This window comes from Aeromonas sp. DSM 116730 (assembly GCF_046581335.1).
Taxonomy (GTDB): Bacteria; Pseudomonadota; Gammaproteobacteria; order Enterobacterales; family Aeromonadaceae; genus Aeromonas; species Aeromonas rivipollensis.
In genome coordinates this window covers 117501-231055 of sequence record NZ_CP144265.1, presented here as the reverse complement: position 1 = coordinate 231055, position 113555 = coordinate 117501, and the positions used below count along the sequence as shown (strand labels likewise).

Here is a 113555-nt window from a genome sequence, read left to right as displayed (position 1 = left end):
GGACGGCTCGGCGGTGCACCCGGAGTCCTATCCGGTGGTGGAGCGGATCCTCGCCCAACTTGAACAGACAGTCGACAGCCTGCTCGGCAACAGCAGCTTGCTGCGCAGCCTGAAACCGGCCGACTACACGGACGAGCAATTCGGCGTGCCCACAGTCACCGACATCATAGGCGAGCTGGACAAGCCGGGCCGGGATCCGCGCCCCGAGTTCAAGACCGCCACCTTCAGGGACGGGGTGGAGAAGATAAGCGACCTGGTGCCCGAGATGGTGCTGGAAGGTGTGGTCACCAACGTCACCAATTTCGGCGCCTTCGTCGACATCGGCGTCCATCAGGACGGGCTGGTGCACATCTCCTCCCTGACCGATCGTTTCGTCAAGGATCCCCGCGAGGTGGTCAAGGCGGGGGACATAGTGCGGGTCAAGGTGCTGGAGGTGGATGTACCGCGCAAGCGCATCAGCCTGACCATGCGCCTCGACGAGAAAGCGGGACAACCCGCCCGCAAGCCGGCGGAATCCCGCCCATCGGGTGCAGGCAACGCCAGACCCAGGCAGGAGCCGAAGCAGGGCACCCCTGCCGGTGGCGCCATGGGCAACGCCTTCGCCGCCGCCCTCTCCAAGATGAAGAAGTGATTGCCCTGAAATAACAAAAGCCCCGCGAGGGGCTTTTTTACATCTGTTCGAAACGCCTGCGCCAGCCCTGGCTCGCTCAGATGTCCTGGCTGAAGGTCTGACGAGGGGCGGGCCTGACGGCCTGCTGGTAGTGCTGGGCTATCACCTGATTGCGCCTCTCCATGTAGGCGCCGAGCGGCCCGATTGAAGCGCCCTTGACCTCCATCAACTCCTTGCGAGCCTGGGCCTCTTTGACGGTGGCGGCGCGGGCCACGCTCAGATCCTGTGACGAGGGCTCTGCCGGTGCCAGGGCGGCGGCACGCACCTGCTGCATCTTGGCGAGAGTGGCAGCCGGATCGCCCGGGATGGCGCCGATGTCGATGGCCACCTCACCCCCGGTGGCATAACGCTTGCCATCCGGCCCATGGGAAAACTGGTAGCTGGGGCTGCCCGCATGCTCGCCGCCTGCCATCTGGTGCGCCTGTTCATGCTTGCGTACCTCGAGATCCCGCTCAGCAAACGCGGCCAGCTGGCGCTGCTGCCTCTGTTGCTCCTGCTGTTCGGGATCCTGCTGCTGCCGGCGCTGGCTCTCCTCCCCCGTGGCCTCGACGAAGCGATGGGACGGGGGCGTCGGGCTGGCCTGCGCATTATCCCGGGTCGAAGCGGCGGGCGGATTGGGATTGGCCTGGGCGGCTCTGGCCTTGTCTTTCTGGGAGGCGACACCGGACTCGGCGGCGGAGGCCTCACCCTGGCGTGCGGGAGGCACCAGCTCAGCACGACGGTTGTCAGTCTGCGCCGATTCAGTCTGCGGTTGCAGCTGATTGGGGATAAAGGACGGCAGACTGACGCTGATGTTCATCTCACACCTTGATGTCTATCAGGGTGCCCAACATGTCGCTGGCGGTCTGGATCACCTTGGCAGAGGCGCCGGCATGCAGCTCGGCCACCTTGAGATTGACCAGCTCGTCCGTCACCTGTACCTGGTCGCCCGCCGGGGTGTTGAAGCGGGCGAGCTGCCCGGATGCCTGACCGGCCAGTTGCTCGGCCCGCTGGAATCCCTGTACGCCCGTGGTCATGGCAGAATCGATACGCATCGGCTCACTCCTTTCATGGTTGGCTGATTATCCACCACCTAGAGGCGTTATTGAAGCATGTCGCTCAAGGATCAGCCAATGAACTGTCGCAACAGGGTAATAAAAGGCTCTGGATGGGAGATGAAGGGGGCGTGGGAGGCCTTCTCCAGCACCAGGCTGCGACTCGCAGGATAGCGCTCGTCCAGCAGCGGTATGGCCGCCTTAGGTACCAGGGAATCCAGCCTGCCATAGATGCGCAGCCAGGGCAGATCCAGGCCGACCAGCGCATCCCGCAGATCCACGTCGGCCAGCAGGCCGAGACCCGCCTCCAGCGCGGCAAGCTGGGGGGCCGGACGCTCCGCCAGCCAGTGACGCAACTGGCGAATGTCGTTTCTGGCATGCTCGCTGCCCATGGCCTGGATCGCCAGGAAGCGCTCTATGGTCTGCATGAAGTCCCCAGCCAGCATCTGATTGAACCCCGCCAACACCTTGGGGGCTATGCCGGGCCAGTCTTCACGGGCCATGAAGCAGGGGGAGCTGGCGACCGTGATGAGGGAGTGAAGGCGCTCGGGCCGGGTCAGGGCCAGTTGGCTCGCCACCAGACCACCGAGGGACCAGCCGAGCAGATGGCATTTTTCCGGCAGGACTGTGGCGACCTGCTCCGCCAGCCAGGGCAAGGAGTAGTCACACCCCTCGCCAAGGGAGCTGTTGCCAAACCCGGGCAAGTCCACCAGGTGCAACCGATAGTGGGCCGACAACTGTTGGGCAATGCCGTGCCAGACAGCACCATTCAGGCCCCAGCCATGCAACAACACCAGGTCCTGACCCTGGCCAAACCGCTCAACCGATACGCTCATCTAGACTCAAGATCCCTGTTCATCTGCTTGGAGCCTGCATGTTAAAGCGGCTGTTCGCCAAAGCAAGTCCGATCCTCGGCAGCCGGTCCGACTGGCTCGGCCTCTGCCTGCTCTGTCGCCAGCCCTGTGATGACCAGCCTCTGTTGTGCAGTTGGTGTCAGCACTCCCTGCTCCAGCCTTGCCGCAAATGCAGGCTGTGCGCGGCCCCCTTGCCAGAGCACCATGCAGGAAACGAGCTGCTGTGCGGACGCTGCCAGCGCAGGCCGCCGCCCTGGGAGCGACTGCAGGTAATAGGCGACTATCAGCTCCCCTACTCCCTGCTCATTCCCCGGCTGAAATACTCGGGCCAGATCCTGCTGGCGCCGCTGCTCGCCCGCCTGCTGGCCGACCATCTGGAGGGAGACGATCCCCCCGAGGCCATCATTCCGGTCCCCCTGCACTGGTGGCGCCAGTGGTGGCGCGGCTTCAATCAGGCGGAAGAGATTGGACTGGCCCTTGGCGCGCTCACCGGCATCCCCTGCGACACCCGGCTGCTGCGCAGGATCAGGGCCACTCCGCAGCAAACCCGGCTCAGTGCCGGCCAGCGGCGGCGCAACCTGCGCGGCGCCTTTCAGATAGCACCCCACAGCTATCGTCACGTAGCCCTGCTCGACGATGTGGTCACCACAGGCGCCACCGCCGGCCAGCTCAGCCGTTTACTCCGCAAAAGTGGCGTTGAGAAGGTGGAAGTGTGGGCACTTTGCCGCACGCAGAGGCGCATCAAATAGCCGGGGCGGCATGGATAGGAGGAAATAGCGGTCTGGCGTCTTGTCATGCGCTTGTTGCGCTCAGGGTCACATAGGGTAGCCATCGACACGCTACCCAAGCCCCGCCAAGAGAGTTATCATGAATACCCTAGTCGTACACTCAGGTTTATGAGGATAGTGATGATCAGCATTTCCGACACCGCCCAGGCCCACTTCCGCAAGTTGCTGGAGAAGCAGCCTGATGGCACCAACATCCGGGTGTTTGTGGTCAATCCGGGAACCCAGAATGCCGAGTGCGGCGTATCCTATTGCCCACCCGACGCGGTCGATCCGGAAGATCAACACCTGCCCTTCAGCGGCTTCGACTGTCTGGTCGATCCCCTGAGCGCCCCTTATCTGATCGATGCCACCATCGACTTCGTCACCGATCAGATGGGCTCCCAGCTCACCCTCAAGGCGCCCAACGCCAAGATGCGCAAGGTGGCCGACGATGCCCCCCTGGCCGATCGCATCGAATACGTGCTGATGTCAGAGGTGAACCCCATGCTGGCCGGTCACGGCGGCAAGGTGACCTTGATTGACATCACCGACGACAAGCTGGCGATTTTGCAGTTCGGTGGTGGTTGCAACGGCTGTTCACAGGTGGATTACACCCTGAAAGAGGGGATCGAGAAGCAGCTGCTGGAGAAATTCCCGGGCGAGCTCAACGGCGTGAAAGATGCCACCGAGCACCAGCGTGGCGATCACTCCTACTATTGATTTGTCCTTTACGGCAAAGAAAAGGCCCCGCCAGCTGGCGGGGCCTTTTGCATTCTGCGGCGGGCAGATTACTCGTCCTTCTTGTCTCGCGACAGCAGGGCGATGGCCGCCTCTTTCGGGTTCTTGCCTTCGTACAGCACCTTGAAGATCTGCTCGCAGATGGGCATCTCGACGCCACAACGGGCCGCCAGCAGATGCACCTCCTTGGTGTTGCGATAGCCTTCCACCACCTGACCGATCTCGGTCATGGCGGTTTCCACCGACTTGCCGGCCCCGAGAGCCAGACCGAAGCGACGGTTGCGGGACTGGTTGTCGGTACAGGTCAGCACCAGATCCCCGAGCCCTGCCATTCCCATGAAGGTCTTGGCATCAGCACCCAATGCGGCACCGAGGCGCTGCATCTCTACCAGGCCCCGGGTGATGAGCGCGGTTCTGGCGTTGGCGCCAAAACCCAGCCCGTCGGAGAGACCGGCGCCGATGGCGATGACGTTCTTGACCGCACCGCCCAGCTGCAGACCGATGAAGTCCGGATTGGTATAGACCCGGAACGAGCGGCCGCAGTGCAGCAGTTGCGAGAGATCGTCGGCGAAGTCGTCGTGGGTCGACGCCACAGAGATGGCGGTCGGCAGGCCGGCGGCCAGCTCTCTCGCGAAAGTCGGACCGGAGATCACCGCCAGCGGGATAGTTTCCCCCAGCACGTCACGGGCCACGTCCTGCAGCAGGCGGCCGCTGTCCGGCTCCAGCCCCTTGGTGGCCCAGGCGATACGGGTATCCGGGCGCAGGAAGGGTTTGATTCGGGCCAGCACCTGACCGAACACATGGCTCGGCACCACCAGCAGCAACACGGGAGCAGCCTGCACCGCCGCTTGCAGATCGGCAGTCAGCTGCAGATCGGCGGGGAAAGGGACATCAGGCAAAAACGCCTTGTTGCAGCGATCTTGTTCCAGCTCGGCGACATGGGCGGGATCGTGACCCCACAGCAGGGTCGGATGGCCGTTGCGCGCCAGAGAAATGGCAAGGGAGGAGCCATAAGACCCCGCCCCCAAGACCGAGATTGCGATCTGGTCGGCCATTATCAGGCTTCCGCAGTCGCCTGCTGGGCCTGAACCTGTGCCATGTGCTGGGCAAACAGGGCGTCGAAGTTGACCGGTGCCAGGTTCAGCTGCGGGAAGGAACCCTTGCTCACCAGGTTGGCCACGGCTTCGCGGGCATAGGGGAACAGGATGTTCGGGCAGAAGGCGGCCAGGCAGTGTGCCAGCTGTGGCTCCGGCAGGTTGCCGATGGTGAAGATACCGGCCTGCTGCACTTCACACAGGAAGGCGGTCTCGGTTTCCAGCTTGCAGGTCACGGTCAGGGTCAGCACGACCTCGTACACGCCGTCAGCCAGGACATTGGTCTTGGTGTCCATGTCCAGCTTGACGTCCGGCTGCCACTCTTTCTGGAAGATGTGCGGAGTATTGGGGGCTTCGAAGGAGACATCCTTGGTGTAGACACGCTGGATGTGGAATTCCGGTTGCACTTCCTGGTTGTTGATTTCGTCAGCCATTTCGTTTGATTCCTTTTTAAGACAATGAGTGGGCGCAGGCCCTTAAATCAGCGTTTTTTGGTCACCGGCAGATTATCTGCACGCCATTGGGCCATGCCACCGCTGAGCACATATACCTGTTTGAAACCGGCTTTGCTCAGTTGGCGACCCGCGCCACCAGCGGTCATCCCCGACTCGCACACCACTATGATGGGGGCATCTTTGTGCTTTTCAACCGCTCCCAGATTGTTCGCCTGGATCTGGGTGAGGGGCAGGTGATGGGCGCCGGCCAGATGACCCTTGGCAAACTCATCCTGACTGCGAATGTCCACCACGGTGGCATTTTCACGGTTGATCAGCAGGGTGGCACCGTGATTGTTCACCGCCTTCACCGGAGAAAAACGAGCACGCACAGTGGTGTACACCAGGGTGCCTGCCAGGCCGAACCAGGCTGCTGCCAGCAGCGGGTTGCGGGCCGCAAAATCCAAATACTCTTGCATCTTCTACTATCCAGGGACCAAGACAAGGGCCCGAGTATACATGGGGCCCTTGATAAGATCAGCCATCTTGGCGGCAAAGCGAGAGCAAGCTCCCATCAGGGATTGCCCGCCCCCAAACCGGCTTGGGGACGGGGCAGCCACCCGCTTCGGGGGAGTGGCGCCAGGGGGAGAACCGTGCACAAAGACAAGCCGGCAACATGCCAAATACAGCCGGATAACAGGTAAAAACAGAGGTGGAAGAGGGACTTGGCTATCAGGTGACTATTTCGGCAGATGTAGTAATATTACGCTAGTTTCACTTCCCGCAATTCATTCCTATCCGAGAGGACATAGTCTTATGTCAACAGCTAAGAAACCTTTGGTTCTGGTCATCATGGACGGTTGGGGCTACAGCACCAAGCAAGAGCACAACGCCGTTGCCGCCGCCAAGACCCCGAACCTGGACCGCCTGGCCCGTGACTACACCAGCACCCTGATCTCCGGCTCCGGCCTGGATGTGGGTCTGCCGGACGGCCAGATGGGCAACTCCGAAGTGGGCCACGTCAACATAGGCGCCGGTCGCATCGTCTATCAGGAGCTGACCCGCATCTCCAAAGACATCCAGGACGGCGACTTCTTCCAGAACGTCGAGCTGGGCAAGGCTGTTGACGCTGCCGTGACCAAGGGCAAGGCCGTGCACATCATGGGTCTGATGTCCCCGGGTGGCGTGCACAGCCACGAAGAGCACATCATGGGCATGATCGAGATGGCCGCCAAGCGTGGCGCCGAGAAGATCTACTTCCACGCCTTCCTGGATGGCCGCGACGTGCCGCCGCGCTCCGCCCAGTCCTCCATCGAGCAGTTCGACGCCTTGTTCGCCCGCCTGGGCAAGGGTCGTTTCGCCTCCATGATCGGCCGTTACTTCGCCATGGACCGTGACAACCGCTGGGATCGCGTGCAGCAAGCCTATGACCTGATGACCCAGGGCAAGGGCGAGTTCACCGCCGACAACGCCACCGACGCCCTGGCTGCCGCCTATGCCCGTGAGGAGAACGACGAGTTCGTCAAGGCCACCCGCATCGGCGACGCTGCCCCTATGATCGACGGCGATGCGCTGATCTTCATGAACTTCCGTGCCGACCGTGCCCGCGAGATCACCCGCGCCTTCGTCGACAGCGACTTCACCGGCTTCGCCCGTGCCGCCACCCCGGCGCTGAACTTCGTGATGCTGACCGAGTACGCGGCCGACATCAAAACCGCCTGCGCCTACCCGCCCACTGCCCTGGTCAACACCCTGGGCGAGTGGCTGGCCAAGCAGGGCAAGACCCAGCTGCGCATCTCCGAGACCGAGAAGTACGCTCACGTCACCTTCTTCTTCAACGGTGGCGAAGAAGATTGCTTTACCGGTGAAGACCGCGAGATCGTCGCCAGCCCGAAAGTGGCCACCTATGACCTGCAGCCGGAAATGAGCTCCGAAGAGCTGACCGACAAGCTGGTCGGCGCCATCAAGAGCGGCAAGTACGACGTCATCATCTGCAACTACCCGAACGGCGACATGGTTGGCCACACCGGCGTGTTCGATGCGGCCGTCAAGGCCTGCGAAGCCGTTGACCACTGCATAGGTCGCGTCACCGAGGCCCTGGCGGAAGTGGGTGGCGAGTGCCTGATCACCGCCGACCACGGCAACGCCGAGAAGATGCTGGACGAAGAGACTGGTCAGGCCCACACCGCCCACACCAATCTGCCGGTTCCCCTCATCTATTTCGGTCGCAAAGCCGAGGTTGCTGAAGGTGGCAAACTGTCCGATCTGGCCCCGACCATGCTGACCCTTATGGGTCTGCCTGTGCCGCCGGAAATGACTGGCAAGCCCCTGATGATTCTGAAATAATCCTGCCCCATGCGGGGATGCGAAGTTATTTCACAGAAAACCAGTCGCGTCGGCCTGTTGGCCGGCGCGCTGTTTTTTTGCCTGGTCGGCGGCGCCGGCACGGCCCAGGCTGCGAACCAGCAGCTGGGGGCCATGCAGTCCGAGATCAAGGAACAGCAGAAGACCCTCAAGCTCAGCAAGCAGGAGCTTGCCAAGCTCAACACCCAGCTCAAGGCTGACGAGCAGGCCATCTCGGCCGCCGCCGCCAAGCTGGATCAGACCCGGCTGCAACTGAAGCAGAACCAGCAGAAGCTGGCCGACCTGCAGCAGGACAAGCTGGCGCTGGAACAACAAGCCAAACACCAGAAACAGTTGCTGGCCAAGCAGGCGGAAAGCGCCTTCCAGGCGGGCAACCACGACTACCTCAAACTGCTGCTCAATCAGCAGGATCCGGCCAAGCTGAGCCGCTCTCTCGATTACTACGACTATCTCAACAAGGCTCGCATCGAGGCCATAGACGCCCTGCGCGCCACCCGCAACAAGCTGGCGAAAAACCAGCTGGCCACCAAAGAGACCGAGACCAGGCTGCAGACACTGCTGAGTGAACAGCAGCAGCATCACCAGAGCCTGCTGGCCAGCCAGCAGAGCCGTGCCAAGGTGCGCAACCAGTTGCAGCAGTCGGTGCAAAACGACGAACAGAAGCTCACCAAGCTGGTCAAGGCTGAGAAGGCCCTGAAGGCCAGGCTGGAAGAGTTGCGTCGCCAGCAGGAAGAGAAGGAACGCCGCGAGCGGGCCGAGCGGGAGCGCCTCGCCAAGATCAAGGCCGAGCAGGAGCGCCAGCGCCGCCTGGAGGCCCAGCGCCTGGCCGCCGAGCAGAAGCGGATTGCGGAGCAACAGCGGATCGCGACCCAGCAGCAGAAGGCGGGCGAACAACAACGGCTCGCCGCCGAGCAGCAGAGGGTCACCGAACAGCAGAACCGGGTGGCGAAGCAACAAGCCGCCGCGCGCAGCAGCACCACCAAGGCCAGTGGCGGCTACAACGGCCTCAGCACCAACGGCAGCCTGCGCTGGCCGGTACAGGGGCCCATCCTCATCTCCTACGGTTCGCCGCGCACCGCCGAGCTCAAGTGGAAGGGCACCCTGATAGGCGCAAGCGAGGGTACCCAGGTCAAGGCGGTGGCGCCGGGCCAGGTGGTCTATGCGGACTGGCTGGACGGCTTCGGCATGCTGCTGGTGATAGACCACGGCCGCGGCTATATGAGCCTCTACGGTCACAATCAGTCGCTGCTGCGTCAGGTGGGCCAGAGCGTGGAGCAGGGTGAACCCGTGGCCCTGGTCGGCGACAGCGGCGGCCAGGACAGACCCGGCCTCTACTTCGAGATCCGCTACCAGGGCGAAGCCATCAACCCGACCAAGTGGCTGGCCAGACGCTGAGCCCACCTTGGCGAGGCCCTCAACCCGGCCCACGACAGCTGGCCAGATGCAAAGCCCACCCTTGGCGGGGCCCGACAACTGGCCATACGCTAGGGTCCGAGCGTTGCCAGCGCCCCCTCATCTCCAGCCCTTCTCCCGCGAGGGGAGAAGGGAGCGAACGGCGGCATACCCTCACAACTCCCCCAGCAAAAAGCCTGCATCACGCAGGCTTTTTGCTTTGCGGGGGAAGAGCCGCACCGCCCGTCCTGGTTGGTGAAAACTTACATCGTTTTCCCCGTCTCAGGGGAAGACGACCAGGCCTATCTGCTCCAGCAGGGTCTGCTGCTGCTCCTCGTTTATCTGCACGCCGTCCAGGTTGACCCGGCGCAGATCCAGCCCGGGCAGATCGCACTGGCGCAGATCGCAGCCCTGCAGGTTGAAGCTGGTCCAGTCGATTTGCCCAAACTCGGAGCCGCTGAGATCGGATCCCGCTAGCGAGGCCCCCAGCAGGCTGGCCCCCTGCCAGCGGTTGCCGCCGAGCTCGCACTTCTCCAGCAGGCAGCCGTCGAAGTTGGCGTAGCTGAAGTTGTTTCCCGTAAGATGGGCCTCGCAGAAGTAGCTCTTGGCGGTGATCTGGTTGGCGAAGCTGGCGTGGCCGAAGTTGATGCCGACCGCCTGACAGTCGCGCATCTCCAGCCCCAGACACTGGCTGCGGCTGCAATCCGCCAGGGTGAGATCGCAGCGCAGAAAGCTCGCCTCCCGCAGGTCGCAGCCTTGCAACAGGCAGCCCCGCTCACTCTCCCGATCGTAGAAGCTGCAATCGACGAAGCGGCTATCGCTCAGATCCAGCCAGGAGAAGTTGCAGTCGATAAAGCGGCACTCCGAGAACTGCTCCCCCTCCACCTCCTGCTGCTCGAACCTCTTCCCCTCGAAACACTTGCCCTTGATCATCCCCAGCCTCTCCTGTGATGGCGTCATATGCTGACTTTATTGCGCAAAAACGGTAATGTTACCTGTAACATTCTTTGCCGGATCCCGAGATGAACGACACCCGCAAGCGCCGCCCCACACTGCAGGACATCGCCGACCTGACCGGGGTCACCAAGATGACGGTCAGCCGCTACCTGCGTGACCCGTCCGCCGTGGCCGAAGGCACCCGTGAGCGGATCGCCGCGGCGGTGGAGGAGCTCGGCTACATCCCGAACCGGGCGCCGGACATGCTCTCCAACGCCACCAGCAAGGCGATCGGCATACTGATCCCTTCCCTCTCCAACCAGGTCTTCTCGGCGGTGATCCACGGCATAGAGGCGGTGACCCGGCCCGCCGGCTACCAGACCCTGCTCGCCCACTATGGCTACAGCCCGGAGCGGGAGGAGGAGCAGGTTGCCTCCCTGCTCTCCTACAACGTGGATGGCCTCATCCTCTCGGACACCCAGCACACGGAGCGCACCCGCAAGATGATCGCCACCGCCGGCATTCCAGTGGTGGAGACCATGGATCTGCCGCTCTCCCCCATCGACATGGTGGTCGGCATGGATCACCGCGCCGCCGCCCGGGCCATGGTAACAGAGATGCTGCGCCGGGGACGGCGCAAGGTGGTCTACCTGGGGGCGCGCCTCGATGTGCGCACCCAGCTGCGGATGGAGGGCTACTACCAGGCGATGGCGGACTTCGGCCTGGATGGCCAGCACCTGCTGACCGAACAGTCCTCCAGCTTCACCCTGGGGGGCGAGCTGCTGGAGCAGGCCATGGCCCGCTACCCCGACCTCGACGGCCTGTTCTGCACCAACGACGACGTTGCTGTCGGCGCCCTGCTGCAGTGCCAGGCCAAGTGGATACCCGTGCCCCAGCAGATTGCCATCGCCGGCTGCAACGCCCTCGACATAGGCCACGCCATGACCCCCAAGCTCGCCAGCATCAGCACCCCCCGCGAGGCCATAGGTCGCGAGGCGGCCGCCATGCTGCTGGCCAGGCTCAATGGGCAACCCCAGACCGAGCACCGCAAGGACATGGGCTTCTCCCTCTATGAGGGGGAGAGCCTGGGCTGATCCCGCCCCTTCACACCCACCCGGCGCCACCTTGGCGCCTGTGACCGCCATGATGGCGCGTCCTCCCGGGATCCCTCCCTGCTCACTGACTTATGCTGGCGCAGCTTGTCCCACATTCAGGAGCAGAAGATGAATCACACAGAAAGATTGAAGACCTGCCTGCAGCGCGTCATCTGCGATCCCGGCTTCACCCTGGCCGAGCTCGACACCTGGTTCAGCCCCGACTATTGCCAGCAGGTGAATGGCGAGACCCTCGACTACGCCGCCTTTCACCAGCATATCGCCGCCTTGAGAGGCCATCTGGCGGAGGCCGCCATCGAGTTTGTCGCCACCCTGGAGCTGGGGGAGCGGGTACATTCCACCCATCTGGTTCGAGCCACCCGCCAGGATGGCGGCACCCTGACCTGCAAAGTGAGCGGCCTCTTCACCTTTCGCGATGGCCGGCTCTGTCACACCGAGGAGGTCACCTGCCTGCTGGCGGGGGGCAAGGAGGACGCAGATATAGGCTCACGGCGCTGAGCCACGGCCCTGCACCCGCGCCAGGGCCGCCGAGAAGGCCTCGGGATCCTCATAGCCGAGGATCCCGGCAATCTCGGCAGGCGCCATCCCCTGGTGTTGCAACTGACGGGCCCGCCCCATCAACACCCGCTCCCGCCACTGACGAAAACTGCACCCCAGCTGACGGGCAAAGAGGCGATTGAGGGTGCGCACCGAGGCGCCGCAGTCACGGGCCAGCGCCTCCAGCGTCACCTTGACGGAGGGGGCCTGGCATACCCTCTCCAGCACCCGTAGCAGGCGCGGATCCAGATCCACGGCCAGGGGGAGCTGCCCCGCCAGCGGAGCGGCGAGTCCCAGCTCGTGGCGCAGCACCCTCAGATAGGCATCCTGCGTCTCTCCCTCCCCCAGCTCAGGCAGGCGGGCAAAGAGGCCCGCCAGCATGGGGTTCACCTGCAACTGACTGAAAGTGGTGCATGCCGGTTGCGGGCTGTAGAGCAGCGAGAGCCGGGAGTGGCGCAACACGCGAAACTCGTGTGCCCAGCCGGCGGGGATGAGGCAGAGCTGGCCGGCCACCAGCAAGCCGCCCCCATCGTGACCTGTGATGACGCCGCCGCCTTGGTGCAGGTAGCAGTATTGGGCCTGGGAGTGGCAGTGCAGGGCGGTGAGGTGCCCCAGCGGGTAGGAGTGGTGAAGAAAGCTCATAAGGGGCGGCAGTGTGAGGAACCGACCCCGACCTTAAGGCAGCCGGCGGCTCCATGCAAATGACTTTCCGGCCTCCCGGAGCCGGAAAAACAACAGGCCACCCTTGGGTGGCCTGTTCAATTTATCTAAACGATGGGCGCTTAGCGTTTAACCATTTCAACCGCTTCGCGGGAGAGGCGGGTCACCTCCTCCCAGTTGCCGCTCTTGACCGCATCGGCGGGCAGCATCCAGGAGCCGCCGACCGTGGCTACGCATTTGAGCGCCAGGTAGTCGGCCACGTTTTTCGGGCCTATGCCGCCGGTGGGGCAGAATTTCACCTGGGGCAGGGGCGCGGCTATGGCGGCCAGCGCCTTGGTGCCGCCGTTGGCCTCGGCCGGGAAGAATTTCAGGTGGTCGTAGCCCGCTTCCAGCGCCTGCATCACCTCGGACGGTGTCGCCACCCCCGGGATCAACGGCGCAGTGCTCCTGGCCGCGTGGGCCAGCAGGGCCGGAGTCATCCCCGGGGAGATGACGAAGCGGGCACCGGCGGCCACGGCTGCGTCAAACTGCGCGCAGTTGAGCACTGTACCGGCACCGACCATGGCATCCGGCATCGCCTTGGCGATGAGGGCGATGGCGTCGAGGGCCACCGGGGTGCGCAGGGTGATCTCGAACACAGAGATGCCGCCATCCAGCAGCGCCTTGGCCATCGGCAGGGCCTGCTCCAGGTCGTTGATGACCATCACGGGTACCAGCGGAGAGGCGGCAAACACCTCGGCAGGGGTCACTTTCCAGTTCTGCATAACTCTTCCTCAGTCAAAGATGGTGGCGCCGCACTCGGCGCTCGATACCGCGCGACGCATCACGCTGAACAGTTCACGGCCCCACCCCTCTTGTTCCAGGGTGAGGTCGATGTCGGCCTGGGTGCGGCCGCTCAAATCGGTCAGGCAGTCGAGGCGGCCGCTGTCGGCGTCCACCCGCAGCAGATCGCCATCCTGTAACAGGCCTATGGCCCCGCCGTGCAGCGCTTCCGGGGTGACGTGGATGGCGGCCGGGATCTTGCCGGAGGCGCCGGAGAGGCGACCGTCGGTGACCAGGGCCACCTTGTGGCCGGCCTTCTGCAGGTTGCCGAGCACCGGCATCAGCTTGTGCAGCTCCGGCATGCCGTTGGCGGCCGGGCCATTGTGACGCACCACTATGACGGCGTCCTGATTGAGCTCACCGGCCTTGTAGGCCGCCTCCACCGCATGCTGGGAGGAGAAGACCCGGGCCGGCGCTTCAATCACCCTGTATTCGGGGGCAACCGCCGAGACCTTGACCACGGCGCGGCCCAGGTTGCCGGAAAGCAGCTTGGTGCCGCCTGTGGCCTGGAACACGCTGCCAGCGACGGACAGCACGCTCGGATCCGTGCTCTCCCCCACCGGCTGCCACACCAGCTTGCCATCCACCAGCGCGGGGCGGCTGAGGTAATCCTGCATCTCGCCAAACACAGGGGTGGCATCCAGGTGGATCAGGTCCGCCTCGGCCAGACGGCGCATCAGGCCGGGCACGGCGCCCGCCTGCTCGAAGGCATTCACGTCCGCCGGGCCGTTCGGGTACATGCGCACCAGGAGCGGCACCACATCGGAGAGATCGCTCAAGTCGTCCCAGGTCAGCTCCAGGCCGGCGGCGCGGGCCAGCGCCACCATGTGGATGCTGTGGTTGGTGCTGCCGCCGGAGGCGAGCAGGGCCACCAGGCCGTTGACCAGGGCGCGCTCGTCCAGCACCTGGCTCAAGGGGCGGTAGGCCGGGGAGCCCGGGATCATGGCGCTGATGCGGCGGGCCGCCTCGCACGTGAGGGCGTGGCGCAGTTCGCTGTGGGGGTGCACGAAGGCGGAGCCCGGCAACATCAGGCCCATGGCCTCGAACACCAGCTGGTTGGTATTGGCGGTGCCATAGAAGGTGCAGGTGCCGGCCGAATGGTAGGCACCGCACTCCATCTTCAGCAGGGCATCGCGGCCCACTTCACCGGCGGCGTACTGCTGGCGCACCTTCACCTTCTCGTCGTTGCCTATGCCGCTCGCCATGGGGCCGGCGGGCACGAAGGCGGTGGGCAGGTGCGCATGGGAGAGGGCCCCCATGATCTGGCCCGGGGCTATCTTGTCACAGATGCCGAGCAGCAGGGTGGCGTCGAAGGTGTTGTGGGAGAGGGAAACCGCGGTGGCCTGGGCGATGAGATCCCGGGAGAAGAGGGACATGTCCATCCCCGGCTGGCCCTGGGTCACGCCGTCGCACATGGCGGGCACACCGCCGGCGACCTGGGCGCTGTGGCCGAGCTCGGCCAGCGCCCCCTTGATGATGTCCGGATAGCCCTGATAGGGCTGATGGGCGCTCAGCATGTCGTTGTAGGCGGTGACTATGGCCACGTTGGCGCGGGTCATGTCGAGGATGCGCCCCTTGTCATCACAGCTGGAGGCGGCCACGGCGTGGGCCAGGTTGCCACAGGAGAGGGAGGCGCGGGTCTTGCCCTGCTCGGTCTGGCGCTGGATGCGGGCCAGGAAGGCCTGGCGGCGGGCGACACTGCGCTCGCGGATGCGGTTGGTCACTTCGGTGATCACGGGATGGGTCATAGGATTGTCTCCAACACGGAAATACGGGCGCGATCGACAAAGGCCAGGATCGCGAAATGGCTCATTGCACCTGCGCCAGGGCGGTGACGGCGCGGTCAACCACCTGCTCGAAGGTGCCATCTATGTCGACGCGAAACACACCGGCCTCGCCATCCGGCCGCTCCAGGGTCTCAAACTGACTTTTTACCATGCCTTCCCGCATGAAGTGGCCCTTGCGTGCCCGCATCCGGTCGAGAATGAGGGACTGGCTGCCGTCCAGAAACAGGAAGTGCACCGACTCGTTGCCCTCGCGGATCTGGTCGCGGTACTGCTTCTTGAGGGCCGAGCAGACGATGACGCCCAGCTCGTTCTTCTGCTCCAGGCTGTAGGCCGCATCGCGGATCCGCTCCAGCCAGGGCGCCCTGTCTTCGTCGTTGAGAGGGTTGCCGCCCGCCATCTTCTGGATGTTGGCGCGGGGGTGCAGATCATCACCGTCGATGAACTTGGCGCCCAGGGCGCTGGCCACCTTGAGGCCTATGCTGGACTTGCCACTGCCACACACACCCATCACGATAATGCTCTTGCCCGCCATTATTTGACCTCTCTCTCACTTTTCAAAAAACGTTTACCTGATGGGTTCTAAGTTAGCACGTTACCGGTAACATGTTACCGGTAACGTTGCGCAATGTGAAGTGGAGCACAGAAATGTGCAGAACAACTACTAGAACCATTTGAGGACATTTTATGGACGGAGCGATGAACACACCCGATGTCGCCTACCTGCTCTCGGTAGCCGCTGGCGCTATCGTCATGCTGCTGGTGCTGATCATGCGATTCAAGGTACATGCCTTCGTGGCATTGACCCTGGTCAGCATGCTGACGGCCCTGGCCACCGGGGTCACCTATGACCAGGTGATCCCCACCATGCTGACCGGTTTCGGCGGCACCCTGGCCTCGGTCGCGCTGCTGGTTGGCCTGGGGGCCATGATAGGCAGGATCCTGGAGATGACGGGGGGCGCCAAGGTGCTTGCCGACACCCTGATCAACCGCTTCGGCTCCCACCGCGCCCCCTTCGCGCTAGGGATCGCCTCCCTGCTGTTCGGCTTCCCTATCTTCTTCGATGCCGGCCTCATCGTCATGCTGCCCATCATCTTCAGCGTGGCCAAGCAGTTCGGCGGCTCAGTCCTCAAATATGCCCTGCCCTCCGCCGGTGCCTTCGCGGTGATGCACGCCTTCCTGCCACCCCACCCGGGCCCCGTGGCCGCCAGCGAACTGCTGGGCGCCAACATAGGGCTGCTCACCATAGTGGGTCTGCTGGTCGCACTGCCGACCTGGTATCTGGGTGCCTATCTGTTCGGGCTCTGGTCCGGCAAGAAGTTTGAGCTGCCCCTGCCCCCGAGCTTCACCGAGACCGCAGAGCGACTCTCCGACAAGGCGCCGAGCTTCGGCCAGGTGCTCTCCATCCTGCTGCTACCGCTGGTGCTCATCTTCATGGATACCGGCCTCAACACCCTGAGCGTCATGGGGGTGATCGACAAGGGTGCCGACTGGGTGAACGTGCTGCGCATGGTCGGCAAGACCCCGGTGGCCCTGCTCATCACAGTGCTCTATGCCCTCTGGCTGTTCCGTCAGACCCAGGGCAAGGTGCAGCTCGAGAAGTTCTGCAACGATGCCCTGGCCCCCGTCTGCGCCGTCATCCTGGTAACGGGTGCCGGTGGCATGTTCGGCGGCGTGCTGCGGGCCAGCGGCATCGGCACTGCCCTGGCTGACGTGCTCTCCGACACCGGCATGCCGGTGATCCTGGCTGCCTTCCTGGTCTCTACCGCACTGCGGGTGGCCCAGGGCTCGGCCACCGTAGCCCTGACCACCACGGCCGCCCTGATGGCGCCGACGGTCGCGGCCACGGCCGGGTTGAGCGATCTGGATCTGACCTTCATCGTCATCGCCATCGCCGGTGGGGCGACAGTGCTCTCCCACTTCAACGATTCCGGTTTCTGGCTGGTCAGCCGCTTCCTCAACATGGACGAGAAGACCACCCTCAAGACCTGGACAGTGATGGAGACACTGCTCGGTACCATCGCCTTCCTCATCGTTGCCATGGCAAGCATCGTCTTCTAACTCCCCCGTATCGGGGCCCCTTCCGGCGGCCCCGATATGGCGTTCCATCGACATTTTTACGGATTCTTGCTTGGGCCCATCGCCGCAGGTTGCTAGAATTGCCTATTCATCGCCCCGAGTGGAACGCTTCATCCCGTGATTTCAGGCTTCTCTATGCATTCATCGGCACATTATCGACAGTTGCTGGCACGTTTACCCCAGATCGCGGTTGCCGCAGATCAGTTCCAGGTACTCAACAGCGCCAAAGATTTCAAGAGCCGTATCCTCTCGCTCATCGCCAACGCGACCCAGCGTATCTATCTGATCGCCCTCTACCTGCAAGATGACGAGGCGGGACGGGAAATCCTCTCCGCCCTCTACGCCGCCAAGCAGCGCAACCCCGCCCTCGACATCAAGGTCTTCGTCGACTTCCACCGCGCCCAGCGCGGCCTGATCGGCAAGGGCAAACAGGGTGGCAACCACCTGATGTATCAGGCCATGGCCGCCCGCCATGAACACCAGATCGAGATCTACGGCGTGCCGGTCAAGGGCCGCGAGCTGCTCGGCGTCCTGCACCTCAAGGGCTTCATCTTCGACGACATCCTGCTCTACTCGGGTGCCAGCCTCAACGACATCTACCTGCACCAGCAGGAGCGCTACCGCTTCGATCGCTATCACCAGATCCACAGCCAGGCGCTGACCCGCAGCATGGTCAACTACGTGGATGACGTCTTCCTCAAGAGCGAGGCCGTGCAGCGGCTGGATCGCCCCGGCATCCCGGGCGCCAAGCAGCTCAAGGGGCAGATCCGCCGCTTCAAGCACAACCTGCGCACCAGCCAGTACCGCTTCGAGAGCATACCGGCCAACAGCCAGGAGATCGCCATCACCCCCATGGTGGGCCTGGGCAAGCGCGGCAACCAGCTCAACCGGATGATCCGCAACCTGGTGCGGGCCACCGAGCGGGAGATCTTCATCTGCACCCCTTACTTCAACCCCCCCAAGGAGTTGAACAAGGACGTGGAAGCCCTGCTCAAGCGCGGCTGCAAGGTGACCATAGTGGTGGGCGACAAGACAGCCAACGACTTCTTCATTCCGCCGGAGGAGAAATTCTCCACCATAGGCGGCCTGCCCTATCTCTACGAGACCAACCTGCGCAAGTTTGCCGAGCGCAACCAGCACCACATCGACAGCGGCCGTCTCAACCTGATGCTCTGGTGTTGCGACAAGCACTCCTATCACCTCAAGGGGATCTTCGTGGACGAGGAGTGGGCCCTGCTCACCGGCAACAACCTCAATCCCCGCGCCTGGGCGCTGGATCTGGAGAACGGCCTGCTGGTCCATGACCGCCACCACCACCTGCGCGTGCGCTTCCAGAAGGAGCGCGAGAACATACTGGCTCACACCCGTCGCATCAGCCACTTCGATCAGATCGAGCAGATCAAGGATTACCCCGAGCAGGTGCGCAAGCTGCTTGCCAGGATCCACAGGGTCAGGGCCCACATCCTGCTCAAGCGGATCATCTAGGCCTTATCAACCTCCCCTGTCTGCCCCTCCAAAGGCCTGCCGTTTCGGCAGGCCTTTGTCCTATGTGCCCTCTCACCCAGCTTGGGAGCCCTCTGCCCCTGCAACGCGGCTTGCATCGAGACAGCAACAACCCCTATCATCTGGACATATTTACAGTGTTTTCGGGCATCTAATTGATGAAATTGGATAAAATTCCTCTCGACAGTCTCAAGGGCGTCGGCAGCAAGATGCTGGAGAAGCTCGAGCGGCTGGGGCTGGCAACGGTACAGGATCTGCTGTTCCACCTTCCCCTGCGCTACGAGGACCGCACCCAAGTGTGGCCCATCGGCGATCTGCCGCCCGGGCTGCACGGCGCCGTCGAGGGCGAAATCCAGGACACCCAGCTGGTCATGGGGCGCCGCCGCATGCTGGTGTGCCGCATCAGCGACGGCACCGGCAGCCTGACCCTGCGTTTCTTCAATTTCACCGCCGCCCAGAAGAACAGCCTTGCCCAGGGCCGGTTGATCCGCTGCTTCGGCGAGGCCCGTCCCGGCAAATACGGGCTGGAGATGGCCCACCCCGAGTACAAGCTGCTCGGCGAAGAGCAGGCCGGTCAGACCGAAGAGGCGCTCACTCCCGTCTACCCGACCACCGAAGGCTTGCGCCAGCTCAGCCTGCGCAGCCTCACGGATCAGGCGCTGGCGCAGCTCGACCTCTATGGCGTGGAGGAGCTGCTGCCTGCCGGCCTCTACCCCCAGCAGATAGACCTCGCCGCCGCCCTGCGTCTGCTGCACCGTCCGCCCCCCTCGGTGGCGCTGGCCCTGCTCGAGAGCGGCCAGCACCCGGCCCAGCAGCGACTGGTGCTGGAAGAGCTGCTGGCCCACAACCTCTCCGTCCTCAAGGTCCGCGCTCAGGCCCAGACCCAGCTGGCCCGTTCCCTCAAGCCGGCCCCCACCCTGGTCAAGCAGCTGCTCGGCGCCCTGCCGTTCAAGCCGACCAGGGCCCAGAACCGGGTGGTGGCGGAGATCAGCCAGGATCTGCAACGCAGCCACCCCATGATGCGGCTGGTGCAGGGGGACGTAGGCTCAGGCAAGACGCTGGTCGCGGCCTTGGCGGCGCTGCAAGCCATAGGCAACGGCTGCCAGGTGGGGCTGATGGCGCCGACCGAACTGCTGGCCGAACAGCACGCCGTCAACTTCGCCAACTGGCTGGCACCCCTCGGCATCAAGGTGGGCTGGCTGGCGGGCAAGCAGAAGGGCAAGGCGCGGGAGGAGGCGCTGGCGGCGATCAAAGACGGCAGCGTCAAGATGGTGGTGGGCACCCACGCCATCTTCCAGGAGCAGGTGGTGTTCCAGCGCCTGGCCCTTGTGATCATCGACGAACAACACAGGTTCGGGGTGCACCAGCGCCTCGCCCTGCGCGAAAAAGGGGAGCGAGAAGGGGTGCATCCCCACCAGCTCATCATGACCGCCACCCCCATTCCCCGCACCCTGGCGATGACAGCCTATGCGGATCTCGACACCTCCGTCATCGACGAGCTGCCACCCGGCCGCACTCCCATCACCACTGTCGCCCTGCCGGACAGTCGCCGTCAGGATGTGATCGAGCGGGTGAAACTCGCCTGCACCGAGGGCAAGCAGGCCTACTGGGTCTGCACCCTGATCGAGGAGTCCGAGGTGCTGGAGTGCCAAGCCGCCGAAGACACGGCAGCCGAGCTGCAAGCCCGTCTGCCCGGCCTGCACATAGGCCTGGTCCATGGCCGGATGCGCCCGGTCGAGAAGCAGCGGGTGATGGAGGAGTTCAAGACGGGCATCTTGCAGCTGCTGGTCGCCACCACCGTCATCGAGGTGGGGGTAGACGTGCCCAATGCCAGCCTGATGATCATCGAGAACCCGGAACGGCTGGGGCTGGCCCAGTTGCACCAGCTGCGCGGCCGGGTCGGCCGGGGCTCGGTGGCCTCCCATTGCGTGCTGCTCTACCATGCCCCCCTCTCCAAGACGGCTCAGAGCCGGCTCGGGGTGCTGCGGGAGACCAACGACGGCTTCCTGATCGCCCAGCGGGATCTCGAGCTGCGCGGCCCGGGGGAACTGCTCGGCACCCGCCAGACCGGGTTGGCGGATCTCAAGATCGCCGATCTGGTGCGCGACCAGTCGCTCATTCCTCAGGTGCAGAAGATGGCGCGCTTCTTGATGGACAAGCATCCGAGCCATGTCGACCCCCTGATCCGCCGCTGGCTCGGCCTGCGGGATCACTATTCCAATGCCTGACCCGGGGATGTGCATATGCAGAAGATGGTCAGATTCCTGATAGACCGGCATCCGAACCATGTCGAGCCCTTGATCCGCCGCTGGCTCGGCCTGCGGGATCACTATTCCAACGCCTGACCCCCAACAGATCACAGGAGGAAAACACCGATGAATTCCTGGCTACGCGCCCTGCTCTATCTGTTTGCCTTCCTGCTGCTGTTCGTCTGGGTCGGTCTCGGCCTGTTCGACGCCGAGCGTGCCAAGGGCCCCATCGCCAGCTGGATCAGCCAGCAGACCGGCGTGCCTGTCACCATAGGGCGACTGGTATTCAACCCGCTTCACCCCTACACCCTGCTGGCGGAGCAGGTGCAATACGGGGATGCGGTGCAGCTGGAGAAGATCTATCTGGAGATAGACAACATCGACTGGCTGAACCGGGACGTACGCATCGCCCACCTGGATCTCATCCGCCCCGTCATCAAGCTGCCGCTCCCCAACCAGCTGCCGACCCTGCCGGTGCACTCCCTCACCATCAGCGACAGCACCATAGACAACCTGAGCCTGCTGAGCCCGGAGCTGACCCTGCGCGGCCTGAGCGCCACCCTGAGCGACTGGGAGCTGATCGATCCTAAACGCCAGCCCCAGGCCAACCTCAGCCTCGGCATCAACCAGCTGGAGACGCCGCAGCTCACCCTGGCCCGCCTCAGCCTCAAGGGGCGACTGGAGGGGCAGGTGCTGAGCACCGACAAGCTGACCACCAACCTGTTCGACGGTCTGCTGGAAACCGGCATGGTGCTGAACTGGCCGGATCGCAGCCTGCAACTGCACACCTTGAAGGCCCGTGGCATGCGGGTCGAACTGGGGGACATCCCCCAGGGTGAGTTCCCCCTGCGCCGCATCACCCTGGATCGGGGCCAGCTCGATCGGGTCAGCGTCAACGCCATAGAGCAGGAGCTCTCCCTCAACAACTTCAGCGGTCAGCTCACCGCCTTCGACTGGCAGGCGGGCAACCAGCCAAGCGGCTATCTCTCCGGCACCCTGTCAGATCTCGGCCGCGGCCTGTTCCAGCTGGAAGCCATCGAGGGCAAGCTCGCCTTCTCCCCCCGGCAGATCGATGCCGAGCTGCAGGGCAAGGCATACGAGGGGGAGTTCAATGTCGAGCTTGCCCTCGACACTCAACAGCAAAAGCTGACCCTCAAGGACCTGGCCCTGAGCGGCATGGACATCAGCCTGCCGGAAGGGTGGTGGCAGGAGTGGCAGGGCTGGCGCCCGCAGCAAATCGACGTGCGCAAGCTGGCCTTCGACAAGCTCAAGGTGCTCTCCTTCGACGACACCCTGCCCCTCTCCCTGACCGGCTGGCAGCTCTATCTGAGCGATCTCAGCCTGAAGGGCAACCAGCCGGGCCCGCTGCTTGGCCGGGCCAGCATCGAGAGCAAGTGGTTCGAGCTGGTGTGGGACGGCTTGAGTGCCCGCAACGGCGCCCTGGACACGGAGCTGACCCCCAGCGCCTGGCAGCTCAACAGGCTCAGCAGCGAGCTGCCGGATGAGGGCTCCCTCAGCCTCAGCGGCCAATGGGGCAAGGTGCCCGGGCAGGAGAGCCGCCTGCAACTGCAGGGCAAGCAGCTGGATCTGGAGAAGTGGGGCGAACTGCTCCATGCCCCCGTTTCGCTGGCGGGCAAGGTGGATCTGGAGACGGATCTGCAGGCCGACCTGGCCCCGCAACCGGAGCAGGCCACCGGCAACTGGCGCCGCACCCTGCAGGGCAGCCTGAGCCTGGAGGCCAGGGATCCCTTCTGGGACAAGGTCGGGATAGACCCTCTGCTGGACAACTGGTTCAAGGAGGTGGCCCCGCCCACCCTGACCCCCGAGACCCTGTGGCAGGCGATGCAGCAGGGGGATACCCCCTTCTACCACATCAAGCTGAAGGCCAGGGCCGAGCAGGGCAAGCTGCAGATCGAGCAGGGTGGGGCTTCCACCATCACCCACCTGCTGGCGCTGCAGGGCGGGGTCGATCTCGCCAGCGACCAGTGGCAGCTGGATCTCGGCGTGCTGAACAAACGGCGCTGTGCCGAGTTGCTGGCGCTCTGGCGCGGCCCCCTTGAGAGTCCGGCCCTGGAATGGCGCTTCCCGACCGGGGAAGCCACTTGCGACTGGGAAACAGGCGTACGCTATCCGGCCCAGGGGCGCAGCGGCCCGCTCCGGCGACCGCAGACGCCCCCCGCCACCGCGGCGCAATGACGAACAAGGCCTCATCATGAGGCCTTGTTGCTAACGGATGTCGGACGGCGGGGTCAGTGTCCCGCCCGCTTGATGGGCAGCACCACGTACTGGCCGACAAACTCCACCGCCAGTTTGCGGCCGCTGAACAGCTGCACCCGCAGGCTGAACTTGGCGGACTCCCCGTTCTTGAGCGGCGCCAGCACGGCGGGCATCCCCTCCCGGGCGACCCTGGCCTCCGGCTCCTCGCTCACGGGTCTGTAGTATTTGATGTTGCCCTCAGCCAGCACTGTATCCCCGCCCAGACCGGCCTCCTTGAGCTGCAGCCAGATGAGACCCCATCCCGCCAGCACGCACTGACTGTAAATGCTGCCGGCGAACATGGTGTCGTGGACGTTGAGGTTGGCCCCCAGGTTGGCCTTGAGGTGGAAGGTCTGGCCATCGTAGTGGGTGATATGCACCCCCATCTTCTCGCTGATGGGGATCCCCCTCGACCAGCGGGTGGTGAGATCCTGACACCACTCGGGGCGGTACTGTATGGTCTGCAGCGGACTGATGGATTTGATCATCTGACGATGGGGAATGCGGCCGAAGGAGACGGGCCCCTCACCCACCTCGAGAAAACCGCACCTGCGATAGAACTCCACCGCCTCCTGGCGCGCGTTCATCACCAGCCGTTTCACCTTCTCGTCCCGGGCAAGCTGCTCGAGATCCTCCACCATGCGGGCCCCCAGCCCCTGACCGCGAAACTCCGGGCGCAGCGCCATAAAGCGGATCTGGGCCTCGTCACCCCCGATGAAGAGGCGACCGACGGCGATGGGGGTACCGTCTTCGGCCAGCATCAGCCGATGAATGGCGACGGTATCGTATTCGTCACGCTCGGAGCCCACGGGCAGATTGAAGGGCTTGCGCAGGAGTTCCCAGCGTAACTGGTAGTAGGCATCCAGCTCGGCTGGGGTTTGGGGGGTAACTACCCGGTACATAAAGAGATCCTTGAGTTTGCGCCGACGGGCAGATTGAAGAGCTTGCGCACCAATGCCTCCCAGCGCAGCTGGTAGTAAGAGTCCAGCTCGGCTGCCGTTTGAGGAGTGACCACCCGGTACATAGCGACATCCTTGAGTTACACTGGTCGAAAGCCATCTTGCCGTGCAAATTCATGGACTTCAATCTGCAAGCGTACCAAGCCGATCACTTATTGCACCTCAGTGCCAAACCCGAACGCCGCCTCTCCATCCTGGAAAATGCCCGCCACCGCTGGCTGGAAATGGACGGCGTGGTGCAATCCGCCATGAGCCTGAGCCAGCCGGAACACCTCTGCCTGCCCCATCAACAGAGCATCGCCGAGCGGCTACCCGCAGAGGCGAGCCGGATCCTGGAGCTGGGGTTGGGAGGGGGGGATCTCACCCGTCATCTGGGGGCGCGCTGGCCCGAAGCCCGCCACGACTGCGTGGATCTGGACGCCGAGATCCTCACCCTGTTCCAGCAGTTCTTCCAGGATGCCTCGCAGCGCCCCCCTAGGCTGCATCATGCGGACGCCCTGCACTTCCTGCTCCAGAGCCAGGACGCCTACGATCTGGTGCTGCTGGACTTGTTCAGCCAGGACGGCAATCCCCTGCTGCTGTTCCAGGCTCCCATCTATCAGGCGCTGGCCAGATGCCTGCACGGCACCCTCATCGTCAACCTGCTGCCACGGACCCACCTCGAACTGGCGCAGGCCAAACGGCTGGCCGAGGAGTGGATAGGCCCCACCAGTGCCCACGGGGTGCCGGGTTATCGCAACGTCATACTGCACGCCACCAATCTCGCCTAGGTCCTGTTGCGGGCCCTCACTCTTGCTGGCGGGTCGCCGCGAGAAACGAGCTAGCGCATCCAGGGATGGGCGCCAGCAATGACACCTACACCTGCAGCCAGAAGGTCACGGGGCCGTCGTTGAGCAGCCTGACCTTCATGTCGGCGGCAAAACGTCCTGTCTCGGTCGGCATGCCGCCCTCCTTGGCCCGGGCAACGAAGTAGTCATAGAGCCGCTCGGCATCGCTCGGGTGGGCACCGCCGGAGAAGCTGGGTCGCATCCCCTTGCCGGTATCCGCCGCCAGGGTGAACTGGGAGACCACCAGCAGGCTGCCTCCGACCTGGCCCACGTTGAGGTTCATCTTGCCCTCTGCATCGGAGAAGATGCGATAGCCGCTCACCTTGTGCAGCAGCTTGTCGGCCTTGGCCTCATCGTCCCCCTGCTCTACCCCGAGCAGCACCAGCAACCCCTGGCCTATGGCTCCAGTCACCTCTCCCTCGACGGTCACGCTGGCCTCTGACACCCGCTGGATCAATGCAATCACATCCCTCTCCTCTCAAAACAGAACGACCGCCACCGTCGTCATGACGGGGCGGTCGTTGATGCTACCAATAAATGCCCTGCCCGGGCCAACGCCTTTCCCGCCAGGGTCGGCGCTATGGCAGGCTGGCCTCAGGCCAGCTCCTCGTTGCCCGGTTTCTCGTATTCCCCCAGGCAGGCGGTGGTCTCCGCACCGAGCAAGACCACCAACCAACTTAGATACACCCAGACGAACAGAATGGATATCGGTGCCAACAATGAGCGGCTGACTCAAGCCAGCTCCTCGTTGCCGGGCTTCTCATACTCTCCGAGGCAGGCGGTGGTCTCCGCGCCGAGCAAGACCACCAACCAACTTAGATACACCCAGACGAACAGAATGGGGATGGTCGCCAGGGCGCCGTAGATGGCCTGATAGGAGGGGAAGTTGGTGATGTAGATGGAGAAGCCACGCTTGGCCAGCTCGAACAGGGTGGCCGCCACCAGGGCGCCGATCAAGGCGTGGGTCAGCCGCACCTTGCAGTTCGGCACCACGGTATAAATAAGCAGGAAGCCGAACACAGAGAACAGGAACGGCAGGCTGCGCAGCACCAGATAGCCGGCGCCAAACAGGCTGTCAGCGGCAAACAGCTTCAGCGACAGTATGTAGGAGGAGATGGCGAGGCTGGCCCCGATGAGCACGGGGCCCAGGGTCAGTATCATCCAGTACATGGCAAAGGCCTGGGCCAGCGGTCGATTCTGGGTCGAACGCCAGATGTAGTTGAGGTTCTTGTCGATGGCCGAGATCAACATCAGTGCCACCACTATCAGGGCGCCTATGCCGACCGCAGTGGTGTTGGTGGCATTGGCCACGAAGCCGTCTATGTACTCCTTGAGCATCTCGCCGGCGGTGGGCACGAAGTTGTGATAGACGAACTGCTCCATCTGCTGTTTCAGGGTCTGGAACACCGGGAAGGCCGACATCATGCCGAACACCACGGCGACCATGGGCACCAGGGAGAGCAGGGTCACATAGGCCAGGTAACCGGCGGTGACCGTCAGCCTGTCCTGCTGGAAACGGCCCCAGACAAACTGGGCGAAATGGGCGCCATCGTGGCGCAAGAAGGAGACTGCGTGGGCCAGGCGGCCGCGGATTTGCTGCTGCATCTTGATTCTCGTAAGCGTCATCATGCAGATATTGTGTCAGATAGGGTGCCCATCTGACCACCCATGAGCCGATTCGCGGCCATCACCATCGACCAACCCGGAGCAAGAGGCCGCCGCGCGACCATAAAAAAAGAGGCCATAAGGCCTCTCTTTGGTCTGTCGATGAACAGCTATCGATCAAGCACGACCGGCGCGCTTGCGATCCATCTCGGTCAGCAGTTTCTTGCGGATACGGATGGCCTTCGGAGTGATCTCCACCAGCTCATCGTTGTCGATGAACTCGAGAGCCTGCTCCAGGGTCATGCGGATCGGCGGAGTCAGCACCTGGGCTTCGTCGGTACCGGAGGCACGCATGTTGGTCAGCTGTTTGCCCTTCAGGCAGTTGACGGTCAGGTCGTTGGAGCGGGAGTGGATCCCGATCACCTGGCCTTCGTACACTTCGGTCGCGTGACCGATGAACAGACGACCGCGGTCTTGCAGACCGAACAGGGCGAAGGTCAGGGCCTTACCGGTGGCGTTGGAGATCAGCACGCCGTTCTGACGCTCACCGATGCTGCCACCCTTGTGCGGACCGTAATGGTCAAAGGTGTGGTACAGCAAGCCGGTACCTGAGGTCATGGTCAGGAACTCGGTCTGGAAACCGATCAGGCCACGGCTCGGGATCATGAAGTCGAGACGGACACGACCCTTGCCATCCGGGGTCATGTTGGTCATCTCGCCCTTACGCAGGCCGAGTTGCTCCATTACGGAACCCTGGTGGATCTCTTCCACGTCCACGGTCACGGTTTCGAACGGTTCGTGCAGCACGCCGTCAACGGTACGCAGGATAACTTCCGGACGGGATACCGCCAGCTCGTAGCCTTCGCGACGCATGTTTTCGATCAGGATGGACAGGTGCAGTTCACCACGGCCGGAGACGCGGAACTTGTCCGGATCTTCGGTCTCTTCCACACGCAGGGCCACGTTGTGGACCAGCTCCTGGTTCAGACGCTCCAGAATGTTGCGGGAGGTCACGAACTTGCCTTCTTTGCCGGCGAACGGTGAGGTGTTGACCTGGAAGGTCATGTTCACGGTCGGCTCGTCGACGGAGAGCGGTGGCAGGGCTTCGACGGCATTGTTGTCACAGATGGTGTCGGAGATCTTCAGCTCGCCCAGACCGGTGATGGCGATGATGTCGCCCGCTTGCGCGTCGGCCACTTCGGTACGGGACAGACCCAGGTAGCCCAGCACCTGACCGACCTTGCCGGTACGGTTCTTGCCGTTGGCACCAACGATGGTGACCTGCTGGTTGGTCTTGACGCGACCACGGGTGATGCGGCCGATACCGATAACACCGACGTAGGAGTTGTAGTCCAGCTGGGAGATCTGCATCTGGAAGCCACCGGCGGGGTCACCCTTCGGCTGCTCGACGTTGTCAACGATGGCCTGGAACAGGGGTTCCATGTTGTCGGACTCGACGCTCTGGTCCAGGGTGGCCCAACCGTTCAGTGCAGAGGCGTAAACAACCTTGAAGTCCAGCTGTTCATCGGTGGCACCCAGGTTGTCGAACAGGTCGAATACCTGATCCATTACCCAGTCAGGACGAGCACCCGGACGGTCGATCTTGTTGATGACCACGATCGGCTTCAGACCCTGGGCGAAAGCTTTCTGGGTCACGAAACGGGTTTGCGGCATAGGACCGTCAACGGCGTCGACCAGCAGCAGCACGGAGTCAACCATGGACATGACGCGCTCAACTTCACCACCGAAGTCGGCGTGACCCGGGGTATCGACGATGTTGATGCGGTAGTCATTCCAGCGGATCGCAGTGTTCTTGGCGAGAATGGTAATACCACGTTCCTTTTCCAGATCGTTGGAATCCATCAGACGCTCTTGACCATCAGTGGTACGGTCCAGGGTTCCAGACTGCTGCAGCAGCTTATCAACCAGGGTAGTTTTGCCGTGGTCTACGTGCGCAATAATCGCAATATTGCGTAAATTCTCTAACATTCTCGCCTCAAATCACCGGGTAAAATTGGGCGCTAATTGTACTCTCGCCTTTGTGATCTGCCTAGCAGAATTGCAGACCATTCGTGTACGACAGGGGATCTGGATCATGGACCCCGCACCAAAAGCCTGCTTAGATGGTCTTGACACGTTGGCGCACCATCCTGGTGCACCAAAACGATCCAAGGTTGCACCACTTTGAGGCGCAGCCAAGCATGAAAGCGGGAGTCCCGACAGCCTGAAAGGGTGCAAATGCACTGAAATCAAGCTGTCACAAACTTGGCACGATACTGGCTTATGTGAATGTGATGACGCATTCACCCAAAGAGTTTTAACACCGGAGGTTACTTAGCATGTCAGCCCAGAACGTTTTGGCCCTGATCCAGGAACACGAAGTCAAGTTTGTTGATCTGCGTTTTACCGACACCAAGGGTAAAGAGCAGCACGTATCCATTCCTTCCCACCAGGTCGACGAAGACTTCTTCGAAGACGGCAAGATGTTCGATGGCTCCTCCATCGGCGGCTGGAAGGGCATCAACGAGTCTGACATGGTGCTGATGCCGGATCCGGCCTCCGCCAAACTGGACCCGTTCACCGAAGAGACCACGCTGAACATCGTCTGTGACGTGCTTGAACCCGCCACCATGCAAGGCTATGACCGCGATCCGCGCTCCATCGCCAAGCGTGCCGAAGATTTCCTGAAAGCCAGCGGCATCGCTGACACCGTGCTGTTCGGGCCGGAGCCGGAATTCTTCATGTTCGACAACATCACCTTCTCCAACACCATGGGCCACAGCTTCGTGAAGATCGAATCCGAAGAAGCTGCCTGGAACTCGGGTACCGAGTACGAGCACGGCAACAAGGGTCACCGTCCCTTCGTCAAGGGTGGTTACTTCCCGGTTGCGCCGGTTGACTCCTCCCAGGACATCCGTGCCGCCATGTGTCTGGTGCTGGAAGAGATGGGCCAGGTCGTTGAAGCTCACCACCACGAAGTGGCCACTGCCGGTCAGAACGAGATCGCAACCCGCTTCAACACCCTTACCCTGAAAGCTGACGAAGTGCAGGTGCTGAAGTACGTGATCCACAACGTGGCCCACGCCTACAACAAGACAGTCACCTTCATGCCGAAACCCATGTTCGGTGACAACGGCTCCGGCATGCACTGCCACCAGTCCCTGGCCAAGAACGGCGTCAACCTGTTCGCCGGCGACCTGTATGGCGGTCTGTCCGAGATGGCGCTGCACTACATCGGCGGCATCATCAAGCACGCCAAGGCCATCAACGCCTTCGCCAACCCGACCACCAACTCCTACAAGCGTCTGGTGCCGGGCTATGAAGCCCCCGTCATGCTGGCCTACTCCGCCCGCAACCGCTCTGCCTCCATCCGTATCCCTGTGGTGCCGAGCCCGAAAGCACGCCGCATCGAAGTGCGCTTCCCGGATCCGGCTGCCAACCCCTACCTGGCCTTCGCTGCCCAGCTGATGGCCGGTCTGGACGGCATCATCAACAAGATCCATCCGGGCGATGCCATGGACAAGAACTTGTATGACCTGCCGCCGGAAGAAGCCGCAGAAGTGCCGACCGTTGCCGGTTCCCTAGACGAGGCCCTGTCCGCACTTGATGCAGACCGCGAGTTCCTGACCCGTGGCGGCGTCTTCAGCGACGACTTCATCAACTCCTACCTGGAGCTGAAGCAGCATGACGTGGATCGTGTCCGCATGACCCCGCACCCGCTGGAGTTCGAGCTGTACTACTCCGTCTAATCCGGTGCCCATTGCTTCATCATGACAAACCCGCCATCTGGCGGGTTTTTTATCTAAGGGACTGAAATATCATGACTCATTGCCTCACGCAGCATGGTGCTAGGGCTCGGCGAACCCATTTTTCACCGCCGATCCGACAATAAACCCGACATTTTTTTCTCTGATAGGATTAAGGTGAACCCCGTCAAGGAGAGATGGATGAAAACAGTACACCCGACATGGACGCTGGGCCTCTTGCTGATGATCTCCTGCACCGCCCAGGCGGCCAGAGTCTATTCCTGGGTCGACCCTCAAGGGGTGACCCATTACACCGACGCCCCTCCCCCCGGCAAGAACGCCAGGGAGTTAGACCTGCGGGTCTCCCCCCTCATCGGCACCTCGCCCCATTCGGTCCAGGTCGATGACTTCAACAGCCTGACCGGTGTCGATGCCAGGAAGGCCCAGGAAGCAGCCCCCCTGGAGATAGAACTGCTCTCCCCCGAGCCGGGCAGCACATTGCGCGACAACACGGGCAACATCGTCTTCCAGGCACAGGTCCATCCCCAGGCACCAGTGCAATATGACGTGCGCCTGCTGCTGAACGACAAGGCCATTCCCCTCGTTCACAACAGCCTGGCCATCCGGGTTGAGAACCTCCCTCGCGGCGCCTACGAGGCGCGGCTCGAGCTGCTCACCAAAGACGGTACGATCCTTGCTAAATCCAAAGCAGCCACCTTTTACCTGCATAGAACGACTGTGAATCCGGCTCCCAAAGCCACCCCCAAGGCCAATTAGGGGTGATGTGACGCACCGATGCGGGTAAACTCAATGCACCATATCGGTGCACAACAGGTGTAAAGCACCGTTTTAGGGAGAAACCTGTGCCAACCCGCTCGGATCACGCCAAGACACTCTTGGACAACCTGCTGACCGCCGTCATCCTGATGGATGAGCGGCTCTGCATTCAATTCGTCAACCCGGCGGCCGAACAGCTGCTTTCCCTCAGCGAACGGCGACTGATCGGGATCGAACTGCCCCATCTGCTGGAGCACATCTCCCTCGACCTGCAACGATTCAAGCAGTGCCTCATTTCGGGGCAGGGCTTCACCGACAGCGAAGTCACCCTGGTGGTGGAGGGAGAGCCCAGGCTGGTGGAGATAAGCGTGAGCCCCATGGCCGACCACGAGCAGCGGCTGATGGTGGTGGAGCTGCGCAAAATCGATCAGCAGAAGAAAATCAGCCAGGAGCTGCAGCAGCATGCCCAGCAGCAAGCCGCCAAGGAGCTGGTGCGCGGGCTGGCTCACGAGATAAAGAACCCCCTCGGGGGTCTGCGCGGCGCGGCCCAGTTGCTGCAAAAAGAGCTGCCAGACCCGGCCCTGCGTGAATACACCGGCATCATCATAGAGCAGGCTGATCGCCTTCGGGTACTGGTCGACCGTCTGCTCGGCCCCCAGCGGCCGGGACGCCATCAGATGCACAATGTGCATTCGGTGCTGGAGCAGGTGCGCCGCCTGGTAGACCTGGAGCTGCCGCCCCAGATCCGCATCGAGCGGGACTACGACCCCAGCATTCCCGAGTTCGAGATGGAGCCGGACCAGCTGCAGCAGGCGTTTCTCAACATAGTCCGCAATGCCGCCGAGGCTCTCGGTGATCAGACCGGGCTCATCCGCATCAAGACCCGCACCGCCTTCCAGATCACCATCCACGGCCAGCGCTACCGCCTGGCCGCCGAAATCAAGATCATCGACAACGGCCCCGGCATTCCCGATGCCATTCGCGACACCCTCTTCTACCCCATGATCACCGGCAAGGAGGGGGGCACAGGCCTCGGCCTCTCCATCGCCCAGAACCTGATCGATCAGCACAAGGGACGCATCGACTGCATCAGCTGGCCCGGCCACACCGAATTCACCATCTACCTACCACTTCGCAAGTAAGGGAACCTCATGACAGCAAAAGTGTGGATCGTCGATGACGACAGCTCCATCCGGTGGGTCCTGGAGCGCACCCTTGGTAGCGAAGGCTTCGAATGCGAGAGCTTTGCCGACGGCGAAGCCCTGCTGAGCTCGCTGGAGATGCGCTCGCCGGACGTGATCCTCTCCGATATCCGCATGCCGGGCATCGACGGCCTGAGCCTGCTGGAGCAAATCCACCGCCGCCAGGCCGATCTGCCCATCATCATCATGACGGCGCACTCGGATCTCGACAGCGCGGTCAACGCCTACCAGCGCGGCGCCTTCGAATACCTGCCCAAGCCGTTCGACATCGACGAGGCGGTCACCCTGGTGCGCCGCGCCGAGAATCATCTGAAAGAGCAGCGCACCAAGCGCAAGGCTCGCCAGCAGGAGGCCACCACCACCCCGGAGATCATCGGTGAGGCCCCCGCCATGCAGGAGGTGTTTCGCGCCATAGGCCGACTGTCCCGCTCCAGCATCTCGGTGCTGATCAACGGCCAGAGCGGCACCGGCAAGGAGCTGGTCGCCCATGCCCTGCACAAGCACAGCCCGCGCGCCCACAAGAATTTCATCGCCCTCAACATGGCCGCCATCCCGAAGGATCTCATCGAATCCGAACTATTCGGCCATGAGAAAGGGGCCTTCACCGGCGCCAACAACATCCGCCACGGCCGTTTCGAGCAGGCCGACGGCGGCACCCTGTTTCTCGACGAAATAGGCGACATGCCCCTCGACGTCCAGACCCGGCTGCTGCGGGTGCTGGCCGATGGCCAGTTCTACCGGGTCGGCGGCCATCAACCGGTGCAGGTGGACGTGCGGATCATCGCCGCCACCCACCAGAATCTGGAGAAACGGGTCGCCGACGGCGAGTTTCGCGAAGACCTGTTCCACCGCCTCAACGTCATCCGTATCCATATCCCCGCCCTCAAGGAGCGACGGGAGGACATACCCCAGCTGGCCCAACACTTCCTGCTGAGGGCCGCCAAGGAGCTGAATGTGGAGGCCAAGAGCCTGCACCCGGATACCCAGACCTACATCAGCCGCCTGCCCTGGCCCGGCAACGTGCGCCAGCTGGAGAACGTCTGCCGCTGGTTGACCGTGATGGCCTCGGGTCAGGAGGTGCTGGTCGGCGATCTGCCCACCGAGCTGCTGACCCCCATCACCAGCACGGCGGAGCCGGGTCAGCCCGCGCTGACCGGTGGCTGGCAGCAACAACTGCAGGACTGGGTGGCCGCCAAGCTGGCGCTTGGGGAGACCGACATCCTGGCCGACGCCATGCCCCAGTTCGAGCGGATCATGCTGGAGACGGCGCTGGAGCACACCCATGGCCACAAGCAGGAGGCCGCCCGCCTGCTCGGCTGGGGTCGCAATACCCTGACCCGCAAGCTCAAGGAACTCGACATTCCCTGAGTCTTCGGGAAAAACGATTCCCATCACGCCTTGAGGGAAAGCCTGACCAATCAGACCCCGTTTGCCTGCAAACGGGGTATCTTTTTCAAGATCCCCGCCTAGAATGACAGGCTTTCCAACCCGACTCGCAGAAGGCGCCATCATGATTGACAGATCCCTCCCCCTGACCGACCTGCACCGCCATCTGGATGGCAACATCCGTCCGCAGACCATTCTCGAGCTGGGTCGCCTGCACAACATCCAGCTGCCAGCCGATGAGCTGGAAGCCCTGCGCCCCCACGTGCAGATCGTCGAGAACGAGCCGAGTCTGGTGGCCTTCCTGAAGAAGCTGGACTGGGGCGTGGCCGTGCTGGCCGATTACGACGCCTGCCGCCGGGTCGCCTACGAAAACGTGGAAGATCTGCTGCGCGCCGGCATCGACTATGCCGAGCTGCGCTTCAGCCCCGCCTACATGGCGATGGCCCACAAGCTGCATCCGCAGGGTGTGGTGGAAGCCATCATCGACGGCGTGACCGCCGGCAGCCGCGACTTTGGCATCAAAACCAATCTGATCGGTATCATGAGCCGCACCTTCGGCACCGAGCAGTGCAACAAGGAGCTGGCCGCCTGTCTGGCCCATCGCGACAAGCTGGTCGCCATCGATCTGGCCGGTGACGAGCTGGGCTTCCCGGGGGAACTCTTCACCGATCACTTCCGCAAGGTGCGGGATGCCGGCATGCGCGTCACCGTGCACGCCGGTGAAGCGGCGGGCCCCGAGAGCATGTGGCAAGCCATTCGCGATCTGGGCGCCGAGCGTATCGGCCACGGTGTCAAGGCCGTCCAGGATCCGGCCCTGATGGCCTATCTGGCGGAGCACCGCATCGGCATCGAGTCCTGCCTCACCTCCAACATCCAGACCACCACTGTCGCCAGCCTGACCGAGCACCCGATCCGCCAGTTCCTGGCCGCCGGCGTGCTGGCCTGCCTCAACACCGACGACCCCGCAGTGGAAGGCATTGACCTGCCCCACGAATACGAGGTGGCCGCCCCGGCCGCCGGCATGACGGCGAGCGAGATCCGCACCGCCCAGCAGAACGGCCTGACCCTGGCCTTCCTGAGCGATGGCGAGAAAGCCGAACTGAACGCCCGCGCAGCCCAACGCTGAGTGCAAGCAAACCCAATAAAAAAAACCGCCGAGGCGGTTTTTTTTATGTTCAACGCTGGGCGACGGCTCAGATCACCCGGGAGAACTGCTGCTGGCGCGCCTTGCTGCGCAGGTAGACATCGAAGCACATGCAGATGTTGCGAATGAGCAGCTGACCGGTGGAGACCACCTCAAGCCCGTCGTCTGTCATGCGCACCAGGCCATCGTCGATGAAGGTCTGCAGCAGCTTGAGATCCTCGGCGAAGTACTCCCGGAAGACCAGGCCATGGGCCTGCTCGACGGCGGCGAAGTTCAGGGAGAAGTCGCAGATAAGGCGCTTGATCACCTCGCGGCGGATCAGGTCATCCCGGTTGAGGGAGCACCCCTTCCACTGGGCGTGGCCGAGCGTCTCCACCTGAGCGTAATAGGTTTTGAGATCCTTCTGATTCTGGGAGTAGGCATCCCCCATCATGCTGATGGAAGAGACCCCCAGCCCCAGCAGATCGCAATCCCCCTGGGTGGTGTAGCCCTGGAAGTTGCGGTGCAGCTTGCCCTCGCGCTGGGCCACCGCCAGCTCGTCATCGGGCTTGGCGAAGTGATCCATGCCGATGAACTGATAACCCTGACCGGTGAGGAAGGCGATGGTGTCCTGCAGCATGGCCAGCTTCTCCCGGGGGGCCGGCATGTCTTCCTCCTTCAGCTTGTGCTGGGCGGCGAAGCGGCTCGGCAGATGGGCATAGTTGAAGATGGAGAGGCGGGCCGGATCCGTCTTGAGCACTTCCTCCAGGGTATGGTGGAAGCTCTCCCGGTTCTGGTGCGGCAGGCCATAGATGAGGTCGAGATTGGTGGAGCGGAACCCCAATGCCCGGGCGCGCTCCAGCATGGCACGGATGAAGTCGTTGTCCTGCTCGCGATTGACCGCGACCTGGACCGCCTTGTTGAAATCCTGCACGCCGAGGCTGATGCGGTTGAAGCCCAGCTCCCGCAGCACATCCAGCATGGAGAGTTCGATCTCCCGCGGGTCCACCTCTATGCTGATCTCGCCTTCGTCCGCGAACCGGAAATGCTCGCGCAAGATGGCCATCAGGCGACGGGTCTGCCCTTCGTTCAGATAGGTGGGGGTGCCGCCGCCCCAGTGCAGCTGGGTCACCAGCCGGTCCTTGAACAGGGGGGCCTGCGCCTTGATCTCCTGCTCGAGGTAATCGAGGTATTGATCGGCCTTGTGCTGGTGACGGGTGATCACCTTGTTGCAGCCGCAGTAGTAGCAAAGCTTGTGGCAGAAGGGGATGTGCACGTAGAGCGACAGATTGCGCGCCGGATATTGGCCCGCGGCCTGGACGAAGTCCGGATAACCGAAGCCCTCGTTGAACTCCAGCGCGGTGGGATAGGAGGTGTAACGCGGGCCGCTGTAGTTATATTTTTCGATCAGGGCCTGATCCCACACAATCTGTTCTGCTTGCACGCTTGCTTCCTCTTTCTTTGTTATCCAGGGCTCACCGGCTTAGCTGAAAGTCCTTCAGTCGGGCGACATCCTTGAGGATCTGCGCCTCCAGCTCGGCCTCGTAGCCGCTGCGTTCGAGATCCATCTTCATCACTTCGTTGCGCTTGAGGGCTCGCCTCGCCTCGTGAGTCGGCATCTCCTTCACCTTCTCGTAGAGGCCATAGAGACCGGGGAATTCATTGGCGAAAGCTCGCCCTCCCTTGATCTGCAAGGCATCCAGCAGGTTGGTCAGCCGGATGGCCCCCTCCGAGTAGTCGCACTGACCATCCCGTACCGCATGGGCGATCACCCTGACGCTGTCGAGGATGCGCTCGTTGCGGGCCGCGATGGCCTGTCGCTGCATGTCGTGCTGACGCTTGAGACGCGCCAGCAGGGTGCCGGCATAGACAGCCAGCCCCAGCAAGACAAGGCCCCCCAGCAGGGCGGCCAGCATCCATCCACTCATCACTTCTTCTTCGGCTCGGGCTTGGGTTCGGGCTGATAGTCAACCTGGCTGAAACGCTCCCACAGCTCTTCCTCGGAGGCAGGCTGTCTTGGCTCTTCATACTCGACGTCGTCAAAATCACCGTCGTCATCTTCGTCGGTGTCTATGATGCCGAGCTCGTCCATCAGCTCCTGATAGCGATCGACGCGCTGATCGACCCAGGCCTGCTCGGCCGCTTCCAGAGTTTCGCCGGCATCCAGTCGATCCAGCAGATCGTTCAGGCGATCATCATTCTCGATGGAGGCCAGCTCCTGCTCGGGCGTCATCACCAACTTCTTCTCTTTTTGTGGTTTGGTCACCACGGACTGGGACTTCTTCTCTTCCACGATCAGCACGACCGGCTTGCGGGAGCCGATGCGCGGATCCTTGGCCTGCTTGCCACTACCGCCCTTGTTGCCTTGCTCGACCTGCTGACGGGAGCCCGCCTTCAAGCCCTTGCGCTTGGCGGCGCGTTTGCGCTCACGACCTTCCAGGGCACTGGCATCTGATTCTTTGCGCTTGCCGGTAGGCTTGCGGGTGGGTTGTTTGGCCGACATGAATGACTCCGACAAATAACTGGATTGAAACCCCCGGGATTGTTTCGTCCGGGGAGGATGCTGAAGTGGGGAACAGTAAATCTGGAACAAGAGTGGGATCCCGCACCAATTCGACCATATTCGGTCGCTGAACACCGCAGGATCGGCATCCTCTGGGCATGTTGCTGGTATTTTGACACAGAATGCCTTGGCGGGTTAATGACCCAACAGAAAAAAGGCAGCCGAAGCTGCCTTGATCCTGTCATGCGAGTCCCATTCCCTGGCTGCAAATCGCCTTATCCCTGGGCGTACCTCTGCGCATCATGTCGTTAGGTCTTCCTGACCCTTGTTGCTCGATCCTGAATGTGCGTGTGCTTGTCTAACCCATGCGGACAACATCCGGTCGTCTTTCTGGGGTGGTTGCCTCCCGCAGCCCCGCTCATCCCTGGCGGTCACCATCCTGGTCTCTGACTCTCTTGCTCATCACTTGCCTGCTGAGCCGACTCCCTGTCCAACCCGAACGTCAACAGCTCGCCAGGTCATTCCATGAGCTCACTGTAACAATTTCGCAGTCGGGCTCAATCCACCCGGTATGCTTTCAAATGAAGATAAGTGGCCATCTCATTTTTAACATATTGAAAGTTATAGCTTCCGCATCGAAGGCTGAACGTTGTTTCAGCCCCGACCGGACTCGGAAATGGGGGATCTCTTACAACAATGCAGGGCATTTGCAGGCACTGCGCCAGAAGCCCCAAAAAAGAACAGGGAACCTTTATAGTTCCCTGCTCTTTTCAACAAGATAGATTCAGGACCTTATCAGTGCAAACCCGCCACGTATTTGGAGAGGGCTTCGATATCCTGATCCGTCAGCTTCTTGGCCACATCCCGCATCATGCCACTGGGATCATTGTCACGGGCTGCCGCACGGAAGGCGGTGAGCTGCGCCTTGATATACGCAGGGTGCTGCCCCGACAAGCTGGGATACTTGGCCTGCTCGACGCCGGAACCGCGCGGACCATGGCAGGCGGTACAGGCAGCCAGGCCACGTTCCATGTCGCCTCCCATATAGAGCGCCTTGCCTGCGGCAACCACGTCATCGGGCACGGCAACCGGAGTCACCTTCTGGCTGGAGAAGTAGGCCGCCAGGTCGTCCATATCCTGATCGGACAGAGGCAACGCCATGGGTCCCATGATGGGAGCAACCCGACCAGTTTGGCCAGAAGCTGCAGCCTTCAGTTCAACTAATTGTTTTTTGATATATGATGCGTGCTGACCAGCAATCTTGGGATACATGTCGACTGGGCTGTTGCCGTCCGGTCCATGACAGGCCGCACAGACGGCAGCCTTGGTTTGTCCCGCAGCGGCATCGCCCTTGGCTTGTGCCATCCCAGTTACGCCAACCATCAGAGCAAGTGTAATGACTAGGTTCTTCATGGCGTTCCAACTTTCTCGTTATTAGACTTCCAGATCCCATGCCGCCGAAGGCATGTTAAAATAAACGCGTTTAAACGACGCCATTTTACACGATTTCACAAAAAAGTAACTCTATAACCCTCTATCTCTATGGGGAATTTACGTTGGATACACAAACTCTGAATTTCAATAAGGTGCATTTTGTGACCAGCGCACCCGACATCCGCCACCTGCCAAATGATGGGGGTGTCGAGATTGCGTTTGCCGGGCGTTCCAACGCCGGTAAATCATCTGCATTGAATACCTTGACCAAACACAAGAACCTGGCACGGACCAGTAAGACACCGGGCCGTACCCAGCTGATCAACCTGTTTGAACTGGAACCGGGCAAGCGCCTGGTCGACTTGCCGGGCTACGGTTATGCGCAGGTTCCGCTGGAAATGAAGCTCAAGTGGCAAAAGTCACTGGCTGAATACCTGCAGCGCCGCGAATCCTTGAAAGGTCTGGTGATCCTGATGGACATTCGCCATCCGCTCAAAGAGACCGACATGAACATGCTGGAGTGGAGCTCACACCGCGAGCTGCCGGTGATGCTGCTGCTGACCAAGGCAGACAAGCTGAGCCCGGGCCCCCGCAACAACCAGGTGATCAAGGTGCGCCAGGCAGTAGCCGAGCTGGGTCCGCAGATCCAGGTTGAGGCCTTCTCCTCCCTCAACAACATAGGCGTCGAGAAGTTGGCCCAGACCCTGAGCGGCTGGTATCTGTCCAATGCCGAAACCGCTTCGATCGACACAGAAGAAGACCACCAGATCGAGGAGTAAATCGCTCCTCTTCTTGCTGCAATGAGCGGAGTTGGCCCTCCGCTGATTGAAAGACTTTCAGTTTTTCCCTGCCTGGGCCTGTCCCGCGTCCCCTTCTGTTACAACCTCTGTTACAACCCATCCCTATCGCTTATAAGTCTTTTTGATCAGACAGATAGAACGTTAGGCTGCTGTGAGAATTAACTTTCACTCTCTTTGACACCGTTTTCATCAATCCCACCAAACAAACCGGGAATAATGCCGAACATCAACAAAACTGAAAATTTATTACAAGAAAGGAATAGGAAGGGATAAAAATGAGGCCAGTCTCGCTGTCGCGGACCGGCCTGAAGAAATGAGTTCAAAAAATTGGGAAAAAGCGAGTTCTCGAGAACAAAGACGATTGGTTTTCCTCAAGAAACATCCCTATTCTAACAAAAGATTGCCCAATTTAAAGCATTTACTCTAAATGCTGCGCATAAAAAAACACCCCGACGATGACTCATCGGGGCTGCTATTCAGCCACATTCAATTACGTGAAATAAAAGGTCTGAAAGATAGAACATCTTACCTCTGTACCCTACGCCGATAACTGTATAGCAAAGCAGCAGAAAGTGAAAGTAATTTATGTAATTTAGTTTCACCCAAAACGGGAAAGGTAAATTCCTATATTTTTCAAATGGATAAAAAAATCCCCAGTATAAATACCGGGGAGTTATAAAGGTGACTAGCTAGCACTTCCTCAACTATCTAGTTAGTCAGCACCATTTCGCACAAGTTCCGCTGCTTTGAGAAAAAACTTGATAAACGTGAGCGACACTAGCCTGAAATCATCGCAACCCATTGTTACCTATCGATTTATATTTATTTTTATAATGGTGCTAATTTCATTCTCCCACGCACGGGGAGCACTTTCCCCCGAGGAAGAGAGAGATTCTGCTCAGACATAGGGTGTGACATCGCAACAGCCCGTCAGCAGGAGCGCACACTCGCGGTTGTGCCACTCCTCACCCGCTTGATAAGCGGACCGATTTACAGGGTGCCCAGATTGCGCTTCAGTTCTCTCAATACCTGCTTGGTGCCAGGCCGGATGCCGCGCCACACGGTAAAGGCTTCAGCAGCCTGCTCCACCAGCATGCCGAGCCCGTCCATGGTCTGACGAGCGCCATGCTGCTTGGCCCAGCCGATGAAGGCCGTGTCCGTCGCACCGTACATCATGTCGTAAATGGCGATATCGGCGTGGATCAGGGCCGGTGCCAGCGGTGGCAACTCCCCTTGCAGACTGGCGGAGGTGGAATTGATGATGAGATCGAACGGCCCCGCCAGCTGCTCATAAGTCTTGGCACTGAGCGCTCCCAGATCCTGGAATTCGGCAGCCAGCTGCTGCGCTTTTCCATGAGTGCGGTTGGCGATGACCAACTCGCCCGGCTTCTCCGCCAGCAGCGGCGCCAGCGCACCGCGAGCTGCCCCACCGGCCCCCAGCAGCAGGATCCGGCTGTCCGCCAGCGTCACCCCATGGGCCTTGAGATCGGCTACCAGCCCGGCACCATCTGTGTTGTCCCCCAGCAGCACACCATCATCCGTCAGCTTGATGGTATTGACCGCTCCCGCCCGTTTGGCCCTTGGACTCAACCGATCGACCAGGGCGAACGCCTGTTCCTTGAAAGGCACTGTGACATTGCACCCCTTGCCCCCCTGGGCAAAGAAGCTGCGCAAGGTAGCGGCAAACTCGTCGACGGCGGGCTCGGCCAGCCCATACTCCAGCTCTTGCTGGGTCTGTCTGGCGAACAAGGTATGAATGAAGGGGGACTTGCTGTGGCGCACCGGGTGGCCAAAAACCAGATAACGATCCATCAAAGAGTTCCATCAGAGGGTGATCACCCGATTTAACGGGTTTTCTCAGTCGGGAACAAGCCGAATATCGGCCAGAAAAAAAGGGGCCCGTCATGGCCCCTCGAGTCACAGCCACTCTCGTGGCGTGAGGTAGTCGGTATAGAGCAACGCCTCGGGGCTGCCCGCCTCCGGCTGCCAGTCATACTCCCAGCGGGCCAGGGGGGGCATCGACATCAGGATCGACTCGGTACGTCCGCCAGTCTGCAACCCGAACAGGGTGCCCCTGTCATACACCAGGTTGAACTCCACGTAGCGACCGCGGCGATAGAGCTGGAACGCCCGCTCCCGCTCGCCATAGGGCAGCGCCTTGCGTTGCTCGACAATGGGCAGGTAGGCATCGAGATAACCCCGACCTACCGCCTGCATGAAGGCGAAGCAGTCGGCAAAGGGCCAGCGATTCAGATCATCGAAGAAGAGGCCGCCCACCCCTCTGGTCTCGTTGCGATGCTTGAGGAAGAAGTAGCGATCGCACCAGGACTTGAACTCGGGGTAGATATGGTCGCCAAAAGGCTGACAGAGATCGTGGGAGACCTGGTGCCAGTGCTGCACATCCTCGGCAAACGGATAGAAGGGCGTCAAATCAAAGCCGCCGCCAAACCACCAGATGGGCGCCTCGCCCTCTTTCTCGGCGATGAAGAAACGGACGTTGGCATGACTGGTCGGCACATAGGGGTTGTGCGGATGGATCACCAGCGAGACGCCCATGGCCTCGAACTTGCGGCCGGCCAGTTCGGGGCGATGAGCGGTCGCCGAAGCCGGCATGGCCTCGCCATAGACATGGGAGAAATTAACCCCACCCTGCTCGATCACAGCGCCGTGGCGCAGCACCCGGGTGCGGCCGCCACCACCGCCTTCGCGGCGCCAGGCATCCTCCACAAAGTGTCCGGTGCCGTCAGCCTGCTCCAGTCCCCGGCAGATCTCGTCCTGCAACTGCAGCAGGAAGGCCTTGACCTGGGCCACATCCGGTTTGCTCATCTTGTCTCCAGTCAGGCAGGATCTTGATCGTCCCGTCCATTTTAAATTGTGGTGTCACGCCATGAGCACATCGCCCGTCATGGCTGCAAATCAGCGCCCCCTCAGGAGGGACGAATGATGGCGCCGGTACGGGCGTCCTTGATCTCGGATGGATTGGCCTGTCCACCGACTTCCCCAGGCAGGATATGGGCCAGCTGACTTGCCAGCAGCTCACCTATATCGGCCACCCGACGGGCAGGCTCCTCGCCGGTCAGGTTGGCACTGGTCGAGACCAGGGGCTTGCCAAAGGCGCGGCACAGGGCCTGCACCTGAGGATGGGCCGTGACGCGCACCGCCAGGGTATCGAACTGTCCGGTCAGCCAGGTCGGCGTGGTCGCGCGGGCAGGCATGATCCAGGTGAAGGGGCCGGGCCAGCTCGCCTGCACGCGAGCAAGCTGCTCGTTGCTGAGCTGGCTCAGGTCGATGTAATCCTGCAGTTGGGTCAGATCGGCGGCAATCAGGATCAGGCCCTTCTCCACCGGACGCTGCTTGATGGCCAGAAGGCGCTGAACCGCAGCCTCGGAGTCGGGATCACATCCCAGGCCAAAGACGGCCTCGGTGGCATAGGCGATCACCCCTTCGCGGTGCAGGGCGGCGATCGCTTGTTCAAATTCGTTTGGCATAGAAAAAATGCGACAGCCAAGCTGCCACCTCTCATCACTGGGTTGTAAGTTGAACCGACATGAGGGCACCTTGGAGCCCTCACCTCTTCAGTACATTCGGACGTTTGACCCGCCACCAGAGCCTCGGCTCATCATTGGCCACTGCAACGCCTGAGATGCCGGGCCACATGAACAGACCAAGAGGCTGGCGGCACGGCAGCATCGGGATCGGCGCCCAACGGCACGGCCGTAGAAGGGCGGTTCACAGCAAGATGATAAATCCAGATGAAGCACCCTCTTGCCAGCAAGCTGTCAGCCGGCTCATGGCGGCAGGATTATACCCGCTCAATCTGATGACAGCATTTCTTTTGCGGGCAGACCCAGCGCAGACTCCCTCTCACTTTCTTCTCGATCATGATGCCCCAGCCACACTCGGGGCAGGGCATGGGAACAGGCTTGTCATTCACCACGTACTTGCAGTGAGGATAGGCATCGCAGGAGTAAAACTGTTTGCCATAGCGAGAGGTGCGGCTCACCAGATGACCCTTGCCGCACTCCGGGCAGAGGATCTGGGTATCGTCGCTCTCCTGCAGGGACTCGATATGCTGGCAGGCCGGATACTGGGTACAGCCCACGAACAGACCGTAGCGCCCCTTCTTGATCGCCAGCGGCTGGCCACAATCGGGGCAGGCGGATCCTTCGAGCACCTTCTCGATGTCGCGGCCGGAGGGCGTCAGGGAACGAATGTAGTCACAGGAGGGGTAGGCCGAGCAGCCCAGGAAGGGGCCATGCTTGCCCTGACGGATCACCAGCTCGGCACCACACTGCGGGCACGGTTCGCGCTCGAATGCATGTTCGTGGGCAGAAAAGAGGTGATGATCTATTTTTGACATGGGCCGCGCCTTGGAATCCAGATGGCCTGAATTCTATCAGCGCGGCACCAGACTGTCAGTGAATGACACCATCCGACTCGTCAAACACCAGCTCCTCCATCTGCTGGTAGGCATTCTCGCTGCCTGGTACGTTGAACAGCACCATCATGACGACCCACTTCAGGTCATCCAGCTCGATATCCGGCTTGTCCAGCTCCAGCAAGCGTTCGATACAGATTTCGCGGGTTTCGGCGTTCAGCACCTGGGCCTGTTCCAGGAACAGCAGGAAACCACGGCACTCGGTACTGAGGCGAGCCAGCTCTTGCGGGGCGTAGATCCGCATCGAACCTTGCGCGCTGGCGGTGACATACACCTCCCGCTCGCTGTCATGCAGATTGGCCAGTCGTTCCAGCCAGTTGAGTGCCTTCTCAATCTCGTCCTGATTGAAACCGGCCCGGCTAAGTTCGTCGGTGAGTTCATCCTGCTCGACCATCACATCTGCATCGCTGTGGATGTAGGTCTCGAAAAGGTACATCAATACATCAAACATGATTCGCCCTCCTCGCTCTGACGTATCCACCGGCTACCGCCATCACTGCACCGGCCAGCTCCAGCTCTACCAACCTGCCCAATACCACTTCGACAGGAAGCTGGGCCCGCTCGGCAACGGTATCCACGCTCGTGGTCTCATAATCTACGTTATCCAACAAATCGGCATAAGGCAATTCGCTATTATGCAATGGCTCGGGAGAAGGGTTCGCCAGCCTCTTTAATGGCACAAGGGCTGGCAGCTCTTCCATCACATCTGCCGCATTCAAGACCAGTTTGGCCCCCTGTTGAAGCAGGCGATTGCACCCCGCAGCCTGGGTGTTTTGCGGCGCACCTGGGACGGCAAAGACCTCCCGGCCCTGCTCCAGCGCGTAGCGGGCCGTGATGAGTGAGCCGCTCTGTTCGGCCGCCTCCACCACCAGCGTGCCCAGCGACAAGCCACTGATGATGCGATTACGACGAGGGAAATGTTCCGCCAGCGGCCCCTGGTCCGGCGCCAGCTCGGAAACAAGCAGGCCGCCGTGCTCGAGGATCTGCATCGCCAGGCCCTGGTGGCGCTTTGGGTAGAGACAGTCAAGCCCGGAGCCCAGCACCGCCAGCGTCACACCGCCCGATGCCAAGGCCTGCAGGTGACAGATGCCATCAATGCCCAGCGCCAATCCGGAGGTGATCGCCAGACCGCTCTCCACCAATTCGGCACACAAACGGGCGGCGTTGTCCTTGCCTGCATAGGTGGGGTGACGGGTTCCCACCATCGCCAGCAGTGGCAGAGAAAGGGATGCAAGATCCCCGCGGCAATAGAGCAACAGGGGGGCGGCGGGGATCTCTTTGAGCAGCGAGGGATAAGCGGGACTGTCCGGGCAAAGCAGGTGATTGTCAGGTGCCGCGGCCCAGTTCAACCCCTGCTCCACCAGGGGTGATGGCCATCTCAGCTGCCGGATTTGGGCCGATTGCAGGCCAAGTGATTGCAGCACGCCATCATCACAGCCAAACAGGGCGTCGATGTCGCCGCCGAAGTGCGTAAGCAGCCGCGCGGCGGTGACCGGACCTATGCCGGTCACCGTATCCAGCGTCAACCACAGCGAGAGCCGCCCAAGTGGAAGTGGCACGTCAGAAGTTACTGACCTGATAACCCGAGCTGACCAGATCCTGGCTCTGCAGGATGAGGCCATAACTCAGCTTGTCATACACCTTGAACAGCATGACCCTGGCAACCGCTTCGGCGGGCAGGGACGACTTGCCAGCAGAGTGGAATGCCTTGTCATAGACGGAAGCATATTCCCGATACGAGACCTTGCCATTCTTGTCCACCATCTCGGCCCCCGGACGCAGGATCTCGAGCACATCACCGGGGGTAATCTGATCCCGCTGCCCCTTGTTGATGAGGACAACGTCAAACTTGCCTCCCCCGCGTACCTTGCTCGGCAGCTCTATCACATAACCGGGGGAAATCACCGGCGCCGCCTTTGGCATGAAGACAGCAGAAAGGCTCTCCTGCGGTGGTAACGGGATGACCTTGTCTCCCTGATACACCTCGCGCCTGCTGTGCGTCAGCGTGACTCTGGTGCTGTTGTTGACCTGGCGATCCTCCGCCCGCACAGTGCCGACAAAAATAGCCTCCTGGCCGAGCTGCTCACCGGTCAGCTTGTCCTTGTAAGTCACCCCGGGGCGATAGATGCCGTAACTCTGACCCGGATTCAGCGCCCCCTGCACATAGAGGGTGTCACCCTCCAGCATGCCGATATGCTTGTCGTTATTGCCAAGCACATAGGGCAGGTCCTTGCTCTGCTGACTGTCGGCCAGAATGTGATCGGTTTGCAGGAAGGGCACTATCTCGCTGAGGGGCAGGGTCGGAATGGGGTTGGCCTTGTTCTCGTAGCGATTCTTGGGAGACAGGTGAATGACCTGTTTGCCGCCCTGGCTGGCCTTACCCAGACGCGGTTCGCCATTGACCCAGCTCAGTTGCAGCACATCACCGGGGTAAATCCAGTGTGGGTTGGCAATCTGGGGATTGATGTTCCAGAGACGTGGCCAGAGCCAGGGTTCGGCCAGATACTGGCCCGAGATATCCCAGAGGGTATCCCCCTTCTGCACCACATAACTCTCGGGATAACCGGATTTCAGCGTCAACTGCTGTGCCATGGCACCATTGGCCAGGGCTGTCGCCAGACAGGCGAGGATGATTTGCTTCAGATGCATAACACTCCCTGTTACTTCTGCACGCAAAGTGTTGCTGTTTTTTGTCGACGTAAATGACTAGAATTACGTCAATATTGACTGCGTTTATATGAAACTAAAGAAAAAACTATGGCCATTCTAGATGTATTGCGTTTCCCCGATGAGCGCCTGCGCACAGTCGCAGCCCCTGTCGAGACCATTACACCCGAGTTACAACAGATTGTAGATGATATGTTCGAAACCATGTACGCGGAGGAAGGCATAGGCCTGGCCGCGACTCAGGTCGACATTCATCAGCGCATCATCGTCATCGACGTCTCTGAAGACCGTGAAGATCAGCTGGTGCTGATCAACCCGGAGATCCTTGAGCAGTCAGGCAGCACTGGCATCGAAGAGGGTTGCCTCTCGGTCCCCGGCAGCCGCGCTCTGGTGCCACGTGCCGAGTGGGTCAAGGTCCGGGCGCTGGATCGCCACGGCAAGCCATTCGAGCTGGAAGCGGACGATCTGCTCGCTATCTGCATACAGCATGAGATGGATCATCTGGTCGGCAAGCTGTTTGTGGATTACTTGTCCCCGCTCAAGCGCCAGCGCATCCGTCAGAAGCTGGAAAAAATGGCCCGTGAAGATCGCAAAGTCCTCTGAGGATCTGCCCCATTGAATAAGCTGAAACTGATTTTTGCCGGTACCCCCGACTTCGCCGCCCGTCATCTGGCGGCGTTGTTGTCTTCCGACCATGAGGTCGTCGCCGTTTACACCCAGCCCGACAAGCCGGCGGGCCGCGGCCAGAAACTGACCGCCAGCCCGGTCAAGGAGCTGGCGCTGGCCCACAGCCTGCCGGTCTACCAGCCGGCATCCCTGCGCAATGAAGCCGCACAGGCCGAGCTGGCCGCCCTTGGCGCAGATCTCATGGTGGTGGTGGCCTACGGCCTGATCCTGCCCAAGGCGGTGCTCGACACCCCGCGCCTCGGCTGCCTCAACGTGCACGGCTCCCTGCTGCCACGCTGGCGCGGTGCCGCCCCCATACAGCGCGCCATCTGGGCGGGCGATGCCGAAACCGGCGTCACCATAATGCAGATGGATGTGGGGCTGGATACCGGCGCCATGATCCGCAAGGTGAGCTGCCCCATCGCCTTTGATGAGACCTCCGCCAGCCTGTATGACAAGCTGGCAGAGCTCGGACCGCAGGCGCTGGTCGACACCCTTAACGCCATGGCCGCCGGTGAAACTACCGCCGAGGCGCAGGACGATGCGCTGGCCAACTATGCCCAGAAGCTCTCCAAGGAAGAGGCGCGCATCGACTGGTCCATGGAGGCCGTCGCCATCGAGCGCTGCATTCGCGCCTTCAACCCCTGGCCCATCAGCTGGTTCGAGGCCGCGGAGCAGACCATCAAGGTGTGGCAGGCCGAGGTCATCGACAGCGACCATGGCCAGAGCGCCGGCACCCTGCTCAAGGCCGACAAGCAGGGGATCGACGTCGCCACCGGCAAGGGGGTGCTGCGTCTGCTGACCCTGCAACCGCCCGGCAAGAAGGCCATGTCCGTCCCGGATCTGCTCAACTCTCGCCGCGACTGGTTTGAACCCGGCACGCAATTGCATTGAACTGGATTGAATTGACACAAGCGGGGCCCAGGCCCCGACTTGCGCATCTAAGGTAACTCTATGAAAACACGTGCACAGGCCGCTCTCGTTATTCAACAGGTGCTGGATCAGGGCCAATCCCTCTCCGCTGTTCTGCCTGCTGCCCAGGAGAAGGTGGCGCCTCGCGATCGCGCCCTCCTGCAAGAACTCTGCTACGGCACCCTGCGCTGGCTGCCCCGCCTCGACGCGGCGGTGAGCGAGATGATGGACAAGCCGCTCAAGAACAAGAGCCGCATCTTCCACTATCTGATCCTGGTCGGTCTCTATCAGCTCATCTACACCCGCATTCCGGCTCATGCCGCCGTGGCCGAGACCGTCAATGCCGTCAAGCTGCTCAAGGGCACCTCACTGCGCGGCCTCATCAACGGCGTGCTGCGCAACTTCCAGCGCAGCGCCGAAGTCATACTGCTGCGCATCGACCGGGTGCCCAGCATTCGTCTCGGCCATCCCGAGTGGATCACCAAGCGCCTGCGTCAGGCCTATCCCGAGGATTGGGAATTCATCATGGAGGCCAACAACCAGCGCCCCCCCATGTGGATCCGCAACAACAGCCAGCGCCAGAGCCGCGAGCAGATGCTCGCCCGCATGGCCGAAGTGGGCATCAATGCGGTGGCCGGCGAAGAGGGTGAGGATTGCATCCTGCTGGAGCGCCCTTGCGACGTGACCAAGCTGCCCGGTTTCGAAACCGGTGACTGCTCGGTGCAAGACGGTGCCGCCCAGCAGGCCGCCCGTCTGCTCGATCCCCAACCCGGTGACTGGGTGCTGGACGCCTGCGCCGCCCCCGGCGGCAAGACCGCCCACCTGCTGGAGCTGCAACCCGCCCTCGCCGGTGTGGTAGCCGTGGATGCGGACGAGCACCGCCTCACCCGGGTGCAGGAGAACCTGGATCGCATCGGCCTCACCGCCCGGGTGATCCACGGGGATGCCAGCACGCCGGACCAGTGGTGGCCAGAGGGTCAGTTCGATCGCATCCTGCTGGATGCCCCCTGCTCCGCCACCGGCGTCATCCGCCGCCACCCGGACATCAAGTGGCTGCGCCGGGATCAGGACATCCGCGAGCTGGCCGAGCTGCAGCGCCGCATTCTGAACGCCCTCTGGGGCAAGCTCAAAAGCGGCGGCACCCTGCTCTATGCCACCTGCTCTGTGCTGCCGGAAGAGAACCGCGACCAGATCCGCGCCTTCCTGGCTGACACCAAGGATGCCCGTCTGGTGCCGCTGCACGAGCAGGACAACCCGGATTGCCCGGGTCGCCAGTTCCTGCCCGGCGAGGCGGAGATGGACGGCTTCTATTATGCCAAGCTGATCAAGCTGTAGGCCGGGCAGCCGGATGATGAGTCCGGGCGGCAGGCTGGCTTGCCTCGTTTCGAAGCAACAATCTTGAGTAAGATGTCCATATGAAAATCATCATTCTGGGTGCGGGTCAGGTGGGTGGCACCCTGGCGGAAAACCTCGCCGGCGAGAACAACGACATCACCATAGTCGACACCGACAGCGACCGCCTGCGGGAGCTGCAGGACAAGTTCGACCTGCGGGTGGTGAACGGTCACGGCGCCCACCCCAGGGTGCTGCGCGAGGCGGGGGCCCAGGATGCGGACATGCTGGTCGCGGTCACCAACAGTGACGAGACCAACATGATCGCCTGTCAGGTGGCCTACTCCCTGTTCAACACCCCGAACAAGGTGGCGCGCATCCGCTCCCCCGCCTATCTGGTGGAGCGGGATCGCCTGTTCCTGCCGGAATCCGTGCCTGTGGACCACCTGATCGCCCCCGAGCAGCTGGTGACCGACTATGTACGTCGCCTCATCGAGTATCCTGGCGCGCTGCAGGTGGTTGATTTTGCAGGCGGCAAGGTGGGTCTGGTGGCGGTCAAGGCCTACTACGGCGGCCCCCTGGTGGGCAATGCCCTCTCCACCCTGCGGGATCACATGCCGAACATAGAGACCCGGGTCGCCGCCATCTTCCGCCAGGGCCGCTCCATCCGCCCGCAAGGCACCACCATCATAGAGGCGGATGACGAGGTGTTCTTCGTCGCCGCCGCCGGCCACATCCGGGCCGTGATGTCGGAGCTGCAACGCCTCGAGAGCCCCTATCGCCGCATCATGATAGTCGGGGGGGGCAACATAGGCGCCGGACTCGCCCGCCAGCTGGAGAAGCGCTACAGCGTCAAGCTCATAGAGCGCAACCAGAAGCGGGCGGAGCAGCTCTCGGAGAACCTGGAAAACACCATAGTCTTCTGCGGCGACGCGGCGGATCAGGAACTGCTGGCGGAGGAGCACATCGATCAGATCGACGTCTTCATCGCGGTGACCAACGAGGACGAGGCCAACATCATGTCGGCCCTGCTCGCCAAGAAGATGGGTGCCAAGAAGACAATGGTGCTGATCCAGCGCGGTGCCTACGTGGATCTGGTGCAAGGCGGCTCCATCGACATCGCCATCTCGCCCCAGCAGGCCACCATCTCGGCCCTGCTGACCCATGTGCGCCGTGCCGACATCGCCAACGTCTACAGCCTGCGCCGCGGGGCGGCCGAGGCCATCGAGGCCATAGCCCACGGTGACGAGAACACCTCCAAGGTGGTGGGCAAGACGGTAGGTGAGCTCAAGCTGCCGCCGGGCACCACCATAGGCGCAGTCGTACGGGGAGATGAGGTGCTGATCGCTCACGATCGCACCCAGATCCAGCAGGATGACCACGTGGTGATGTTCCTGGTGGACAAGAAGTACATCCCGGAAGTGGAACGCCTGTTCCAGCCCAGTCCTTTCTTCCTGTAAGTCCTCCATGCAACAGGCTACGACATCCAGACCCGGACATTTCCCAGAGGGAAGGTCCGGGTCTTTTTTCAATCAACGACCAGGTTATCTTGCATGATCAAGCTGCGTCCCATCGTCTTCACCCTCGGGCTGGTGCTCTCCAAGCTGGCCCTCTTCATGTGGCTGCCCACCCTGCTGGCGCTGTTCACCGGTTCCGAGGGCTTCGTCGAGTTTCTCAAGTCCGTGCTGATCACCCACGGCGCCGCCCTGCTCTGCCTGCACCATGGGCGCAAGGTGGAGTTTCACCTCGGGGTGCGGGAGATGTTCCTGCTCACCACCTCGGTCTGGGTGGTGGCCTGCATCTTCGGCGCCCTGCCCTTCTTCTTCATCAACCACATCGACTTCACCGATGCCTACTTCGAGACAATGTCGGGGGTCACCACCACGGGATCCACAGTGCTGTCCGGGCTGGACGGCATGGCCCACAGCATCTTGCTGTGGCGCTCCATTTTGCAATGGCTGGGGGGTGTGGGCTTTATCGTGATGGCGGTGGCCGTGCTGCCCTACCTCAACGTCGGCGGCATGAAGCTGTTCCAGACCGAGAGCTCGGATTGGTCAGACAAGAGCGCACCGCGCGCCAAGACGGTGGCCAACAACATAGTGGTGGTCTATCTGGTGCTCTCCATGCTCTGCTTCCTCGCCTACTGGGTGAGCGGCATGACGCTGTTCGAGGCGGTCAACCACGCCATGACGACGCTGAGCACCGGGGGCTATTCCACCTCGGATCAGTCCATGTCCCACTTTTCCAACTCGGCGCACTGGATTGGCACCCTGTTCATGTTCCTCGGCGGCCTGCCCTTCCTGCTCTATGTGCAAGCCCTCTCCCGCCGTGACAACAGCCTGCTCAAGGATGCCCAGGTCCAGGGCTTCTTCTGGCTGGTGGTCTGGGTCACCGTCGTCGTTACCTTCTATCTGTGGGTCCGGGACATCTACGGCTTTATGGATGCCCTGCGCATCAGCAGCTTCAACATCGTCTCGGTGATCACCACCACCGGCTATGGCCTCGGCGACTTCGGCACCTGGGGGCCGCTCACCAGCATCATCTTCATCATCTTGCTGGCGCTCGGCGCCTGCTCCGGCTCTACCGCCGGCGGGCTCAAGATCTTCCGGATACAGGTGGCCTTCGCCCTGTTCAAGAAACAGATGCGCCAGCTGATGCACCCCTCTGCGGTGTTCCCGCAAAAATACAACGGCCGTCCGGTCAACGACGCCATCATCCGATCCATGATCTCCTTCGTGCTGGCCTATTTCGCCATCATCTTGCTGATCGCCGCCCTGCTCGCCGCCATAGGCCTGGATCCCCTGACCGCCATCTCGGGCTCCATCACGGCGGTGGCCAACGTGGGCCCCGGCATGGGGCCCGTCATAGGCCCCAGCACCAACTTTGCCAGTCTGCCGGATACGGCCAAGTGGATACTGTCGTTCGGCATGTTGCTGGGACGGCTCGAGATCCTGACGGTGGCGGTGATCTTCTTCCCCTCGTTCTGGCGGCAATGAGGCCGGAGTGGCGGATCACCTGTCTAGTCCTGAAATAGGTTTACACATTTTTGTCTAGCTTCACGTGACTCAGAACCCCCGATGCACCGCATCGGGGGTTCTGTATTTCAACGCATGATGCGGTCGCTCCAGGTTGTAAATATCCACCGCCTCACGCACCATCTCCCGCGCTTGCGCCAGGTCCTGCGGGCTTTGCAGCAGCAACTCTCCTTTCAAAATTCCGTTCACCCGCTCCGCCAACGCATTCTGGTAACAGTCATAACCATCCGTCATCGAGCACCGCACACCATGCCGCTCATGCAATGACTGATACAGACCCGAGCAATACTGCACGCCGCGGTCTGAGTGATGGATTAGCTCCCCGCCGCCACGCCGTTGCTTCAGCGCTTGTCTGAACGCCATCGCCACCGACTCGGCGTGCATCCCTTCGTGCACGTGATGACGCACTATCTTGCGTGAGTAGGCATCCGTCACCAGGCTCAGGTACAGCGGCCCGCTCCTGGCTGGCAGATAGGTGATGTCGGCGACCCAGACTTGCTCCGGAGCCACCGGCGTGACCAGCTCCGGCCCTGCCTTGAGCAAGTTGGGATGACGGTAGAAACGGTGAAAGCTGTGGGTGGTCTTGTGATACGCCCGCCTGGGCTGCACCAGCAGGCGGTGCTCGGCCAATATCTGAAACAGCCTGTCCCGCCCGACCTTGAGCCCGCCATCATCCTGACCCTGCAGCAGATAATGCAACTTGCGGGTGCCCACCCGTGGCTGGCGTAACCGGACCTGGCGCACGAAGCGCACCACTTGCAGCCCCTGTGCATGGCGCAGGTCGGCAACCCGATTGCGCTTGTAGTAAGCCTGACGGCTTATCCCCAGAAACCGGCAAGCCCTGACGATGGTCAGCCTCTGGACTTGCCGCTGCGAGAGAACTTGCCGGGTCGCTTTTTTACGATGGAGACGCCGTAGTCGTTCTTCAGCACATCGACGACGGCCTCAAAGAACTGGGCCTTCTGGCTCATCAGCGCCAGCTGCTGCTCGAGCTCCTTGATGCGCTGTTCGGGCGTCTGGTTGTCGGGGTCTGGCATGGTGATGCTCCTGCCGGCGCGCACAGAAGCCCCCTGGCTCCAATCTTGCCGACCATGTTTACGCAACCATACCAGAACGGTGGCGTTGCCCTGAATGCCGTATCGGGCTTGTGCCTGCTGGCAGGTGAGCTCGCCTTTTTCAATCTGCTCGACCAGTGCCAGTTTAAAAGTCAGCGAGTAATCGCGCTGTGTCCGTTTCACAGCTTGTCCCATCGGGCTCTCCATTTATGTGGGGGAAAGGTGTAAACCATATTCAGGACGGGACAACCATGACAAAAAGGGCAGCCCGCGAGCTGCCCTTTTTGTCTGCGTTCGACCGTCGCCATTGCTTCAGTCGGCGGAGTCTTCCCGCTCCAGCGCGCGGTTGACCAGGGGCTCCGGCAGGGGCTTGGTGACCTCCACTCCCAGCTCGCGAAAACGCTCGACCTGGGCGATCAGGTTGCCACGGCCGTTGACCAGCCGCCCCATCGCCTTGTCGTAGCTCTCCTGCGCCTTGTGCAGGCTGCCCCCCATCTGCTGCATCTCCTCCACGAAGAGCCGCAGCTTCTCGTAGAGGCGGCCGGCCCGCTCCGCTATCTGGCGCGAGTTCTGGTTCTGCCGCTCGTAGCGCCACAGGTTCTCTATGGTGCGCAGCGCCACCATCAGGTTGTTGGGGCTCACCAGCAATATGTTGTGATCCAGCCCGTAACGTACCAGGGAGGGGTCGGCCTCCAGGGCGGTGAGGAAGGCGGGCTCCACCGCCACGAACATCAGCACATAGTCCAGGGTGCGCACCCCGGGCAGCTGCTGGTAATCCTTGCGGCCCAGCTCGCGGATGTGGTTGCGCACCGAGGCAACGTGCTCCTTGAGCGCCACCGCCTTCTCCAGCTCGTCGTCCGCGTTGTACCAGCGCTCGTAGGCGGTCAGCGACACCTTGGCGTCTATGATGATGTCTTTGTCTTGGGGCAGGTGGACGATGACGTCGGGCTGATAGCGCTTGCCCTTGTCCACCTCGATGTTGACCTGGGTGTGGTACTCGTGGCCCTCTCGCAGGCCGCACTCGGAGAGGATACGGGCCAGCACCACCTCACCCCAGTTGCCCTGCTGCTTGCTGTCCCCCTTGAGGGCCCGGGTCAGGGCCGCGGCCTCTTCGGTCATGCGGGCATTGAGCTCGGCGAGGCGCTCCAGCTCGAACTTGAGGCTGTGGCGCTGGGCCGTCTCCTGAGCGTGGGTCTCCCCCACCTGGCGACGGAAACCCTCGAGCTGCTCCTTGAGCGGTGTCAGCAGCAGATCCAGGCTGTTCTGGTTCAGTTCGCGGAAGTTACCCGAGTTTTGCTCGAAGATGCGGTTGGCGAGGTTCTCGAACTGCTGGCTGAGGCGAGCCTCCGCCTGCTGTTGCAGTTGCAGCTTCTCGGCGCTGGCGATGCGCTCGCTGCGCAGTGTGGCTTCGGCATCCTTGAGGCGAGCGGTGAGCTTGAGCAGCAGGGCCTGCTGCTGCTCCAGCTTCTGCTGGCCCAGCATCTTCTCATCCTGCAGCTCGTCGAACCTGTCCTGCAACGCCTGATGGCGCTCCTCGGTGAGCAGTGTCTCCTCCCGGGCCGTGCGACGCCCCGCCAGCCAGCCGAGGAGCAGGGCCAGCAGACCCGCCAGCAAGGCAGGCAGCCAGGTCATCATCGGGATCATCGCCGACTCCGCCGACACAGGAAGTGCTGGACATCAACGCGTGCGGCGATCATCGGCGGCTCCGCTGGCGCAGGAAGAGTTCGAGATAACGGTTGAGCAGCAGCCAGAACAGCACATAGATGAGGTAGGCGGCCAGCACCACCCACTTGTGACTGTTGACCCCGGTGTCGAGCTCGGTGAACTCGATCTCCTTGATGCGGCAGTAGGCCCACATCAGCAGGGGGAAGATATACAGCAGAGAAGCACGCCACAGAAATAACCACATGAGTTCATCAGATCCCGCAAAAAGACTCGCCTAGCTTACACAAGGGCAACCCGGCTTGCGATCCTGGCCGGCGCTATTCTCTGGCTTGCCGGCGGAAAACTGGATAAAATTAACCCCTAATAGGTATAGGGGTGGGCATGACTCATTTTTTCTGTCGCTGGCTGACGCACGCACTGGGGGGCTCCCGCAAACCGGACATGGTTTGCCACGAGGCGCGCCCGCCCTGGGCCATCGAAGAGTCGCAATTCCTCGCTCTGTGCCGCCGCTGCGGCGAGTGCTTCAAGGCCTGCCCCAACGGTCTGCTCAAACCCGCCGACCAGCCCGAATATGTCGGCACCCCCATAGCCGGCACCCCTGTGCTGGATCTCGCCTGCGGCCAGTGCAGCTACTGTGGCAGCTGCGCCAGAGCCTGTCCCACCGGGGCGCTGGACCTGCGGCTCGGCCGCCAGGTACAGACCCGGGTCAGGATAGAGGCGAGCTGTCAGGCCCGTCAGGGCTTCTACTGCCTGCTGTGCGAGGATGCCTGCCCCCAGCAGGCCATCAAGGCCAGCAGCGAGGGGGTGAGCGTCAACATGGCGGCCTGCGACGGTTGCGGCGCCTGCGGCCTCGCCTGCCTGCACGGCGCCATCACCCTGATCCCCCAGCTCTGACGACTCCGGCATCCCGACGCACTCACGTCCGTCCCCGGCATGCATGCCAGACAGCAAAAAGGGCCCCGAGGGGCCCTCTCACCGTCATGACCCTCAGGCCATGGTCAGGATATTGTCCTGCTCGATGCCAAGCAGGTGGCACAGCCGGGTCGGATCCCGCACCGCATCCGCCAGGGTGTATTCCCCCAGCACCTCGAGGAAGGCGTTCATGGCGCGGCGCAGTATGCCCTGGATGCGGCAGCCGCCGGAGAGGCGGCAGTTCTCGCGCTTGCAGTCCACCGGGCAGAGCACGTGCTCCATGTCCATCACCACATCGCGCAGGTTGATGGAGACGGCGGAGCGGCCGAGACGGATGCCACCATGCTTGCCACGTACCGTTTCGATGTACCCCTTGATGCCGAGCTGATGCACTATCTTGACCACGTGGTTGCGGGAGATGGCGAAGGTGTCGGCCACTTCCGTGATGGTCGACAGGCGATCACCGGGCTGGATAGCCAGAAAGGTCAGGGTACGCAGGGCGTAGTCGGTAAATCGTGTCAGTTGCATGGTCGCACTTGCCTCTTACTACAAGCCAGAAATCAGGACGACAGCCAGTGGCCAGAGAGGTGAGACTGCACGTGCGCCCGCACAGGTGTCGCTTCTTCAGCCGGGTCGTGGAGTGACAAGGTTAAGAGCAGCTCTGGCGGGTGTCGACGAAGATGTACATAAATCGACACTTTCTTTGATTGATCGCAAACTTGCCGGCTCGGGGCGGGGTTTTGGCCATTTCCGGCGGCTAAATTCCATCGGCAGGCAGGGGGCCACAGTCCGGCTAGCGGGCCGGTTAGAGTCTGTCAGTGGGGATGTTTCAGCCAGGTTTTCAGGGCCTGGGAAGGGATGGAACTCTCGGAGGCGACCGCGAAGGCGCCCCAGTCCACCGCGCACTGCAGGGCATCCCCCATCGCCATGCCGCGGGCCAGACCGTGGATAAGGCCGCCGGCGAAGGCATCCCCCGCCCCCGTGGTGTCGACCACGGAAACCGGCCGCGCCGCCACCCGCACCTGCTCCTCGCCGTGGATGGCAACGGCCCCCGCCTTGCCCTCGGTCAGCACCAGCCATTCGAGCTGCTCCCCTGCGAGCTCCCTGGCATGCCGCCAGGGATCGCCCACCTCGGCGAGATCGGCGCGGGAGGCCACCAGCACGTGGCAGGGACGACGGGCCTGGCCGCCCTTGGGGTACTGGGCCACCACGAAGCTTCTGGCGAGCATCTGGCGCATATAGCCGATGATGGCGGTGCCCGGATAGTTCACATAGAGGCAATCCACCCCCTCCAGCGGCAAGTCGCCTGGCAGATCCGGGCGGCGCGGCCGCCTTAGAATGGTGCGCTCCCCGGTCGAGTCCACCAGCACCAGCAGCTCCCCCGTCTCGCCGCCAAAGCGCTCCACGTGGGAGCAGTCCAGTCCATGACCCGTCGCCTGCTCCAGCAGCCAGTCGCCGGTCTCGTCCAGCCCGATGCGGGAGGCAATGATGACCTCATGCCCCGCCCACACCAGCCCTATGCCGGTGTTGGCGGCGCCGCCGCCGAGCCTGCGCCCCTGATCCACGTATTGCATCCGTGCCCCCGCGACCAGGGGTTCGGCCAGGGAGAGCACATGATCACAGTTGAGATTGGCAAGCAGCAGGATGCGGGACATAGGGACCTCGGCAGGACGGGCAGGGTCCGGCATCCAGCGACGCCGGACCGATGACGGAAGACGACTCAGTAGACGGGCAGCTCCACCCCGACCAGCAGTTCGTCGATGCGCGCCTGGGTCGGCTGCTGCATCACGTTCTGGATCATCTCCTTGGTGAGATGGGGGGAGAAGGAGCTGATGAAGTCATACATGTAGTTCTGCAGCAGTATGCTCTTGCTGAAGCAGAGCTGGGCCGGGCAGGGCTCGAACAGGTGCTCTAGGTTGATGGCCACCAGGCTGGGGGCATCGTGGTCGTTGGCCACCAAGGATGAGATGATGCCGATGCCAAAGCCCAGCTCCACGTAGCGCTTGATGACGCCCGCATCCATCACAGTCATGTAGTAGTTGGGGCTGAGGCCGGCCGCCTGGAACACCCTGTCCTGCACCTGACGCCCGGTGGCGCCGCTCTCGTAGCTGAGGATGGGGTACTGGCAGAGCTGCTCCAGGGTCGGTTTCTTCACCTTGGCCAGGGGGTGATCCTGCGGCACTACCAGCGACAGGGTCCAGAGGTAGGCGGGCAGCGCGATCAGCTCCTTGTCGAAGCCTATCTCGTGGGCCACGATGGAAAAATCCGAGTAACCCTTGCTGATCTGCTCCTTGGTGGCCGACATCACCGGGTGCAGGTGGAACGAGATCTTGGGGTACTTCTTGGTGAAATAGGTGACGCTCTTGGGCAGCAGGTAACGCGCAATGGTGTGGGTGGTATGGATGTTGAGGGTGCCCACGGTCGGATCCAGGTACTCGCGGGAGATGGCCTTGATCTTGCCCTCGATGTTGAGCATCGCCTCGGCGCACTTGATGATCTCCTCCCCCACCGGGGTGATCCTGTGCAGGTGCTTGCCGCGACGCTCGAAGATGCGCACCCCCAGCTCGCTCTCCAGCAAGCCGATCTGCTTGCTCACCCCAGGCTGGCTGGTATAGAGCGCATCGGAAGCGACGGAGACGTTGAGATTGTGGTCCCGCACCGCGATCAGATACTTCAACTGCTGTAGTTTCAAGGTTGCACCCTCACAGGCTGGCGCGGCTGTCATCAGATGGACAAGGCCGCCACAAATGGCGGCCAGTGTACCATCCGAACTCGGCATATCACCGCTTGATCCTTCATTTTGCTACAAAATCTAGCATCTGCCGGGGGGATATGACAAACGGACACTCAGCGCACTGCGGGGCCGACCGGCAGCATGCCGAGGAACTGCAGCAACCACTGCATCATGGTGGCCGAGTCCACTTCCCCCTCCAGGGAGGAGAGGCTGCTCTGGTAGTGCTCGTCGGGCAGCCGATCCCGCCGCCGCTCGATCAGCGCCCGGTTGTATTCCACCGAGAACTCCGGATGACCCTGAATGGCGACTATGTGATCCCCCTGCAGGAACATGAAGTTCGGGCAAAAATCGTTGCCCGCCAGCAGGGTCGCCCCCGGTGGCAGCTGCTCCACCTGATCCTGGTGACTGGCCAGGATCCGTATGGTCTCCAGCCCCGGCTGCATCCAGGGTTTCGCCTCCTGCATGGGGTGGACGGAGACGCCGAGCCCCCAGCCCTTGGTGGACTTCACCACCTCTCCCCCCAGCGCCTGGGCGATCACCTGATGGCCGAAGCAGATGCCAGCCAGCTTGACGTTGGCATCGTGGGCCCGCCGGATCCAGTCGCGCAGCGCCAGGATCCAGGGAATGTCGCTGTAGGCATCGTGGCGTGATCCTGTGATGAGCCAGGCATCGCACTCGTTCAAGTCGCTCGGCAGCTCCCCATCAAGCGCCGACCAGACCCTGTATTCCAACGCCGGGGCCAGCGCCCGGAAGCCCTTGATAAACATCTCGGAGTAAACGGGGCCGAAACTCCCAACCAAGTCGGGGTCCAGCCGGTCACAATCGAGAATTCCCAGTCGCATCTGTTACTCCTTCACAGGGATAGCGGGACACGCCGGCGGACTCCTTCCGCCGGGCCATGCCAGGGCTAGCTGCTGCATGTAGATCATTTCATGGTCGGCATGGAGAACTCGGCGCCGGCCCGCAGGCTCTGGGGCCAGCGTGCAGTCACCGTCTTCATCCGGGTATAGAAGCGTACCCCGTCCGGTCCGTGCATGTTGAGCGGCCCGAAGATGGACCGCTTCCAGCCACCGAAGCTGTGAAACGCCATTGGCACAGGTATGGGTACGTTCACCCCTACCATACCGACCTGAACCCTTGTGGTGAAGTCCCTTGCCGTATCCCCGTCGCAGGTAAAGATGGCGGTGCCGTTGCCGTACTCGTGTTCGTTGATGAGGTGCAGAGCCGTCTCGTAGTCCGGCGCCCGCACTATGGCGAGCACTGGGCCGAAGATCTCCTCCCGGTAGATGCGCATCTCGGGGCCGACCCGGTCGAACAGACTGCCGCCGATGAAGTAGCCCTCACCGTGGCTGACACCGCGACCATCGACCACCAGACTGGCGCCCTCTGCCACCCCCTGATCCACGTAGCCGCGCACCTTGGCCAGGTGCTCACGGCTGATGAGGGGGCCCATCTCGTTCTCCGGGATCGGACCAAGGCCGGGCCCGACCCGCAGCGCCTCCACCAGCGGCTTGAGCTTGGCCACCAGGGCATCGGCGGTGGCATCACCCACCACCAGAGCCACCGAGATCGCCATGCAGCGCTCGCCGGCCGCGCCATAGGCCGCCCCCATCAGGGCGGAGACCGCCTGATCGAGATCCGCATCCGGCATCACCAGCATGTGGTTCTTGGCGCCGCCCAGGGCCTGCACCCGCTTGCCGTGGGCCGAGGCGGTGGCATAGATGTACTGGGCTATGGGGGTGGAGCCGACGAAGGACACCGCCTGTACACGCGGGTCGGTCAGCAGCACGTCCACCACCTCCTTGTCGCCGTTGACCACGTTCAGCACCCCGTCCGGCAGGCCCGCCTGCTTGAGCAGCTCGGCCATGCGCAGGGCCAGGGAGGGATCCTTCTCGGACGGCTTGAGGATGAAGCTGTTGCCGCAGGCCAGCGCCACCGGGAACATCCAGAGCGGCACCATGGCCGGGAAGTTGAACGGCGTGATGCCGGCGCACACCCCCACCGGCTGCATCATGGAGTGGCTGTCCACCCCCCGGCCCACGTTGAGGGAGTGTTCCCCCTTGAGTAGATGGGGAATGCCGCAGGCAAACTCCACCACCTCCAGCCCCCGGGTCAGCTCCCCCTGGGCGTCGGAGAAGACCTTGCCGTGCTCGCGGCTGATGAGGCGGGCCAGCTCGTCCCTGTGCTGCTCCATCAGCTCCTTGAAGCGGAACATCACCCGTGCCCGCACCAGCGGCGGGGTCTGGGACCAGTCGGCGAAGGCGCGCTCGGCGCTGGCGATGGCATCGAGGCACTCGGCGGCGGTGGAGAGGGCCACAGTGCCCTGCTGCTGGCCGGTGGCCGGATCGAAGATGGCGCCGAAACGCTCGCTGCGACTCTCTGTGGTTTCGCCGTCGATGAAATTGTCGATCCTGTAACTCATAAATCCTCCGTGATGGGTCATTCGCGTCATCCTTGTGCGCGGCCGTGGGCATCAGGCACAGGAAGAGGGCACCCGGCGGGCGCCATGCAACAAAGGGTAAGTATCAGTCCTGGGCCTGCAGGACATCCTGCAGCAGGGTGAAGAGGTCGTCGATCTCGCTGCGCTCGATGATGAGGGGTGGCGACAGGGCTATGATGTCGCCGGTCACCCGGATAAGCGCCCCCTTCTCGAAGCAGCGCACGAACACCTCGTAGGCCCGCTTGCCCGGCGCATCCGGCAGGGATTCGAGCTCTATGCCCGCCACCAGCCCGTAGTTGCGCACATCCTTCACATGCTTGCAGCCCTTGAGGGAATGCGCCGCCTCCTCCCAGTAGCCAGCCAGATCCGCGGCGCGATGGAGCAGGTTCTCGCTGCGGTAGATCTCGAGGGTCGCCAGACCCGCGGCGGCGGCCACAGGGTGACCCGAGTAGGTGTAGCCGTGGAACAGTTCGATGGCGCCCTTGCCGGCGGCCATCATGTCGTCATAGATGTGGTTCTGCACCAGCACGGCCCCCATGGGGATGGCGCCGTTGGTAAGCCCCTTGGCGCAGGTGATAAGGTCGGGGATGACGTCGAACTCCTGGGCGGCAAAGGCGGAGCCCAGGCGGCCGAAGCCGGTGATCACCTCGTCGAAGATCAGCAGGATGCCGTGTTTGGTACAGATCTCTCTCAGCCGCTTGAGGTAGCCCTTGGGGGGCATGATGACGCCGGTACTGCCGGCGATGGGTTCGACGATGACGGCGGCTATGTTGCTGGCATCATGGAGGAAGACTATCTTCTCCAGCTCGTCGGCCAGGCTGAGATCTTCCGCTGGCAGCCCCTTGGTGAAAGCATTTTTCCCTATGTTGAGGGTGTGGGGCAGATGATCCACCCCCCCAAGCAGGGAGCCGAACCACTTGCGGTTGCCGGGAATGCCCCCCACCGAGATGCCGCCGAAACCGACCCCGTGATAGCCGCGCTCGCGACCTATGAGTCGGGTGCGGGTGCCCTGACCGCGCGCCCGCTGCCAGGCCAGCGCTATCTTGAGCGCCGTATCGACGGATTCCGAGCCTGAGTTGGTATAGAAGACGTGGCCGAAGCCCTTGGGGGCTATCTCCACCAGCTGGTTGGCCAGCTCGAACGGCAGAGGGTGGCCCATCTGGAACGTGGGGGCGAAATCGAGGTGGGAGATCTGCTGGGAGACAGCCTCGGCAATCTCGCGCCGACCATGGCCCGCGTTGCAACACCAGAGCCCGGCGGTGCCATCCAGTATCTTGCGGCCATCCTCTGAGTGATAATACATCCCCTCTGCCGATTTCAGGATGCGCGGCGCCGCCTTGAACTGCTGGTTGGCGGTGAAGGGCATCCAGAAGGCGGACATGTCGGAAGGGGTATTGATGTCGCTAATCGGTTTCATGGTCACCTCATCCTTAAGGCGTTTAGTAACACTTGGCTGATGCCTATTAAATTAAACACCTGAATCCATAAAAAAGGGCCTTTTATCGCCCTGCTTGGTGTCACCCCCTCGGGGTGGTATAAGATATTTAACACAATTTTAATAATAGTAAACAGTCAAGGAGTGTCTATCGATGGATATCGGTCACCGCCTCAAGGCGGTTCGCACCAAGGCGGCCCTCTCCCAGCGCGAGCTGGCCAAGCGCTCCGGTGTGACCAACGGTTTTATCTCCCAGATCGAGAAAAATCAGGTGAGCCCCTCGGTCGCGTCGCTGCGCAAGGTGCTGGAAGGCATCCCCATGTCGCTCGCCAGCTTCTTCACCGATGAGACGGAGATGGATTCCGAGGTGATCTTCCGCGCGGACGACATGCCGGATCTCGGCACCCACCCCATCAGCTATCGACTGGTGGGCCACAGCCGTGCCAACCGTGCCATCGGCATGATGCAGGAGGTACTGCCCCCGGGCGCCGATACCGGCGACGACATGCTGAGCCACGAGGGGGAAGAGTGCGGCATCGTCATCCAGGGTCAGGTGGAGGTCACCGTCGGCGAGCAGGTACACCTGCTGGCGCCCGGTGATGGCTACTACTTCGACAGCCGCACCCCGCACCGTTTCCGCAACGTGGGGGAGCAGGAGTGCGTGCTTATCTCGGCCAACACGCCAGCCAGCTTCTGATCCCTATGGGTGACTAGGGCAGCTCGCCCCTCCACGAAACGGCCCCGCAGCCTGGGTAAAGTCCGCCGCAGATCGGGGTCTGGACTCGGGCATTGGGCAGCAAGTGTTTAATGAATTGTTACAAGATGGATTTACAAGCGGCAGGATGTTTAGCATATTGATACGCGGAGACTATCTTTGCCGGTTCAAGGAGTGAACATGAGTGACCTGACCCTGGCCCAGTGGCAACACAAGGCCGCCCATCTGACCCTGCCCTCGCAAGCCTTTATCGACGGCAGCTACCGGGATGCCATCAACGGCGCCACCTTCGATTGCATCAACCCGGCCAACGGCCAGCTGCTGACCAAGGTGGCCTCCTGCGACGCCGCCGACGCCGAGCTAGCGGTGCAGGCCGCCCGCGCCGCCTTCGATGACAAGCGCTGGAGCGGGCTCTCCCCGAAACAGCGCAAGCTGATCATGCAGCGCTTCGCCGAACTGATGCGCCTTAACCAGGTGGAGCTGGCCCTGCTGGAGTCCCTGGACATGGGCAAGCCCATCGGCGATGCCATGGGCTATGACGCCCCCGCCGCCGCCAACTGCATCGCCTGGAACGCCGAGGCCATCGACAAGATCTACGATCAGGTCGCCCCGGTGGAAGAGTCCGCCCTGGCCCTGGTGACCCGCGAGGCGCTCGGGGTGGTGGCCGCCATAGTGCCTTGGAACTTCCCCCTGGTGATGGCCTGCTGGAAGCTGGGCCCGGCGCTGGCCACTGGCAACTCCGTCATCCTCAAGCCGTCCGAAAAATCCCCCCTCACCGCCCTGCGCATCGCCGGCATCGCGAAAGAGGCGGGCATCCCGGACGGCGTGTTCAACGTGCTGCCGGGCTTTGGCCACACAGTGGGTGAGGCGCTGGCCATGCACATGGACGTGGACTGCATCACCTTCACCGGCTCCACCAGGATCGGCAAGCATCTGGTGCAGTGCTCCGGGAAATCAAATCTGAAACGCGCCTTTATGGAGTGCGGCGGCAAGAGTCCCAACATAGTGCTGGCGGACGCGCCGGATCTGGACGCCGCCGCCAGGAGTGCCGTGGGCGCCATCTTCTACAACCAGGGCGAGGTATGCACCGCCGCCTCCCGCCTGCTGGTGCAAAACAGCATCAAGCCGCAATTCATGGAGCGACTGCTGGCCCATGCCCGCGAGTGGATCGCCGCCAACCCGCTGGATCCCGCCACCCGCATCGGCGCCATGGTGGACGGCATCCAGATGGAGCAGGTACTGAACTACATCGCCATCGGCCAGCAGGAGGGCGCCAGACTGCTGCTGGGGGGCAAGCGCACCCACACAGAGAGCGGCGGCTTCTATATCGAGCCCACGATTTTTGACGAGGTGACGCCGCAAATGCGCATCTTCCGCGAGGAGATCTTCGGCCCTGTGCTGGCGGTGACCGGCTTCGATACCTTGGAAGAAGCTATCGCCCTTGGCAACGACACCGACTATGGCCTGGCGGCGGCGATCTGGACGGCGGATCTCAACAAGGCGGTCAAGGGCTCCCGCGCCCTGCGCGCCGGCACCGTCTTCGTCAACAACTGGGATGGGGGCGACATGACGATGCCGTTCGGCGGCTTCAAGCAGTCCGGCAACGGCCGCGACAAGTCATTGCACGCCCTGGAGAAGTACACAGAGCTGAAAAGCACCTGGATCCAGCTCGAATAAGATCAGAAATGCCGCTCACCGATCGAATTGGGGGAGAAATCCCCCTTTTTCATTTTTACCCTTTCCTCAACGGCCTCAATCGATATAATCATCAAATAGACAAGCCCTTAAATATAAAGATAAAAATGCTGTTTTTTCTGGGAAGTGTACTGTTTCTGGTAGTGGGCCTGCCGCTGCTCTTCTTCATGCTGGGCGAGGGTGAGGCCTATGTGACCTGGGGTCCCTGGATCTCCGCCATCGCACTCATGCTGTGGCTGCTCATGGATGTAGAGAAGATCCGCCGCGGTGGCCGGCGCTGAGTCGATTCCATGCTGTAAAAATCTCGCCAAACGGCATTTATTAACTTCTTTCCCCCCAAAAGGATCGCTACACTGATTTTTTGCGATGTTTTCCAACATCCGACTCTCCAGTGAAGGTTATCCGCATGCAGCAACAGATCCAGCGCCAGGGCATCATCTATGCCCTGTGTGCCTATACCCTTTGGGGCCTGGCGCCCATCTACTTCAAGACAATTTCTGCCGTCCCGGCCGCCGAGATCCTGACCCACCGCATGATCTGGTCCTGCGCCCTGCTGATGGTTCTGACCCTGATCGGCCGCCAGTGGCACAAGGTGCAGGTCGTGCTGCGTCAACCCAAGGTGCTGCTCACCCTGGCCTTCACCTCCATCACAGTCGGCGGCAACTGGCTGCTGTTCATCTGGGCCATCAACAACGGCCACATGCTGGATGCCAGCCTCGGCTACTACATCAACCCCCTGTTCAACGTGCTGCTCGGCATGGTGTTTCTGAGCGAGAAGCTGCGTCGCCTGCAGTGGTGGGCGGTGGGACTGGCGGTGATAGGAGTCGCCGTCCAGCTCATCGCCTTCGGCTCCCTGCCCTGGATAGCCCTGGTGCTGGCCTCGAGCTTCGCCATCTATGGCCTGATCCGCAAGAAGCTGGCCCTGGATGCCCTCACCGGCCTGCTGATCGAGACCATGATCATGCTGCCACCGGCGGCCATCTACCTGTGGGGATTCGCCGACAGCCCCACCAGCCACCTCACGCAAAACGACTGGCACCTGAACCTGCTGCTGATCGCCGCCGGGGTCGTCACCACGGCGCCCCTGCTCTGCTTCACCGCCGCCGCCACCCGGCTCAAGCTCTCCACCCTGGGCTTCTTCCAGTACATAGGCCCTAGCCTGATGTTCATCCTGGCGGTCACCCTCTACGGGGAAGCGCTGGCGCTGGACAAGATGATCACCTTCGGCTGCATCTGGAGTGCCCTGGTGTTGTTCAGCCTGGACGGGCTGCGCAGCGGCAAGCGGCGTCAGCAAGCCGGTTGAGAAGGCGGGCGCGCGGTCCCTGCAATAATCTACAAGCCAGATGCCGGATTTCGGGTTATCAATAGGCCATGAGCGCCTCTCCTTCCCGCATCCACTACTGGCAATCCCGGCTGCTGCCTGGGGTTGAACTCTCCCACTCCCATCACAGGGAGTTCAGCTATGGCCGCCACGTGCACCTGGACTACCACATAGGTTTGGTGCAGCAGGGCGGCCAGAAGTTCATTCACAAGGGCAGCAGCCACAACCTGGTGCGCGGCCAGCTCTCCACCGTCAACCCGGACGAGATGCACGACGGCCTCAGCCTGCTGCCGGAAGGGTACGAGGTGCGGGTGTTCGCCATAGCCCCCGAGCAGCTGGCCCGCTGGCTGCCAGACAAGCCAGAGCCCTTCTTCGACAAGGGGTTGCAGAGCCGCCCCGATCTCTATCAGGGCTTCGCCCGGCTGCACATGTATCTGGATCAGCCGGAGCCCGACGCCCTGCTGGCGGAGAGCCAGCTCTTGGCCCTGCTCGGCGAACTGCTGCACCTGGCACCGGAGCGCCATGCCCTGGCGGATCCCCAGATCAGATTCCTGCGCGACTACCTGCTGGGACAGCTGGACGGGCACCACAGCCTGGAGGATCTCGCCGCCCTGTTCGGGCTGGATCGCTTCGCCTTCCTGCGCCAGTTCAAGAAGAAGACCGGTATGACCCCCTACGCCTGGCTCAAGCGGCTGCGTCTCGAACGCGGCAAGCTCCTGCTCGCCCGCGGCCTGCCGGTGAGCGAGGTGGCGCTGGCGGTCGGTTTCTTCGATCAGAGCCACTTCCACCATGGCTTCCGCCAGGCTTTCGGGCTGACCCCGGCGGACTACCGTCAGCAGATGCTCCCCAGCTGACCGACCCCACTGCAATCTTTTACAAGCCAGCCCCTGCCTCCATCCCCCATGCTGCTGCCTCATCTTTGTAGCGAGGTATGCCATGTTCACCAGCCTGTTTCTGACCATAGGTCTCATCCATCTGATCGCCCTGGCGAGCCCGGGCCCGGATTTCGCGCTGATCCTGCGCACCAGCCTGCACAGGCCCACGGCGCTCGGGGCCGCGCTTGGCATCGCCATCGCCATCCTGCTCCATGCCACCCTCAGTCTCACCGGCATCAGCCTGCTGATCGCGAGCCAGCCCTGGCTGTTCCTGGCGGTGAAGGTGGTGGGCGCCCTCTATCTGGGCTGGCTCGGCTGGGGGGCCATCAAGGCGGCGCGCCGCAGTTCTGCCACTCAGGCACTGCGGGCAGGCGGGGAGCTGCAGGGCTGGAACCGGGGGCTGAGAGCCGGGATCGCCACCAACCTGCTCAACCCCAAGGCGCTGTTGTTCTTCATGGGATTGCTGGCGGCCATGGTGACGCCCCAGGTGGATGGCCTGACCCGCGGCCTGCTGATCCTGGAGCTGTTTCTGCTGTCGCTGGCCTGGTTCGGGCTGCTGGCCTGGAGCCTCTCCACCGCCCGGGCCCAGCACCTGCTAAGCCGGGTGCAGCGGCCCCTGAACCTGGTCACGGGTCTGCTGTTTGGCGCCGTCAGTCTCTCCATCCTGGCCGAGCTGGCCGTCGAGGCGAGCGCCTATATCTGAACCATGCAGGCCACACCCGTCGCCGAGTGGACCCAGCTAAGTCGGGTGAAACGGCCGCTCAATCTGGTCACCGACCTGCTGTTTGGTATCACCAGCTCAGTCTATCCATCCTGGTGGAGCAGGCCGGCGAGGCGAGTGCCTATGTCTGAGTCATGCAAACCATGCCCGCAGTAGAGCGGCTGCTCGGCCGAGTGCAACGGCCTGCTGTTCGGTATCACCGGCCCAGTCTCTCCATCCTGGCCGAGCTGGCCGTCGAGGCGAGTGCCTATGTCTGAGGCCTTGGCCTGGCCCTGACAGCGAGATTACCCCAAGCAAGCTGGCATCGGACTCATTGTGGGATTAGGATGCACGCCTTCACCACAATAACGTTACGGATGTATCGGCATGACTCGACAATGGTCGCTCCCCATAGTGGCACTCGCGGGGGTAGCCTTGCTCTGGCTCGGCACCACCTTCGGCATGAAGTGGGCCCTGATGGCACTGATCGGCTTCGGTTTCGGCTTCACCCTCTCCTTCAGCCGCTTCGGCATAGTATTCGGCTGGCGCGAGATGCTGACCAGGCGCAACAGCTACTACGTGCGGGTGCACCTGCTCACCATCGCCATCGAGATCCTGCTGTTCACCGCCTTCCTCTCCTTCACTCATGCCCTCTTTGGCGATGCCATGGTGGGCAACGTCATGGCCATAGGTGTCCCCTTCATCGTCGGCGCCTTCCTGTTCGGCATCGGCATGCAGCTGGCGGGGGTCTGTGCCACCGGCACCCTCTACTGCTGTGGCGAGGGGCAACCCCGCTTCTGGCTGGTGCTGATCTGCTACGGCATCGGCACCCTCATCAGCAACCAGTTTCGTCCCGAGCTGGAGGCCAGCTTCTCCAGCCAGGTGGTGCTTGCCAAGGATTTGACCGGCAATATCTGGAGCGGCATGCTGCTCAACCTGGCGCTGGTCGCCGTGCTCTTTCTGCTGTTTCGCAAGAGTGAATTGAAGCGCACCGGTGAGGTGAAGCCCATCTTCGGCGGCGGCAACCTGTTCTGGCGCGACGGCCGCTTCACCGTGCTGACCGGCGGCATCTTCATCGCCCTGCTCAACTCCGCCGTGGTGGCCCTGCACGGTTCGGCCTGGACCATCACGGGGGCCGTCTATGACATGGCGCTGCGCGGCGCCTCTGTGTTCGGTCTGTTCGAGGGCAACCCCAAGCTGGCCCAGCCGCTCTTCATCAACCCCATGGTCGGCATGTTCTGGCTGGGGATCCTGGGGGCCGCGCTGGCCCGTTGCCTGAGCGGCGGCGGCAACCACACCCCGATCCGCATAGGCAACAGTCTGGCGGCCATCATAGGCGGTCTGCTGATGGGGATGGGGGCCATGTACAGCGCCTGCAACCTGGGCGGCTTCTTCGACGGCACGGCGTCCGGCAGCCTGCACGGCTGGGTCTGGATGCTGATGGCCCTGGCGGGCAGCATCATTGGCATACGCCTGCGGCCGCTGTTCAAACTCTGATGCAGTAGCGGGATGGCGCTATCCGGCGCCATCCCGCTCTTCTTCGCCAGGCGGGGTGCCCCGCCCGGCCCTCTCTCAGCCCAATGCCCTTATCAGCAGCAGGATCGCGAAGCCGGTGAACATCACGGCCGACAGCCGGTTGATGCCCCTGGCGAAGCGCTCGCCATAGCCCTGCAAGCCCACCCAGCGAAACACCAGGCAGTAGCCGCCGTGCACCACCAGCACCACGGCGCTGAAGGTCAGCGCCAGCAGCAGGCACTGGCCCAGCGCCCCCTGGCGAAAGTCGATGAACTGGGGAAACAGGCTGGTGAAGAAGATGATCGCCTTGGGGTTGAGCAGGCTGATGAGCGCCCCCTTGACGAAGCTGCGCCAGCAATCCCTATCCGAGCTTTTGCCCATCACAGGGCTCACCGCGCGCTGACGCCAGGAGTTCACCCCCAGATAGAGCAGATAGAGGGCGCCCCCCAGGGTGAGGATCTGCTGGCCCCCGGCCAGCCAGTGGGTAAACCAGATCACCGCCAGCGAGGCCAGGGTCGCTACCATCAATATCCCCACCGCCACCCCCACAAAGCCGGCGATGGCGTGGCGGCTTCCCCGGGTCAGGGTGTTGCCTATGGTGTAGATCACCGCCGGACCGGGACTGAGCACAGTCCCCAGGGCGAGCAGCAGGTAGAGGGCGTAATAATCGAGACTCATCGCAGGGCATTTCCCGGTCGGTTGGATGCCGCCCAGTATATTGACAGCCGCTTCGCCAGCCAGACATAGTGGCGCTCGGCTTTATAAACCAGGAGTTTAGAGTGGACCGTCTGACCGCCATCGAGATCTTCGTCGAGGTCGCCCGCGCGGGCAGCTTCAGTGCCGTGGCGGACCGCTTCGAGATGACACCGGCCATGATCGGCAAGTACATCAAATGGCTGGAGGCCAGGGTCGGCTCCCGCCTGCTCAACCGCAACACCCGCTGCCAGAGCCTGACCGAGGCGGGCAGGGAGTACCTCGGCGGTTGCCAGAGCCTGCTGCAACACTACAGGGCGCTGGAGCAGAATACCCAGGCCCACACCGGCCAGGCGGCGGGCAAGATCCGCATCAATGCCCCCATCACCTTCGGCAGCTATCGGCTGACCCCCTTGCTGTGCCGCTTCATGGCGCAGTATCCGCAGATCCGCATCGAGCTGGATCTCTGTGATCGGCTGGTCGACGTGATTGGTGATGGCTTCGACCTCATCTTCCGGGTCGGCACCCCCAAAGATGCCGCCTACATAGCCCGCCCGCTGGCCCACTCGGCTTCGGTGTTCTGCGCCTCCCCGCGCTACCTGCAACGGCACGGCACCCCGCAGGAACTCGCGGATCTCACCCGTCACCACTGCCTGGGCTTCACCCCCTGGCTGACCCAGTCGAGCCTGGCCACTGAGTTTCCCCTCGAGCAGTTGCACCTGTGGGACAGCCCCTTCATCAGCAACCAGGGCAGCGCCCTCAAGGTGGCGGCGTTGAATCATGCGGGCATAGTGCTGCAACCGCGGGCCCTGCTGAGCCAGGAGCTGGCCAGCGGCGCCCTGCTGGAAATACTGCCGGATGCCCTGCCCGCCCCGCGCCCGGTCAACATGCTTTATCCGGCGAGAGAGCCCATGCCGCTGCGGCTGCGACTGCTGATCGACTACCTCAGCGAGCATCGCCAGGCGCTGGACATGCCGGCGTGACACGGCGCCGTCCGGCTCACTCCCCCCGTTGTTTCACCTTGCGCAGGTAGAGATACCCCTCCCCCGGGCTGCCCCAGCGCTGGCGGGCGCCGTTGTCATAGGCCCTGTCCAGCAGCCTGACGCTGTTGGGGCCTATCCAGAGGTACTGCACCAGGGTAGTGGCGCCGCCAAAATCGGTGGCACAGCTGCCGACCTTGCTGTGGCCCGCGTACTCTCCGCTGGCCTGGCGGGTCAGCCAGATCTCGCAGCCCTGGCGCAGGGAGAGTTGTTGCGGAGTGAGGGAGTCGAGCAGTTCGGGCTGGCGCCAGGCGCCGGCGAAGTCGGTGGCCCTCGGCATGGTCAGCTCGGCCATCAGGATGCGACCATCGGGCAGCGGGGAGAAACGGTAGATGCGCTGACGGAACGGGCGCACCGCCCGCTCGGTCAGGAACTGCTCGGCATAGACCCAGCGAAAGGGGCCTTCCCCGGGCCAGATCTCCACCAGTCGCAGCTCGGCGCTGGTGAAACGCGGGTCGTAACCGGCCTGCTCCTGACTGGAGAACTCGCCGGTGAACCAGGAGAGCAGCGGCTCCATCTTCCCCTGCACTGGTGACGGACTGGCCACGAAGGGAACGGGGTTGGCCCACACCAGGCAGGCGTAAAACAACCCCAGCAGGGCCACCATCGGCTTTGTCATCGAATCCTTCCGAGTCGCTTGCATGGCGGCGATTATATGAGCGAACGGCGGCAATAACCTCTACCTTGATCAACTCCTCGCCAATCCGCTGAAAAATCACTGCGTTAGCGAAGAAGTACGACGCAGGACAGGGATAATGACAGCAGCAGGGGCCATCCGCTGCGCCAGGCTTGACGGCACCTGACTGGCGCACCGGGTCTCCTTGATCTTGCCGTGGGCCGCTTCCATGCTCATGTCTCAACGTCCATCCAGAGACAGCCCCATGAACCCACCCCGTTTTTCCCCCATAGACCCCATCTCCCGCTACTCGGAGATCCTGTTCGGCCTGCTGATGGTGCTCACCTTCACAGGGTGCTTCAACGCGCTCGAGGCGGGGCGCGCCGAGATCAGGGATCTGCTGATCGCCGGCATCGGCTGCAATATCGCCTGGGGCATGATAGATGCCATCGTCTACCTCATCACCACCCTGACCGAACGAAGCCGGGCCCTGCGGTTGTTGCAGCAGTTGCGCCTGCTGACACCCGGTGACGAGAGGGGGATAGCGGCGCTGCGAGACGCCCTGCCCGGCCCGCTGGCGGCGATCTGCCGCGACCCTGAACTCAGGGAGTGGCAGGTGCGCCTGCAACAACGCCCCGAGCTGGGTCAGGGGGGCGTCTGGCGCTGGAATGATCTGCTCAACAGCCTGGGGGTCTTCCTCATGGTGTTCCTCTCCACCTTCCCCGTGTTGCTGCCCTTCATCTTCATGCAGGATCCCGTGCCGGCCCTGCGTCTCTCCCACGCCATCGCCCTGCTGATGCTGATGGGGATTGGTTACGGACTCGCCCTCTATGCCGGTTCCCCCCGCCCCCTGCTGATAGGCGTGCTCTTCGCCGCCGCGGGCGTCGCCATAGTGCTGGCCACCATAGCCCTCGGCGGCTGAGGGAAAGCCCGGCAGCGGCCAACTCCGCCGTGGACGACTATTCTTGCTGCGGAGCAACCGAGGAGGTACCCCTCATGACAACTGGAACTGTGACACTGCACCGCGTACTCAAGGCCCCGCCGATGCGGGTATACAGAGCCTTTATCGAGGCGGACGCCCTGGCCAAGTGGCTGCCGCCCCATGGCTTCACCTGCCGGGTGGAGCATCTGGAGGCCCGGGTCGGCGGCACCTTCAGGATGGCGTTCTTCCATTTCGGCAGCGGCCACAGCCATGCCTTCGGCGGTGAATATCTCGAGCTGGAACCGGGCAAGCGCATCCGCTACACAGACAGTTTCGACGACCCCAAGCTGCCCGGTGAAATGCGGGTCACCATCACCCTCACCCCGGTGCTGTGCGGCACCGAACTGGCCATAGAGCAGGCCGGCATACCCGCGCTCATCCCGGTCGAGATGTGCTATCTCGGCTGGCAGGAGTCCCTGACCCAGCTCGCCGCCCTGGTGGAGCCCGAGATCCCGAGCGAATAAGCCGGGGCCATCCCGGGGATGCCGGGGCCCAAAAAGCAGAGAGCCTGCCGGATGGCAGGCTCTTTTCATTCCGGCAGGGCAGCGGCTTACAACCTATCCCAATAGGCGTCATTGTCGAAGGCAGTTTGGACACAGCCAGCGCGCAGAAACCGGAGCGTACTGGAGTACGTGAGGATTTCGAGCACTGCCTGGGTTCAAAATGGCGAGTTAAATAGCCTGATGGGATGGGTTCTTATTGCAGGTTCAGGCCACCCAGGTAGTCCTTCTTGCCGAGATCGACCCCGGCCTGGCGCAGCAGGGCATAGGTCATGGTCAGGTGGAAGTAGAAGTTCGGAATGCCGTACTCGTGGACGCAGCTGTGGCCGTCCATCCCCTTGCCACCCGCCCAGTAGGGGTAGTAATGGCCGCTCGCATACCGGCTGAAGTCGGCGTCCAGCTTGCTCTGCAGATAGGCGATGGTCTTGGCTGCATGAGCGCGCAGATCCGCCATTGTCTTGGGATCATCCCCCAGCACCGGCGGCTCGCTCAGGCTGGCGGTGGCCACCAGGGCACGGGCGCTGTCACAGCAGATCAGCACCTGTTTGCTCAGCGGCAGCATGTCGACGATGAGGCGCTCATTGAAGAAGTTCTCCACATTGAACTTCTTCGCCGCGGCATGGGCCTCGGCCTTGGCCAGACACTGGTCCAGGTTGGTCAGCATCTTGATGAACTGGGCGGCGATTTCACGATTCATATTGGGATCCCGGTTGGTTGAAGGCAGTTAAACGAGCGGCACCACTATAACCCATCCCTTTTCCGGTTCGAGCCTGTGGCGATGAAAAGCAGAGGCGACCCGCGTGCCCTGCGACAGGCAATGGCGGCCTCGGCGGGGCCCCTTGCCAGCGCGCCCGGCTCCCTGAGTCCCTCTTTCCCCTTTTTTTGATCTGTGACAGGCATCTCGTTTTTTCGGAGGCGTAGTCTGGGCCCGTTGTCCCAGCACGGGCCGGGACCCACACCCGAAAAGGAGAATGCCATGAAGATCTACGATAGAAACCGCAATGTGCTGACCCTGGGCCAGCGCGTCATGATTGCCGCCACCGGCGCGGTCGATACCCTGAAGGAGGCTCACACCGACAACCTGACCCCCTATGAGGCGGAGCATGAGAAGTGCGTGCTGCTGGCAAACACCCAAGAGCGTTATGCGCCCATAGAGTTGATTAGACTAGGCTGATCCCCTTCCCCGTCACCCTACTCTTTACAATTCACCCGGCCGCCGCGCCCCAGCTGACGGCCGGGTTTCTGGGTTCCCTGACCCTCTCCTTTCCCTCATCCCACGATGTTGACGGCCCCCCTGCCGCCTTAGGCAACGCAGAGCGGCCCTGCCTCATGACGGTGAGGCGATGCAGCTTGCCGGTATCCAGCCCGAGCCCCCTGTTTCGTTGTGCACCCAGAGCCAGCCGGCCAGCTCTCTCTCCACCCTGACCCTTTCACCCACCACCACATCCAGTTCGCGGGCGGTGTAATCCTGGCGCGCCAGCGCCTCCCCTTCCCCGAGGAGCGTCAGCAGCGACAGCGGCGCCCACCCCTCGTTGCCGTCCGTCGTGAAGGTGCGCACCCAACCCGGAAACTCGTCATCCTCGTGGCCGATACGCACCCGCTCCCCGGCGCTAAAGCCGATGGGATTGGGGTAACTGGTGTGGTGAGCCGTGGTGATCAGCGCCAGCATATGATTCTTCTCCGATGTGCTCTGGTTGGGGGGAGTAACACTGACTTGATACCACAAGTGCCGCCCCATTGCCGGGAGCCAGGCCCCATGGCGCCCACAGCCTCTCTCGGCAGCCCCCTGGCGATGACATGCCCTGCAAGGTGGGTGTCCCAGATTTCCCCTCTCCCAAGGTGCCTATTACCATCGCCCACCACCGGACGGCACTAGTCACTTGCATAATGGAAGTAAGGGCCGTATGGTGACTTCCATTATGCAAGTAACCTGATAACCCATATGCGCAAGAAGAGTCTGAGTGAACAGCAGTGCCCCATCGCCCGCAGCCTGGATCATGTCGGCGAGTGGTGGAGTCTGCTGATTATCCGCGATGCCATGCATGGCCTGTCGCGCTTCGATGAATTTCAAAAGAGCCTTGGTATTTCCCCCAACATACTGACCCGGCGCTTGACCGCCCTGGTCGAGGGGGGGCTGATGGAGAAGCGGCTCTACTCCGAACGCCCCCCTCGCTATCAATATGCGCTCACCCCCCGCGGCCAGGATCTCAGCGCCGTGCTGATCGCGCTGCTCACCTGGGGCAATAACCACCTTGCGCCCGAGGGAGCCAGCATCCAGCTGAGGGATGCCCAGACGGGCGAGCTGGTCGAGCCCATGCTGGTGGACAGGCGCACGGGTCAGGAGATTTCACCCTCGCGCCACACCCTGGTGCCGGGACCGGCCGCCAGTGACGGCATGAAGCAGCGTCTGCGCCATACCAATGGCGTGATGAGCGGCGATAACCCTTCGAAACAGGAATCAGAATCATGAGCTCAACTCGCATCGTGGTGACAGGAATGGGAGCTGTGACCCCGCTTGGATATGGGGTGGAAACAGTGTGGCAGCGGCTGCTGGCGGGCCAGTCCGGCTTGCGCCGCCTGCCGGAGGCCTTCACCGAAGGGCTGGCCGCCAAGGTGGGCGCCATGGTGCCCTCCCTGGCAGAAGATCCCCTGGCCGGGTTTGATCCTGATGCAGTGGTGCCGATCAAGGAGCAGAAGAAGATGGATCGCTTCATCCTCTTTGCCATTGCCGCGGCCAAGGAGGCCCTGCTGCAAGCCAACTGGGCCCCCAGGACGGCGGCGGAGCAGGAGCGCACCGCCACCATCATCGCCTCGGGCATCGGCGGCTTCCCCGCCATCGTCGATGCGGTGCGCACCACGGATGAGCGGGGACCGCGCCGCTTGTCCCCCTTCACCATCCCCTCCTTCCTGGTCAACATGGCGGCGGGCCATGTCTCCATCAACTTCGGCTTCAAGGGGCCGCTCGGGGCACCGGTCACGGCCTGCGCCGCAGGGGTGCAGGCCATTGGCGACGCCGCCCGGCTCATTCGCTGCGGTGAGGCCGACATCGCCATCTGTGGCGGGGCCGAAGCCACCATTGACCGCGTCAGTCTGGGCGGGTTTGCCGCTGCTCGCGCGCTGTCCTCAGCCTATGCCGATGACCCCGAAGCGGCCTCCCGCCCCTTCGATGTCGACCGCGATGGGTTTGTCATGGGCGAAGGGGCCGGGATCCTGGTGATTGAATCCCTGGAACACGCCCTGGCCCGGGGCGCCACCCCCATAGTGGAGCTGGTGGGCTATGGCACCAGTGCCGACGCCTATCACCTCACCGCCGGTCCCGAAGATGGCGACGGCGCACGCCGCGCCATGATGGCGGCCCTGGCTCAGGCCGGCATTCAAGCGGCGGATGTCCAGCACCTCAATGCCCATGCCACCTCGACTACGGTGGGTGACAGGGGGGAGCTGGCCGCCATCAAACGCGTATTTGGGGATGACAACCAGATTGCGGTGACCTCCACCAAGTCTGCCACCGGCCACCTGCTGGGGGCCGCCGGGGGCATAGAGGCCATCTTCACCGCCCTGGCCATTCGCGATCAGAGAGTGCCTGCCACCCGCAACCTGCTACAACCCGACCCGTTCGCCGACGGCGTGGACATAGTGCGGGGCACGGCTCGTGACATGGGGATCGAGCACGCCATCTCCAATGGGTTTGGCTTTGGTGGTGTGAATGCCAGCGTGCTGTTCAAGCGCTGGCGGGGGGCCTGATCTCGCTGGTGTCATCATCCTGGGACACCCAGACTTCCTGCCATAAAAAGACCCAAACTGAAGGGCTCAGTTTGGGTCAGGTTGCGAGTCAGCTCACTCGCAGAGGGTCATCATTTGCTGCTGACGTCGTCCAGGATCAGCAGCTCAGGATCCACGCCACCGACACTGTCAGACAGGGCCGCGGCTGTCAGCACCTGACCGTTGGCCAGGGTGACCGGCAGGGGACCTATGACCGGGGTCTTGTCACCCGAGGCCGTGACTGTGACCTGGTAATCACCGGCGGCAACGGCAAGATAGCCGCTGTCTGCCTTGAAGGGCACGGCCTTGAGCACCGGTGAGGCGCCGCTGATGTCCGTGCCCGCAGTCAGGTAGACGTCGACCGCCGGTGCCGTGGGGGCGGCATGGAGCACCCGCAGTTGAGCCTCGGTAGCAACCACCCGTCCGGTATCCGTCAGCAACAGTGGCTCTATGGTTTCACCTGAGGGGTCCAGCAACTGGCCGACGGCAAACAGGGAGTAGCGAGCCCCCGCCTTGAGCGGCACGTCGCTGGCACTGATCACCTCAGGGGTGGCGGCTCCGGTTGGCGTGACCACAAAGTCATAATCGGCGGCGGCCAGCCCCAGATACCCGGTGTTCCCCTTGAAGGCCAATCCTTGCAGCGGGGCCGCTGTCGGCGCAACGCCATTCACCCAGATGTCGACAGCAGGGGCATCGGCAACCGCATGGACCACCCTCAGCTGCGCCTGCTCATCGACAGACAGGATGGGGGTGGCACCAGCATCGCCGATGGCGAGCAACTGCACCGGGCTTGGCCCCGCCCCCAGGTTATCGATCGCCGCCATCAGCAGGTCAGCCCCGGCGTTGAGCGTCTGCGGGCCAGAGTCATAAACCACATCCACCGTACCCGGCAAGGTCAGCCTGATCTGGTATTCCCCTGCCGGCAGGGTGAGGGGGTCGCTGTAGGTCTTGAACGGAATATTGGCCAGCGTCGGGCTGCTCAGGGCGGCCCCCGGCGCGGTGACATGGATGTCGACCGCCGGTGCACCCGGTGCGGCATGCAGCACCTGTACACGAATATCACCACCGGTTGGCGCCTGGTTCGGCCGCTCAATCACCAGCGGACCAAAGGCGGTATCACCGCTGCCAGCCAGTTTGCCGACGGCCAGCACGTCGTACTGAGTGTCGGGTTTCAGCTCGAGAGACACAGGGCCTATGACAGTCGTCGTCGTCCCCCCTGGCAAGATGCCGTCGACCGCGACTTCGTGACTGCCAGCGGCAACCGGCTTGAGCCCGCTGCTGCTGCCATAGTCAACGGCCGTCAGGAAAGCCGCACCATCGACCCTCACATCAACCTTGGGGGCATCAGGGGCCAGATGGCTGATCCTGATGGTGGCATTGGGCGGACTGCTGTCATTATCACTCCCCCCACAGGCTGCCAGGGTTAATCCCATGGCAATGGCTGCACAACGCTGAAACCATTTCATTTGATCAATCTCCATTTGGTAAGTGGCCAGAGTGATATGACTGTCCCGAACGATTGGATCACAGCGCTCTGTGTGATGGCGGTTGACGAGATGAAAGGAGGGATGGGCGTTGGCAATCCAGGGTCAGCCAGCGACACGGGAAAAGGCGGCGTGAATGCAGGCGAGTGGTTCAGGGGGCCTGATCTCCCAGGCGGGTGAATATCATCATGCTGGCTGAATGGCCGGCGAACTCCCCACCCGGGCGTTCGCCGACTTTTTTCATCTTGGGACACCCAGCATCCCCAGGGGGATCCCCGCTCACTTGAATTTCGACTGGGCCTCCGCCAGACCGCTCTTCAGATCGTGCCACATCTGGTCGGCGGTCAGCTTGACCTGCTCCCAGGACTCGCCGCTCTCCCTGCCGAGCACCTCCATGCTGTCGGAGGCGGCATGCTGCCTGGCACGCAGGGCCTGAAGCTCCTTGCTCCCCTTGACCCTCATGTCGGCCGAGAGGGTCTCCAGCCTGGCTTCCAGCAAATTGATCTGGCAGCCCCACTCCTTGAGCTGGGCGCTCATTCTTTCCCGGTAGGCTTGGTGCATTTCCATCTTGTGCTCCTTGAGCAAGCGACCCTATTGGGTCGCGGTGAGGGTTAGCTGATTGACGACATTCTCGACGCCATCCACCGCCATCGCGATCGCGCTGGCCTTGTCGCTGTTGGCTTGCGAATCGGCCGTCCCGGTCAGGGTGACGACACCGCCGACGGTATCGACGCTGATCTGCAGTGATCTCAGGCCGGGCTCGCCGAAGAGCTTGGTCTTCACCTTGGTGGTGACTTCGGTGTCTGCCCAGGCCTGGGCGCTCTCGGCACCTTGCTGGCTCACCTTGTCTTCATACTTGTCGAGGGTGGCATCGACCTTCTTGCCAGTCTCGCTGGCCGCCTCATCTATGCTCTTGCCGGCCTGTTCCGCCGACCCCGGTTTGTCGCATCCGCTCAGCCCCAGGGTGCAGAGCAGCGAGATGGCGACGAGGGTTAGGTTGCTGTGTGGCATCTGTTGATTTCTCCGAAGTGAACTTGGCTAGATCTTGCCGAGCAAGACCAGGATGAGCAGTACTGTCAGTACCAGTCCGATAACGCCGCTTGGCGCGTAACCCCAACCCTGGCTGTGCGGCCAGCGGGGAATGGCGCCGATCAGTAGCAGGACAAGCACGATCAGCAGAACGGTTCCAATGGTCATGGCTTTCTCCTAAAGGTTGCATCTGGGCGACATAAACGACCCATCTGATAGTGCGACCCGTCCACAGGCCCGGTCTGTACGCAAACACACAGAGGGGGGAGAGATTTTGATCTTTCCTGGCCGGGCGGGTGGGCAAGCAAGGGCGCAGAGGTTGCAAGAGGCGAACATGGAAGGAGAACGCAGTGACGCCCCCACCTGGGGGTCCGGCAGCGAAGGGGGGCTTTATTGGCTATCCGGTTATCTGCCGCCCGCAGGGCTTAGGGGCGAAGGGGTGAACCGGACCATCCCTTGCCGAGAGTGCGGATCAGCAGCAGTACCGGCAGCAGGGTGACCAGCAGCCAGTGCGCATGGGGCAGGATAAAGGCATGGATGATTTCTCGCGCCAGCCAGGTCGAGGCAGTGGCAGCAGAAGGCGGCCCCCAGCAAGGCACCAAACTCCTGCCCGGGCCGCCTTGAAAGCGTGCGGCCCGGGGTGTGGGGGCCTCCTTTCTCTGATGCCCCCTCCCGGTGCCTGCCTAAGCGGTGGGCACAGTGCCTCCGTCAATCACATATTCAGTACCGCTGATAGAGGCGGCCAGAGGCGACGCCAGAAACGCGATGAGATTCGCGACTTCCTGCGGCCTGGCGGGGCGGCCGAGGGGGATCCCCCCCAGGGAATCCATGATGATCTGCTTGCCTCCCTCGTAATCCGTGCCGGCCTGGGTCGCAAGCCGCTCAGCCAGCGCAACGGATGCCTCTGTCTCTATCCAGCCGGGAGAGACCCGCACCACCCGCACGCCTTTTGGCGTCACCTCTTTCGACAGACTCTTGCTGTAGGTTGACAGCGCAGCCTTGGCGGCGGCATAGGCCGTGGTCGACTCCGGCAAAGGCAGCTCACGCTGGATGGAGGTGACATGGATGATCACCCCCTCCCCCTGTGCCAGCATGGCGGGCAACAGCGCCCTGTCCAGACGCACCGCAGGCATCAGGTTCAGGTTCAGCTCCCGCTGCCACTCATCCTCCCCCAGTGCCGCGAAGCCGCCACCCGGCGCCGATGAGCCGCCCAGCACGTGGACTATGATGTCCACGCCGCCCAGCCTGGCGTTGACGGCATCCACCACCGTGTTGCAGCCTTGCACAGTGGTCAGATCGGCGGCGACGAACAGCGCCTCGGGCAGGTCCGCCGGGCGGCTGCGCGCCGTGGTCAGCACCCGGGCGCCATTGTCACGAAACAGGGCGAGCACGGCTTTCCCCACCCCCTTGGTGCCTGCGGTGATCAGTACACGCCGGCCTTGCAGTGCCAAATCCATCGCCATCACAGTATCTCCAGAGATTGAATATCATTGCCCGACATCAGAAACCGGTGTTCAAGCATCACCGGGCTGCCGGGGAAGTTGCCCGCCACCTCGGCAACCACTGTCACCCGCGCCCCTGCCTGCGTCACCGTCACCGGCTCCACCCTGTACTCGACGGCTTTTCGGGTCCCTGCCATCCAGGCCTGGATGGCGCTATGCCCCTGATGGGTATGGCTTTCGTCCCGCACGAGCGCATCTGCGGTGAAGCACCCGGCAAGGCGGGCTGGATCCGCCCCATTGCTGACCTCGAAATAGGTGGCAATGGATGGAAAGTGTAGAGAGGTCATCGTCATCCTCGCTGAGAGACAGTTGCTGTACATCCACTTTCCACATAGGCTTACGTTTAATCAAGAACGCACAAAAAAGTAAGTGACTCACCCATGACCAGAATTTATACCCCTTCGACTGCGGCTATCGGTGTCGAAGACGTGCTCAAATTGCTGGAAGGCCGCTGGAAACTGGTCATCCTGTTTCACCTGTTCGATGGCAAAGTGCAGCGTTATTCGGACTTTGAACGGCTGATCCCGGCCATTTCCCAGAAGATGCTGGCCCAGCAGCTGCGACAGCTGGAAGCGGACGGCATAGTAGTGCGCAAGGTCTACCCGCAGGTGCCGCCCAAGGTGGAATATCGCCTGACCGACTGGGGACAGGCCCTGTGCCCGGCATTGGATGCCTTGTTGAAATGGGCGGAGCAGAAAGAGACGCTCCAGCCCCAGAACCCGGCCGAGCAGGAAACCTCCGACTGACCCTCAGTCAATACAGGAGCCGCCGGTCCGCTCCGTCACGGGGCCCATAACCGGTCGGGGGCTCCCGGCTCAGACATCGGCTCACGGATGCCCTTCTTCCTCGTGATTCATTACCATGAGTGAATTTTGATATCAGTCGAGTGCCATTTCAGTGAACACTTCACCGCCCTAGACTGCTTCTCGAACCTTAACGAGGAGTCTCATATGAAATTCACCAACGTCGCTCTCCTGGCCGGTGCCATCGCCTCTGCCCTCTCTTTCAACACCTTCGCCGGTGACCTTGTCTCGGTGCAGTTCAGCGATGGCCGCCCCGCCGTGACCGGGGTCGAGGCGGTCAACGGGGTGCTCAACCCCATAGGGGTCAACGTGGTCACCGTCGAGATTCCCGACGGGGCCAGGCCGCTGCTCGAGGCCTCCCACCGCCGCGCGTTGACCAAAGCTGAGCACGGCGCCCTGATTGCGGCCTTCAACCTGAGTCAGGGGGATCTTCTGGAGCAGGCCAGGCTCGCAGGGCGCGCGCCTGCGGTGAAAGGAGGGGGCGTGGCGACCGAAGAGACGGGCGTCGGCCCCTACCCCAAGGTCTATGACCTGATGGCGCTGGACGATCGCACCCGCAGCGCCGTGCTGGGCAAATACGGCCGCATGCATGTCAACTCAGCCGAGGATGGCACCGACATCGACGAGGTGATGACAGTGGTCAGCGGCGGCCCCTTCCGCTGGGGCTTTACCCTCGAAGACGGCAGCATAGCCCGCTTCCAGATCGACAAGGTGGGACTTGAAGACAAGGCCGTGCGGATCAGCTATCACGGGCTGGGCATGCACGCCGGGCTGATGGACGCAAAACAGGGGCTGCTGGTGGCCTTCGCCCATGGCCCCGAGGCATTCACCATGCGCTACCAGGCCGAGGTGCCCCACGCCCAACTGCTCGGCACCAACCCCTGGGCCGATGTTGGCATCAGCCTGCCCCCCGCTCCCGGCAAGGCGCAGTAAGCCGGTTCGTGCCATCTGGCGGCGGGGCCCGGGCCCTGCCGCCTGCTTTATGCCTGTCGTCACGGGGCCGGGGTGCGAAGGGCCATTCCCGGTCCCCCGTCTGCGTGTCTGCCGGGCCCGCCACTCCCCGGAAGGCCCTTCTCCGGGCCGGCATTCCCACGGGCCGCTCTGTGGCTGGCGGCCGATGGCCGGGGATGGGGGATGGACACCCTCGGGATCCGCACTATTGTGATAAAAGTGCGCAATGATGGCGCCATCATTTACCAGTAGTGAATTAACGGGGGCAGGATGAACAAGATCACGGCGCTGAACGTCTTTCGCCGGGTGGTGGAGATGGGCACCTTCAGGGCGGCGGCGGACGACCTGCGCCTCTCTCAAGCCGCAGTCAGCAAGAACATCAACGAGCTGGAAGCCTTTCTCGGCATCGCCCTCATCAACCGCACCACCCGGCGGATGAGCGTCACCGAATCCGGCATGGCCTATTACGGCCAGATATGCGCCGTGCTGGACAGCCTGGACGCCGCCGACCAGTCCATCATGGCCGCCTCCTTCACCCCCAGGGGCAGGCTGAGGATCGGCATGCCCATGTCCTACGGGCTGATCCGGCTCAACCCCCTTGTCTGCGAGTTCCAGCACCGCTACCCGGAAATCAGCATCGAGGTGATCCTGAGCGACGCCTACATGGATCTGGTGGATCAGGGGCTGGATCTGGTGATCCGGGGGGCAGGCACCCTGGAGGACTCCACCCTGCGCGCCAAACCCCTGTGCGAGGTGCGGCGGGTGCTCTGCGCCGCCCCCGACTACCTCGAGGAGGCAGGCCAGCCCACCCACCCGGAGGATCTCAAGAGCCACAACTGCCTGCGCTACAGCCTCTCGTCCTCCCCCAACAAGTGGTTCTTCACCCGGGACGCGGAGAGCGTGGCGGTGGAGTTGAAGCCCGCCAGCTTCTGCGCCAACAACGGCATAGCCCTGAAACAGGCGGCCGTACAGGGGCTTGGGGTGATCCTGGTGCCCAAAGAGTTTGTGTCGAGCGAACTGGCAGACGGCACCCTGGTCAAACTGCTCCCCGACTGGCAACCCGACCCCCACGCCCTGTTCGCCGTCTACCCCTTCCACAAGGAGCAGTCCCGCAACGTGCGGCTCTTTATCGAATTTATCGTCAAGGCGTTTCAGTTGCGGTGAGCCCGGCAGGCGGGATCCTGGAGTTTGTGCCTCTCGGGCGAAACGCCGATAACCCAACTGTATGGCGGCGTGTAGGTTCGATTAGCGAAGCGTAATCGGACGATCGCGTCATCGGACGTTCGCGTCATCGGGCAATCTCGTCGTCGGTCTATCCCATCATCGGACAATGGCGTCATGCACGATCGCTTAATCGGGCGTTCGCGTGATTGGGTATATAGCGGCAAGGCTATGCTTGGCTTTTCTGCCGAAGATAGGGGAAATGCATGGCCAACTGGCGGCGGGCATGGTGGCCCGGCGGAACCTGGTTCTTTACCGTCAACCTGCTGGAGCGGCGCAACAACCGGTTGCTGGTGGAGCAGATCGACCTGCTGCGCCACAGCGTTGCCAAGGTGCAACAGGCTCACCCCTTCGCCATTCACGCCTGGGTGGTACTGCCCGACCATCTCCACTGCATTCTCTCTTTGCCGGAAGGGGACAGCGATTTCCCCCTGCGTTGGCGGCTCATTAAAAGCAACTTTTCCCGCGCCTTGCCGAAGACGGAGCGGCGCAGCCAGACCCGGTTACGCCACGGGGAGCGGGGCATCTGGCAACGTCATTATTGGGAACATTTGATCCGGGATGAGCAGGATTACCGCCACCATATGGATTACGTCCATATCAACCCCCTCAAGCATGGTCATGTCACACGGGTGGCCGATTGGCCGTATTCCACCTTCCATCGTTATGTGGCGAGTGGCATCTATCCGCAGGATTGGTGCGGATCGGTGGATGGGGGGTTGGAGGGATTGGAGTAAACACCTAAAAGGGTTGTTTCGTTGTAAGCGTCCGATTACGCGATCGTCCGATTACGCTTCGCTAATCGAACCTACGAACTATATTAAGTTTTAACATGGTGATATTGATCATTTCTTTCTATCAAGACATTAGATATAGTTAAATCATTGAAAGCTACATCCATAGAGAATTTTCATGTATAGAAAGCTAGCTTCAGAACAGTTAAAGGTTGTTGCAAAAATAATTAAAGATTTTATTTTCATTCCTCTTAATAGCAAAAAGGTGACCGTCTTCCTATGCGGAGCTGATATTAATGATAGTTCCACAGCTCGAGCCAAGATGGCTGCAATATTTAGCACCGTACCCAGATATGACTTAATATATCCAGAAGACATTTTTGATGATTTACTTGCTGGGCAAGGTCAATATAGTTTACTTACCTTAGAGAACATATTAGCCGAGAGCGTCGATGCAATAGTTTTGTTTCCTGAAAGCCCTGGTTCATTAACTGAACTAGGGGCATTTTCTAATAATGCTCAACTCGCTGCAAAAACAATTGTTTTATCAGATAAGAAATTCGAAAAAAAGAAGAGCTTTATTAATTACGGTCCATATAGACTCATAAAGGAGTCTGGCACGGGAAAAGTATTTCACATAAAATATGATGATCTTAACCACGACACTGAGAAAACGGCTATATATAAAAAAGTTAATGACCAGATCACAAGAATAAGATCATCTCATGTGGTGCTTAAAAACGAGGCAAATATATTAGAGGTGGAAAGCTTTATCCTTCCATGCATATATTTAATCGAAAATATTGATAAAGTCATGTTACTCGAGTTATTAAAACATGCAACGATGCAGAAAGAAGAACTTTGCGATATTGCTATAAAATCCGCACTAAGTCGATTAACACATAAAAATTTCATCTCTAGATCTGATGGATTACTCAGTGTGACAAATGATGGTATCAACTTTGTAAGAGATAAGTTCTCCAACATATACTTAGACAAAGCTCGTGTAGAGATTTTAAATGTAGAAAATCGTAGAAATTCAACCGTATGTTATGATAGGGTGAATACGTGACGCACACTTCTAGCGAGTAGCTTTGATGTTGGGATGATGTCAGGCTGCTGGATAGTGATTCGCTATCCTACATTTAAACCGGTACATTGCCGTACCTTCAATGTGCGGATCAAGAGAGCCTTCGGTCACTTGAGCCGCACATTGAAGTCCGTTTCTTAAGACGTAGGGGTGTGCGTCACATGCAACATGTTGAATCAGAAAATATATATAGGCTGAAGAACATTGGGTTGCCTGCTATCCGTGTTTTGAACGACCTCGCAACAGCAACAAGACTATCGCCAGAATTCTTAAAAATAATATCTGGCCGCTCCAAACGCTTTTATAAAATTTATGAGGTCGAAAAAAAATCAGGTGGTCGACGGATCATTTCACAGCCATCGCGAGAGCTCAAAGCTATCCAAGGTTGGATTTTAAGAAACATTCTTGACAAGCTATCTGTTTCTCCATACTCGAAAGGTTTCGAAAAGAACACTTCGATTTTAGATAATGCATATCCTCACATCGGCGCTAACTACATCCTTTCTCTTGATATAGAAGATTTTTTTCCAAGTATTCACGCAAGTCATGTATATAACATTTATCGCTCCGTTGGATATAGCAAGAATATCAGCAGGATCTTTACAAACTTATCCGTATATGATGGTGGCTTACCCCAAGGTGCACCTACGTCACCTAAGTTGGCTAACCTGATATGTTCAAAATTAGATGCGAGAGTCTCTGGATATGCTGGTCCTAAAGGAATAACTTACACAAGATATGCAGACGATTTAACACTATCAGCCCAGACAGCAAAGAAAATATTGAAGGCTCATGATTTCATTAAATTTATACTGAAAGATGAAGGCCTTACAGTGAATGATAAAAAAACATGTATTCAAGGCCCGAGAAAAAAGAAAATCGTTACCGGACTAGTAGTAACTGAAAAATCTGTAGGTGTTGGCAGAGAGCAACTTCGGATTATTAGGGCAAAAATACATCATCTATTCACTGGCGAGAACAGCGATATAGCCCACGTTAACGGTTTGATATCATACCTGTATGGTGTAGACAAGAAAAGCTATAGAAAGACAATTCAATATATAGACAAATTAACTCAAAAGTTTGGATATTCACCACAAAACTTAATAAGCTCTAAAGAGCGTATAGTAAAATCAAAAAAATCAAACTCAATACAGAAAAAGAAAAGTGTAAAACCAGTAATTTCGATTAGCGATGCATAACCCAAATTACTCAAAAAACCAACTTTAAGAATTATTCTTTCGTTATCATTCTTCACCTCAAGCGAGCAGCAACAAATCTGTTGGTAACGAATGTTGTTCACTACATAGCGATGAAAGGTGGAGGAAGGCCAACCACCTTTCATTTGCAGTGGGTCAGATGACTGACCTGCCTCTAACCTCGCATACGCCGTCATCAGCCACTTGGCGCCAGCGTCGTCGAACTGGATCTACGCAAGACTCTGCTGGCCGACATCTTCGAAGTTGAGTTCCACCCCATGCCCGAATTTCGTATTAAGCACCCAAGCCGCAGGTGGGCACGGTATTGATCCCCCTCCAATCCGCCAAGGGTCAGAGGCAACGTCAGGGACGCCATCAGGGATGATGGCGTAGCCGCAGTCGGCACAGGGATGTGCCGTCTGCGGCGGCCCGTCCGACGTTGGCTCTGGCCCGAGGGGACTGGCGAAGCCAGCGGATTGGCGGGGGTGGCCTTTCTTTTGGTGACTTTTCTTTGGCCATGCAAAGAAAAGTTACTCGCCCAAGCCCGAAGGGCGGGCGAAACCCTGTCGAGGGCCACGCCCTCGCGTCCTGCACGGCGCCAGCCGTGCTGCCAACAACCAGACACACAATTTACCCATGACGCGAACGTCCGATTACGCTTCGCTAATCGAACCTACAGTCCTGACAAAAAAGGAGCCAACGGCTCCTTTTGTATTGATGGCGGGTGCGCTGCGCCTTACAGCGCCTCAAGGCGGGCATAGGCCGTCACCAGCCACTTGGCGCCGACGTCGTCGAACTGGATCTGCACCCGGCTCTGGGGGCCGACCCCTTCGAAGTTCAGCACTATGCCTTCCCCGAATTTCGGGTGCAGCACCCGCTGGCCGAGCTTGATGCCGCTGGCGTCGAAGCTCTGCTGCACCTCGTTCTGGCTGAAGCGGCCGTACTGGGTCGGGCGGCTGACCTGGGTGCGCAGCCGGATCTCTTCCAGACACTCGGCGGGCATCTCGCGGATAAAGCGGCTCGGCTTGTGGAACATCTCGCGGCCGTAGATGCGGCGGCTCTCCGCATAACAGATGTAGAGCTTCTCCATGGCGCGGGTCATGCCGACGTAACAGAGGCGCCGCTCCTCTTCCAGGCGGCCCGACTCCTCGGTGGATTGCTGGCTGGGGAACATGCCTTCTTCCACCCCGACCAGCAGCACCAGGGGGAACTCCAGCCCCTTGGCGCTGTGCAGTGTCATCAGCTGCACCGCATCGGCGTATTCGTCCGCCTGATTCTCGCCGGATTCCAGCGCCGCGTGGGCGAGGAAGGCGGATAGATCGCTCATGTCTTCCAGCTCGTCCGGGCGCTGATACTGGCGACAGGCGGTGACCAGCTCGTCCAGGTTCTCTACCCGTGCCTGGGACTTCTCGCCCTTCTCCGCCAGATACATCGCCTTGAGGCCGGAATTCTGGATGGCGATGTCCGCCTGCTGGTGCAGGGGCAACATGCCAACCTGCTCTTCCAGCGCATCGATGAGATCCACAAAACCGCGCACCGCATTGCCGGCGCGACCGGTCAGCACCTTGTCGTTGAGCAGCGTCTTGGCCGACTGCCAGAGGTTCTGGCCCTGATCCCGGGCGTTGTTTCGCAATATCTCCAGGGTGCGATCACCGATGCCCCGGGTCGGGGTGTTGACCACCCGCTCGAAGCTGGCGTCGTCGCCGCGGTTGTTGATAAGGCGCAGGTAGGCCATGGCGTCTTTGATTTCCTGCCGCTCGAAGAAGCGCAGGCCGCCGTAGATGCGATACGGCATGGCGTCCTGCATCAGCGCCTCTTCCAGCACCCGTGACTGGGCGTTGGAGCGATAGAGGATGGCGCAGTCGGCCAGCAGGCCGCCCTTTTCCTTCCAGTCCTTGAGACGGCCCACCACGAAGCGGGCCTCGTCCACCTCGTTGAAGGCGGCGTAGAGGGAAATAGGGTCGCCCTCGGCCCCCTCGGTCCACAGCTCCTTGCCGAGCCGCTCGGCGTTGTTGGCGATGACGCTGTTGGCGGCTTTCAGGATATTGGCGGTGGAGCGGTAGTTCTGCTCCAGACGTATGGTCTCGGCTCCCTGATAGTCGGTCAGGAAGCGCTGGATGTTCTCTATCTTGGCGCCGCGCCAGCCGTAGATGGACTGGTCATCGTCACCGACGATCATCACCTTGCCGGACTCCCCTGCCAGCATCCGCAGCCAGGCGTACTGGATGCCGTTGGTGTCCTGGAACTCGTCCACCAGTATGTTCTGGAAGCGATCCCGGTAGTGCTCGAGGATGTGGGGCCGGTTGAGCCACAGCTCGTGGGCGCGCAGCAACAGCTCGGCAAAATCCACCAGCCCGGAGCGATCGCAGGTCTCCTGGTAGGTCTTGTAGATCTGCTGATAGGTTCGAGTGACGGGATCGCCGTAAAGGTCGATGTCGCCGGGGCGCAGCCCCTCGTCCTTCTTGCCGTTGATGTAGCCCATCACGGCGCGGGGGGCCCAGTGCTTCTCGTCGAGGTTGAGCGCCTTGAGCACCCGGCGGATGAGACGGTACTGGTCGTCGGAGTCGAGGATCTGGAAATCTTGGGGCAGGCCCGCATCCAGATGGTGGGCCCGCAGCAAGCGGTGGGCTATGCCGTGGAAGGTGCCTATCCACATGCCGCGCACCCCGTCCCCTATCACCTTCTCGACCCGGCCGCGCATCTCGGCCGCCGCCTTGTTGGTAAAGGTCACGGCGATGATGGAGAAGGGTGAGCAACGCTCCACCTGCATCAGCCAGGCGATACGGTGCACCAGCACCCGTGTCTTGCCCGAGCCGGCGCCCGCCAGCACCAGCAGATTGCTGCGAGGGGCCGCCACCGCGTCTCTTTGCTTGTCGTTGAGCCCGTCGAGCAGGGTTGAAACGTCCATCACCACTCCTGTTTATTTATACAGGCGGCGATTATACGGCCTGAGCGGCCAGAGACCAAGTCGAGGTGCGGCGCCCGCACGCCCCTGCCGACAGAAGCGGCCTGGCCCCATGATTTGGTGCCGATAGAAACCACTTTTTTCATCGCCCCAGGAAAACGCTTGCGCATAACCTCATGAATAGAAACACAAATGTCGTTTGGCGCCTATTAATCGCAGCATTTAACTCTGCAAACAAACCTAAAAACAAACACTTATAAAGCAATTTGCTTATATTTCAAACCGTTAACGCAAACGTTTTTCCTCTATGATCCCCTTGACCCACAGGCTGGCTCACTTACAGTTAGCCAGCGTGCTTTATGACCTGCCAAGACAGGTTGTGGACCCTCACATAACAATCAAGGATACGATCGTGACTAAAGTGCTCAAGCTGGCCACCGTGGCCGCCCTCACCCTCGCTGCCCTTTCTGCCCAGGCAGCCTCCGAGCCCGCCGTCATCTATGACACCGCTGGCAAATTCGACAAGTCCTTCAACGAAGCCGTGTTCCGCAATGGCGTCGAAGTCTACAACAAGGACAAAGGCGTCAAGGTCAAGGAGTTCGAGCCCCAGAACGAAGCCCAGCGCGAGCAGGGCCTGCGTCGTCTGGCCAGCCGTGGCAACGGCCCCATAGTCGCCGTCGGCTTCAACATGGGTTCTGCGGTAGAGAAGGTGGCCACCGAGTTCCCGAACACCCAGTTCACCATCATCGACATGGTGGTCGACAAGCCGAACGTCCAGTCCCTCATCTTCAAGGAGCATGAAGGTTCCTTCCTGGTGGGTGCCCTGGCGGCCATCGCCTCCAAGACCGGCAAGGTCGGCTTCGTGGGCGGCATGGACATCCCGCTGATCCGCAAGTTCCAGTGCGGCTATGAGCAGGGCGCCAAGTACATCAATCCGAAGATCGACGTCTATCAGAACATGACCGGCTCCACCCCGGCCGCCTTCGCCGACCCGGCCAAGGGTGCCGAGCTGGCCAAGTCCCAGTTCGCCAAGGGCGCCGACGTTGTCTATGCCGCCGCCGGCGGTACCGGCATAGGTGTCTACCAGGCTGCCAAAGATGAAGGCAAGCTGGCCATTGGCGTGGATTCCAACCAGAACCACCTGCAGCCGGGCACCATGCTGACCTCCATGGTCAAGTCGGTCGGTCTGGCCGCGTACAAGAGCTGGGATGATGCCGCCAAGGGCAGCTGGAAGCCGGGTATCCAGTCCCTGGGTCTGGCCGAAGGCGGTGTTGACTGGGCGCTGGACGAGAACAACGCCAAGCTGATCACCCCGGAGATGAAAGCCAAGGTCGAAAGCATCAAGGCCGACATCATCGCCGGCAAGATCAAGGTGCACGACTACATGAGCGACAACTCCTGCAAGTACTGATACTGCAAGTACTGAGTCTCTGCTACGACTCTCAACCCAGACCGGCCCGCACGGGCCGGTTTTTAGTCTCTACTTCATGACCCGCAAGGACTGCATCATGGACCAGACAGATCGCTATGCCATCGAATTAAGAGGTATCGATAAGCGGTTCGGCGAAGTGTACGCCAACAAGCAGATCGACCTTCAGGTTCAAAAAGGCAGCATTCACGGCATAGTCGGCGAAAATGGCGCCGGCAAGTCGACCCTGATGAGCATCATCTACGGCTTCTATCATGCCGACAAAGGCGAGATGCTCATCGACGGCAACCCCTTCAAACCCCATGGCTCACAAGATGCGATTGCCGCAGGCGTGGGCATGGTGCACCAGCACTTTATGCTGGTGAACAACTTCACCGTGCTGGAGAACGTCATCCTCGGCGCGGAAAACGGCTGGCACCTGGGCAAGAGCCTGGCGGCGGCCGAGAAACTGCTCGGCGAGCTGGCCCGGGACTATGGTCTCGAGGTGCCGCTGCACGAGAAGATCGAAGATCTGCCGGTGGGCCTGCAACAGCGGGTCGAGATCCTCAAGGCGCTCTATCGCGGCGCCCGCATCCTGATCCTCGACGAACCCACCGGGGTGCTGACCCCGCAAGAGGCGGATCACCTGTTCGAGGTGCTCAAGAAGCTGCGGGATCAGGGCGCGACCATCATCCTTATCACCCACAAGCTGCGGGAGATCCTGGCCATCACGGATCAGGTCTCCATCATGCGCCGGGGCGAGATGGTGGCCCACGTCGCCACCAAGGACACCGACAAGGAGCAACTCGCCGAGCTGATGGTGGGCCGCAAGGTGCGCCTCAAGGTCGACAAGGGCACAGCCCAGCCGGGCGAGGCCAAGCTCAAGGTCGATGGCCTCTCTTACGTCGATGACGCCGGGGTGGAGCGGGTCAAGTCCGTCAGCTTCGCGGTGCGGGCCGGGGAAGTGGTCGGCATAGCCGGGGTCTCCGGCAACGGTCAGTCCGAGCTGCTCAGCCTGCTCGGCGGCATCCTTCAGCCCAGCAAGGGCAGCTTCACCATCTCGGGTGACGCCCAGAGCCACGAGGTGAGCCTGACCCATCCGGCCGATCCGGAGCGGGTACGCAACTTCGGCCTCGGCCACATTCCGGAAGACAGGCACAAGATGGGGCTGATCAATCGCTTCGAGGCGAAAGAGGCCTTCATCCTCGGTTATCACCGCCGCCCGCAATACAACAAGGGCTGGCTGCAGGACAAGGAGGCGATCCGCCAGGATTGCCAGGCCAAGATGGAGAAGTGGGACGTGCGCCCGCCGAGCCCGGAACACAAGACCGCGAACTTCTCCGGCGGCAACCAGCAGAAGCTGGTGATCGCCCGGGAAGTGGAACAGGACCCGGATGTGCTGCTGGTCGGCCAGCCGACCCGGGGCGTCGACATCGGCGCCATCGAGTACATCCACCAGCAGATCATCGCCATGCGCGACAAGGGCAAGGCGGTGCTGCTGGTGTCGGTGGAGCTCGACGAGATCATGAGCCTGTCTGACCGCATCCTGGTCATCGCCGATGGCCGCATCGTCGGCGAGCTGGACGGTGCCAAGGCGGATGAGCGCACCATAGGGCTTATGATGGCTAATATAGTGCCTGACGAGATTGCCAAGGAGGCCCACTGATGAGCCAAGTACGTATTCCTGCCTGGATCTCCGTGGGCGTGCTGCCCGCGGTCAATATCCTGCTGGCCTTCCTGGTGTCGGCCATCTTGTTCTATTACCTCGACATCAACCCGGTCGATGCGGCCGAGATCATGTGGTACGGCGCCTTCGGCACCGGCGAGGGGATAGGCTTCACCCTCTACTACGCCACCGGCTTCATCTTCACCGGTCTGGCGGTGGCGGTGGCCTTCCACGCCGGCCTGTTCAACATAGGCGGTGAGGGCCAGGCCTATATCGGCGGCCTGGGCGTGGGGCTGGTCTGTCTGCTGCTCGGGGACGTGCTGCCGTTTGCTCTGCTGCTGCCGCTCGCCATCATAGCCGGTGGCCTGTTCGGTGCGGCCTGGGCCTTCATCCCGGCCTGGCTGCAAGCCAAGCGGGGCAGCCACATCGTCATCACCACCATAATGTTCAACTTCATCGCCGCCTCCCTGATGGCCTACCTGCTGGTCGACGTCTTCAAGCCGCCAGGATCCATGGCCACAGAGAGCAAGGTGTTCGCCGTGGCGAGCTGGCTGCCGAAGATGAGCGAACTGGCGGCCGGTTTCGGTCTGGAGATGCCGAACAGTCCCCTCAACATCAGCTTCGTCTGGGCGCTGATCTGTGCGGCCCTGGTGTGGGTCTTCATCTGGCATACCCGCTGGGGCTACGAGATCCGCTCGGTGGGGGCCAGTCAGAGCGCCTCCGCCTATGCGGGCATCTCCTATCCCAAGGTGGTGATCCTGGCCATGGTGATCTCCGGCATGCTGGCGGGCTTCTTCGCCCTCAACGTGCTGCAGGGTGAGCTGCACCAGATCAAGCTCAACTTCGTGGAAGGCTTCGGCTTCACCGGCATAGCGGTGGCCCTGATGGGTCGCAACCACCCGGTCGGCGTCATCATCGCCAGCCTGCTGTTCGGCTTCCTCTATCAGGGTGGCGCCGAGCTCAGCTTCGAGTTCGGGGTGGATCGCAACATAGTGGTGGTGCTGCAGGGTCTGGTGATCCTGTTCTGCGGCGCCCTCGAGCACATGCTGCGTCCGCGCATCGAGCAGGCCTACCTGGCGTTTGCCAACCGCTCAACCGCACAAGTGAAGGGAGTCTGATCATGTTCGAAATGCTGATCCTGATGCTGGACGCGACCATTCGTACCGCGCCGCCGCTTATTCTGGCGGCCATGGCGGGGATGTTTTGCGAACGCTCCGGGGTGGTCAACATAGCCCTGGAGGGCAAGCTGCTGGCGGCGGCCTTCGCCAGTGCGGCCGCGGCCGCCGTCTCAGGCTCCGCCTGGATTGGGCTGGGTGCCGGGGTGGGGGTTTCCATCCTGTTCGCCCTGCTGCACGGCTTCGCCACCATCACCCACCGCGGTGATCAGGTGGTGAGCGGCATGGCCATCAACATACTGGCGGCCGGTCTGACCGTCACCCTGGGCCGTTACTGGTTCGATCAGGGCGGCCAGACTCCGGCGCTCTCCGGCGATGCCCGCTTCGCCCCCATCGACCTGCCCTTCGCCAAGGAGCTCTATGACGTGCCCGTCATCGGCCAGCTCTACAGCGAGCTCCTGAGCGGTCACTCCCTGCTGGAGTACGTGGCGTTCGCCGCCGTGCCCCTGGCCTGGTGGGTGCTGTTCCGCACCCGCTTCGGCCTGCGGCTGCGGGCGGTGGGCGAGGCCCCGGCGGCGGTGGATACCGCAGGTATCTCTGTGGTGCGGATGCGCTACACGGCGCTCATCATAGGCGGTCTGCTGGCCGGGATCGGGGGCACCTATCTGGCGGTGGCCCAGACCGCCCAGTTCATTCCCAACATGAGCGCGGGCAAGGGCTTCATGGCGCTGGCGGCGCTGGTGTTCGGCAAGTGGCGTCCCTGGAATGCCATGGCGGCCTGTCTGCTGTTCGGCTTCCTCGACGCCGTCGCCATCCGGTTGCAGGGGGTCAGCATCGGCGACTTCCCGATCCCGGTGCAGGCGATCGAGGCGCTGCCCTACATCTTGACGGTCTTCCTGCTGGCCGGTTTCATCGGCAAGGCGGTGGCGCCCAAGGCGCTCGGCACCCCCTACGTCAAGGAACGGGAATAGCACTCCCGCCCAAACAAGAAGGCCCGCATCAGCGGGCCTTCTCTTTTTCGGGGCGGGCTCAGCCAATGGGGCGCACCAGCGCCGGCTGGGCGGGATCGCTGAGCCGCTCGGCCAGATAGTCCACCAGCAGCCGCACCTTGGGGGAGAGGTGGCGGTTGTGGGGATAGAGGGCCCAGATCCCCTCCTGCGGCGCCCGCAGCTCCGGCAGCAGTTCGATAAGCTCCCCCCGGGCCAGGTGCTCGCTCACGTAGTAGTCCGGCAGCTGGATGATGCCAATCCCCTTGAGCGCCGCGTCCAGCAAGGCGTGGCCGCTGTTGCAGTGGAGCAGGCCGCGTACCCGCACGCTGTGGGGTTTACCGTCCAGGGTGAAGTGCCACTCGTCGCCATTGCCCACCAGGCAGTGGTGGCGGGCCAGCTCCGAGAGGCTGTTGGGCATGCCGTGGCGGGCGGTATAGGCGGGGGAGGCACACACATAGGGCACCCGTTGCGCCAGCTTGCGCGCCACCAGGGTCGAGTCCTTGAGGTGGCCGAGGCGGATCGCCAGATCGAACCCCTCGTGCACCAGATCCAGCAACTGGTTGGTGAGGTTGAGGGTCACCTCCAGCTGGGGGAAGCGCACCATGAAGTCGTTCACCAGGGGGGCGATGCGGCTCTCGCCATAGGAAACGGGGGCCGTGATGCGCAGGGTGCCCTGTGGCACCGCCTGATGGCGCCCCAGTGCCAGCTCCGCCTCGTAGAGGTTGTCCAGCAACTGGCGACAGTGGCGAAAGTAGATCTCGCCGAGCTCGGTGAGCCGCACCTGGCGGGTGGTGCGCAGCAGCAGCTTGGCCTGCAGCCTGTCTTCCAGCTGCGCCACCTGGCGGCTCACCTGGGCCACCGAGACCCCCAGCTTGCGCGCCGCCGGGGTAAAGCCCCCCTGCTCCGCCACGCTGACAAATTCACAGACCCCTTCCCAGCCGAACATTATTACCTATGTGTAAAAGTGATTTGATACTTAGCCTTATTATCACCAAATCGGCGGGAAACTACACTGAATGTCCGAACCCATTTACGTTCACCCACACAACCACGAGGACATCATCCATGGCACAGGTTCAAAGCATCAAGTGCAAGGCCGCCATCGCCTGGGGCCCGGGCCAGCCCCTCTCCATCGAAGAGGTGGAGGTCATGCCACCGCAAGCGGGCGAGGTGCGGGTGCGGATCGTCGCCACCGGCGTCTGCCACACCGATGCCTTCACCCTGTCCGGCGAAGATCCGGAAGGGGTCTTCCCCTGCATCCTGGGCCATGAGGGGGGCGGCATAGTCGAGTCCGTCGGCGAGGGCGTCACCAGCGTCAAGGTCGGTGATCACGTGATCCCGCTCTACACACCGGAATGCGGCGAGTGCAAGTTCTGCAAGTCCGGCAAGACCAACCTGTGCCAGAAGATCCGCGCCACCCAGGGTAAGGGGCTGATGCCGGACGGCACCACCCGCTTCTCCAAGGACGGCCAGCCCATCTATCACTACATGGGCACCTCCACCTTCAGCGAATACACAGTGCTGCCGGAGATCTCCATCGCCAAGGTGGACCCGGCCGCCCCGCTGGAAGAGGTCTGCCTGCTCGGCTGCGGCGTCACCACAGGCATAGGCGCCGTGATGAACACCGCCAAGGTCAAAGAGGGTGAGAGCGTCGCCATCTTCGGGCTGGGGGGCATAGGTCTCTCCGCCGTGATCGGCGCCCGTCTGGCCAAGGCCGGCCGCATCATCGCCATCGACATCAACGAGAGCAAGTTCGAGCTGGCCCGCAAGCTCGGCGCCACCGACTGCATCAACCCGAATGACTACGACAAGCCCATCCAGGAGGTGATCGTCGAGATGACCGACGGCGGCGTCGACTTCTCCTTCGAGTGCATCGGCAACGTCAAGGTGATGCGCGCGGCGCTGGAGTGCTGCCACAAGGGCTGGGGCGAGTCTGTCATCATAGGGGTGGCCGGTGCCGGTCAGGAGATCAGCACCCGTCCCTTCCAGCTGGTCACAGGCCGGGTCTGGCGCGGCAGCGCCTTCGGCGGGGTGCGCGGTCGCAGCGAGCTGCCGAGCTATGTGCAGCGCTACATGCAGGGGGAGTTCCGTCTCGATGACTTCATCACCCACACCATGCCGCTGGAGCAGATCAACGAGGCCTTCGATCTGATGCACGAAGGCAAGAGCATCCGCACCGTCATCCACTACTGATCCCATCACAGCCCCGCCCATCGATGAATGGGCGGGGCAGAGGAGTCCTTCGATGAATCTGGACATTATCAGCAGCAATAAAAGCTTCGGTGGCTGGCACAAGCAGTATCGCCACAGCTCCACTGTGCAGGGCTGCGAGATGCGCTTCGCCATCTACCTGCCGCCCCAGGCCCTCACCGGCCAGAAGGTGCCCGTGCTCTACTGGCTCTCCGGCCTCACCTGCACCGACGAGAACTTCATGCAGAAGGCGGGGGCCCAGCGCATCGCCGCCGAGCTCGGCATCGCCCTGGTGGCGCCGGACACCAGCCCGCGCGGCGAAGGGGTACCGGACGACCCCGGTTACGATCTCGGCATGGGGGCCGGCTTCTATGTCAACGCCACCCAGCACCCCTGGCGGGATCACTACCAGATGTATGACTACGTCACCCGGGAGCTGCCCGAGCTCATCGAGACCCACTTCCCGGTCTCCACCAGGCGCGCCATCAGCGGACACTCCATGGGGGGCCACGGGGCGCTCATCGCCGCCCTGCGCGAACCCGGCCGTTACCGCTCGGTGTCGGCCTTCAGCCCCATCAGCCACCCGAGCCGCGCCCCCTGGGGCCAGAAGGCCCTCGGCGCCTACCTCGGCAACAATCCGCTGCTGTGGCAGGAGTGGGACAGCTGCCAGCTGCTGCGCCACCACGACAGCCAGCCCCTGCCGACCCGGGTAGACGTGGGACTGGACGATCCCTTCCTGGCGGAGCAACTCGGCATCGATGCCCTGGCCGAGATTGCGACCGCCAAGGAGTGGCCCCTGGCGCTCCATCGCCATGCCGGCTATGACCACAGCTACTACTTCGTGGCGAGCTTCATCGAGGAACACCTGCGCTTTCATGCCAGCCACCTCGGCGAGCCGGCCCAGGGCTGACCAGGGGCCAGACAGGCCCCCATGGTCGCCCGCCCCTCATCAGCGGGCGGCCATAAACAAGGGAACAGGGAGACAAGGATGACGATCTTCACCACGCTGCTGGCCATGCCGGACCAGTTCGAACGACTGCTGGCACAGGTGCCCGCCGACCAGCTGGACTGGGAACCCGCCAACTGGGCCGGGACCCCCGCCGAGCGCTTCAGCGCCCGGGGGCACCTCTGCCACCTGCTGGACATAGAGACCCAGGGCTATCAGCTGCGCTTTCGCCGCACCCTGGAGGAGAGCCTGCCCGCGCTGGCCTCCCTCGATGGCTATCAGCTGGCGCGAGACAACCAGTACCCGTTGCAGGATACCGCGGTGCAGCTGGACCGCTTTCGTACCGCCCGCCTGCAGACAGTGGACTGGCTCAAGGCGCTACCCTCCAGCGCCTGGGCACGGCGCGCCCGCTATGGCGACTATGGGGAGGTGACCCTGGACGGTCTGGTGCGCCTGCTCGTCAGCCACGACCACCAGCACCTCGCCGGCATGCAGTGGCTGTTGATGCGGCTCAATGCAGATCTGCGCCTCGCGCTGCCTCTCGAGTGAGATAAAGCTGCGCGACCATGGATAACAAAACAGGCCCTGCATGGGCCTGTTATTTAGCTGTAATCGCGCCGGATACTCAGCTTCCTGCACGGGAGATGGCGCCGGACCCTGCGATCTCGCTCTCCAGCCTGGGGTTGCCCAGATAGCTGACCGAGCCGGAGCCGGCGATGCCGACCTTCAGCAACTCGCTGGCATTCACTGCTACGTCGCCACTGCCGGCGATATTGACCTCGACCTCCTCTCCTTTGAACTGCGCGCCCGACACGCCACCGGCACCGGCGATATTGAGCTCCACTTCCCTGGCCGAGCCCTCCCCCAGATCCAGGCTGCCCGCACCGGCAATATTGCCCTCCAGTCGATCCAGTGCCAGCTGGCTGGCGACTATATCCCCCAGGCCGGCCACCGACAGTACCAGCTCGTCTCCCGAAAAACCGCTCAGATCGCCGCGAGCCAGGCCCGCCAGCGCCAACTCTTCCACCTTGGGCAGGGTGATGGTGATATCGATGGGCTCGGGGGGATCGAGCCGGTAGCCCTCCTTCACCTCTATCTCCAGCTTGTCGCCCTTCTCGGTCAGCTCCAGGTAGGGCAGCAGGTTCCCCTGCCCCCGGATGTGGATGCCCCTCGCCGCCCCCGCCACCAGATGGATGTTGGCGGGCACCCCGGCCAGCACCCGGGTCACCTGCTGACCCAGGGGGTGGCGCTGCTCGATGACGGCGCCGTCACCGCTCACCTTGGTATTATCCAACTTGCTGCAACCACCGAGCCCCAGGGCCAGCATCACTCCCAGCATCCACTTCATTTCTCTCTCCTTGTTGATGGCCCTGTCCGGCCTGTCTGTACTCATCCGGGAATCAAGATGGCAATCCTCATGCCATAATCTCAAATGCATGATTTTTATGTTTTTTTATTATTTTAATTGCCAGAGCCATCAGGCTGTAACGCGCCATTCTGACTATATAGTGGTGAAATTGGCCATACCCAAATGGGAATTCACCTACCTGGCGAGTAGCCGCCATGACAACAAGTACCGACAGTTTTTGGTTGCCGCCCCGGTCTGTTGAGCCAATAGTGATACCTTGTGCGTATAGAGCTCTCCACCTAAGCATTTGTCACTGCCAACAAGGAGTCAGAGCGTGACCCAAGTCAGCCATCCATTCGCCAGCCCAGAGGGCCTGCCAGCCCCGACCCGCACCCCGCTGCTCGGCGGCGACGATCCCGAGCACAAGCGCCGCGAGCTGCTCGACTACTTCTGTCAGACCCTCGATCTCTACGACAGCCTGTTTGACTGCCTGGCCGATGAGCGGGCCTGGTTCAACAAGGCGATCCCCCTGCGCCACCCCCTCATCTTCTACTACGGCCACACCGCCGCCTTCTTCGTCAACAAGCTGCTGGCGGCCAACCTCATCGACCGGCGCCTCGACCCCCGCATCGAGGCCATGGTGGCCATAGGGGTGGACGAGATGAGCTGGGACGATCTGGACGAGACCCACTACGACTGGCCCGCAGTGGCCGAACTGCGCGACTACCGTGGCCGCGTGCGTGCCCTGGTGTGTGATTTCATCGAGCGTATGCCGATCGCACTGCCCATCGACTGGCAGAGCCCGGCCTGGGTCATCCTGATGGGGATAGAGCACGAGCGCATCCACCTGGAGACCTCCAGCGTGCTGATCCGCCAGCTGCCCCTGGCCTGGGTGCAGCCGCAGCCCTATTGGCCCGCCTGTACCCAGGCCCGCCACAGACGCGACCAGGTGCCCGCCAACAGCCTGCTGCCGGTGGCGGGGGGTCGGGTGCGCCTCGGCAAGCAGGACGCCACCTACGGCTGGGACAACGAATATGGCGAGCGTCACATAGAGCTGGCCCCCTTCCAGGCCAGCCGCATGCTGGTGAGCAACGCCGAGTACTTCCCCTTCGTGCAGGCGGGCGGCTATGAGACCCGGGCCTGGTGGGACGACGAGGGCTGGGGCTGGTGCCAGTATGCCAAGGCGCGCATGCCCAGCTTCTGGGTCGGCGACCCCAACGAGCCCGAGCAACTGCAACTGCGGCTGATGACAGAGCAGGTCCCCCTACCTTGGGATTGGCCCGCCGAGGTGAACCAGCTGGAGGCGGCCGCCTTCTGCCGCTGGAAAGCGGCCCAGACCGGCCTGCCTATCCAGCTGCCGAGCGAGGGGGAGTGGATGCTGCTGCGCGAGCAGGTGCCCGGGGATCAGCCGGACTGGCTGGAAGCCCCCGGCAACCTCAACCTGACCCGCTTCGCCTCCTCATGCCCGGTGGATGCCTGCCCCCAGGGCGACTTCTTCGATCTGGTGGGCAACGTCTGGCAGTGGACCAGCACCGCCATCGACGGCTTCGAGGGGTTCAAGGTGCACCCGCTCTACGATGACTTCTCCACCCCCACCTTCGATGGCAAGCACAGCCTCATCAAGGGCGGCAGCTGGATAAGCACAGGCAACGAGGCGCTCAAGTCGTCCCGCTACGCCTTCCGCCGCCACTTCTTCCAGCATGCGGGCTTCCGCTATCTGGTCTCACGCTATCAGGAAGCCATCACAGTGAATCCTTATGAAACCGACGCCCTAGTGGCGCAATACCTCGACTTCCAGTACGGCCCGACCCATTTCGGGGTGGCCAACTACGCCCAGACCCTGGCCAGCCTCGCCAGCGAGCTGTGCAGCCGCCATGAGCGGGCGCTGGACATCGGCTGCGCCACCGGCCGCGCCAGCTTCGAGCTGGCCCGCCACTTCCAGCACGTGGACGGGGTGGACTACTCGGCCCGCTTCATCGACGTGGCGCTCGCCCTCGCCAGCCAGGACAGCTTCCGCTATGCCCTGCCCCTGGAGGGGGATCTGGTGGAGTATTGCGAGGCGCGCCTCTCCAGCCATGATCTGGGCCGCGAGCAGGCCGAACGGGTCCACTTCAGCCAGGGGGATGCCTGCAACCTCAAGCCCAAGTACGAGCACTACGATCTGGTGCTCGCCTCCAACCTGATCGACCGGCTGCGCGAACCCGCCCGCTTCCTGCGGGACATTGCTCCCAGACTGCGCAGCGGCGGCCTGCTGGTGCTCACCAGCCCCTACACCTGGCTGACCGACTACACCCCCAAGGCGAACTGGCTCGGCGGCATCCGGGAGAACGGCGAGGCGCTGTCCACCCATCAGGCGCTGCAACGGCTGCTGGCGGCGGAGTTCGAGGAGCTGTGCCCGCCGAGAGACGTGCCCTTCGTCATCCGCGAAACCGCCCGCAAGCACCAGCATACGGTGGCCCAGCTCACCGTCTGGCGCAAACGCTGAGGGGGCGGCAAACGAAAGAGGGAGGCCCATGGCCTCCCTCTCTTTTTGCCCAAAGGCTTATCCCTCCTGGACCTGGGGCAGGGGCTCCTGCTCGCGGTAGCGACGGGCCAGCACGGCGCACACCATCAGCTGGATCTGGTGGAAGATCATCAGCGGCAGCACCATGACCCCGACGCTGGCGGCGGGGAACATGACGTTGGCCATGGGCACCCCATTGGCCAGGCTCTTCTTGGAGCCGCAGAAGACGATGGTGATCTCGTCCGCCTTATTGAAGCCGAGGCGGCGGCTGATCCAGACGTTCCAAGCCAGCACCAGCGCCAGCAGCACGCAGCTCAGCAGCACTATGCTGGCCAAGTCATACCAACCCACCTGATGCCAGATCCCCTGCACCACGGCCTCGCTGAAGGCCACATAGACCACCAGCAGTATGGAGCTCTGATCCAGCTTGCCGATCAGCGGCCGGTGGCTGTCGACCCAGCGGCCGATGAGGGGGCGCGACAGGTGGCCCACCACGAAGGGCAGCATCAGCTGCACCATGATGGCCTGGATGGAGTGCCAGGTGTCGATCCCCTCCCCCTGAACATTGATCATCAGCCCCACCAGCACAGGCGAGAGGAAGATGCCGAGTATGCTGGAGGCCGAGGCGCTGCACACCGCCGCCGACACATTGCCCCCCGCCATGGAGGTGAAGGCGATGGCCGACTGCACCGTGGCCGGAAGGGCGCAGAGATAGAGGAAGCCAAGGTAGATGGCCGGGCTCAGCCACTGGGGCACCAGCGGGGTGAGCAAGAGCCCCAGCAGCGGGAACAGCAGGAAGGTGCTGACCATCACCACCAGGTGGAGCCGCCAGTGGCCGAGCCCCGCCAGCAGGTTCTGGCGCGACAGCTTGGCGCCATGCATGAAGAAGAGCAGCGCCACCGCCAGCTTGGTCAGCAGCGCGAACCAGACGGCCACCTGGCCCTCGCAGGGGAAGAAGGAGGCCAGGGCCACCACCAGAATCAGCACAGAGGTAAAGGGATCCAGACGCACGGGGAGTCTCCAGGGAAAGCGCGTCCCGCACCGGATGGGGGACGACAGGGCACAGGAGGGCCATCCTCTGACGGCGACCCTCGATACGAAACCCCAGCTTACCCCGAACACAGGGAGGCGCAAAGTTGAGCGACGGCCCCAAGCATTCAGTGAAATTAAACGAGTTGATTTTTAGCGCTTTAAAACTGAACACCCAGGGCGGCCATGGCGGACCGGAGAGACAAAAAAACGGGTGGCCAGAGGCCACCCGCGCTGCACCGCAGTCGATGCTCAGATCTGCCGGGCCAGGGTGTCGCCGCCCGCCTTGCCCCCGGCGGCCAGCTTGCGGGCCTGGCGCTTCTCGAAGCGGGAGATCCACCAGTAGGCCAGCGCCGAGAAGACGGCGGTCATGAAGACGTTGATGAAGAAGGCGCGCACCAGATCCACCCCGGCCGGGAAGGCGGAGGCACTCATGCTCACCACGAAGATGGCGATCAGCACAGAGACCACGCTCATGCCGAAGGTGCGCGACCCCATGCGGAACTCGCGGGGAGTGTCGTCGTGTTTCCAGCGGAACACGAAGTAGGCCACCATGATGAAGATGGGCGGCAGCATGGCGGTACCGGCGGTGAGGTTGATGGCGGTGTTCATCATCTGCTGCACCGACTCGGAGCCGAAGCCGTTGACCACCAGCATCACGAACACGAACACAAACTGCCACCAGGCGGCGCGCACCGGCACCCCGTGCTCGTTGAGCTGGGTGGTCTTCTCGCCATAGACACCCTGGGGGATCTCGGAGAAGTGGATCTTCACCGGCGCCGAGGTCCACATCATCATGGAGCCGAACATGGCGATGAAGAGCACCACCCCGACCGCGCGGCCGACCAGCGTCTCGGAGAGGCCGAAGTACTGCGCCATGCCGGTGAAGATCTCCACCATGCCGCCGGCGTAGGTGAGGCTCTCGCGTGGCACGAAGACGTTCACCAGCAGGGAACCCAGCGCATACATGGCACCTATGACAACACCGGCGATGATGATCACCTTGATGAAGGACTTCTGACCGCCCTTGACGTCGTTGAGATAGGCCGCCGCGGTTTCGGCACCGCCCGCCGCCTGGAAGATCCAGCACATGATGCCGAGCGTCGCCCAGTTGACTGTGGGGGTCATGGCTTCCAGGGTGATGGGCTGGGCCGCCACATGGTCGCCGCCGAGGGCCATCAGGGCACCCAGCACATAGATGGCGAACAGGGCGAAGACGCCGTAGGCCACCAGTTCGGCAATCTTGCCGAGCCAGCTCGCCCCCTTGGTGGAGATGTGGGTCGCCGCCGCGAACAGCGCTATGGAGATGATCGAGGTGACGGTCGGCGAGAAGCTGTACTCATAGCCCAGCATGGCGTAGGAGGCGTAGGCGATGACGTTCGGCAGCAGGGAGACGAACCAGAACAGGTTGACGAACCAGTAGAGGAAGGAGCCCAGATAGGCCATACGGGTGCCGAGGGGTTTCTTGAGCCAGTCGTACATCCCCGACTCGGAGTCTTTATTGGCCGAGACGAACTCGGCGATGATGAAGACGAAGGGGATGAAGTAGACCAGGGTGGCCAGCAGGAAGATGGGGGCCGAGCTGAGCCCCAGCTCTATGTTGTTGTTGACGATATTGCGCACGTTGAACACGGCGGCAAAGGTCATCGACAACAGGGCAAACTTGCCTATGGTGCCGCGTACTGAATCAGACATATGTCCTCCAATGGACTCGCGCTCCCTGCGGGTAACGCTGTGACTCTGAATGTGTTCGGCAAGGGTCTGTCGGCCCCGCCATTTACTCTCTTGTTATGATCGGGCCGCCAGGGCGGCCTCGTTGGCAAACCGGCGCCGCCCTGTGGCACCGGCGCTCAATCGTTGGTTCAGACGATGGGGGTGCCCGGCGTCATCGGCACGCGAGGCTGCAACAGCACGCTCTGGCTCTCGTCCAGGGTCTCGGCGCAGAGCAACATGCACTCGGAACGCTCGCCGCGCATCCTGGTGGGTTTCAAGTTGGTCACCACCACCACCTCGCTGCCCAGCAGCTCCTCTTCGCTGTAATGGGGCACCAGGCTGGTGACCGTCTGCAGCGGCCGCTCGCCCCCCACGTCGATCTGGACGATATAGAGTTTGTCGGCCCCGGGGTGGCGCACCACCTCCAGCACCTTGCCCACCTTCATCTCGACCCGCTTGAATTCGGCAAACTCGATCGTCTCGCTCATTCCATGCTCCTTCTGTTCTGTGGTTCAACCTGTCGCGGGTGGCTGCCGCCACCCGCTTTCACTCTCTTGGCCACTCGGGCCCCATGCGTTGGGGATCAGGAGGGCTGGATGGAGACCTGCGCCGCCGGCAGGGCCTCTTTCACCCGGGCCTCCTCGCTCAGGGAGGCTTCATATCTGTTGTATTTCCACCAGGCGAAGCCCAGGAAGATCACGATCCCGCCGACGTTGTAGAAGACGATGGTCATGATGTCGGCGCCGGTCGGGAAGGTGGAAGCGAGGAAGCCCACCGAGAAGATGGCGATCAGCACAGAGACCACGGCGATGCCTGTGGTACGCGAGCCCATCTTGAAATCCCGCGGCAGGTGGTCGAGCTTCAGGCGCAGGTTGAGGTAGGCCAGCATGATGAAGAGCGGCGGCAGCATGGAGGCGGCGGCCGTCATGTTGATGACGGTGTTCATCAGATCCTGCGCCGTGTTGGAGCCCAAAGTCGGGATCAGCATCAGGGGCAGCACTATGAGGTATTGGATCCAGGCAGCCCGGGCGGGCACGCCGTTCTCGTTCAGCTCGACCGTCTTCTTGCCGAAGATGCCGGCCGGGATCTCGGAGAAGAAGATCTTCACCGGGGTCGCCGTCCACATCAGCAGGGAGCCGAACATGGCGGTGAAGGAGACCAGACCGACGAAGCGGTTCATCAGGATCTCCGGCAAGCCGAAGTAGGCCGCCAGCCCTTCGAACACCTGCACCGAGCCGCCGGTGTATTTCAGGGTGTCGCCGGGCACGAAGACGTTGATCAAAAGCGACGCTATGGAGTAGAGCACGCCGATGAAGATGCCGGCGATAATGATCACCTTCACGAAGGACTTGGAGCCCCCTTTGACGTCATTGACGTAGACAGCCACCGACTCGGCGCCACCGGCCGCCATGAAGATCCAGGTGGTAATGCCCAGGAAGGCCCAGCTGAAGTCGGGGATCATGGCCTCTACCGTGATGGGGTCGGCCGGCTGTACACCACCGACTAACGCCACACCTGCCAGCAGAATGTAGGAGAGGGTCAGCAGCAACATCAGGGACGAGGTCACCGAGGTGATGGGGCCCAGCATCTTGGCGCCGTTGGTGGAGACGTAGGTGGCAAAGGCAAACAGCACCATGCTTAAGAAAGTGGTCGCCAGCGGCGTGAAAATGTATTCGTAGCCCAAAAAGGCATAGGAGGCGTAGGCAATGACCCGCGGCAGCAGCGAGGTGAAGAAGAAGAGGTTCACGAACCAGTAGGTGTAGGCGGAGATAAAGGCCCAGCGGCCGCCGAGGGAGCTCTTCACCCAGGCATAGACACCCGCTTCGGAGTTCTTATTCAGTGACACGAATTCCGCAATGATCAGACAAAACGGAATGAAGTAAAAAATGGTGGCCAGAAAGAACATGGGGGCCGACGCCAGACCGATCTCGATGTTGTTGTTGATGACGTTGTTGAAGCTGAATACCGCCGCGAAGGTGAGCGACAGCAGACCGAACTTGCCTATCGTATTCCGCTTGGAATCGGACATGGTGCATCTCCAGACCTGTAGTTGTTGTCTGCCAAAAGGCGGGGCATGAGTTGTAGGGTGGCCCCGCCCTTCCGGCTTTTATCAGTGCAAAAACAGCGGCTTGTTATTTGTTTTTGAAGTAGCCGCCTTCGACCGTGACCTTGATGATTAGCTTGCGCACAGGGGCATCGCCGACGAACCGGTAGGCTTCGTCGTTCTCGAAGATCACCACCTGACCCTTGCCGACTTTCTGGCGCCCACGCACCTCACCGCCCAGCCACTCGCGGTCAGTGGTGTCGTCATAGGCCTGCTCGACCCGCAGATCCTGCTTGGCTGCCCACTCCACCGTCTCTTCCCCTTCCAGGTAGTAGTGGACGTCGAAGTAGCGGCGCTGCCCCTCGAACAACGAGGTGGCCGGGCTGACCCCCTCCTGCAAGCGGTAGGTGAGGGAGTCACCTATGGAGTGGCAGATGCCGGGCTTGAGGTTTGGCAGGTTGTTGATGGCCTCCACGCAGCGGCCCCACTTCTTGCCCTCCCGGTAGATGTTTTTGAACAGGGTCAGGTTGTCCAAGGTGATCATGCGAGCGTCCTCCCGCCGTTGATGCTGAGATCGATCCCGGCCAGGGCGGCCGGATTGAGGTTGCCACGGGCGATGGGCAGCAGGGTCAGACCGAAGCTGAACGGCTCGAAGCGCACCCGCCAGGAGTCCAGCACCTCTGAGCCCCAGGAGTTGGAGCCCAGCCCCAGCACCTTGTGATCCAGATTGAGGGTGAGATAACCGCTCGGCTCCAGCTCGTTGATGTGCTGCGCCCCGTGGATATGCTCCCAGCTGTAGGGCCAGACGCTCAGGTTGATGGGGGCATCGGGCCGCACGTAGAGACCGGCACCGTGGCGGTTGGTCAGGGTCGCCCAACGCACCTGCTGGCGGTTGCCGTTGTCCTGCGGGAAGGGGTAGTGCTCCCACATCTCGCCCACAGTGCTCTGGAAGCTGTCGATCCAGTTGCTCTGACGGCTGTCCTGATAGTTCTCACCCGGGCCCATGCCAAGGTAGTGCACCCGATCGAGATCCTGGCGAATACCCAGCTCGAAGCCGATCTTGGGAATGATGTCGTCATAGCCGCCGTAGGGCTGGCCACAGAGCGCCACATGCAGCTGGCCGTTCGGGCTCAGGGTGTAGACGTAGCGACAGCGCATGCCGAAGTCGAACACCGGTGGCGCGATCAGGCTCTCCACCGTCACCTCGACCGCCTCGCCCAGCTGACGCCAGCTCAGAGTGCGGAAGTGCTCCTGCATGATCTGCAGGTGGTTCGGGTGCCACAGGCTCTCGTACTCCTGCTTGTGGTTGTCGATCATCGGCTTGAAGAAGGTGAGGCGCGGCGCTCGTTCAATCAGCTCGATGCCGTCCTGCTGCCAGCTCACCAGCTTGCCGTCGAGGCGCGAGAAGCGCAGGGCGAAGCCGCTGCCGCTCAAGGTCAGCGCGAGCCGCTCATCGGCAATCTGCAACGCAGTGGCGTTGGGATTGGCAAAGGGCTGCAACTGGCGAGTCGACTCTTTCAGCTGGAACTGGTACTGGCCCAGCTCGTGCTCTGCCGCGCTGTAACGGGTGGCGGTGGCCTTGATGACCCGCAGCTGGACGAAGGTTTCCCGCCCATCCAGTTGCGGCAATTCGAGTTGCAGCTCTGTGGTAGCACCGGGAGCCACCCCTTCCAGCCGGATTTGCTGGCTGGCCAGCAGTTCGCCCTCTGCCTTCACCTCGACCAGCAGACGGATGTCGTCGAGATTGGAGAACCAGTAGCGGTTTTCCAGCTCAAGCCGACCGCTCGCCAGATCCAGCGCCCGCACCTTGACCGGGCAGATCACCTGCTTGTATTCGCGCAGGCCAGGCCCCGGGGTCTGATCCGGATAGATGAGGCCATCCATGCAGAAGTTGTAGTTGTTGGGGTAGTCGCCGTAGTCGCCGCCGTACTTGTAGACGGCGCGGCCCTGCTCGTCCTGATCCAGGATGCCGTGATCGCACCACTCCCAGATGTAGTGACCCTGAATGTGGGGATGACGGTCGAACACCTGCTGATATTCGCTCAGGCCACCCGGGCCGTTGCCCATGGCGTGGGCGTATTCGCAGATAATGCGCGGCTTGTCCATCGGGAACTCGCCGAAGCAGTTCATCTGGGAGACGCGCGAATACATGGTGCTCACCACATCCACCACCTCGGCATCGCGATCCTCTTCGTAGTGCACCAGCCGGGTCGGGTCGATCGCCTTGCAGCGCTGGTACATGGATCTGATGTTGCAGCCGTAGCCGGACTCGTTGCCGAGCGACCAGATGATGATGGAGGGGTGGTTCTTCTGGGCGTGCACATGGCGCTCGATCCTGTCCACGAACACCGGCTCCCAGAAGGGATCGTCGGTGATACGGCTGAGATCGCCGACGTTGGCGAAACCGTGGGTCTCCACGTCCGTCTCCGCCATCACGAACAGACCGTACTGGTCGCACAGCTCGTAGAAGCGCGGGTCGTTCGGGTAGTGGGCGGTGCGCACCGAGTTGAGGTTGTGCTGCTTCATCAGCACTATGTCGCGCTCGACCCGATCCATGCCGACCGCGCGGCTCTTGAGATGGTCGTTGTCGTGGCGGTTCACCCCGTGCAGCTTGAGGTAGTGGCCGTTGACATAGAAGAGGCCATCCTTGACCTTGATGTCACGCACCCCGACCCGCTGCGGGATCACTTCCAGCAGCTCGCCCTGACCGTTGTAGAGGGAGAGTTGCAGCTGATAGAGGTAAGGATCTTCGGCGCTCCAGAGATGGGGCTTGGCCAGATCCAGCGTGAAGCGGCAATCACACTTGCCATCGATGGCGAGATTGTCGAGCGAACCGCTGGCGATCTCGCTGCCCTGATCCAGCAGGGACCAGACCAGACGGTGATCACGAGCAGGCGCCCCCAGATTTTCCAGCTGGATATCGCAGCTCAGGGTGGCGCTGTCGTCGGCCAGCGCGGTGCGGATGAAGAAGTCCTGCACATGGGCGGCCGGTTTGCCCACCAGATAGACGTCGCGGAAGATCCCCGCCATCCACCACATGTCCTGATCTTCAATGTAAGTGGAGTCAGCCCACTGCATCACCCGCACCGACAGCAGGTTTTCACCGGTGTTGGCATAGGCGCTGATGTCGAACTCGGCGGTGAGGCGGCTCCCCTTGCTGAAGCCGACATAGTGGCCATTCACATAGACCTCGAAGTAGGTCTCCACCCCGTCAAACTTGATGATCACCTGCTCGCCATCCCAGGCCTGGCTCAGCACGAAGCTGCGCTGATAGGCGCCGGTGGGGTTGTTGCTCGGCACGAAGGGCACGTCGATGGGGAAGGGAAAACCCTCGTCTGTGTACTGCAGATTGCCGTGCCCTTCCATCTGCCACATGTTGGGCACTGTGATCTGGCCCCAGCCGCTCATGGGGCTGTGATAGAAGTCTTCCGGCACCAGCAGGGGGTGCGCAAAGTAGTGGAACTGCCACTGACCGCTCAAGGAGAGGAAGCGACGGCTCAGCTCCCGCTGCATGGTGGCCGCCAGCCCGTGATCGGTATAAGAGAAGAAGTAGGCGCGCGGAGCCAGCCTGTTTTCACCAACGAATTGGACGTTTTCCCAGTTATTCACATGTCCTCCCGGAACAAGACAACTTTGACTGAGTAAACTCTAGATAAACATTTACTAAATATCAGGTAATGATCGGTAAACTTTTAACCCCATCACACAAGATGGCTGGATTTGTGAGCGAGATCAGAAGCAGAAGATAAAGGGAGAGAGAGCTGCCTGGATGGCATGAATATTGACGAAGCGGGAATGAGTGAAGCAATTACCTATATATAACAATGTTATACGGAATAACGGGGACAGGGTGAAGCACGGGAAGGTAACACAGGAAGGTAAATAGAGGGGCGCGCCACCTGGAGTGGCGCGACTACAGAACATCTTTTTTTACTAAAATTATCGAGTGGTACCACGCAGGGTCAGGCGGCTGGGAACCAGCACCCGCAGCGGCACTTCCCGCTCATCCCGCAGCCGTTCGACCAGCAAATTGACTCCCTGGGAGCCCATCAACTCGGAGTGGATCCGCACCGTGGAGAGCGGCGGGAAGGTGAACTTGGCGGTCGGGATGTCGTTGACGCTGATGAGCTCGATCTGCTGGGGAATCGCCAGTCCCTTCTCGTGGATGGCTCTCAGCACACCTATGGCGATGGAGTCTGAGGCGACGAACAGGGCACGGGGCCAGTCTCCCGCCAGCATCTCTTTCGCCAGCCGGTAGCCGGAGGCACTGGAAAAGTCGCCGCGATAGAGGTCGCTCTCCTGCACCACTCCCAGCCGCTGACCGTAGTCGAGGAAGGCCAGCTCACGGAGATCCGGCGCCTCATCCTGACCCCCTATATAGCCGATGCGGCCATGCCCCTGGGCGATGAAGAAGTCCACCACCTGCTGGCTGATAAGCGCCAGATCCACGTCCACGGAGTCAAATTCCCCCTGGGAGCGGCAATCCACGAACACCAGCTGGGCAGAGAGAGAATGGAGCGCAGCCAGCCGCTCCTCGGGCAGATGGCCGATGACCATGATGCCGTCGACGGCGGAGAGCTCACGCCCCTCGGCGCCGTTGTAGAAATGGGTTAGCTCTATGTTGAAGCGGGCGCACTGGGTCTCGATGCCGTAGCGAATGGCGAGATAGTAGGGGTCGTTGACCTCGGTGCTCTGCGGATAGGCATAGACCGCCAGAAAGTGCAGCTTGCTCTTGTGCACCCCTTTGCGGGCGCTGCTGGTCTTGTACTCCAGCCGCTCGGCAATCTCGAAGATCTTCTGTCTGGTCTCTTCCTTGACGCTCAGCGTCGGATCTTCATTGAGCACCCGCGACACAGTGGCCTGGGACACCCCCGCCTCCTGTGCAATTTCCTTCAACGTGGCCATGCATACTCCTCTGGCGATGACTCCCGACAATACCTGACCAAGAGTAACGGGCAAGCCGCTGACAGCCCAGCATTTTTACTAAAAGAAGCCAGCCTGGATCGAAAAAATCCCAAAGCAAAAAGGCCTCCCGAATGGGAGGCCTCTTCTAAATAGGTGCCTGACAGTGTCCTACTCTCGCATGGCGAATGCCACACTACCATCGGCGCTACCGCGTTTCACTTCTGAGTTCGGCATGGGATCAGGTGGTTCCACGGCGCTATTGCCGTCAGGCAAAAGCTGTATTACTTAATAATGGTGCTGATACCCAGAGTCGAACTGGGGACCTCATCCTTACCAAGGATGCGCTCTACCAACTGAGCCATATCAGCACACTAACCGGTAAAGACCGCACTGTGTGCGCTATCTAAATCTTCTGTCCAACACAACCTGACGTTGTATCGCGACCAACCACATCGCTGTGATTGCTTAATTGAAGCCTGGCAGTGTCCTACTCTCGCATGGCGAATGCCACACTACCATCGGCGCTACCGCGTTTCACTTCTGAGTTCGGCATGGGATCAGGTGGTTCCACGGCGCTATGGCCGCCAGGCAAAATCTTCAATCTCGGAAAGCTGACGTGAATAACGACTTAGCTAGTTTGCTTTGTCATTATCACTGAATTAGGTAGTAGTTCGTTCACTTGCTACAAGGCCCAGAACACTTCTTGGGTGTTGTATGGTTAAGCCTCACGGGTAATTAGTATGGGTTAGCTCAACACGTCGCCGCGCTTACACACCCCACCTATCAACGTTGTGGTCTCCAACGGCCCTTTAGGACCCTCAAGGGGTCAGGGATGACTCATCTCAGGGCTCGCTTCCCGCTTAGATGCTTTCAGCGGTTATCGATTCCGAACTTAGCTACCGGGCAGTGCCACTGGCGTGACAACCCGAACACCAGAGGTTCGTTCACTCCGGTCCTCTCGTACTAGGAGCAACTCCCTTCAATCATCCAACGCCCACGGCAGATAGGGACCGAACTGTCTCACGACGTTCTGAACCCAGCTCGCGTACCACTTTAAATGGCGAACAGCCATACCCTTGGGACCGACTTCAGCCCCAGGATGTGATGAGCCGACATCGAGGTGCCAAACACCGCCGTCGATATGAACTCTTGGGCGGTATCAGCCTGTTATCCCCGGAGTACCTTTTATCCGTTGAGCGATGGCCCTTCCATTCAGAACCACCGGATCACTATGACCTACTTTCGTACCTGCTCGACCTGTCCGTCTCGCAGTTAAGCTGGCTTATGCCATTGCACTAACCTCCTGATGTCCGACCAGGATTAGCCAACCTTCGTGCTCCTCCGTTACTCTTTGGGAGGAGACCGCCCCAGTCAAACTACCCACCAGGCACTGTCCGCGAGCCCGATTCAGGGCCCTGCGTTAGAA

At 61.8% G+C, this 113555-nt stretch carries 107 protein-coding genes, 1 tRNA gene, 3 rRNA genes and 1 pseudogene (2 of these 112 cut by a window edge); 51 read left to right on the top strand and 61 right to left on the bottom strand.

Features of this window, described 5'->3' with window-relative positions:
- On the top strand, positions 1–631 hold the final stretch of the coding sequence (locus tag Aeroheme_RS01100; protein ID WP_411166557.1) for a Tex family protein. It extends 1682 nt beyond the left edge of the window; 631 of the gene's 2313 nt are visible here — the last part of the coding sequence; its start codon lies beyond the left edge, outside the window; the stop codon is at positions 629–631.
- Positions 632–707: 76 nt separating this feature from the next.
- On the opposite strand, the gene Aeroheme_RS01095 is transcribed toward Aeroheme_RS01100, so the two are convergent.
- From Aeroheme_RS01095 to bioH, 3 genes are all read right to left on the bottom strand, one after another.
- On the bottom strand, positions 708–1469 hold the full coding sequence (locus Aeroheme_RS01095; RefSeq protein WP_411166556.1) for a putative metalloprotease CJM1_0395 family protein: 762 nt from the start codon (positions 1467–1469) through the stop codon (positions 708–710).
- 1 nt (position 1470) lies between these two features.
- Entirely contained in the window at positions 1471–1704 is a 234-nt protein-coding gene (locus Aeroheme_RS01090) for a flagellar biosynthesis protein FlgE (protein WP_411166555.1), read from the bottom strand.
- A 71-nt stretch (positions 1705–1775) separates the two neighbouring features.
- A complete protein-coding gene (gene bioH / locus Aeroheme_RS01085; protein ID WP_411166554.1) occupies positions 1776–2540 on the bottom strand; it encodes a pimeloyl-ACP methyl ester esterase BioH in 765 nt (254 codons plus the stop codon).
- A gap of 38 nt (positions 2541–2578) precedes the next feature.
- Here bioH and Aeroheme_RS01080 point away from each other — a divergent pair, with 38 nt between their 5' ends.
- A complete protein-coding gene (locus Aeroheme_RS01080) occupies positions 2579–3307 on the top strand; it encodes a ComF family protein (RefSeq protein WP_411166553.1) in 729 nt (242 codons plus the stop codon).
- 159 nt (positions 3308–3466) lie between these two features.
- Positions 3467–4045, top strand: coding sequence for a Fe-S biogenesis protein NfuA (gene nfuA / locus Aeroheme_RS01075; RefSeq protein WP_043133206.1), 579 nt, complete (start codon positions 3467–3469; stop codon positions 4043–4045).
- 68 nt (positions 4046–4113) lie between these two features.
- On the opposite strand, the gene gpsA is transcribed toward nfuA, so the two are convergent.
- From gpsA to Aeroheme_RS01060, 3 genes are read right to left on the bottom strand one after another with little or no spacing between them, the layout of a single operon-like run.
- Positions 4114–5118: an NAD(P)H-dependent glycerol-3-phosphate dehydrogenase gene (gene gpsA, locus Aeroheme_RS01070; protein ID WP_411166552.1), complete on the bottom strand. Its 1005-nt coding sequence runs from the start codon at positions 5116–5118 to the stop codon at positions 4114–4116.
- Positions 5119–5120: 2 nt separating this feature from the next.
- Entirely contained in the window at positions 5121–5591 is a 471-nt protein-coding gene (gene secB, locus Aeroheme_RS01065; RefSeq protein WP_005328525.1) for a protein-export chaperone SecB, read from the bottom strand.
- 47 nt (positions 5592–5638) lie between these two features.
- Positions 5639–6070 (bottom strand): rhodanese-like domain-containing protein, encoded by a 432-nt coding sequence (locus tag Aeroheme_RS01060; RefSeq protein ID WP_411166551.1) that lies wholly within the window; start codon positions 6068–6070, stop codon positions 5639–5641.
- Positions 6071–6407: 337 nt separating this feature from the next.
- Between Aeroheme_RS01060 and gpmM the strand changes: the two genes are divergently transcribed.
- Positions 6408–7937 (top strand): 2,3-bisphosphoglycerate-independent phosphoglycerate mutase, encoded by a 1530-nt coding sequence (gene gpmM / locus Aeroheme_RS01055; protein WP_368170282.1) that lies wholly within the window; start codon positions 6408–6410, stop codon positions 7935–7937.
- A 9-nt stretch (positions 7938–7946) separates the two neighbouring features.
- Complete coding sequence (locus Aeroheme_RS01050; protein ID WP_411166550.1) at positions 7947–9350, top strand: peptidoglycan DD-metalloendopeptidase family protein; 1404 nt, start codon at positions 7947–7949, stop codon at positions 9348–9350.
- Between the two features lie 279 nt (positions 9351–9629).
- Here the strand turns inward: Aeroheme_RS01050 and Aeroheme_RS01045 are convergent, their stop codons facing one another.
- The gene (locus tag Aeroheme_RS01045; RefSeq protein WP_234677768.1) at positions 9630–10280 is read right to left on the bottom strand and encodes a Qnr family pentapeptide repeat protein; all 651 of its coding nucleotides are present in this window, start codon (positions 10278–10280) and stop codon (positions 9630–9632) included.
- An 89-nt stretch (positions 10281–10369) separates the two neighbouring features.
- Here Aeroheme_RS01045 and Aeroheme_RS01040 point away from each other — a divergent pair, with 89 nt between their 5' ends.
- On the top strand, positions 10370–11377 hold the full coding sequence (locus Aeroheme_RS01040) for a substrate-binding domain-containing protein (protein WP_392415724.1): 1008 nt from the start codon (positions 10370–10372) through the stop codon (positions 11375–11377).
- A gap of 129 nt (positions 11378–11506) precedes the next feature.
- Positions 11507–11896 carry a nuclear transport factor 2 family protein gene (locus Aeroheme_RS01035; protein WP_411166549.1) on the top strand — a complete coding sequence of 130 codons (390 nt, stop codon included), beginning with the start codon at positions 11507–11509 and terminating at the stop codon, positions 11894–11896.
- On the opposite strand, the gene Aeroheme_RS01030 is transcribed toward Aeroheme_RS01035, so the two are convergent.
- From Aeroheme_RS01030 to Aeroheme_RS01015, 4 genes are all read right to left on the bottom strand, one after another.
- The gene (locus Aeroheme_RS01030) at positions 11885–12577 is read right to left on the bottom strand and encodes a helix-turn-helix domain-containing protein (protein ID WP_411166548.1); all 693 of its coding nucleotides are present in this window, start codon (positions 12575–12577) and stop codon (positions 11885–11887) included. The two genes, Aeroheme_RS01035 and Aeroheme_RS01030, sit on opposite strands and share 12 nt — an antisense overlap.
- Before the next feature lie 140 nt (positions 12578–12717).
- Positions 12718–13359 carry a bifunctional 4-hydroxy-2-oxoglutarate aldolase/2-dehydro-3-deoxy-phosphogluconate aldolase gene (locus Aeroheme_RS01025; RefSeq protein WP_139745061.1) on the bottom strand — a complete coding sequence of 214 codons (642 nt, stop codon included), beginning with the start codon at positions 13357–13359 and terminating at the stop codon, positions 12718–12720.
- A gap of 9 nt (positions 13360–13368) precedes the next feature.
- Positions 13369–15165, bottom strand: coding sequence for a phosphogluconate dehydratase (gene edd, locus Aeroheme_RS01020; protein ID WP_411166547.1), 1797 nt, complete (start codon positions 15163–15165; stop codon positions 13369–13371).
- Between the two features lie 61 nt (positions 15166–15226).
- Positions 15227–15736: a gluconokinase gene (locus Aeroheme_RS01015; protein ID WP_025325364.1), complete on the bottom strand. Its 510-nt coding sequence runs from the start codon at positions 15734–15736 to the stop codon at positions 15227–15229.
- A gap of 164 nt (positions 15737–15900) precedes the next feature.
- Between Aeroheme_RS01015 and Aeroheme_RS01010 the strand changes: the two genes are divergently transcribed.
- The 4 genes from Aeroheme_RS01010 to Aeroheme_RS00995 all read left to right on the top strand — a co-directional run bounded on the left by Aeroheme_RS01010 (position 15901) and on the right by Aeroheme_RS00995 (position 23228).
- A complete protein-coding gene (locus Aeroheme_RS01010) occupies positions 15901–17262 on the top strand; it encodes a GntP family permease (protein ID WP_234570133.1) in 1362 nt (453 codons plus the stop codon).
- A gap of 153 nt (positions 17263–17415) precedes the next feature.
- Positions 17416–18765 (top strand): CDP-diacylglycerol--serine O-phosphatidyltransferase, encoded by a 1350-nt coding sequence (gene pssA, locus Aeroheme_RS01005; RefSeq protein WP_411166546.1) that lies wholly within the window; start codon positions 17416–17418, stop codon positions 18763–18765.
- A 176-nt stretch (positions 18766–18941) separates the two neighbouring features.
- Positions 18942–21011 (top strand): ATP-dependent DNA helicase RecG, encoded by a 2070-nt coding sequence (gene recG, locus Aeroheme_RS01000; protein WP_411166545.1) that lies wholly within the window; start codon positions 18942–18944, stop codon positions 21009–21011.
- A 147-nt stretch (positions 21012–21158) separates the two neighbouring features.
- Positions 21159–23228, top strand: coding sequence for an AsmA-like C-terminal region-containing protein (locus Aeroheme_RS00995; protein ID WP_411166544.1), 2070 nt, complete (start codon positions 21159–21161; stop codon positions 23226–23228).
- A gap of 53 nt (positions 23229–23281) precedes the next feature.
- Here the strand turns inward: Aeroheme_RS00995 and Aeroheme_RS00990 are convergent, their stop codons facing one another.
- Entirely contained in the window at positions 23282–24190 is a 909-nt protein-coding gene (locus tag Aeroheme_RS00990; protein WP_411166543.1) for a YiiD C-terminal domain-containing protein, read from the bottom strand.
- Positions 24191–24363: 173 nt separating this feature from the next.
- Here Aeroheme_RS00990 and Aeroheme_RS00985 point away from each other — a divergent pair, with 173 nt between their 5' ends.
- Positions 24364–25017: a spermidine synthase gene (locus Aeroheme_RS00985; RefSeq protein WP_106887815.1), complete on the top strand. Its 654-nt coding sequence runs from the start codon at positions 24364–24366 to the stop codon at positions 25015–25017.
- A gap of 85 nt (positions 25018–25102) precedes the next feature.
- On the opposite strand, the gene dtd is transcribed toward Aeroheme_RS00985, so the two are convergent.
- The 4 genes and pseudogenes from dtd to typA all read right to left on the bottom strand — a co-directional run bounded on the left by dtd (position 25103) and on the right by typA (position 28668).
- Complete coding sequence (dtd, locus tag Aeroheme_RS00980; protein WP_106885255.1) at positions 25103–25540, bottom strand: D-aminoacyl-tRNA deacylase; 438 nt, start codon at positions 25538–25540, stop codon at positions 25103–25105.
- A gap of 128 nt (positions 25541–25668) precedes the next feature.
- A pseudogene (locus tag Aeroheme_RS00975) lies at positions 25669–25776 on the bottom strand (virulence factor BrkB family protein); the annotation flags it as partial.
- Between the two features lie 30 nt (positions 25777–25806).
- On the bottom strand, positions 25807–26679 hold the full coding sequence (locus tag Aeroheme_RS00970) for a virulence factor BrkB family protein (RefSeq protein ID WP_025325356.1): 873 nt from the start codon (positions 26677–26679) through the stop codon (positions 25807–25809).
- Positions 26680–26856: 177 nt separating this feature from the next.
- Entirely contained in the window at positions 26857–28668 is a 1812-nt protein-coding gene (typA, locus tag Aeroheme_RS00965; protein ID WP_041206669.1) for a translational GTPase TypA, read from the bottom strand.
- A 350-nt stretch (positions 28669–29018) separates the two neighbouring features.
- Between typA and glnA the strand changes: the two genes are divergently transcribed.
- From glnA to add, 5 genes are all read left to right on the top strand, one after another.
- Positions 29019–30428, top strand: a complete 1410-nt coding sequence (gene glnA, locus Aeroheme_RS00960; RefSeq protein WP_025325354.1) for a glutamate--ammonia ligase — start codon at positions 29019–29021, stop codon at positions 30426–30428.
- 198 nt (positions 30429–30626) lie between these two features.
- Complete coding sequence (locus tag Aeroheme_RS00955) at positions 30627–31202, top strand: DUF4124 domain-containing protein (RefSeq protein WP_106885256.1); 576 nt, start codon at positions 30627–30629, stop codon at positions 31200–31202.
- Positions 31203–31288: 86 nt separating this feature from the next.
- Positions 31289–32344 carry a nitrogen regulation protein NR(II) gene (glnL, locus tag Aeroheme_RS00950; RefSeq protein ID WP_041206667.1) on the top strand — a complete coding sequence of 352 codons (1056 nt, stop codon included), beginning with the start codon at positions 31289–31291 and terminating at the stop codon, positions 32342–32344.
- A 9-nt stretch (positions 32345–32353) separates the two neighbouring features.
- On the top strand, positions 32354–33772 hold the full coding sequence (glnG, locus tag Aeroheme_RS00945) for a nitrogen regulation protein NR(I) (protein ID WP_106885257.1): 1419 nt from the start codon (positions 32354–32356) through the stop codon (positions 33770–33772).
- A gap of 142 nt (positions 33773–33914) precedes the next feature.
- Positions 33915–34916 (top strand): adenosine deaminase, encoded by a 1002-nt coding sequence (gene add / locus Aeroheme_RS00940; protein WP_163148937.1) that lies wholly within the window; start codon positions 33915–33917, stop codon positions 34914–34916.
- Between the two features lie 67 nt (positions 34917–34983).
- Here the strand turns inward: add and hemN are convergent, their stop codons facing one another.
- The 4 genes from hemN to Aeroheme_RS00920 all read right to left on the bottom strand — a co-directional run bounded on the left by hemN (position 34984) and on the right by Aeroheme_RS00920 (position 38829).
- The gene (hemN, locus tag Aeroheme_RS00935) at positions 34984–36357 is read right to left on the bottom strand and encodes an oxygen-independent coproporphyrinogen III oxidase (RefSeq protein WP_411166542.1); all 1374 of its coding nucleotides are present in this window, start codon (positions 36355–36357) and stop codon (positions 34984–34986) included.
- 31 nt (positions 36358–36388) lie between these two features.
- Positions 36389–36829 carry a DUF2489 domain-containing protein gene (locus Aeroheme_RS00930; protein ID WP_111911641.1) on the bottom strand — a complete coding sequence of 147 codons (441 nt, stop codon included), beginning with the start codon at positions 36827–36829 and terminating at the stop codon, positions 36389–36391.
- 11 nt (positions 36830–36840) lie between these two features.
- Positions 36841–37416 carry a Der GTPase-activating protein YihI gene (yihI, locus tag Aeroheme_RS00925; RefSeq protein ID WP_106885261.1) on the bottom strand — a complete coding sequence of 192 codons (576 nt, stop codon included), beginning with the start codon at positions 37414–37416 and terminating at the stop codon, positions 36841–36843.
- 795 nt (positions 37417–38211) lie between these two features.
- Complete coding sequence (locus Aeroheme_RS00920) at positions 38212–38829, bottom strand: c-type cytochrome (RefSeq protein WP_411166541.1); 618 nt, start codon at positions 38827–38829, stop codon at positions 38212–38214.
- Between the two features lie 143 nt (positions 38830–38972).
- Between Aeroheme_RS00920 and yihA the strand changes: the two genes are divergently transcribed.
- The gene (gene yihA, locus Aeroheme_RS00915; protein ID WP_106885262.1) at positions 38973–39629 is read left to right on the top strand and encodes a ribosome biogenesis GTP-binding protein YihA/YsxC; all 657 of its coding nucleotides are present in this window, start codon (positions 38973–38975) and stop codon (positions 39627–39629) included.
- 1011 nt (positions 39630–40640) lie between these two features.
- On the opposite strand, the gene aroE is transcribed toward yihA, so the two are convergent.
- From aroE to Aeroheme_RS00880, 7 genes are all read right to left on the bottom strand, one after another.
- Positions 40641–41462 carry a shikimate dehydrogenase gene (aroE, locus tag Aeroheme_RS00910; protein WP_411166540.1) on the bottom strand — a complete coding sequence of 274 codons (822 nt, stop codon included), beginning with the start codon at positions 41460–41462 and terminating at the stop codon, positions 40641–40643.
- A gap of 105 nt (positions 41463–41567) precedes the next feature.
- The gene (gene hemF, locus Aeroheme_RS00905; RefSeq protein ID WP_411166539.1) at positions 41568–42476 is read right to left on the bottom strand and encodes an oxygen-dependent coproporphyrinogen oxidase; all 909 of its coding nucleotides are present in this window, start codon (positions 42474–42476) and stop codon (positions 41568–41570) included.
- Positions 42477–42577: 101 nt separating this feature from the next.
- Positions 42578–43138, bottom strand: coding sequence for a Sua5/YciO/YrdC/YwlC family protein (locus Aeroheme_RS00900; RefSeq protein ID WP_111911649.1), 561 nt, complete (start codon positions 43136–43138; stop codon positions 42578–42580).
- Between the two features lie 314 nt (positions 43139–43452).
- The gene (locus tag Aeroheme_RS00895; RefSeq protein ID WP_139745007.1) at positions 43453–44010 is read right to left on the bottom strand and encodes a type I DNA topoisomerase; all 558 of its coding nucleotides are present in this window, start codon (positions 44008–44010) and stop codon (positions 43453–43455) included.
- A gap of 55 nt (positions 44011–44065) precedes the next feature.
- Entirely contained in the window at positions 44066–44539 is a 474-nt protein-coding gene (locus Aeroheme_RS00890) for a DUF494 family protein (protein WP_025325340.1), read from the bottom strand.
- Complete coding sequence (gene dprA, locus Aeroheme_RS00885; protein WP_411166538.1) at positions 44532–45647, bottom strand: DNA-processing protein DprA; 1116 nt, start codon at positions 45645–45647, stop codon at positions 44532–44534. The genes Aeroheme_RS00890 and dprA overlap by 8 nt, the downstream gene beginning before the upstream one ends.
- A gap of 1 nt (position 45648) precedes the next feature.
- Positions 45649–46737, bottom strand: coding sequence for a LysM peptidoglycan-binding domain-containing protein (locus Aeroheme_RS00880; protein WP_411166537.1), 1089 nt, complete (start codon positions 46735–46737; stop codon positions 45649–45651).
- A gap of 108 nt (positions 46738–46845) precedes the next feature.
- Between Aeroheme_RS00880 and def the strand changes: the two genes are divergently transcribed.
- From def to Aeroheme_RS00855, 5 genes are all read left to right on the top strand, one after another.
- Positions 46846–47358 (top strand): peptide deformylase, encoded by a 513-nt coding sequence (gene def, locus Aeroheme_RS00875; protein ID WP_025325337.1) that lies wholly within the window; start codon positions 46846–46848, stop codon positions 47356–47358.
- A gap of 12 nt (positions 47359–47370) precedes the next feature.
- A complete protein-coding gene (gene fmt, locus Aeroheme_RS00870; protein ID WP_411166536.1) occupies positions 47371–48315 on the top strand; it encodes a methionyl-tRNA formyltransferase in 945 nt (314 codons plus the stop codon).
- A gap of 60 nt (positions 48316–48375) precedes the next feature.
- Positions 48376–49668, top strand: coding sequence for a 16S rRNA (cytosine(967)-C(5))-methyltransferase RsmB (rsmB, locus tag Aeroheme_RS00865; RefSeq protein ID WP_289981889.1), 1293 nt, complete (start codon positions 48376–48378; stop codon positions 49666–49668).
- Positions 49669–49748: 80 nt separating this feature from the next.
- On the top strand, positions 49749–51125 hold the full coding sequence (gene trkA / locus Aeroheme_RS00860) for a Trk system potassium transporter TrkA (RefSeq protein WP_025325334.1): 1377 nt from the start codon (positions 49749–49751) through the stop codon (positions 51123–51125).
- A gap of 93 nt (positions 51126–51218) precedes the next feature.
- Positions 51219–52661 carry a TrkH family potassium uptake protein gene (locus tag Aeroheme_RS00855; protein ID WP_411166535.1) on the top strand — a complete coding sequence of 481 codons (1443 nt, stop codon included), beginning with the start codon at positions 51219–51221 and terminating at the stop codon, positions 52659–52661.
- A gap of 69 nt (positions 52662–52730) precedes the next feature.
- Here Aeroheme_RS00855 and Aeroheme_RS00850 read toward each other — a convergent pair.
- From Aeroheme_RS00850 to Aeroheme_RS00840, 3 genes are all read right to left on the bottom strand, one after another.
- A protein-coding gene (locus Aeroheme_RS00850; protein ID WP_411166534.1) for an IS3 family transposase occupies positions 52731–53950 on the bottom strand; the annotation gives its coding sequence in 2 pieces (ribosomal slippage) (positions 52731–53602 and positions 53602–53950; 1221 coding nt in all).
- Between the two features lie 117 nt (positions 53951–54067).
- Positions 54068–55399: a DNA recombination protein RmuC gene (gene rmuC / locus Aeroheme_RS00845; RefSeq protein ID WP_411166533.1), complete on the bottom strand. Its 1332-nt coding sequence runs from the start codon at positions 55397–55399 to the stop codon at positions 54068–54070.
- Positions 55400–55448: 49 nt separating this feature from the next.
- A complete protein-coding gene (locus Aeroheme_RS00840) occupies positions 55449–55664 on the bottom strand; it encodes a hypothetical protein (protein WP_025325331.1) in 216 nt (71 codons plus the stop codon).
- Positions 55665–55801: 137 nt separating this feature from the next.
- On the opposite strand from Aeroheme_RS00840, the gene Aeroheme_RS00835 reads away from it, so the two are divergent.
- Complete coding sequence (locus tag Aeroheme_RS00835; protein ID WP_025325330.1) at positions 55802–56314, top strand: ferredoxin-type protein NapF; 513 nt, start codon at positions 55802–55804, stop codon at positions 56312–56314.
- Between the two features lie 93 nt (positions 56315–56407).
- Here Aeroheme_RS00835 and Aeroheme_RS00830 read toward each other — a convergent pair whose 3' ends face one another.
- The 6 genes from Aeroheme_RS00830 to Aeroheme_RS00805 all read right to left on the bottom strand — a co-directional run bounded on the left by Aeroheme_RS00830 (position 56408) and on the right by Aeroheme_RS00805 (position 62923).
- On the bottom strand, positions 56408–56860 hold the full coding sequence (locus Aeroheme_RS00830; RefSeq protein WP_005326180.1) for an Rrf2 family transcriptional regulator: 453 nt from the start codon (positions 56858–56860) through the stop codon (positions 56408–56410).
- A 287-nt stretch (positions 56861–57147) separates the two neighbouring features.
- Positions 57148–57987, bottom strand: coding sequence for a PfkB family carbohydrate kinase (locus Aeroheme_RS00825; RefSeq protein WP_106885274.1), 840 nt, complete (start codon positions 57985–57987; stop codon positions 57148–57150).
- A 65-nt stretch (positions 57988–58052) separates the two neighbouring features.
- Complete coding sequence (locus tag Aeroheme_RS00820) at positions 58053–59024, bottom strand: LysR substrate-binding domain-containing protein (protein WP_205642732.1); 972 nt, start codon at positions 59022–59024, stop codon at positions 58053–58055.
- Positions 59025–59179: 155 nt separating this feature from the next.
- Complete coding sequence (locus Aeroheme_RS00815) at positions 59180–59908, bottom strand: glutamine amidotransferase-related protein (RefSeq protein WP_042650122.1); 729 nt, start codon at positions 59906–59908, stop codon at positions 59180–59182.
- Positions 59909–59991: 83 nt separating this feature from the next.
- Positions 59992–61488, bottom strand: coding sequence for a CoA-acylating methylmalonate-semialdehyde dehydrogenase (locus Aeroheme_RS00810; RefSeq protein ID WP_411166532.1), 1497 nt, complete (start codon positions 61486–61488; stop codon positions 59992–59994).
- 103 nt (positions 61489–61591) lie between these two features.
- Positions 61592–62923 carry an aspartate aminotransferase family protein gene (locus Aeroheme_RS00805; RefSeq protein WP_408847550.1) on the bottom strand — a complete coding sequence of 444 codons (1332 nt, stop codon included), beginning with the start codon at positions 62921–62923 and terminating at the stop codon, positions 61592–61594.
- A 172-nt stretch (positions 62924–63095) separates the two neighbouring features.
- On the opposite strand from Aeroheme_RS00805, the gene Aeroheme_RS00800 reads away from it, so the two are divergent.
- The 7 genes from Aeroheme_RS00800 to Aeroheme_RS00770 all read left to right on the top strand — a co-directional run bounded on the left by Aeroheme_RS00800 (position 63096) and on the right by Aeroheme_RS00770 (position 69744).
- The gene (locus tag Aeroheme_RS00800; RefSeq protein ID WP_025325324.1) at positions 63096–63638 is read left to right on the top strand and encodes a cupin domain-containing protein; all 543 of its coding nucleotides are present in this window, start codon (positions 63096–63098) and stop codon (positions 63636–63638) included.
- A gap of 198 nt (positions 63639–63836) precedes the next feature.
- Complete coding sequence (locus Aeroheme_RS00795; RefSeq protein ID WP_411166531.1) at positions 63837–65333, top strand: aldehyde dehydrogenase; 1497 nt, start codon at positions 63837–63839, stop codon at positions 65331–65333.
- 8 nt (positions 65334–65341) lie between these two features.
- Positions 65342–65632: a hypothetical protein gene (locus Aeroheme_RS00790; protein ID WP_049828095.1), complete on the top strand. Its 291-nt coding sequence runs from the start codon at positions 65342–65344 to the stop codon at positions 65630–65632.
- A gap of 125 nt (positions 65633–65757) precedes the next feature.
- Complete coding sequence (rarD, locus tag Aeroheme_RS00785) at positions 65758–66654, top strand: EamA family transporter RarD (protein WP_111911672.1); 897 nt, start codon at positions 65758–65760, stop codon at positions 66652–66654.
- A gap of 68 nt (positions 66655–66722) precedes the next feature.
- Complete coding sequence (locus tag Aeroheme_RS00780; protein WP_404839802.1) at positions 66723–67526, top strand: helix-turn-helix domain-containing protein; 804 nt, start codon at positions 66723–66725, stop codon at positions 67524–67526.
- Positions 67527–67608: 82 nt separating this feature from the next.
- Entirely contained in the window at positions 67609–68250 is a 642-nt protein-coding gene (locus Aeroheme_RS00775) for a LysE family translocator (protein WP_106885281.1), read from the top strand.
- A 384-nt stretch (positions 68251–68634) separates the two neighbouring features.
- Entirely contained in the window at positions 68635–69744 is a 1110-nt protein-coding gene (locus Aeroheme_RS00770; protein WP_411166530.1) for a YeeE/YedE thiosulfate transporter family protein, read from the top strand.
- Between the two features lie 75 nt (positions 69745–69819).
- Here Aeroheme_RS00770 and Aeroheme_RS00765 read toward each other — a convergent pair whose 3' ends face one another.
- On the bottom strand, positions 69820–70440 hold the full coding sequence (locus Aeroheme_RS00765; RefSeq protein ID WP_106885282.1) for a LysE family translocator: 621 nt from the start codon (positions 70438–70440) through the stop codon (positions 69820–69822).
- Between the two features lie 101 nt (positions 70441–70541).
- On the opposite strand from Aeroheme_RS00765, the gene Aeroheme_RS00760 reads away from it, so the two are divergent.
- Positions 70542–71438 (top strand): LysR substrate-binding domain-containing protein, encoded by an 897-nt coding sequence (locus Aeroheme_RS00760; protein ID WP_411166529.1) that lies wholly within the window; start codon positions 70542–70544, stop codon positions 71436–71438.
- A gap of 16 nt (positions 71439–71454) precedes the next feature.
- On the opposite strand, the gene Aeroheme_RS00755 is transcribed toward Aeroheme_RS00760, so the two are convergent.
- A complete protein-coding gene (locus Aeroheme_RS00755; RefSeq protein WP_174218675.1) occupies positions 71455–72114 on the bottom strand; it encodes a chromophore lyase CpcT/CpeT in 660 nt (219 codons plus the stop codon).
- A gap of 262 nt (positions 72115–72376) precedes the next feature.
- Between Aeroheme_RS00755 and Aeroheme_RS00750 the strand changes: the two genes are divergently transcribed.
- Together Aeroheme_RS00750 and Aeroheme_RS00745 are read left to right on the top strand one after the other, a co-directional pair.
- Positions 72377–73033 (top strand): hypothetical protein, encoded by a 657-nt coding sequence (locus Aeroheme_RS00750; RefSeq protein ID WP_411166528.1) that lies wholly within the window; start codon positions 72377–72379, stop codon positions 73031–73033.
- Positions 73034–73107: 74 nt separating this feature from the next.
- Entirely contained in the window at positions 73108–73557 is a 450-nt protein-coding gene (locus Aeroheme_RS00745; protein ID WP_168236184.1) for an SRPBCC family protein, read from the top strand.
- Positions 73558–73789: 232 nt separating this feature from the next.
- Here Aeroheme_RS00745 and Aeroheme_RS00740 read toward each other — a convergent pair whose 3' ends face one another.
- A complete protein-coding gene (locus Aeroheme_RS00740; RefSeq protein WP_411166527.1) occupies positions 73790–74290 on the bottom strand; it encodes a DUF1993 domain-containing protein in 501 nt (166 codons plus the stop codon).
- Between the two features lie 279 nt (positions 74291–74569).
- Between Aeroheme_RS00740 and ydfZ the strand changes: the two genes are divergently transcribed.
- Positions 74570–74767 (top strand): putative selenium delivery protein YdfZ, encoded by a 198-nt coding sequence (gene ydfZ, locus Aeroheme_RS00735; protein WP_106885287.1) that lies wholly within the window; start codon positions 74570–74572, stop codon positions 74765–74767.
- Between the two features lie 153 nt (positions 74768–74920).
- On the opposite strand, the gene Aeroheme_RS00730 is transcribed toward ydfZ, so the two are convergent.
- The gene (locus Aeroheme_RS00730; protein ID WP_262113175.1) at positions 74921–75262 is read right to left on the bottom strand and encodes a ligand-binding protein SH3; all 342 of its coding nucleotides are present in this window, start codon (positions 75260–75262) and stop codon (positions 74921–74923) included.
- A gap of 273 nt (positions 75263–75535) precedes the next feature.
- Here Aeroheme_RS00730 and Aeroheme_RS00725 point away from each other — a divergent pair, with 273 nt between their 5' ends.
- Both Aeroheme_RS00725 and fabF read left to right on the top strand, forming a co-directional pair.
- Complete coding sequence (locus Aeroheme_RS00725; RefSeq protein ID WP_171277064.1) at positions 75536–76063, top strand: winged helix-turn-helix transcriptional regulator; 528 nt, start codon at positions 75536–75538, stop codon at positions 76061–76063.
- Complete coding sequence (gene fabF, locus Aeroheme_RS00720; RefSeq protein WP_168236182.1) at positions 76060–77337, top strand: beta-ketoacyl-ACP synthase II; 1278 nt, start codon at positions 76060–76062, stop codon at positions 77335–77337. The genes Aeroheme_RS00725 and fabF overlap by 4 nt, the downstream gene beginning before the upstream one ends.
- Before the next feature lie 110 nt (positions 77338–77447).
- On the opposite strand, the gene Aeroheme_RS00715 is transcribed toward fabF, so the two are convergent.
- The 7 genes from Aeroheme_RS00715 to Aeroheme_RS00685 form a co-directional block, all read right to left on the bottom strand.
- Positions 77448–78821, bottom strand: coding sequence for a DUF4397 domain-containing protein (locus Aeroheme_RS00715; protein ID WP_411166526.1), 1374 nt, complete (start codon positions 78819–78821; stop codon positions 77448–77450).
- A 297-nt stretch (positions 78822–79118) separates the two neighbouring features.
- Positions 79119–79406, bottom strand: coding sequence for a hypothetical protein (locus Aeroheme_RS00710; RefSeq protein ID WP_111911690.1), 288 nt, complete (start codon positions 79404–79406; stop codon positions 79119–79121).
- Between the two features lie 24 nt (positions 79407–79430).
- The gene (locus Aeroheme_RS00705; RefSeq protein ID WP_290071241.1) at positions 79431–79850 is read right to left on the bottom strand and encodes a BON domain-containing protein; all 420 of its coding nucleotides are present in this window, start codon (positions 79848–79850) and stop codon (positions 79431–79433) included.
- A 27-nt stretch (positions 79851–79877) separates the two neighbouring features.
- A complete protein-coding gene (locus tag Aeroheme_RS00700) occupies positions 79878–80036 on the bottom strand; it encodes a DUF3309 family protein (RefSeq protein ID WP_106885292.1) in 159 nt (52 codons plus the stop codon).
- A gap of 257 nt (positions 80037–80293) precedes the next feature.
- Positions 80294–80467 carry a hypothetical protein gene (locus Aeroheme_RS00695; protein ID WP_411166525.1) on the bottom strand — a complete coding sequence of 58 codons (174 nt, stop codon included), beginning with the start codon at positions 80465–80467 and terminating at the stop codon, positions 80294–80296.
- Between the two features lie 84 nt (positions 80468–80551).
- Positions 80552–81331 (bottom strand): SDR family oxidoreductase, encoded by a 780-nt coding sequence (locus tag Aeroheme_RS00690; protein ID WP_338889248.1) that lies wholly within the window; start codon positions 81329–81331, stop codon positions 80552–80554.
- Positions 81331–81657, bottom strand: coding sequence for a nuclear transport factor 2 family protein (locus tag Aeroheme_RS00685; RefSeq protein WP_059114014.1), 327 nt, complete (start codon positions 81655–81657; stop codon positions 81331–81333). The genes Aeroheme_RS00690 and Aeroheme_RS00685 overlap by 1 nt, the downstream gene beginning before the upstream one ends.
- A gap of 93 nt (positions 81658–81750) precedes the next feature.
- Here Aeroheme_RS00685 and Aeroheme_RS00680 point away from each other — a divergent pair, with 93 nt between their 5' ends.
- The 6 genes from Aeroheme_RS00680 to Aeroheme_RS00655 all read left to right on the top strand — a co-directional run bounded on the left by Aeroheme_RS00680 (position 81751) and on the right by Aeroheme_RS00655 (position 87371).
- Positions 81751–82116, top strand: coding sequence for a winged helix-turn-helix transcriptional regulator (locus Aeroheme_RS00680; RefSeq protein WP_411166524.1), 366 nt, complete (start codon positions 81751–81753; stop codon positions 82114–82116).
- Between the two features lie 204 nt (positions 82117–82320).
- Positions 82321–83106: a hypothetical protein gene (locus Aeroheme_RS00675; protein ID WP_411166523.1), complete on the top strand. Its 786-nt coding sequence runs from the start codon at positions 82321–82323 to the stop codon at positions 83104–83106.
- A gap of 288 nt (positions 83107–83394) precedes the next feature.
- A complete protein-coding gene (locus tag Aeroheme_RS00670) occupies positions 83395–84288 on the top strand; it encodes a LysR family transcriptional regulator (protein ID WP_411166522.1) in 894 nt (297 codons plus the stop codon).
- A gap of 263 nt (positions 84289–84551) precedes the next feature.
- On the top strand, positions 84552–85082 hold the full coding sequence (locus Aeroheme_RS00665; RefSeq protein WP_411166521.1) for an REP-associated tyrosine transposase: 531 nt from the start codon (positions 84552–84554) through the stop codon (positions 85080–85082).
- A 175-nt stretch (positions 85083–85257) separates the two neighbouring features.
- A complete protein-coding gene (locus Aeroheme_RS00660) occupies positions 85258–86151 on the top strand; it encodes a retron St85 family effector protein (protein WP_323904322.1) in 894 nt (297 codons plus the stop codon).
- A 179-nt stretch (positions 86152–86330) separates the two neighbouring features.
- A complete protein-coding gene (locus Aeroheme_RS00655; RefSeq protein WP_323904324.1) occupies positions 86331–87371 on the top strand; it encodes a retron St85 family RNA-directed DNA polymerase in 1041 nt (346 codons plus the stop codon).
- Positions 87372–88104: 733 nt separating this feature from the next.
- Here Aeroheme_RS00655 and uvrD read toward each other — a convergent pair.
- Entirely contained in the window at positions 88105–90276 is a 2172-nt protein-coding gene (gene uvrD, locus Aeroheme_RS00650; RefSeq protein ID WP_411166520.1) for a DNA helicase II, read from the bottom strand.
- 409 nt (positions 90277–90685) lie between these two features.
- Here uvrD and Aeroheme_RS00645 point away from each other — a divergent pair, with 409 nt between their 5' ends.
- From Aeroheme_RS00645 to Aeroheme_RS00630, 4 genes are all read left to right on the top strand, one after another.
- Positions 90686–91684 carry a BMP family protein gene (locus Aeroheme_RS00645; RefSeq protein ID WP_041212138.1) on the top strand — a complete coding sequence of 333 codons (999 nt, stop codon included), beginning with the start codon at positions 90686–90688 and terminating at the stop codon, positions 91682–91684.
- A 97-nt stretch (positions 91685–91781) separates the two neighbouring features.
- On the top strand, positions 91782–93347 hold the full coding sequence (locus tag Aeroheme_RS00640) for an ABC transporter ATP-binding protein (protein ID WP_111913265.1): 1566 nt from the start codon (positions 91782–91784) through the stop codon (positions 93345–93347).
- Positions 93347–94465, top strand: a complete 1119-nt coding sequence (locus Aeroheme_RS00635; protein WP_163148968.1) for an ABC transporter permease — start codon at positions 93347–93349, stop codon at positions 94463–94465. The genes Aeroheme_RS00640 and Aeroheme_RS00635 overlap by 1 nt, the downstream gene beginning before the upstream one ends.
- Positions 94466–94467: 2 nt before the next feature.
- Positions 94468–95433, top strand: coding sequence for an ABC transporter permease (locus Aeroheme_RS00630; RefSeq protein ID WP_025325295.1), 966 nt, complete (start codon positions 94468–94470; stop codon positions 95431–95433).
- Positions 95434–95491: 58 nt separating this feature from the next.
- On the opposite strand, the gene Aeroheme_RS00625 is transcribed toward Aeroheme_RS00630, so the two are convergent.
- On the bottom strand, positions 95492–96397 hold the full coding sequence (locus tag Aeroheme_RS00625; RefSeq protein WP_025325293.1) for a LysR substrate-binding domain-containing protein: 906 nt from the start codon (positions 96395–96397) through the stop codon (positions 95492–95494).
- A gap of 119 nt (positions 96398–96516) precedes the next feature.
- Here Aeroheme_RS00625 and Aeroheme_RS00620 point away from each other — a divergent pair, with 119 nt between their 5' ends.
- The 3 genes from Aeroheme_RS00620 (at position 96517) to Aeroheme_RS00610 (ending at position 99136) form a co-directional block, all read left to right on the top strand.
- Positions 96517–97644, top strand: coding sequence for an S-(hydroxymethyl)glutathione dehydrogenase/class III alcohol dehydrogenase (locus Aeroheme_RS00620; RefSeq protein WP_025325292.1), 1128 nt, complete (start codon positions 96517–96519; stop codon positions 97642–97644).
- Between the two features lie 52 nt (positions 97645–97696).
- Entirely contained in the window at positions 97697–98551 is an 855-nt protein-coding gene (gene fghA / locus Aeroheme_RS00615) for an S-formylglutathione hydrolase (RefSeq protein ID WP_139744682.1), read from the top strand.
- Positions 98552–98629: 78 nt separating this feature from the next.
- Positions 98630–99136: a DinB family protein gene (locus Aeroheme_RS00610; protein WP_241344895.1), complete on the top strand. Its 507-nt coding sequence runs from the start codon at positions 98630–98632 to the stop codon at positions 99134–99136.
- A 76-nt stretch (positions 99137–99212) separates the two neighbouring features.
- Here Aeroheme_RS00610 and Aeroheme_RS00605 read toward each other — a convergent pair whose 3' ends face one another.
- Positions 99213–99935 (bottom strand): head GIN domain-containing protein, encoded by a 723-nt coding sequence (locus tag Aeroheme_RS00605; protein ID WP_408837472.1) that lies wholly within the window; start codon positions 99933–99935, stop codon positions 99213–99215.
- Between the two features lie 334 nt (positions 99936–100269).
- On the opposite strand from Aeroheme_RS00605, the gene ovoA reads away from it, so the two are divergent.
- The gene (gene ovoA, locus Aeroheme_RS00600) at positions 100270–102420 is read left to right on the top strand and encodes a 5-histidylcysteine sulfoxide synthase (protein ID WP_411166519.1); all 2151 of its coding nucleotides are present in this window, start codon (positions 100270–100272) and stop codon (positions 102418–102420) included.
- 57 nt (positions 102421–102477) lie between these two features.
- Here the strand turns inward: ovoA and Aeroheme_RS00595 are convergent, their stop codons facing one another.
- From Aeroheme_RS00595 to Aeroheme_RS00545, 11 genes are all read right to left on the bottom strand, one after another.
- Complete coding sequence (locus tag Aeroheme_RS00595; protein ID WP_411166518.1) at positions 102478–103449, bottom strand: bile acid:sodium symporter family protein; 972 nt, start codon at positions 103447–103449, stop codon at positions 102478–102480.
- 270 nt (positions 103450–103719) lie between these two features.
- Positions 103720–105162 carry an amino acid permease gene (locus Aeroheme_RS00590; protein WP_411166517.1) on the bottom strand — a complete coding sequence of 481 codons (1443 nt, stop codon included), beginning with the start codon at positions 105160–105162 and terminating at the stop codon, positions 103720–103722.
- Between the two features lie 167 nt (positions 105163–105329).
- The gene (locus tag Aeroheme_RS00585) at positions 105330–105668 is read right to left on the bottom strand and encodes a tRNA-binding protein (protein ID WP_411166516.1); all 339 of its coding nucleotides are present in this window, start codon (positions 105666–105668) and stop codon (positions 105330–105332) included.
- 95 nt (positions 105669–105763) lie between these two features.
- Positions 105764–107209: an amino acid permease gene (locus tag Aeroheme_RS00580; RefSeq protein WP_411166515.1), complete on the bottom strand. Its 1446-nt coding sequence runs from the start codon at positions 107207–107209 to the stop codon at positions 105764–105766.
- A 103-nt stretch (positions 107210–107312) separates the two neighbouring features.
- Complete coding sequence (locus Aeroheme_RS00575; RefSeq protein ID WP_411166514.1) at positions 107313–107768, bottom strand: beta-galactosidase subunit beta; 456 nt, start codon at positions 107766–107768, stop codon at positions 107313–107315.
- Positions 107765–110833, bottom strand: coding sequence for a beta-galactosidase subunit alpha (gene ebgA / locus Aeroheme_RS00570; protein ID WP_411166513.1), 3069 nt, complete (start codon positions 110831–110833; stop codon positions 107765–107767). Before ebgA ends, Aeroheme_RS00575 begins: the two co-directional genes overlap by 4 nt.
- Before the next feature lie 330 nt (positions 110834–111163).
- Positions 111164–112129 carry a transcriptional regulator EbgR gene (gene ebgR, locus Aeroheme_RS00565; RefSeq protein WP_139744696.1) on the bottom strand — a complete coding sequence of 322 codons (966 nt, stop codon included), beginning with the start codon at positions 112127–112129 and terminating at the stop codon, positions 111164–111166.
- Between the two features lie 155 nt (positions 112130–112284).
- Positions 112285–112399 (bottom strand): 5S ribosomal RNA (gene rrf / locus Aeroheme_RS00560).
- Positions 112400–112421: 22 nt separating this feature from the next.
- Positions 112422–112497: transfer RNA gene (locus Aeroheme_RS00555), tRNA-Thr, on the bottom strand.
- Between the two features lie 106 nt (positions 112498–112603).
- Positions 112604–112718 (bottom strand): 5S ribosomal RNA (gene rrf / locus Aeroheme_RS00550).
- Between the two features lie 125 nt (positions 112719–112843).
- Positions 112844–113555: ribosomal RNA gene (locus Aeroheme_RS00545) — 23S ribosomal RNA — on the bottom strand (it continues 2178 nt past the right edge of the window).

Coding starts and splice junctions, on each gene's coding strand:
- Aeroheme_RS01025 (WP_139745061.1), bottom strand. CDS start 13,359: ATGCAGAACTGGAAAGTGACCCCTGCCGAGGTGTTTGCCGCCTCTCCG.
- Aeroheme_RS00970 (WP_025325356.1), bottom strand. CDS start 26,679: ATGCAGCAGCAAATCCGCGGCCGCCTGGCCCACGCAGTCTCCTTCTTG.
- edd (WP_411166547.1), bottom strand. CDS start 15,165: ATGACCCATCCCGTGATCACCGAAGTGACCAACCGCATCCGCGAGCGC.
- Aeroheme_RS01010 (WP_234570133.1), top strand. CDS start 15,901: ATGAACACACCCGATGTCGCCTACCTGCTCTCGGTAGCCGCTGGCGCT.
- Aeroheme_RS00585 (WP_411166516.1), bottom strand. CDS start 105,668: ATGAGCGAGACGATCGAGTTTGCCGAATTCAAGCGGGTCGAGATGAAG.
- Aeroheme_RS00740 (WP_411166527.1), bottom strand. CDS start 74,290: ATGAATCGTGAAATCGCCGCCCAGTTCATCAAGATGCTGACCAACCTG.
- fabF (WP_168236182.1), top strand. CDS start 76,060: ATGAGCTCAACTCGCATCGTGGTGACAGGAATGGGAGCTGTGACCCCG.
- rsmB (WP_289981889.1), top strand. CDS start 48,376: ATGAAAACACGTGCACAGGCCGCTCTCGTTATTCAACAGGTGCTGGAT.
- Aeroheme_RS00805 (WP_408847550.1), bottom strand. CDS start 62,923: ATGAAACCGATTAGCGACATCAATACCCCTTCCGACATGTCCGCCTTC.
- Aeroheme_RS00715 (WP_411166526.1), bottom strand. CDS start 78,821: ATGAAATGGTTTCAGCGTTGTGCAGCCATTGCCATGGGATTAACCCTG.
- pssA (WP_411166546.1), top strand. CDS start 17,416: ATGCATTCATCGGCACATTATCGACAGTTGCTGGCACGTTTACCCCAG.
- Aeroheme_RS00675 (WP_411166523.1), top strand. CDS start 82,321: ATGAAATTCACCAACGTCGCTCTCCTGGCCGGTGCCATCGCCTCTGCC.
- Aeroheme_RS00705 (WP_290071241.1), bottom strand. CDS start 79,850: ATGCCACACAGCAACCTAACCCTCGTCGCCATCTCGCTGCTCTGCACC.
- uvrD (WP_411166520.1), bottom strand. CDS start 90,276: ATGGACGTTTCAACCCTGCTCGACGGGCTCAACGACAAGCAAAGAGAC.
- Aeroheme_RS00895 (WP_139745007.1), bottom strand. CDS start 44,010: ATGTCAAAAATAGATCATCACCTCTTTTCTGCCCACGAACATGCATTC.
- Aeroheme_RS00880 (WP_411166537.1), bottom strand. CDS start 46,737: ATGCATCTGAAGCAAATCATCCTCGCCTGTCTGGCGACAGCCCTGGCC.
- secB (WP_005328525.1), bottom strand. CDS start 5,591: ATGGCTGACGAAATCAACAACCAGGAAGTGCAACCGGAATTCCACATC.
- Aeroheme_RS00670 (WP_411166522.1), top strand. CDS start 83,395: ATGAACAAGATCACGGCGCTGAACGTCTTTCGCCGGGTGGTGGAGATG.
- Aeroheme_RS00690 (WP_338889248.1), bottom strand. CDS start 81,331: ATGGCGATGGATTTGGCACTGCAAGGCCGGCGTGTACTGATCACCGCA.
- Aeroheme_RS00620 (WP_025325292.1), top strand. CDS start 96,517: ATGGCACAGGTTCAAAGCATCAAGTGCAAGGCCGCCATCGCCTGGGGC.
- Aeroheme_RS00810 (WP_411166532.1), bottom strand. CDS start 61,488: ATGAGTTACAGGATCGACAATTTCATCGACGGCGAAACCACAGAGAGT.
- Aeroheme_RS00780 (WP_404839802.1), top strand. CDS start 66,723: ATGAGCGCCTCTCCTTCCCGCATCCACTACTGGCAATCCCGGCTGCTG.
- Aeroheme_RS00855 (WP_411166535.1), top strand. CDS start 51,219: ATGATCAAGCTGCGTCCCATCGTCTTCACCCTCGGGCTGGTGCTCTCC.
- Aeroheme_RS00750 (WP_411166528.1), top strand. CDS start 72,377: ATGAACCCACCCCGTTTTTCCCCCATAGACCCCATCTCCCGCTACTCG.
- bioH (WP_411166554.1), bottom strand. CDS start 2,540: ATGAGCGTATCGGTTGAGCGGTTTGGCCAGGGTCAGGACCTGGTGTTG.
- Aeroheme_RS00790 (WP_049828095.1), top strand. CDS start 65,342: ATGCCGCTCACCGATCGAATTGGGGGAGAAATCCCCCTTTTTCATTTT.
- Aeroheme_RS00815 (WP_042650122.1), bottom strand. CDS start 59,908: ATGCGACTGGGAATTCTCGATTGTGACCGGCTGGACCCCGACTTGGTT.
- Aeroheme_RS00730 (WP_262113175.1), bottom strand. CDS start 75,262: ATGCTGGCGCTGATCACCACGGCTCACCACACCAGTTACCCCAATCCC.
- Aeroheme_RS00580 (WP_411166515.1), bottom strand. CDS start 107,209: ATGTCCGATTCCAAGCGGAATACGATAGGCAAGTTCGGTCTGCTGTCG.
- Aeroheme_RS01015 (WP_025325364.1), bottom strand. CDS start 15,736: ATGGCGGGCAAGAGCATTATCGTGATGGGTGTGTGTGGCAGTGGCAAG.
- typA (WP_041206669.1), bottom strand. CDS start 28,668: ATGTTAGAGAATTTACGCAATATTGCGATTATTGCGCACGTAGACCAC.
- Aeroheme_RS01050 (WP_411166550.1), top strand. CDS start 7,947: ATGCGGGGATGCGAAGTTATTTCACAGAAAACCAGTCGCGTCGGCCTG.
- Aeroheme_RS00765 (WP_106885282.1), bottom strand. CDS start 70,440: ATGAGTCTCGATTATTACGCCCTCTACCTGCTGCTCGCCCTGGGGACT.
- Aeroheme_RS00840 (WP_025325331.1), bottom strand. CDS start 55,664: ATGTGGTTATTTCTGTGGCGTGCTTCTCTGCTGTATATCTTCCCCCTG.
- nfuA (WP_043133206.1), top strand. CDS start 3,467: ATGATCAGCATTTCCGACACCGCCCAGGCCCACTTCCGCAAGTTGCTG.
- Aeroheme_RS01035 (WP_411166549.1), top strand. CDS start 11,507: ATGAATCACACAGAAAGATTGAAGACCTGCCTGCAGCGCGTCATCTGC.
- Aeroheme_RS00710 (WP_111911690.1), bottom strand. CDS start 79,406: ATGGAAATGCACCAAGCCTACCGGGAAAGAATGAGCGCCCAGCTCAAG.
- gpsA (WP_411166552.1), bottom strand. CDS start 5,118: ATGGCCGACCAGATCGCAATCTCGGTCTTGGGGGCGGGGTCTTATGGC.
- Aeroheme_RS00605 (WP_408837472.1), bottom strand. CDS start 99,935: ATGAAGTGGATGCTGGGAGTGATGCTGGCCCTGGGGCTCGGTGGTTGC.
- Aeroheme_RS00990 (WP_411166543.1), bottom strand. CDS start 24,190: ATGTACCGGGTAGTTACCCCCCAAACCCCAGCCGAGCTGGATGCCTAC.
- aroE (WP_411166540.1), bottom strand. CDS start 41,462: ATGGATCGTTATCTGGTTTTTGGCCACCCGGTGCGCCACAGCAAGTCC.
- Aeroheme_RS00590 (WP_411166517.1), bottom strand. CDS start 105,162: ATGTCTGATTCAGTACGCGGCACCATAGGCAAGTTTGCCCTGTTGTCG.
- Aeroheme_RS00800 (WP_025325324.1), top strand. CDS start 63,096: ATGGATATCGGTCACCGCCTCAAGGCGGTTCGCACCAAGGCGGCCCTC.
- Aeroheme_RS00770 (WP_411166530.1), top strand. CDS start 68,635: ATGACTCGACAATGGTCGCTCCCCATAGTGGCACTCGCGGGGGTAGCC.
- Aeroheme_RS01060 (WP_411166551.1), bottom strand. CDS start 6,070: ATGCAAGAGTATTTGGATTTTGCGGCCCGCAACCCGCTGCTGGCAGCA.
- def (WP_025325337.1), top strand. CDS start 46,846: ATGGCCATTCTAGATGTATTGCGTTTCCCCGATGAGCGCCTGCGCACA.
- ebgR (WP_139744696.1), bottom strand. CDS start 112,129: ATGGCCACGTTGAAGGAAATTGCACAGGAGGCGGGGGTGTCCCAGGCC.
- Aeroheme_RS00890 (WP_025325340.1), bottom strand. CDS start 44,539: ATGTTTGATGTATTGATGTACCTTTTCGAGACCTACATCCACAGCGAT.
- Aeroheme_RS00665 (WP_411166521.1), top strand. CDS start 84,552: ATGGCCAACTGGCGGCGGGCATGGTGGCCCGGCGGAACCTGGTTCTTT.
- Aeroheme_RS00995 (WP_411166544.1), top strand. CDS start 21,159: ATGAATTCCTGGCTACGCGCCCTGCTCTATCTGTTTGCCTTCCTGCTG.
- Aeroheme_RS01090 (WP_411166555.1), bottom strand. CDS start 1,704: ATGCGTATCGATTCTGCCATGACCACGGGCGTACAGGGATTCCAGCGG.
- gpmM (WP_368170282.1), top strand. CDS start 6,408: ATGTCAACAGCTAAGAAACCTTTGGTTCTGGTCATCATGGACGGTTGG.
- Aeroheme_RS00795 (WP_411166531.1), top strand. CDS start 63,837: ATGAGTGACCTGACCCTGGCCCAGTGGCAACACAAGGCCGCCCATCTG.
- Aeroheme_RS00700 (WP_106885292.1), bottom strand. CDS start 80,036: ATGACCATTGGAACCGTTCTGCTGATCGTGCTTGTCCTGCTACTGATC.
- Aeroheme_RS01030 (WP_411166548.1), bottom strand. CDS start 12,577: ATGAGCTTTCTTCACCACTCCTACCCGCTGGGGCACCTCACCGCCCTG.
- Aeroheme_RS00930 (WP_111911641.1), bottom strand. CDS start 36,829: ATGCTGGCCGCCCTGCTGGGGGGCCTTGTCTTGCTGGGGCTGGCTGTC.
- Aeroheme_RS00920 (WP_411166541.1), bottom strand. CDS start 38,829: ATGAAGAACCTAGTCATTACACTTGCTCTGATGGTTGGCGTAACTGGG.
- Aeroheme_RS01040 (WP_392415724.1), top strand. CDS start 10,370: ATGAACGACACCCGCAAGCGCCGCCCCACACTGCAGGACATCGCCGAC.
- Aeroheme_RS00625 (WP_025325293.1), bottom strand. CDS start 96,397: ATGTTCGGCTGGGAAGGGGTCTGTGAATTTGTCAGCGTGGCGGAGCAG.
- Aeroheme_RS01080 (WP_411166553.1), top strand. CDS start 2,579: ATGTTAAAGCGGCTGTTCGCCAAAGCAAGTCCGATCCTCGGCAGCCGG.
- trkA (WP_025325334.1), top strand. CDS start 49,749: ATGAAAATCATCATTCTGGGTGCGGGTCAGGTGGGTGGCACCCTGGCG.
- rmuC (WP_411166533.1), bottom strand. CDS start 55,399: ATGATCCCGATGATGACCTGGCTGCCTGCCTTGCTGGCGGGTCTGCTG.
- Aeroheme_RS00775 (WP_106885281.1), top strand. CDS start 67,609: ATGTTCACCAGCCTGTTTCTGACCATAGGTCTCATCCATCTGATCGCC.
- Aeroheme_RS00685 (WP_059114014.1), bottom strand. CDS start 81,657: ATGACCTCTCTACACTTTCCATCCATTGCCACCTATTTCGAGGTCAGC.
- fghA (WP_139744682.1), top strand. CDS start 97,697: ATGAATCTGGACATTATCAGCAGCAATAAAAGCTTCGGTGGCTGGCAC.
- rarD (WP_111911672.1), top strand. CDS start 65,758: ATGCAGCAACAGATCCAGCGCCAGGGCATCATCTATGCCCTGTGTGCC.
- Aeroheme_RS00630 (WP_025325295.1), top strand. CDS start 94,468: ATGTTCGAAATGCTGATCCTGATGCTGGACGCGACCATTCGTACCGCG.
- Aeroheme_RS00655 (WP_323904324.1), top strand. CDS start 86,331: ATGCAACATGTTGAATCAGAAAATATATATAGGCTGAAGAACATTGGG.
- Aeroheme_RS00575 (WP_411166514.1), bottom strand. CDS start 107,768: ATGATCACCTTGGACAACCTGACCCTGTTCAAAAACATCTACCGGGAG.
- glnG (WP_106885257.1), top strand. CDS start 32,354: ATGACAGCAAAAGTGTGGATCGTCGATGACGACAGCTCCATCCGGTGG.
- add (WP_163148937.1), top strand. CDS start 33,915: ATGATTGACAGATCCCTCCCCCTGACCGACCTGCACCGCCATCTGGAT.
- Aeroheme_RS00745 (WP_168236184.1), top strand. CDS start 73,108: ATGACAACTGGAACTGTGACACTGCACCGCGTACTCAAGGCCCCGCCG.
- glnA (WP_025325354.1), top strand. CDS start 29,019: ATGTCAGCCCAGAACGTTTTGGCCCTGATCCAGGAACACGAAGTCAAG.
- Aeroheme_RS00830 (WP_005326180.1), bottom strand. CDS start 56,860: ATGCAACTGACACGATTTACCGACTACGCCCTGCGTACCCTGACCTTT.
- Aeroheme_RS00635 (WP_163148968.1), top strand. CDS start 93,347: ATGAGCCAAGTACGTATTCCTGCCTGGATCTCCGTGGGCGTGCTGCCC.
- hemF (WP_411166539.1), bottom strand. CDS start 42,476: ATGAGCAAACCGGATGTGGCCCAGGTCAAGGCCTTCCTGCTGCAGTTG.
- Aeroheme_RS00725 (WP_171277064.1), top strand. CDS start 75,536: ATGCGCAAGAAGAGTCTGAGTGAACAGCAGTGCCCCATCGCCCGCAGC.
- Aeroheme_RS00985 (WP_106887815.1), top strand. CDS start 24,364: ATGGACTTCAATCTGCAAGCGTACCAAGCCGATCACTTATTGCACCTC.
- Aeroheme_RS00640 (WP_111913265.1), top strand. CDS start 91,782: ATGGACCAGACAGATCGCTATGCCATCGAATTAAGAGGTATCGATAAG.
- Aeroheme_RS00900 (WP_111911649.1), bottom strand. CDS start 43,138: ATGCCAAACGAATTTGAACAAGCGATCGCCGCCCTGCACCGCGAAGGG.
- Aeroheme_RS00680 (WP_411166524.1), top strand. CDS start 81,751: ATGACCAGAATTTATACCCCTTCGACTGCGGCTATCGGTGTCGAAGAC.
- Aeroheme_RS00835 (WP_025325330.1), top strand. CDS start 55,802: ATGACTCATTTTTTCTGTCGCTGGCTGACGCACGCACTGGGGGGCTCC.
- ydfZ (WP_106885287.1), top strand. CDS start 74,570: ATGAAGATCTACGATAGAAACCGCAATGTGCTGACCCTGGGCCAGCGC.
- yihI (WP_106885261.1), bottom strand. CDS start 37,416: ATGTCGGCCAAACAACCCACCCGCAAGCCTACCGGCAAGCGCAAAGAA.
- Aeroheme_RS00825 (WP_106885274.1), bottom strand. CDS start 57,987: ATGTCCCGCATCCTGCTGCTTGCCAATCTCAACTGTGATCATGTGCTC.
- Aeroheme_RS00955 (WP_106885256.1), top strand. CDS start 30,627: ATGAAAACAGTACACCCGACATGGACGCTGGGCCTCTTGCTGATGATC.
- Aeroheme_RS00660 (WP_323904322.1), top strand. CDS start 85,258: ATGTATAGAAAGCTAGCTTCAGAACAGTTAAAGGTTGTTGCAAAAATA.
- Aeroheme_RS00610 (WP_241344895.1), top strand. CDS start 98,630: ATGACGATCTTCACCACGCTGCTGGCCATGCCGGACCAGTTCGAACGA.
- Aeroheme_RS01095 (WP_411166556.1), bottom strand. CDS start 1,469: ATGAACATCAGCGTCAGTCTGCCGTCCTTTATCCCCAATCAGCTGCAA.
- Aeroheme_RS00755 (WP_174218675.1), bottom strand. CDS start 72,114: ATGACAAAGCCGATGGTGGCCCTGCTGGGGTTGTTTTACGCCTGCCTG.
- Aeroheme_RS01045 (WP_234677768.1), bottom strand. CDS start 10,280: ATGATCAAGGGCAAGTGTTTCGAGGGGAAGAGGTTCGAGCAGCAGGAG.
- recG (WP_411166545.1), top strand. CDS start 18,942: ATGAAATTGGATAAAATTCCTCTCGACAGTCTCAAGGGCGTCGGCAGC.